Here is a 93,808-nt window from a genome sequence, read left to right as displayed (position 1 = left end):
ATAATAGTTCCTATTTTACTTGGGATAATTGCATTAATATTAAAAATATTAAAAATTAATTAATCTTAAAGCAAAGCCGACGACCGCACCCGCGCCCTGCAGGGTCTAGCCGCCGGTGCCCAAGCCTACCAACTGGCCGATGGCGTCGGCAAAGTGGCCGATTATGCGCGGCAAATTCAGCCGACCCGAATAAGACCAAGCAAGTCTTTTCATAACCCGCGTGCATGGTGCAGACTCCCGTCAAAGCAGAGCAGGACTTAAGGCATAGATAAAGCGGCAACCGGATGGCTGCCGCTTTTTTGTAAAGATGATCGGTACCGATTCACTCATTCTTACATCAGAATCACAATACATACGGAGCACCTAAATCCCCTATTTCTGCAAACAATTCTCCGACCGTCTCCATCAGAACAGAAAACTTGTTGCAGCCACTTTCCTGAAAGAGCTTGGAAAACTCAAATGCATTATGGGATTTTTGAATACCTCAATAATGGCGGCGGCGGAAATAAAACATCCCCTCACTGTCGATTTCCAGCACATAGCGTCCGTTCTGCACGGCGGCATATCCGCTTTTGCCTGCCTGATAGGGTTGCAGTGCGGCATGCAAGACCAGGTAATCCGTCAGTTTGCCGCCGTCTTCGGCGATATTGCCCACCAGTTTGGCAAACAAGGTATGACACACGCCGTTTGCCGACCAACCTGCCGGACCGCCCTTATCGTCGGTTTCCATGCATTTGCCGCTGATGACTTCCAAGTCGTTGGGATGCTTGCCGATCAGTTGCAACACATTCTGTTCCGACAAGCCCTCAATCGGATAAGTCAGCTGTTTTTTGCCTTCAGCCGTTTTTCCTTCTTGCACCCCGCCCAGAGCCAAGCCAGCAATCGCCGTATTGTCGATATATTTGACTTTGAAAACCGGTTTCGGCGCACCCTGCACTGCATTTTGCGGCTGTTCCGCCGTATTTTCGGATTTACCGCAGGCGGCAAGCAGCAGGCAGCCGCTTAACACGACAAAAGATGTTTTAAGCATTCCACACTCCTGATGGTTTCAAAATGCCGTCTGAAACACGGACAATGGATGTTCAGACGGCATGGGTTTATTTCAAAGGACGGATACCGACCGCATCGCGTACTTTGTCCAATAATTCGCGCGCTTCTTTGCGCGCTTTGGCCGCGCCTGCCTGCAAAATGTCTTCGATTTGCGAAGGATTGGCGGTCAGCTCGTTGTAGCGTTCGCGCGGTTCTGCCAGCTCGGCGTTGATTCTGGCAGCCAAGAGTTTTTTGGCTTCGCCCCAAGCCAGGCCGTCGGCAAGCATTTGTGTGAACGCTGCTGTTTCAGACGGCATGGAGAAGGCCTTGTAGATTTCAAACAAGGGGCTTTCGTCAGGCTGTTTCGGCTCGCCTGGCTCTTTCATGTTGGTGATGATTTTGTTGACCGATTTTTGGGTTTTCTTGTCGTTTTCCCAAAGCGGAATGGTGTTGCCGTAGGATTTGGACATTTTGCGTCCGTCCAAGCCGACCAAGAGTTCGACGTTTTCGTCGATTTTCACTTCGGGCAGGGTGAAGAGTTCTTGGAAACGGTGGTTGAAGCGTCCGGCAATGTCGCGCGCCATTTCGACATGTTGGATTTGGTCGCGTCCGACGGGGACTTCGTTGGCGTTGAACATGAGGATGTCGGCAGTCATCAGAATCGGATAACTGAACAAACCCATTTCCACGCCGAAATCGGGGTCTTCCTGCCCGTTTTCTGCATTTGCCTGCACGGCGGCTTTGTAGGCGTGGGCGCGGTTCATCAGGCCTTTGGCGGTAATGCAGGTCAGAATCCAGTTCAATTCCATCACTTCGGGAATGTCGCTTTGGCGGTAGAAGGTGGTGCGCTCGGGGTCGAGTCCGCAGGCAAGCCAAGTGGCGGCAACGGCTTGGGTGGATTGGTGAATCATCTCCGGTTCGTGGCATTTGATAATGCCGTGGTAATCGGCGAGAAAGAGAAAGGATTCGGTATCGGGGTTTTGCGCCGCACGGACGGCGGGGCGGATAGCACCGACGTAGTTGCCCAGATGCGGGATGCCGGTAGTGGTTACGCCGGTCAGAACTCGTTTTTTGCTCATAAAATGTCCTTACGGCATCAATGCCGTCTGAAAGGGAAAAGAATGTGGCGATTATACCCGATTTGCCACATACATCCAGCCGACAACAGACTTTTCCATATTAAGAAGCTATAGTTATACACATTATTATGCATTTTTATATTCTTTAAATTCAATAATATATAGAATTAAATATAGAAAAACAGAAAACAGCACTTGAGTTATCCACAGTCATGCACATATAGGTTTCAACAATGGACGTTTCCAAAAGGAAAAGAAAATGCGATACGACAAATTAACCGCCAAATTCCAACAAGCCCTTGCAGAAGCTCAGAGTTTGGCGTTGGCTGCGGACAGCAGCTATCTGGAAGCGGGCTTCGTGCTGAAAGCCCTGCTTGACGACCAAAACAGCGGAGCCGCCGCGCTCTTGGCTCATGCGGGCGTGAACGTGCCACAGGTGAAACAGCGTTTGCAACAACATTTAAGCAGCCTGCCGAAAGTGTCCGGCCAGGGCGGCGACATTATGCCCAGCCGTGAATTGCAGGCGGTGTTGAACCTGATGGACAAAGCCGCAACCAAACGCGGCGATGCCTATATCGCCAGCGAACTTTTCCTGCTCGCCTTGGTACAACAGAACGATGCGACCGGCAAAATCCTGAAAGAAGCCGGCGCGACCGAACAAAACATTAATGCTGCGATTGACGCGGTACGAGGAGGACAAAACGTGAACGATGCCAATGCCGAAGACCAACGCGATGCGCTGAAAAAATACACACTTGACTTAACCCAGCGCGCCCGCGACGGCAAACTCGACCCTGTTATCGGCCGCGACGACGAAATCCGCCGCGCGATTCAGGTATTGCAACGTCGTACTAAAAATAACCCTGTGCTGATTGGCGAGCCTGGTGTGGGTAAAACCGCTATCGTCGAAGGATTGGCGCAACGCATCGTCAACGGCGAAGTGCCCGAATCCCTGCGCAATAAACGTTTGCTGGTTTTGGATTTGGCGGCATTGATTGCCGGCGCGAAATACCGCGGCGAATTTGAAGAACGCTTGAAAGGCGTGTTGAACGACTTGGCTAAAGACGACGGCAACACTCTGATTTTCATTGACGAAATCCATACTTTGGTCGGCGCGGGTAAAACCGACGGCGCGATGGATGCGGGCAATATGCTGAAACCGGCTTTGGCACGCGGCGAACTGCACTGCATCGGCGCGACCACTTTGGACGAATACCGCCAATACATCGAAAAAGATGCGGCACTCGAACGCCGCTTCCAAAAAGTATTGGTCGGAGAACCCAGCGTGGAAGACACCATCGCTATTTTGCGCGGTTTGCAAGAGCGTTATGAAATCCACCACGGCATCGATATTACCGACCCCGCCATTGTTGCCGCAGCAGAATTGAGCGACCGCTACATTACCGACCGCTTCCTACCCGACAAAGCGATTGATTTGATTGATGAAGCCGCCAGCCGTGTCAAGATGGAAAAAGAAACCAAGCCGGAAGCGATGGACAAAATCGACCGCCGTTTGATTCAATTACGGATGGAAAAGGCACACGTTGAAAAAGAAAAAGACGATGCCAGCAAAAAACGTTTGGAGCTGATAGACGAAGAAATCGACGGTCTGGAAAAAGAATACGCCGATTTGGAAGAAATCAGGAAAGCCGAAAAAGCGATTTCAGACGGTGTCGCCAATATTAAGAAACAAATTGACGAAGTCAAAATTAAAATCGAACAGGCAAAACGGCAAGGCGATTTAGCACTGGCTTCAAAATTGATGTATGAAGATTTGGAACATTTGGAAAAACAGCGTGCAGCCGCCGAACGGGAAGATACGGACGGCACAAAACCGGCAAACAGACTCTTGCGTAATAATGTCGGTGCTGAGGAAATCGCAGAGGTGGTTTCCCGTATGACTGGCATTCCTGTGTCCAAAATGATGGAAGGCGAACGCGATAAATTGTTGAAAATGGAAGAAGTATTGCACCGCCGCGTGGTCGGTCAAGACGAAGCCGTGCGCGCCGTGTCCGATGCCATCCGCCGCAGCCGTTCCGGTTTGTCCGATCCGAACAAACCTTACGGTAGCTTCCTGTTCTTAGGACCGACCGGCGTAGGTAAAACCGAGTTGTGCAAAGCCTTGGCAGGCTTCCTGTTTGACAGCGAAGACCATCTCATCCGCATCGATATGTCCGAATATATGGAAAAACACGCCGTTGCCCGCCTCATCGGCGCGCCTCCGGGCTATGTCGGCTACGAAGAAGGCGGCTACCTGACCGAACAAGTCCGCCGCAAACCGTACAGCGTGATTCTTTTGGACGAAGTGGAAAAAGCCCATCCCGACATGTTCAACATCCTGCTGCAAGTATTGGATGACGGCCGTTTGACCGACGGGCAAGGCAGGACGGTGGATTTTAAAAACACCGTGATTGTGATGACTTCCAATATCGGCAGCCAGCACATCCAACAAATGGGAACTCAGGACTACGAAGCGGTAAAAGAAGTTGTGATGGAGGATGTGAAAGAACATTTCCGTCCCGAAATGATCAACCGTATCGACGAAGTGGTCGTGTTCCACGGTTTGGATCAAGCCAATATCCGCAGCATTGCCAAAATCCAGCTCAAAGGTTTGGAAAAACGTTTGGAAAAACAAAACCTGCGCCTGGCTGTTTCCGATGCCGCTCTGGACATCATCGCCAAAGCCGGTTTCGACCCGATTTACGGCGCACGTCCGCTCAAACGCGCGATCCAATCGGAAATCGAAAACCCGCTGGCAAAAGCCCTGCTGGCCGGAAACTATGCGCCCGAAAGCGAAATCAGGGTGGAAGCCGACGGCGACAGACTGAAATTTGCCTGATTCGTTCCTGCTGTTGAAAATGCCGTCTGAAACGGAGATTCCCGTTTCAGACGGCATTTTATATCCTCGGCAGACAGCCCGTCCCCTTATTGGCGGTAGGTTTGCAGGAATCTTGCCAGCCTGCCCACCGCCTCTTCAATCTGATGGACGTAAGGCAGCGTAACAATGCGGAAATGGTCGGGTTTAATCCAATTAAACCCCGTTCCCTGCACCAGCAGGACTTTTTCGCGCACCAGCAAATCGTAAACGAATTTCATATCATCGTGGATACGGTACATTTCGGTATCGATTTTCGGGAACATATACATCGCGCCCATCGGTTTGACGCAGGACACGCCGGGGATTTGGCTGACCAATTCCCACGCCCTGTTACGCTGTTCCAAAAGCCGTCCGCCGGGCAAAATGAATTCGTTAATGCTCTGATAACCGCCCAATGCCGTCTGAATCGCGTGCTGCATCGGCGTATTGGCACACAGGCGCATGGACGAGAGCATATCCAAACCCTCGATATAACCTTTTGCATGATGTTTCGGCCCGTTGAGCACCATCCAGCCTTGGCGGAATCCGGCAACGCGGTAGGCTTTGGACAAACCGTTGAACGTTACCGTCAAAAGGTCGGGGGCAAGCGCGGCGATGTGGTGGTGAACCGCGCCGTCATAAAGGATTTTGTCGTAAATCTCGTCGGCGAAAATAATCAAACCATGCTTGCGCGCCAGTTCGGCGATTTCGAGCAGAATTTCCAGGCTGTACACCGCTCCTGTCGGATTATTGGGGTTGATGACGACGATGGCTTTGGTTTTGGGCGTGATTTTGGCTTCCATATCGGCAAGGTTGGTAAACCAGCCGTTTTCTTCGTCGCACAGATAATGGCGTACCGTACCGCCCGCAAGCGTTGCCGCCGCCGTCCACAAAGGGTAGTCGGGCGCGGGAATCAGGATTTCGTCGCCGTCGTTGAGCAACGCCTGCATAGACATCGTAATCAGCTCGGACACGCCGTTGCCGATATAGACATCGTTTACCGTAATATCGCGCAAACCTTTGGTCTGATAGTAGTGAACAATGGCTTTACGGGCGGAATACAACCCTTTGGAATCGCAATAGCCTTGCGAAGTCGGCAGGTTGCGGATGACATCGACCAAGATTTCATCAGGGGCTTCAAAGCCGAACGGCGCAGGGTTGCCGATATTGAGTTTAAGGATTTTATTGCCCTCCTCTTCCAACTGAAGGGCTTTTTTGTGAACCGGCCCGCGTATGTCGTAGCAGACGTGGTCGAGCTTTGCAGACTTGGGAAACTTATCCATAATGTGTTCCGTAAATTTTGGGCAATGGGTGGGAATGTACTCTTTTTCACGCGGAATTTAAAGCATCAGGGCAGGGTTTTTCAGGCTTTTCACCTGCCCTCTTTGCGCCGTTCGCTGACACTTTTGCCGCCTATGCCCCAGTTATCGGTATCCACTTCGTCAATCACGACAACCGTTGTTTCGGGATTTTTGCCCAGCACGCGTGCCAGCAATTCGGTTACGCCGCCGATCAATTCCGCTTTTTGCGCGGCAGTCGGCGCTTCCTTACCACCGGTTACTTTAATATTGACATAGGGCATCTTTTCTCTCCATTCAAAAATTTTGCCATCTTATCAGACAAGCCCGTTACACCCAACCGGCTTTTTAATTTCTCAAAAACCATATATCAGACAATAATTTATTTATCAGCACCGAAGCACAGGCTTTCTCCGACACCACCGACGGCAAAGGCGAAGTGGACATCATCCCCTTGCGCCAAGGCTTCTGGAAAGCCAGTGTCGAACACAAAGCCGACTTCCCCGATCAAAGCGTGTGCCAAAAACAGGCGAACTACTCAACTTTAACCTTCCAAATCGGCCATTCTCACCATTAATCCCGCCCGCACAAAAATGCCGTCTGAAGGCTTCAGACGGCATTTTTTTGTTCAAATATCAATACCAGCCGCGCAGCTTCATCGCTTTTTCAACACGGCGGATACTCATCATATAAGACGCGGTTCGCAAATCGACATCATACTCTTGCGCCAAGTTCCAAATATCGCGGAACGCGCGGCGCAGGACGACGGTTTCTTTTTCCTGAACTTCGTCAAATTCCCAATAATAGCCTTGCAGGTTTTGCACCCACTCGAAATAGGAAACGACCACGCCGCCGCAGTTTGCTAAAATATCGGGCACGACCAATACGCCGTTTTGACGCAGGATAACGTCGGCTTCGGGCGTAGTCGGGCCGTTTGCGCCTTCAACCACGATTTTCGCGCGGACTTTACCGGCGTTTTCGGAAGTCAGTTGGTTTTCCAACGCGCAAGGGGCGAGTACGTCCACATCCAAAGCCAAAAGTTCGGCGTTGGTAATTTCTTTGCCGTAACCGGCTTCGTTGGTGATGAAGCCTTTTTCTTGGAACTCTTTAAACAGGGCTTCCATATCCAAGCCATTTTCATTGTAGATGGCAACGTCAACAGTAGATACGGCAACGACTTTCGCGCCGGCTTTGTGTGCATAGTAACCGGTGTGATAACCGACATTGCCGAAACCTTGAATGGCGTAAGTGGCACCTTTCACGTCTTTCCCCAGTTTTTCCAAAGCTTGGACGGCGGCGAAGTTCACGCCGTAACCGGTGGCTTCGGTACGCGCCAAAGAGCCGCCGAACTCAACCGGTTTGCCGGTAAATACGCCCGGTGCAGAATGTTTCACCACGTTTTCATAGGCATCCACCATCCAAGACATGATTTTGCCGTTGGTGTTCACATCAGGTGCGGGAATATCGATTTTTTCGCCGATCAACGGAGAAATGGCTTCGGAATAAGCGCGTGCGATGCGTTCCAGTTCCGCTTCGGAATAATCGCGTGGATCCAAGGTAACGCCGCCTTTGCCGCCGCCGTAAGGAATACCGGCCACGCAGCATTTGATGGTCATCCAAATCGACAGGGCTTTGACTTCGTCCAGATTCACACCGGGATGGAAGCGCACGCCGCCTTTATAGGGGCCGACGGCGTTGTTGTGTTGCGAACGGTAGCCCGTGAAGGTTTTGACTGTGCCGTCGTCGAGTTTGACGGGGAAATTGACTTCCAACACGCGGGTCGGACTCTTCAGGATTTCATAAACGGCCGGATCGGTTTTCAGCTGGTCGCAGGCGGTTTTGACCTGTTTTCGCGCGATTTCAAACGGATTGAGGGTTTCTTTTGCAAGGGCTTCAGACATTTTGCTTCCTTTTCACAAAAAGATTTTCAGGGGCGTGCATTCCGCTCATTACTATAACCAATTTCCCGACAAAATGTAATAGCGTGTAGTCGGCATAAGCCCGATTTGATTAATCTATATATGATTTTATTTTTCAAGCCGCACGGAATCCGTCTGAAAAAAGCGGAACACATATCCAAAAAGCAAATGTCCAATTAAATAAAGATATAAGAATCCTTTTATTTTTTAAAAATTTAATTGGAACGCCGCCGGGATTTGCACACCCTTCCCGACTCCGTTCCGAAATCCGGAAACACCGCCGGCAAAACCTGTTGCGATTGTTAACAATCCATACATTAGAAGCCCTGTGCAAACGATGTTAAAATAAACCCTTTCAACCCGACAGGAAACCGGATTATGAATGCAGCCATCGAACACGTCCAAGCCGTCGCCTTCGATTTGGACGGCACACTGTGCGATTCCGTCCCCGACCTTGCCGCCGCCGCAGAAGCGATGTTGGAACAACTCGGTATGAAACCGCTGCCCGCCAAAGTGGTCGAAAGCTATGTGGGCGACGGCATCGGCAAACTGGTTCACCGCGTCCTCACCAACGACCGCGACCGCGAAGCCGATTCCGAACTGTGGGAAAAAGGTTTCGTATCCTATATGAAATACTACCGCGACCATTTGAGCGTCTTCACCCGCCCCTATCCCGAAACCGCAGCCGGGCTGGCATTGCTCAAATCTTTGGGCATCCCGCTGGCAGTCATTACCAACAAAAACGAAATCCTTGCCGTCGAACTGTTGAAACAGCTCGGACTTGCCGACTACTTCAGCCTGATACTCGGCGGCGACAGCCTGCCCGAGAAAAAACCCAGCCCCCTGCCGCTGCAGCACGCCGCCGAAGTGTTAGGCATCGATGCCGCCAATATGATTATGGTCGGCGACTCGCGCAACGACATCATCGCCGCCAAAGCCGCCGGCTGCCTGAGCGTCGGCGTTACCTTCGGTTACGGCGATATGACGCTGCTCTCGCAAGACGATGCGACCCGCCCCGACTGGATTATCGGCTCGCTGCCCGAAATTTACGAAAACCTGCAACCGCAGAAAAATAAAGAAGAGTAGGCATTCGGACGGCACGCTATGCCGTCTGAAACCTGCCCCACGCCGAAACCGCCGCCATGAAACCGCAAAAATCCCTACGCGCCCGCGCGATGGACATCCTCTCGCGCCAAGAAGTCAGCCGCCTCGGTCTGAAGCGCAAACTTGCACCGCACGCCGAAAGCGAAGAGGAGTTGGAAAACGTGTTAAACGAATTTGCCGAACGCAACTGGCAGTCGGATTTGCGCTATGCCGAAGCCTATATCCGCAGCAAAAGCCGCAAACACGGTTTATTGAGGCTGAAACAGGCTTTGGCGCAACAGGGCATAGATGAAGAGACAAGCTACAAGCTGCTTCCGGACAGGTCGAGCGAAAAACAGACCGCCATGGACGTGTTGCGTAAAAAATTCAAACAGCCCGCCACCGACCTTAAAGAAAAACAAAAACAGGCACGCTTCCTCGCCTATCGCGGTTTTGATGCCGATACCGTTCAGACGGCATTGAAACGCGCTTGGGATGACGGCTGGGAGGAAGACTGCTGAACTGAATCCTTGAATCTTTTTGCACGGCAACGTAACCTTACGCCCATTTCCAACTTTTCCGATTGAGAACAAAATGTCCGAACAACCCGAAAAAAATCACAACCCGCTCCTTGAAGACGAACGCAAAAACCCGGTTTACCGTATGGGCCGGGCGGTTGCCGGATTCATGCTCGTCGTCTGGGCGGGCGTGCTGGCACTCGTGTTTTTCCTGGTCTTCCGTTTTTGGCTTTCCTAAACAAAATGCCGTCTGAAGGCTTCAGACGGCATCGGCGGCCCATTTCTGCAGGCTATCCCTCCATAGCTTTTTTTAGCTTGAATTCCACTTCCCCATTCCCTAAAATTTTCGCGCACCCATTTCAAAACACCCTTTCTTAAAACAGGTACACTATGACACAACAACGCCAACTGCCTTCCCACGAACTCATTATGTCCGAACTGATGATGCCGGACACCGCCAATTTCAGCGGCAACGTACACGGCGGCGAACTCCTGCTCCTGCTCGACCAAGTCGCCTATTCCTGCGCCAGCCGTTACAGCGGCAATTATTGCGTTACCCTGTCGGTTGACAAAGTCCTGTTTAAAGAACCCATCCACATCGGCGATTTGGTTACCTTTTACGCCGCTGTCAACTATACGGGACGCACCTCGATGGAAATCGGCATCCGTGTCGAAGCACAAAACATCCGCACCGGCGAAATCCGCCATACCAACAGCTGCTACTTCACGATGGTTGCGGTCAAAGACGGCAAACCCGTCCCCGTTCCCCCGCTGGAAATCCTGACCGACCGCCAACGCTGCCGCTACGAAAAAGCCAAAAAACGCAGAGACATCAGCCTGCAAGCCTCCGGAGACGTGTCCTGCAGCTGCTGACGGCGGACTATGCCGTCTGCAATACCGGACAAGCATTGTTCCAACATTCGGCATAATGGTTTGATTTATTGAAGCAAAATCGTCTGATTCCGACCCATCCGTTTTTCAACGCCGTTTTGAAACACAGCTGTGAAAATAAACGGCTGTGTTTTCATATTCCCTTGATGCAGCCCTAATCAATCGGACAAAATGCCTTTTATCCGATAAAGCCGCCCCCCGAACAGAAATAAGCGGCTTTTCCATTGCAAACGGATGAAATCAAGCGGATACCCAAACACAGTCAAACAAATTTATACGCCTTATCCCTTCTGAATGATTTGAAAACACAGCCGCCAAAAACAAAAATGCCGTCTGAAGACCTTTCAGACGGCATTTCCAACTTGATTTCAGGCAGAAAGTCAGAACGCGATATAGCTGTTCGGGTTAACCGGTTTGCCGTTTTGCCGCACCTCGAAATGAAGCTGCGTTCTGGAAGCATCGGTATTGCCCATCAAAGCGACCTGCTGCCCGCGTTTGACCTGCTGGCCCTCGCCGACCAGCAATTTTTGGTTGTGCCCGTATGCGGTCAGGAAGGAAGAATTATGCTGGATGATGACCAGGTTGCCATACCCCCTCAAACCGGAGCCGGCATAAACCACTTTGCCGTCAGCCGCCGCCAAAACGGGTTGTCCCGCATTTCCCGCAATATCGACACCCTTGTTGCCGCCGCCGAAATCGGCAATCACTTTGCCCGTCGTCGGACGCTGCCAAACAATGCCGGCAACCGTACGCGTGCCGGATGACGAAACGGCAGGAGATTGCGGGGCAGGCGCGGGGGCAGGAACCGCTTTATTTTCTACAACGGGCGCGGCAGGTTGCGGCGCGGACTGCACGGGCGGTTGCGCGGCGGGTTTCACAGGGGTTGGTACGGATACCGGCACGGCGGGCCTGCTTTCTACGGCTGCGGTTTTCGGTGCGGCATATCCTGCCGGCTTGACCTTCACGATCTGACCGATGCTCAACGTATTATCGGCCATACCGTTCCACGCACGGAAATCATCTTGAGAGATATGGTAGCGTTTGGAAATGTTGTACACCGTGTCGCCGCGCACAACGGTATGCGTCGCCGCATTGATGTCGACGGGCGCGTAAGAAGGAACATATGTACCCGAAACGGCAGGTGCAGGCGGCGGAACATAAGCAGGAGGCGTGTAAACCGGCGCAGTTTGCACGGGCGGCACATACGGCGCATCGTTGGCGGCAGGAGCGGCATTGTACGGCGTTGCGCCATAGGGGTTGTTGTAAACTGCCGAAGACGGCGCGTCCTGCATACCTGAATTGCCTGCAATGACAGGAGCAGGCTGTTGGGTGGCGCAACCGCCCAACAGAGCGGCAACGGCGGTACAAGCTGCCAAAAGTGTCGTTTGTTTCAACATAAGATAACCTTCATGTTCCGATATATAGCCTGAATGCGGCATATCATAATAAAAATGCGCGTTCTTCTCAAGCGCAAAGCCCGACGGTATTTGATAAAACGGTCAGTCCGTATGCCAGAACGCCGCCGTTTCCGCCATGTCCGGATAGGCGGTCAGGTCGATTTGCAGCGGCGTTACGGTAATGAAACCTGCTCCGCATTCACCGAAATCCGTCCCCTCTTCCCGATCGGAAACTTCGCCGACCGGCCCTATCCAATAAATCTGTTCGCCGCGCGGATTGCGCGCCGGAATGACGTTCTGACCGTGATGCCTCCTGCCCAAACGGGCGATTTTAATGCCCCGCACATCTTCCTGCGCGACGGCGGGGATATTGATGTTCCACAAAATGGGGGACTGCGGGGGGGTTTTGAAAAAATGCGCCAACAATGTCCACAGTGCCTTTTCTGCGGTTGCCCAATAGCGTCCGGAAGCGTCGTTTAAGGAAAACGCCACGGCGGGTATGCCCATAAGGTAGGCTTCGGTTGCCGCCGCAACCGTCCCCGAATAAAGCGTGTCGTCCCCCATATTCGCGCCCCGGTTAATGCCCGAAAAGACAAAATCGGCCTGAAAATCCGAAAATACAGACTGCCCGATGTGGATACAGTCGGTCGGCGTGCCGTTGACATAGTAGAACCCGTTTTGCGCCTGTTTCAACTGCAAAGGGCGTTCCAGCGTCAGCGAATTGCTGACCCCGCTCCTGTCGCGTTCGGGCGCAACCACCCTGACGTTGGCAAATTCCGCCGTAACGCGCGCCAAAACGGCGATGCCTTCGGAGAGGTAGCCGTCGTCGTTGGAAATCAAAACATTCATTCCGTATCCCACCTTATTCTTCGGACAGTCTGGTAATCCTGACCCGTTCGATGCGCTGCCCTTCTTTTTCGAGCACTTCAAACCGCCAACCGTGAAAATCGGCAAAATCGCCGACATCGGGGATGGTTTGCAATTCTTCCATAATCAGCCCGGCAACGGTATGGAAATCGGTATCTTCCTCCTGTTGCGGCAGATTGAGTTGGGATGCCAGCTCCACATATTCCAACGCGCCTTCCACCGTCAGGCTTTCATCGGGATTCCCCTGAACGGCGGGTTCTTCTTCGCGCTCGAATTCTTCGGGAAAGTCGCCGGCAATGGCTTCCAACAGGTCTTTCATCGTTACCATACCCAACACCGCGCCGAACTCGTCCACCACCAAAGCGTAATCCGCGCTGCTTTGGCGGAAGAGCTCGATTGCCCCCAGCGCGGTGGTACTATCGGGCAAAACGAGCGGCTGGCGCAATGCCGTCTGAATGTCGAGACCGCCTGTTTCCAGCAGTTGGGCGAGCAGGTCTTTCTTGTTGATGTAGCCCAAAGGTTCGTCCACGCCCGCCTTTCCGACAACGAGCAGGCGGCTGTAAGGCGTGTTTTGCAGTTGGGCATACTGTTCTTCACGGCTTTGGGAAATGTCCAGCCGTTCGATGTCGCGGCGGGGGATCATCACCCCCATAATCGGACGCTCGGCAAGCGTCAATACGCTGCGTATCATCGATTTTTCGTTTTCTTCAAAATGCGCGTCGTCCCCGGATTCGCCGCCCGCGTCGGCAAGCACGCTTTCGCGTATGCCCATCATACCCAAGACGTTTTCGGCGGTGCGCTTGCGCCACGAGCTGCCGATGTAGTCGTTTTTGCGGCTGTTGCGCTGGGAAATCTGGTTAAACAGTTCGATTAAAATCGAGAAGCCGATGGCGGCGTAGAGATAGCCTTTGGGAATATGGAAATGGAAGGCTTCGGCAATCAGGCTGAAACCGATCATCAACAAAAAACCAAGGCAGAGCATCACGACGGTGGGATGCCTGTCTACAAATTCGGTCAAGAGTTTGCTGGCGGAAATCATCACTGCCATTGCCACGACGACCGCGCCCATCGCGACGACGATGTGATCGACCATCGCCACGGCGGTAATGACCGAATCGATGGAAAACACGGCATCCAGTATCAGGATTTGCGCGACCACGCCCCAAAACGGCGCGTGTTTTTTCCGGCTGTCGGCAACGGTAAACCGGTTGTGCCCTTCGAGGCGTTCGTGCAGTTCGGTGGTGGCTTTGTACAGCAGGAAAATACCGCCCGCGAGCATAATCATGTCCTTGCCGGAAACGGCGAGGCCGCCGATTTGGAACAGCGGCTCGGTCAGCGTGATGATGTGCGCCATAAAGGCAAGCATAATGATGCGGATGACGACTGCCAGCCCCAGCCCGGTAATCCGTGCGCGGTCGCGCCGTGCGGGCTGGACCTTGTTTGCCAAAATCGCCACAAAGACAAGGTTGTCTATCCCCAATACGACTTCCAACACCAAAAGCGTGGCAAAACCTATCCAGGTATGCGGTTCTGCCAACCAACTGAAATCCATAATTTTCGTGTTCCTCGACAGTACGGCGGCGGCAAGGCTGCCGTTGTGTTTGCAATGTCCGGCATATTAGGGATACCGTCTGAACGCTGGTTTCAGACGGCATCGGGTTCAGTCGGCGATAAAGCCGTCTATCGGCGCGTAGCCCCGGGCATTTCCCTGCGCGTCCAGCACCACAATCCAATCTTTCTGCCTGCTGCCGGTAAAGGGCAGGAAATACCAGTCTTTATCTTCGGAAATATCTGCCTGCTTCAAAATATCGGCAACGGCGATTTTTCTCGCATCTGCCAATTTTTTCAGCGGCTTCATCGCCTTACGGATTTTATCCGCCTCTTGGCGGGAATACGGCAGCCACCGGTCCGGGCGCATACTCGGCTCTATGCCCTGCATAGACAAATCCAGGGTTTTGTTTTGTTCGTCCGCCGTATCCGGCTCTTTCAGCCCGACGCGGCGGATGCCGAACCACGACAGGCTTTGCAGCCCTTCCGGCGCTTTGTGCAAATCTTCAACCGCCACTTCGGCGGCGGTCACAACATTAATCCTGTCTTTTTCAAACGCCTCCACCACGGGACGCGCCAAAGAAACGCTGTGCAAACCGTACACCAACGCGGCAAGCTGGATCGCACCGGTCAGGGAAAAATCCACGGCTCGCGCCCTGCCTGTCTTTTTCGGACTGGACAATATCAGCGTCAGCAGCGGACCGCACACGATGTCTACCGCCACCACTAACTTATAAAGCGACAGACCGCCCGTCAGCTCGGCATAAGGATAAGGATACCAAACCTTAAAAACCAGCAATGCCGCCAGTCCTGCGACCGACAGGCTGATTAAGAGGTGCCAGCCCGCATTTTTCAACGCAAACCGCCATCTCGGGACTGTTTTTCCGTTTTCCATCATATCTTATTCAAATCAAAAATAACCGTAAAAACAGGGCGCATTGTACAACAGATAGAGACTGCTTAAAATGCTGCACCATCTGAAAACCTGCCGTTCAGACGGCATCCTTCACCCGACATCAATGCACAAATATTTCAATTCCAGATATTCGTCCGCACCGTATTTGCCACCTTCGCGCCCCAAACCGCTGCGTTTCACGCCGCCGAACGGTGCCGCTTCATTGCTGATTAAGCCCGTATTGATGCCGACCATACCGTATTCCAAGGCTTCGCCGACGCGCCATTGGCGGGCGGTGTCGGCGGTAAAAAGGTAGGCCGCCAAACCGTATTCCGTATCGTTGGCAGCCTCGATGACCTCGGCTTCGGTTTCAAAACAGAACACGGGACACAAAGGTCCGAAGGTTTCCTCGCGAGCTACCGCCATTTGCGCCGTTACGCCGCTTAAGACGGTCGGTTCGAAAAACGTTCCGCCCAACGCGCTGCGTTTGCCGCCGGTCAGGCAGACCGCACCTTTGGAGAGCGCGTCGGCGATGTGCTGCTCGACTTTTTCCACCGCTCTTTCCTCAATCAGCGGCCCTTGGTTTACGCCATCTTCCAAGCCGTTACCCAATTTGAGCGCGGCTGCCTTTTCACTCAATTTGCGGCAAAATTCGTCGTAAATGCCGGATTGGGCGTAAACGCGGTTGGTGCAGACGCAGGTCTGACCGCTGTTGCGGAACTTGCTGGTGAGCGCGCCTTCGACAGCTTTGTCCAAATCGGCATCGTCAAACACGATAAACGGCGCGTTGCCGCCCAGTTCCAAACTGAGTTTTTTAATGTCCGCCGCGCTGTCGGCAAAAATTTTCGCGCCGACTTCGGTCGAACCGGTGAAGCTGATTTTGCGGATAATCGGATTCGTGGCAAATTCACGGCCGATTTCCGAAGCGCGGCCGCTGACGACGGGAAGCAAATCCTGCGGCACGCCCGCTTCGTAAGCCAGCAAGGCCAGCGCATACGCGCTCAGAGGCGTAAGCGATGCGGGTTTGACTATCATCGCGCAGCCCACCGCCAAAGCAGGCGCGGCCTTGCGTGCAATCATTGCGGACGGGAAGTTCCACGGTGTAATCGCAGCGGTAACGCCGACGGGCTGTTTCAACACAACCAATTTTTGCGATGCTTTCACACTCGTCAACACATCGCCGTCAATCCGCCGCACCTCTTCGGCAAACCAGCGCACAAACGAAGCCGCATAATCGATTTCGCCGCGCGACTCGGTCAGGCTTTTACCCTGCTCCATCGTCATCAGTCGCGCCAGTAATTCTTTGTTTTCCTGAACTAAAAAATACCAACGCCACAATATATCGGCGCGTTCCAAAGCGGTTTTCGCCGCCCATAATTTTTGCGCTGCCGCCGCCTTTTGAATCAGATTTTTCAGCTTGTCCGAGCCTGTGTTGCGGACATACGCCAAAATTTCGCCCGTCGCCGGATTGCCGACCCCGATGCCGTCTGAAATCGGGGAAAGGGAAATATCGGGATGCTTGATTAATTGGGAATATTCGTTCATTTCGTGTCCTCCGGTATGCGGGATAACCGCTTTCAAATGCCGTCAATCTCGCGGACATTATCATCTTCATATTCCAAAACCGCAAACCCTTCCGATGCCGTCTGAAGCATCCGATCGGGCAGCGCAACATCCGGGCGGTGTCTGAATATGGCGTGGGTGCAATCCCTGTCGTTTAAGAAAAATACTTTTTATATAGTGGATTAAATTTAAATCAGGACAAGGCGACGAAGCCGCAGGCAGTACAAATAGTATGGCAAGGCGAGGCAACGCCGTACTGGTTTAAATTTAATCCGCTATACAATGGTAATCTTTAGAAAGAAAAGTAATGCAACCCTTTGACGGGGTGCAATATATAAGGAACAAAGATTGCAGTTGCAACGTGTGGTAGAGTATGGCAAAAATCGAAACATTACAGTCAAAATTACGGAGATCAAATAATGATTTTTAAACAGGATCAAAATTATTGGGCAGTTTGTGATGCTAATAAAGAAGCTCTGATTGTTCAAACATGTTCAGGTTTGGGGTTAATGGCAATAGACCACCTATATCCCCCCATATCCTGCCATTGGATACCGACAATGAAACTTTAGGCATGACGGTCTTACAAGCGTTGGCAAACAGCAGGACTTTCGTTTATAACAGTCCAGAAGACCAAGATTTTTTTGATACCGAAAAATTTCGGCAACGCTATGAGGATTGGGTTGCCAAGCTATGCGGGAACTTGGGCTATAAAACCAGACGCGCCCTATTTAAAAACATGATGAGCGGGGATATTTGGCTGCACAACGGCCGCCTGAAAATCAGCCCGAGCCGCCATGTCAAGCTGGAAGCGTGGGATGCCATTGATGCAGACGATGTAATTTTATCATTGGATAACAGCCCTGAAGAAATCGGAGCAGGTTTAAAGTTGGCATTGAGCCGCTGCCGATAGAATAAACCCGGAACAAAACGAAAAATAATCCACCACGCCCGAAAACCGCCGGAACCAGCCGACGGCCAAAACAAATCCGACATAAAAAACTGCCCGAAAAATCCGGACGGCGGTTCAAACAGGCTGCCCCGTTTAACGGGCGCGGCAGGAAGTTTCGACCGAATTGCCGTAGGCATCGGTAAAGCCGAAAAAGGCTTCGCCGCCTTTCTGGTGCCACTCAGCCCCATGTCCGAACAGACCGTTTTCTGCAGTATAACGTTCACCTGATGCAGCAACGGCGGAAGACAAAACAGCACGTTTGTCATCCAAACGTAATTCAACCTTTCCGCTGCCTAGCTGACGGACATGTACGGACAAACCGTTCTCACATGAGAATACCCCATCCGAAATCTGAGTAACCGTATGTTGAACAGGCTGCATAGAATCGTATCTGCCATGATGATGAATTTCAGGTGCGGCACAAGCAGCAAGAAGTAAAACCGATACGGCCGGTGTAAAGAATTTGATATTCATGAAAACTCCTCAATAAGAAACAAAATATAAATTAACCGCCCTGATTCCTTACCGACGGCTGTACCATACTATAAACAGATTCCCTTCTGCACAAGCCGGATAACCCGAATTTACCCAAAATCCATGAATATACAGACTATATAATCCATCTTTAACATTCTGATATTACTATTCTGTCTGCCTATGCCTTCCGAATACGCAATCCCCCTCCCGTCACTCCGGCAGAAATGTAAAATCCCCTCAAATAGCAGGTAAAAACTATTATCACAGTGTCAACTTGCGTTAAAATTACCCACGCTGTTCAGTGGTTTTGCACATATTTTCCCATTCCATTTTTACGCGAAGGTAAGAATAGGTGCTCTGCTAAACCCACTGTCTCAGCCACTTTATCAATCAGTCAAACTCCGGTTTGTGTCGGCATCGGATTACGGGTAGCCAACCGTTGCCCGTCCGCTCCGACATATCCCGACAGTATGAGATAAGGATTTATTCGATGAAATCACTCAAAACCTTCCTCATTTGGGGCATAGTGGTACTGGTCGGCTTAGCATCCTTTACCACTCTGGCCCTCAGCCGAGGCGAACAGGTCAGCGCAGTATGGATGGTCACCGCCGCCATATCCGTTTACTGCATCGCCTACCGTTTTTACAGCCTCTACATCGCCAACCGCGTAATGCGGCTCGATCCTAACCGCCTGACTCCGGCAGAACGCCACAACGACGGCTTGGACTACGTTCCGACGCACAAAGGCGTATTGTTCGGACACCACTTTGCCGCGATTGCGGGCGCGGGCCCTTTGGTCGGTCCGGTTTTAGCAGCGCAAATGGGTTACCTGCCCGGTACTTTGTGGATTATCTTCGGCGTGGTATTTGCCGGTGCGGTACAGGATATGATGGTCTTGTTCGTCTCTATGCGCCGCGACGGTAAGTCTTTGGGCGATATTGTGAAACAGGAACTCGGCACTGTTCCCGGCGTGATTGCCTCTATCGGTATTTTGATGATTATGGTCATCATTATGGCGGTGTTGGCGTTGATTGTCGTAAAAGCATTGGTTCACAGCCCTTGGGGTACGTTCACCATTGCCGCAACGATGCCGATTGCGCTGTTTATGGGTATTTACACGCGTTATATCCGTCCGGGCAAAATCGGTGAGATTTCCATCGTCGGCTTTATCCTGCTGATGCTGGCCGTAATTTACGGCGACAATGTGGCGAAAAGTTCCATCGGACATTGGTTCGACCTTGACGGCATCCAGCTCACTTGGGCGATTATGATTTACGGCTTTGTCGCCTCCGTATTGCCCGTATGGTTGCTGCTCACTCCGCGCGACTATCTCTCCACCTTCCTGAAAATCGGTACGATTGCGGCCTTGGCTTTGGGCATCGTCATCGTCAATCCCGCTTTGCAAATGCCTGCCGTAACCCACTTTATCGACGGTTCGGGTCCGGTATTCTCAGGTGCATTGTTCCCGTTCTTGTTCATTACCATCGCCTGCGGTGCGGTTTCGGGCTTCCACGCGCTGATTTCTTCCGGCACTACGCCGAAAATGCTGGAAAACGAAACCCACGTCCGTATGATCGGTTACGGCGGTATGTTGATGGAAAGTTTCGTAGCCATTATGGCGCTTGCCGCCGCCGCTTCGCTCGATCCCGGCGTGTACTTCGCCATGAACAGCCCAGCCGCCCTGATCGGTACGGATGCCAATACCGCCGCCGAAGTGATTACCACCAAGCTGCAATTCCCTGTCGATGCCGCAACCCTGTTGCACACCGCTAAAGAAGTCGGTGAAAACACCATCCTTTCCCGTGCAGGCGGTGCACCTACCCTCGCAGTCGGTATGGCACACATTATGAGCCGTCTGATTCCGGGCGAAGCCATGATGGCATTCTGGTATCACTTCGCCCTGTTGTTTGAAGCCTTGTTCATCCTGACTGCCGTCGATGCCGGCACGCGCGTTGCACGCTTCATGATTCAAGACTTGGGCAGTATCTTCTACAAACCTTTCGGCAACACCGACTCCATCCCTGCCAACCTGATTGCGACCTTCTTCGCCGTGGCATTGTGGGGCTACTTCCTCTACACCGGCGTAACCGACCCGCTGGGCGGTATCAACTCGCTCTGGCCTTTGTTCGGCATCGCCAACCAAATGCTGGCAGGCGTAGCCTTGATTATGTGCGCCGTTGTGTTGATTAAGATGAAACGCGACCGTTATGTTTGGGTGGCACTCGTTCCCGCCGTCGGCGTACTGTTTGTAACCTGCTACGCCGGTCTGCAAAAACTGTTCCACAGCGACCCGCGCGTCAGCTTCCTTGCCCACGCCGGCAAATACAGCGACGCATTGGCTAAAAACGAAGTCCTCGCGCCTGCTAAAGACATCGGCGAAATGGCGCAAATCATCTTCAACGACAAGATTAATGCCGGTCTGACCATCCTCTTCTTGTCGGTTGTCGTGATTGTCGCCGCGTACGGTTTGCGTACCGCCCTCAAAGCACGCAAAGTCGGCTGGCCGACCGCCAAAGAAATCCCGGCGGTGTACCGCGACGGCAAACAGCCGGAGGCACAAAGTGAAGCATAAGCTCGCGTCTTGGTGGAAAACCATCAAGCTGACGGCAAACTTGATGGCAGGCGTGCCCGATTATGAAAACTACGTTGCACAGCAGCGCAAACATAATCCCAACGCCCCCGTGATGACCAAGCTGCAATTTCAAGACTATTGCCGCAAACGCCGCTGCGGCGCAAACGGCGGACGCTGCTGTTAAGCCTGCTTGAAACAAATGCCGTCTGAAACCAATTTCAGACGGCATTTTATCTTGAAGTTCCACACCAAAAGGCAAATGGCTACAATATCCGGCATCAAGTCCCTATAGACCAACCATGAAAAACCTCATCATCTTCAACAAACCCTACGGCGTAATCTGCCAATTCTCACCGCACGAAAAACACAAAAGCCTCAAAGACTTCATCGGTCTGCCCGGCTTCTATCCCGCCGGACGGCTCGACACCGACAGCGAAGGGCTGCTTCTGCTGACAGACGACGGCAGGCTTCAGGCGCAAATCGCCGACCCGAAATTCAAACAGCCCAAAACCTACTGGGCGCAACTGGAAGGCTCGCCCGACGAAAGCCGTTTGGATATTCTGCGAAAAGGTGTGGACTTGGGCGATTTCACTGCCCGCCCCGCCTTCGTCCGCGTTTTAAATCCCGGCGAAGCCGAGTGTTTGTGGGAGCGCGTTCCGCCGATACGCGTCCGCAAAACCGTTCCCGATTTTTGGATTGAAATTACCATTTCCGAGGGCAAAAACCGCCAAGTCAGGCGAATGACCGCCAAGGCGGGCTATCCCTGCCTGCGCCTGGTCAGAGTAGCCAGCGGCAAACTGAAACTATTTGATTTGGATTTGAACCCCGGAGAATGGATATACGCTCCGTTTAAACCATAAAGCCGCATTGCCCTGCCATTATCCTTTTAAACCCACTTCTGCTGCTTCTGTACAGTTTGACCACATCGGCATTTTACAACAGCCGGCAAACCTTATTTTGCATCGGATTACCATTTAGAAAAGTCGGATCTGCATTTAAAAACAAACAGAACTCATCATTTCAAATACAAATAGTATCGATATTTATCTTTATTCCAACTTTTCTTCATCATTCTGATGTTTATTTATATTGAAAAGTGATATCATGGCAAATTTATTTGATTACATTTGAGGAAAATATGAGATCTTCTTTCCGGTTGAAGCCGATTTCTTTTTATCTTATAAGTGTTATGTTATACCATCATAGCTATGCAGAAGATGCAGGGCGCGCGGGCAGTGAGGCGCAGATACAGGTTTTGGAAGATGTGCACGTCAAGGCAAAGCACGTACCGAAAGACAAAAAGGTATTCACCGATGCACGTGCCGTATCGACCCGTCAGGATATATTCAAATCCAGCGAAAACCTCGATGCCATCGTCCGCAGCATACCCGGTGCGTTTACACAGCAAGATAAAAGCTCGGGCATTGTGTCTTTGAATATTCGCGGCGACAGCGGGTTCGGGCGGGTCAATACGATGGTGGACGGTATCACGCAGACCTTTTATTCGACTTCGACCGATGCAGGTAGGGCTGGCGGTTCTTCGCAATTCGGCGCATCCGTCGATACCAATTTTATTGCCGGCATGGATGTCGTCAAAGGCAGCTTCAGCGGATCGGCAGGCATCAACAGCCTTGCCGGTTCGGCGAACCTGCGGACTTTAAGCGTGGATGACGTCGTACAGGGCGACAATACCTACGGACTGCTGCTAAAAGGTCTGACCGGAACCAACTCAAACAAAGGCAATGCGATGGCAACGCTAGGTGCGCGCAAATGGCTGGAAAGCGGAGCATCTGTCGGTTTGATTTACGGACACAGCAGGCATAGCGTGGCTCAAAATTACCGGGTGGGCGGCGGCGGACAGCACATCGGAAATTTTGGTGAAGAATATCTGGAACGGCGCAAACAGCAATATTTTGTACAAGAGGGTGGTTTGAAATTCAATTCCGACAGCGGAAAATGGGAGCGGGATTTACAAAGGCAATACTGGGGAACCAAGTGGTATAAAAAATACGAAGACCCTCAAGAACTGCAAAAATATATCGAAGACCATGATAGAAGCTGGCGGGAGGACCTGGCGCCGCAATACGACATCACCCCCATCGATCCGTCAAGCCTGACACAGCAGTCAACAGGCAATCTGTTTAAATTGGAATACGACGGGCTGTCCAACAAATGGACTGCTCAATTTCGCGATTTAAACACCAAAATCGGCAGCCGGAAAATCATCAACCGCAATTATCAGTTCAATTATGGTTTATCTTTAAACCCATATGCCAACCTCAATCTGACCGCCGCGTATAATTCGGGCAGACAGAGATATCCGAAAGGGTCGAAGTTTACAGGCTGGGGACTTTTAAAGGATTTTGAAACCAACAACAATGCAAAAATCCTTGACCTCAATAATACTTCCTCCTTCCAACTGCCCCGTGAAACCGAGTTGAAAACCACTTTGGGTTTCAATTATTTCAACAACAAATACAGCAAAAACCGCTTCCCTGAAGAATTAGGCCTATTTTTCGACGGCCCCGACCAGGACAGCGGCCTTTATTCCTATTTGGGGCGGTTTAAGGGCGATAAAGGACTGTTGCCTCAAAAATCAACCATTGTCCAACCAGCCGGCAGCCAATATTTCAACACTTTCTACTTTGATGCCGCGCTCAAAAAAGACATTTACCGCTTAAACTACAGCACCAATACAATCAACTACCGTTTCGGCGGCGAATATACAGGCTATTACGGCTCGGAAGACGAATTTAAGCAGACATTCGGAGAAAACTCGCCGATATACAGGGAACATTGCAATCCGAGCTGCGAGCTTTATGAACCCGTATTGAAAAAATACGGCAAAAAGCGCGCCAACAACCATTCGGTCAGCATTAGTGCGGACTTCGGCGATTATTTCATGCCATTTGTCGGCTATTCGCGCACACACCGTATGCCCAACATCCAAGAAATGTATTTTTCCCAAATCGGCGACTCCGGCGTTAACACCGACCTAAAACCAGAGCGCGCAAACACTTGGCAATTTGGCTTTAATACCTATAAAAAAGGATTTTTAAAACAAGATGATATATTAGGATTAAAACTAGTCAGCTACCGCAGTCGCATTGACAACTACATCCACAACGTTTACGGGAAATGGTGGGACTTGAATGGGGATATCCCGAGCTGGGTTGACAGCACGAGGCTTGCCTACACCATCCAACACCGCAATTTCAAAGACAAAGTACACAAACACGGTTTTGAGTTGGAGCTGAATTACGATTATGGACGTTTTTTTACCAACCTTTCTTACGCCTATCAAAAAAGCACGCAACCGACCAACTTCAGTGATGCGAGCGAGTCCCCCAACAATGCCTCCAAAGAAGACCAACTCAAACAAGGTTATGGGTTAAGCAGAGTTTCCGCTCTGCCGCGAGATTATGGACGTTTGGAAGTCGGTACGCGCTGGTTGGGCAACAAACTGACTTTAGGCGGTGCAATGCGCTATTTCGGCAAGAGCATCCGCGCTACAGCGGAAGAACGCTATATCGACGGCACCAACGGGGGAAATACCAGCAATTTCCGGCAACTGGGCAAGCGTTCCATCAAACAAACCGAAACCCTTGCCCGCCAGCCTTTGATTTTTGATTTTTACGCCGCTTACGAGCCGAAGAAAAACCTTATTTTCCGCGCCGAAGTCAAAAATCTGTTCGACAGGCGTTATATCGATCCGCTCGATGCGGGCAATGATGCGGCAACGCAGCGTTATTACAGCTCGTTCGACCCGAAAGACAAGGACGAAGACGTAACGTGTAATGCTGATGGCTTGTGCAACGGCAAATACGGCGGCACAAGCCAAAGCGTATTGACCAATTTTGCACGCGGACGCACCTTTTTGATGACGATGAGCTACAAGTTTTAAAAACGGAAAGGGTTTTATCCGTCCGGCGGAACAAAAATATGCCGTCTGAACGTTCAGACGGCAGACAAAACGGCACTGCCCGATAAAGGCAGTGCCGTTGTCCGTTTCAAACCGTGAAACATCAGCCCAAATCAAAGGCTTTATGCAATACCCTGGTTGCCAGTTCCATGTATTTTTCATCAATCAATACGGAAACTTTGATTTCAGAAGTTGAAATCATTTGGATGTTGATGCCTTCTTCTGCAAGGGTACGGAAGATTTTGGCGGCTACGCCGACGTGCGAACGCATACCCAAACCGACTGCGGAGACTTTGCACACGGTGTCGTCGCCGTCGATAGAAGCCGCACTGATGCTGTCTTGGCGTTCGGACAGGATTTCCAAAGTCTGTTTGTAATCGCCGCGCGGTACGGTGAAAGAAAAATCGGTCGTGCCTTCGCTGCCGACGTTTTGGATAATCATATCGACTTCGATGTTGGCATCGGCAACCGCGCCTAAAATCTGATAGGCAACGCCGGGTTTGTCGGGTACGCCGCGCACGTTGATGCGGGCTTGGTTTTTGTCGAATGCGATACCGGTTACGGCGGCTTTTTCCATATTGTCGTCCTCTTCAAATGTGATTAAAGTGCCGTTGCCGCCGTCTTGCAGGCTGCTCAGTACGCGCAGGCGCACTTTGTATTTTCCGGCAAATTCTACTGAACGGATTTGCAAAACTTTCGAGCCGAGGCTTGCCAGCTCAATCATTTCTTCAAACGTTACCGTATCCATACGGCGCGCTTCGGGTACGACGCGGGGGTCGGTGGTGTAAACGCCGTCCACGTCGGTATAGATTTGGCATTCATCCGCTTTGAGGGCTGCGGCAAGCGCAACGGCGGAGGTGTCGGAACCGCCACGTCCGAGTGTGGAAATATCGCCTTCGCTGCTGATGCCTTGGAAGCCGGCGACGATGACGACTTTGCCTTCGGCGAGGTCGGCGCGCATTTTTTCGTCATCGATGCTTTCGATGCGGGCTTTGGTGTGGGCAGTATCGGTTTTGAGGGCGACCTGCCAGCCGGTGTAGCTCTTGGCATCCACGCCGATGTCTTTCAATGCCATCGCCAAAAGGCCGATGGTAACCTGTTCGCCGGTAGACAAAACCACGTCCAATTCGCGCGGATCGGGGTGCTCCTGCATTTCGTGCGCCAGCGCAACCAGGCGGTTGGTTTCGCCGCTCATGGCGGATACGACGACGACGATGTCGTGTCCTTCGGCGCGGACTTTGGCGACACGTTTGGCTACGTTTTTGATGCGTTCGGGCGAGCCTACCGATGTGCCGCCGTATTTGTGTACGATTAACGCCATGTTTCGTGCTTTCTTGTGTGGGATTGGTCGGGCAGCATAGTTTGCTGGAAAAGCGGCTATTATTACTATTTTTTACATGAAGTTCAAGAACGGACTGCGCTTTCCCGCCTGCCGTTTGACAGCGGTCAGCAAAAAACCTGTTCTTTCAGATTTTTGACAAAATGCCGTCTGAACGGTTTTCAGACGGCATCCGGACGACAATCAGGCGGTGGACAACGCATTTTGCTGATAACGCAGCAGTTCGCCTATGCCTTTTTGCGCCAGTGCAACCAGTTTGCCCAACTCGTCCAAACTGAACGGCGCGCCTTCCGCCGTCCCCTGTATTTCGATGATTTTGCCCGAAGCGGTCATGACGATGTTCACATCACTGTCGCAGCCGGAGTCTTCGGGATAATCCAAATCCAGAAGCGGTACGCCGTTCACTACGCCTGCTGATACGGCGGCAACGGCCTCACGAATCGGATTTTCGGTCAATATGCCGTCTGAAATCAGCTTTCCGACGGCAATGTGCAGCGCGACAAACGCGCCGGTAATGGATGCTGTGCGCGTGCCACCGTCCGCCTGAATCACATCGCAATCAATCAGGATTTGTCGTTCGCCGAGTTTTTCCATATCCACAACCGCGCGCAGCGAACGCCCGATCAAACGTTGGATTTCTTGTGTGCGTCCCGACTGTTTGCCCGCCGAAGCTTCGCGGCGCATCCGGGAAGCGGTGGACGCAGGCAGCATCCCGTATTCTGCGGTTACCCAGCCTTGGTTTTTGCCGCGCAGAAACGGCGGGACGTTTTCGTCTATGGAGGCTGTGCAGATGACTTTGGTGTTGCCGCATTCAATAAGGCACGAACCGTCCGTATGCGGCAGGAAATGAGGGGTGATTTTGATATCGCGCAGGCTGTCGGCGGCGCGTGAGGTGCGGATATAATCAGGCATACTGCCCTCCCGTTAAAAACAGATAAATTAAAAAGCCTTAAATATGAAAAATCACATTTAAGGCCTTCAAACTGAAAATTTCTACGCTTCTTCGGCTTTACTGCGGATAATCAGCAGCGGCAGATGGCTTTGGCGCATTACCGTTTCGGCAAAACTACCCATTAAAAGGTGCATCAGGCCGGTGCGTCCGTGCGTGCCCAACACCAGCAGGTCGGCACCGTTTTCATCGGCATAATCGACCAAATCCTGCGCCATTTCGCGCGCACCCTTATTGGCAACCAGCAGGTGTTTGACGGTATTTTCCACACCCAGTTCCCGGGCGGTGCGCTCGGCGGCATCCAAAACCTCGTTGCCTTGTGCAATGGCGGCTGCCTCGTAACTCTCGTGTTGCAAAAATTCAGGGGCAAGCGCCATATATTCGGCAGGATTGGCAACGTGCACCAAAGTCAGGCGCGCGTTGTTGACTCCTGCAAGTTCGGCGGCATGTTTCAGGGCATTGATGGAAGTTTCACTGCCGTCAACGGCAACGACCAGATGTTTGTACATATCGTATTCTCCTTTTGCACCGCCTCGCGGTGCCGTCTTGTCGGATGGGCGCAGAGACAGTTTGCGCCGTTTCATTATAGACCCGCCGTCGGGCTTTATACAACAGCCGAACAGCCCGATCGCTTTCCAGTATAATATGCCGCTTCCGTGCAGTCAGGCATTTTTTGCCGGCTTTCGTTCACTTTTTGATTTGACGCAATCTTGCAGGATTCGACCATGTCCGACAACGCTTTGACCTCTTCGCGACGCTTCGGCGGCATCGCCAGACTCTACGGAGACTCTGCCTTGGCGCACTTTTCACAGGCACACATCTGCGTAGTCGGCGTGGGCGGTGTCGGCTCGTGGGCGGTCGAAGCTTTGGCAAGAACGGGCATCGGACATTTAACCCTGATTGATTTGGACAATGTTGCCGAATCCAATGTCAACCGCCAGCTGCACGCCCTGACCGGCGACTTCGGCAAGGCGAAAGTTACCGCCCTGCGCGAACGCATTACACAAATCAATCCGCAATGCGAAGTGTTTGAAATTGAAGATTTCGTTACCGAAGACAATTTGCCGGAATACTTCGGAAAAGGTTTTGATTTCGTCATCGACGCAATCGACCAAGTGCGCGTCAAAGCGGCAATGGCGGCTTATTTTGTGGAACGCAAACAACCGTTTGTCCTCAGCGGCGGCGCGGGCGGACAAAAAGATCCGGCGTTGATCCAAACCGCCGATTTGAGCCGCGTAACCCACGACCCGCTGCTTGCCAACCTGCGCTACACCTTGCGGAAACGCTACGGCTTCAGCCGCGATACGAAAGCCAAAATGCGCGTGCCGTGCGTGTTCTCAACCGAAAACATCACGCCGCCGCAATCAGGCGCGGCGTGTTCTGCCGATACCGCACCGCAGGGCTTGTCGTGCGCCGGCTATGGCGCAAGCATGCTCGTTACCGCTTCATTCGGACTGTATTGCGCACAGGCGGCGGTGGAACACATCGTGGGCAAAAAATAAGCAATGCCGTCTGAAACAGGATTCAGACGGCATTTAAACAAACTATGGTTATGATTTAGGACAACAAAGGATACGGATAAAAAATAACATAAAATATATGATTCCTAATAATATACTAAGTATCGGAGAGCTATTTAATGGAATTCGTTAATAATTTAGTTATTTTTTCATTTTTATTACTAATGCTTATTCCGATATTTTTTGTAGTATATGGTATATACTAGAAGATGGGTTCCAAAAACAAACAATGGTGGAATTTCAACAATGTTTCCAAAATCATGGGATGGTGCTCGCATCAAAAATGAAGTTGAACATGCATTTGCAAATAAAACAATTAGTATAGAATTGCGCGGTGGAAAACCTACTCGAATATGGAAAGGCATTACACCAAGTGGTGTAAAAGTTGAAGGTTATTTAGAACCAAATATTACTGTTTATCCTAAAATGTAAATTAATAAGAAATAAGTATGAGTTTAATATTTACTAAAGATTTTTTCAAAGATGGAAGTAATGATAGGTTTGGTGTTTTTGAAACTAATGATAATTTAGCTTGGCTAGGTAGTTTTTTAATGGATGATGGTGGAGTAGGAGTTTTGCATTTATTAAAAATGTCAGAATCTTTATTAAAAGAAATACAAGAAAATGCATCATCACAAGAAGAAATTTATCAATATAGAGAAAATTTAGGGGTCATTATTAATGGCGACATAGTACAAATAGATAGCTTGCTAACTGATGAAATTGTTTCTGTGATATCAACAAAAATTTTTACAGAAAAATTAAAAGAATGTATTAATTTTATTAAGAAAAATTATACCACCGAATTTGAGCAAGCGCATGGTAAGATACGTTATCGCAAAATATGTATCCTAAGAACAAGTTTTACATTATTAGTGGTAATACTTTGCAGTATGTATTACATATATTGCCGTTATCTTGACCAACAAAAAGTAGCTTATTATTGCATAGATGAACAATGTATTTCTATTGTTCATCTATACAAAGATTATGGTATAAACTCTCCCGCATATGCGAGAATTTACGCAGGAAAAATATTGTTTAGATTTCAAGTAAGAGCTAAAAATTACGCTGAATTACTTATGGAAGATGATATATCAATTAGTAAAAAAATTTTGGGGAATAAATTTATCATTTATGGGTCGCTACCTGTAATATACGGTAATGTAGATAATATTGAAGTAAAAGAAGCTACTGGTTATATAGATAGAGCCAGTACTGATTATATTGTCTCAAGAAACTTAAAATTCAGACATTTATATTAATTAAGAGGTTTTAGCAAGACCGTATTCACAACCTGCTCCTTTTCAAAACATTTGCATTTAAAAGCCGTTATAATGCCGTCTGAACATCTGCCCGACCACATTACGCGTGAATGCCGGCAGATTGTTTTCTTTTGTAAACTTAATATTGAAATCCACTTACCGATTCACGCCATGCCGCCCATTCCTGCCCCATCCGCACCATCCGAGCACACCGTCGCATGGGTATTCGGCCAACCCGTTACCGATTTGCCCCGGGATTTGTTTATTCCGCCCGACGCGCTGAAAGTCGTATTGGGCAGTTTTCAAGGCCCTTTGGATTTGCTGCTGTATCTGATCCGCAAACAGAACATCGACGTACTGGATATTCCAATGGTGAAGATTACCGAACAGTATCTGCACTACATTGCCCAAATGGAAGCCTATCAATTTGATTTGGCGGCGGAATATCTTTTGATGGCGGCGGTATTGATTGAGATTAAATCCCGCCTGCTGCTGCCGCGCCCCGAAGAAACTGAAGAAAACGAGGCCGACCCGCGTGCCGAGCTGGTGCGCCGCCTGCTGGCTTACGAACAAATGAAGCTGGCGGCACAGGGCTTGGACGCGCTGCCCCGCGCCGGACGGGATTTCGCGTGGGCATATCTGCCTTTGGAAATCGCCGCCGAGGTCAGGCTGCCCGAAGTCTATATTGCCGACCTGACGCAGGCTTGGCTGGGGATTTTGTCGCGGGCGAAACACACCCGCAGCCACGAAGTCATCCAAGAAACCCTTTCCGTGCGCGAGCAAATGGCGGCAATCCTGCGCCGTCTGAACGGACACGGGATATGCGGGTTTCACGACCTGTTCAATCCCGAACAGGGTGCGGCTTACGTGGTCGTCAACTTCATCGCGCTGCTGGAGCTTGCCAAAGAAGGATTGGTCAGAATCGTGCAGGAAGTCGGTTTCGGAGAAATCCGAATCAGCCTCAATCATCAAGAAACGCCTTCAGACGGCATAACCGGGACAGAAACACCGGATTGACCTATTTAAAAAGGAACATGATGACAAGCAAACAAAACCAAGCCTCATTATGGGCGGTCGGACTCATGCTGTTTGCCCTGTTTTTCGGCGCAGGCAACCTCATCTATCCCGCGTATCTAGGCCAACAGGCGGGAGAAAACTGGCTGATTTCCATGCCCGGCTTCTTATTGACCGGCGCAGGCCTGCCGCTATTGGGCGTAATCGCCATTGGCTACTCGGGTTCCCGTGATGTCGAAGCACTCGCCTCGCGTGTCGCCCCCTGGTACGGCATAGCGTTTGCCGCCTCCCTTTACCTTGCCATCGGCCCGCTGTTCGCCCTGCCCCGGACGGCGACGGTTTCCTTTGAAATCGGCGTTTTACCGCTGATCGGCAACCTTCCCCCGAATATGGCTCAGGCAGTATTCAGCCTGCTTTTTTTCGGCCTGGCCTACTGGCTTTCGATGTCTCCGGGCAAATTGGTTGACCGCATCGGAAAAATCCTGACACCCGCACTCCTGCTGACCATCGCTGTATTGGTCGGTTATGCCGCACTCAACCCCATCGGTGCACCGCTTGCCGCACAAGGCGATTTTGCCGTCCGCCCGATGATTAAAGGCATTTTGGAAGGCTACGGCACGATGGACGCCCTCGCCTCGCTCGTCTTTGCCATTATCGTTATCGACGCCGTCCGCGCCATGGGTGTCGACAACCGTTCGGACCTGCTGAAAACCACCGCCACATCAGGCCTGATGGCTGCAGGCTGCCTTGCTGCGGTTTACCTGCTGATAGGCTATATGGGGGCGACCAGTGTGGCGGGAATCGGTTTGCAAGAAAACGGCGCGCTGGTATTGTCGAAATCGGCACAATACTATTTCGGGTTGGGCGGCAACCTGCTGCTGGGCGTTATCGTACTGCTTGCCTGCCTAACCACCGCTGTCGGCTTGGTTACCTCATGCGCCGAATATTTCAACCGCCTCTGTCCGGGCATTTCCTACAAAACCTTCGTCATCATCAATACGCTGGTTTCCATCGTCTTGGCAAACAAGGGGCTGTCAGCCATCCTGCAGATTTCCGTCCCCATGCTCATGCTGCTTTATCCGCTGACCATCGTACTCATCCTGCTGACCCTGACCGACAGGCTGTTCGGCGGCAGCCGCATCGTCTATTTCTGCACCATGATGCCCGCACTAGCGATCGGCCTGCTCGATGCCTACAAAACCGCCTTCGGTTTCAGCGAAACGGCAGCAAAAGCCATCGACAAAGCCCTTCCCCTATACAGCATAGGACTGGGTTGGATTATTCCCTCTTTAACCTGCTTTGCCTTAGGCTGCCTGCTCAATGCGGCCGTAAGGAAAAAATCCTGAAACCATGCCGTCTGAAAGACCTTCAGACGGCATTTTCGGTACACAGGGCAAATGTGATGTGTTCTAATACGTCCTAAGCCGCCACCAGAAACTGGGAGAACCGCCACATGACAGGCATCATACATTCACTTCTTGACACCGACCTCTACAAATTCACTATGCTGCAAGTGGTTCTGCACCAGTTTCCGCAGACACACAGCCTTTACGAATTCCGATGCCGCAATGCCTCAACTCCCTATCCGCTTGCCGATATCAAGGAAGACTTGGAAGCCGAACTTGACTCACTCTGCCAACTGCGCTTCACCCATGACGAACTCGGCTACCTCCGCAGCCTGCGCTTCATTAAAAGCGATTTCGTCGACTATCTCGAACTCTTCCAGCTCCAACGCCGCTTTGTCGAAGTCGGCACCGATGCCGAAGGCCGTCTGAACATCCGTATCGAAGGCCCCATGATTCAAGCGATGTTTTTTGAAATCTTCATCCTTGCCATTGTCAACGAACTTTACTTCCGCCGCTTGGAAACACCTGCGGTCATAGAAGAAGGCGAACGCCGGCTTCAAGCCAAAGCCGCACGTCTGAAAGAAATAGCCGCCACACAGAATCCGGACGATCCGCCCTTCCTGATTTCCGACTTCGGCACACGTCGCCGCTACAACCTCCCATGGCAGGAACACGTCATCCGCACCCTGCTTGAAGCCGCCCCCAGCATCGTACGCGGGACCAGCAACGTTTATCTCGCCAAAAAACTCGGCATTACCCCCATCGGCACCATGGCGCACGAGTTCCTGCAGGCATTCCAGGCCCTCGACGTACAATTGCGGAATTTCCAAAAAGCCGCGCTTGAAAGCTGGGTACACGAATACCGCGGCGACCTCGGTATCGCATTGACCGACGTGGTCGGCATGGATGCCTTCCTGCGTGATTTCGACCTTTATTTCGCCAAGCTCTTCGACGGTTTGCGGCATGACAGCGGAGACCCCTACGAATGGGGGGACAAAGCCTATACGCACTATAAAAAACTCAAAATCGACAGCCGGACCAAAATGCTGACCTTCTCCGACGGGCTGGATATCGACCGATCTTGGGCTTTACACCAATATTTCAAAGACCGCTTCAAAACCAGTTTCGGAATAGGCACCAACTTGACCAACGATATGGGGCATACGCCTTTGAATATCGTGTTGAAACTGGTCGAATGCAACGGTCAGTCCGTCGCCAAGCTCTCCGATTCCCCCGGAAAAACCATGACCAACAACAATACCTTCCTTGCCTACCTGAGGCAGGTATTCGGCGTTCCCGCTGTACAAACATCCTAATCCCCGGCAACAATCCCACAATTTCTATTGCTGCCGCATAAATTCTTTTAAAATACCGCCTGATTTAAATTTAACCGAAAGACCGAACTTCATGAACCTACACCAAACCGTCGAACACGAAGCCGCCGCCGCCTTTGCCACCGCAGGCATCGCCGACAGCCCTATTGTTTTGCAGCCGACCAAAAATGCCGAACACGGCGATTTCCAAATCAACGGCGTGATGGGTGCGGCGAAAAAAGCCAAACAAAATCCGCGCGAATTGGCGCAAAAAGTGGCCGAAGTATTGGCGGGCAACGCCGTGATTGAAAGCGCGGAGGTAGCTGGCCCGGGCTTTATCAACCTGCGCCTGCGTCCTGACTTCCTCGCTCAGAACATTCATGCTGCCTTAAACGACGCGCGTTTCGGCATAGCAAAAACCGATAAGCCGAAAACCGTCGTTATCGACTATTCCTCGCCCAATCTGGCGAAGGAAATGCATGTCGGCCACCTGCGTTCCAGCATCATCGGCGACAGCATTTCGCGCGTGTTGGCATTTATGGGCAACACTGTCGTCCGCCAAAACCACGTCGGCGACTGGGGTACGCAGTTCGGCATGTTGGTCGCTTATTTGGTCGAGCAGCAAAAAGACAACGCCGCGTTTGAGCTGGCGGATTTAGAGCAATTTTACCGCGCCGCCAAAGTGCGCTTTGACGAAGATCCAGCCTTTGCCAACACCGCACGCGAATACGTTGTGAAACTGCAAGGCGGCGATGAAACCGTGTTGGCGTTGTGGAAACAGTTTGTTGATATTTCGCTCTCGCACGCTCAAGCCGTTTATGACACGCTGGGCTTGAAACTGCGCCCCGAAGATGTGGCGGGCGAATCCAAATACAACGACGATTTGCAGCCCGTGGTCGATGATTTGGTTCAAAAAGGTCTGGCGGTCGAAGACGACGGCGCGAAAGTCGTGTTCTTGGACGAATTCAAAAACAAAGACGGCGAACCTGCCGCATTTATCGTGCAAAAACAAGGCGGCGGCTTCCTCTACGCCTCCACCGATTTGGCGTGTCTGCGCTACCGCATAGGCCGTCTGAAGGCCGACCGCCTGCTGTACGTCGTCGACCACCGCCAAGCCCTGCACTTTGAGCAACTCTTCACCACTTCCCGCAAAGCCGGCTATCTGCCTGAAGATGCAAAAGCCGAGTTTATCGGCTTCGGTACCATGATGGGCAAAGACGGCAAACCGTTCAAAACACGCAGCGGCGACACCGTAAAACTGGTTGACCTGCTGACCGAAGCCGTCGAACGCGCCACCGCTTTGGTGAAAGAAAAAAATCCCGGATTGGGTGCGGACGAAGCCGCTAAAATCGGCAAAACCGTCGGCATCGGCGCAGTCAAATATGCCGACTTGAGCAAAAACCGCACCAGTGATTATGTGTTCGACTGGGACGCTATGCTTTCGTTTGAAGGCAACACCGCCCCCTACCTGCAATATGCCTACACCCGCGTGCAAAGCGTGTTCCGCAAAGCCGGTGAATGGGACGCAACCGCACCGACTGTTTTGACCGAACCGCTGGAAAAACAGCTTGCCGCCGAGCTTTTGAAATTTGAAGACGTACTGCAAAGCGTAGCGGACACGGCGTATCCGCACTACCTCGCCGCCTACCTCTATCAAATCGCTACCTTGTTCAGCCGCTTCTACGAAGCCTGCCCGATACTCAAAGCCGAAGGCGCAACCCGCAACAGCCGTCTGCAACTGGCGAAACTCACCGGCGATACGCTGAAACAAGGCTTGGATTTGCTGGGCATCGATGTGTTGGACGTAATGTAAAACCGCACCGCCCGATTGCGGACAACAGCCCCGCAATCAACCGGCGGAGCATCCTCATCCGAATCTGAAAAAAAGCGGCGCGATACACCGTATCCGCCCCCTTCCCAAAATGCGAAACAGACAAACGCCAAGCAAGCAAGCAAGCAAGCAAGCAAAAAATTATAACCCCCTCCCTGCCGACGCACGCACTTTCCGCGCGGCGCATTCCCCTTTTCCCGCCACTCAAACCCGCCTTTTCTTCAGGCAGGGTTTCAGCCCGCCCCCTTTCCCTGTTTTCCTTTCCCCGACACGCGCGCGACCCCTGCCGCACCGTGCCGCATTTTCGCGCCCGGACGGCATCGGTCTGTCATCCGGTTCTCTGTTTCAAATACCCCTGTTTCAGAAAGAAATGCAGATGTTTCAACACACAGGACGACATATAAAGCACCGCCCTATGTGTTGCCCTGATTTGGAAGGGGTTGCGCCTCCCAAATAAAGTCTGATCCTGCCGCCCCGAAGGACAGATGTCCGAGTGGCGAAGTTTCAACCGAAAAGGAAATACGATGAATATTCACACCCTGCTCTCCAAACAATGGACGCTGCCGCCATTCCTGCCGAAACGGCTGCTGCTGTCCCTGCTGATACTGCTGGCCCCCAATGCGATGTTTTGGGTTTTGGCACTGCTGACCGCCACCGCCCGCCCGATTGTCAATTTGGACTACCTTCCCGCCGCGCTGCTGATCGCCCTGCCTTGGCGTTTCGTCAAAATTACCGGCGTATTGGCGTTTTGGCTGGCGGTTTTGTTTGACGGGCTGATGATGGTGATCCAGCTCTTCCCTTTTATGGACCTCATCGGTGCTATCAACCTCGTCCCCTTCATCCTGACCGCCCCCGCCCCTTATCAGATAATGACCGGGCTGTTGCTGCTGTATATGCTGGCGATGCCGTTTGTGTTGCAGAAAGCCGCCGCCAAAACCGACTTCCGACACCTTGCCGCCTGTGCCGCCGTCGTGGCGGCAGCCGGCTATTTCACCGGCCATTTGAGTTACTACGACCGGGGGCGGATGGCCAATATCTTCGGCGCAAACAACTTCTATTACGCCAAAAGTCAGGCGATGCTCTACACCGTCAGCCAGAATGCCGACTTTATTACCGCCGGCCTGGTCGATCCCGTCTTCCTCCCCTTGGGCAATCAGCAGCGTGCCGCCACGCATCTGAACGAGCCGAAATCTCAAAAAATCCTCTTTATCGTCGCCGAATCTTGGGGGCTTCCGGCCAATCCCGAACTTCAAAACGCCACTTTTGCCAAACTGCTGGCGCAAAAAGACCGTTTTTCAGTTTGGGAAAGCGGCAGTTTTCCCTTCATCGGCGCGACGGTCGAAGGCGAAATGCGCGAATTGTGCGCCTACGGCGGTTTGCGCGGGTTTGCACTGCGCCGCGCGCCCGACGAAAAATTTGCCCGCTGCCTCCCCAACCGTTTGAAACAAGAAGGTTACGCCACCTTTGCGATGCACGGCGCGGGTAGTTCGCTTTACGACCGCTTCAGCTGGTATCCGAGGGCGGGCTTTCAAGAAATCAAAACCGCCGAAAACCTGATCGGTAAAAAAACCTGCGCCATTTTCAGCGGCGTGTGCGACAGCGAGCTGTTCGGCGAAGTGTCGGCATTTTTCAAAAAACACGACAAGGGACTGTTTTACTGGATGACGCTGACCAGCCACGCCGACTATCCCGAATCCGACATTTTCAACCACAGGCTCAAATGCACCGAATACGGCCTACCCGCCGAAACCGACCTCTGCCGCAACTTCAGCCTGCACACCCAATTTTTCGACCAACTGGCGGATTTAATCCAACGCCCCGAAATGAAAGGCGTGGAAGTCATTATCGTCGGCGACCATCCGCCGCCCGTCGGCAACCTCAATGAAACCTTCCGCTACCTCAAACAGGGGCACGTCGCCTGGCTGCACTTCAAAATCAAATAACAACAATGCCGTCTGAACGCACCAACAGCCTTCAGACGGCATTTTGCAGACAGACCGACCCTTCAAGCCCACTTTTTTCATCATCTCCGATAAATTGCTTTGTATAGTGGATTAACAAAAACCAGTACGGTGTTGCCTCGCCTTAGCTCAAAGAGAACGATTCTCTAAGGTGCTGAAGCACCAAGTGAATCGGTTCCGTACTATTTGTACTGTCTGCGGCTTCGTCGCCTTGTCCTGATTTTTGTTAATCCACTATAAGAATCCAAAAATCCAAAATCACAGGAAGTTATCAAAAAAAAACAGAAACCATCCGCCATCATTCCCGCGCAGGCGGGAATCCAAAGCCACGGGAATTTATCGGAAAAACCGAAACTTCTCCGCCGTCATTCCCGCGAAAGCGAGAATCCAAAGCCACGGGAATTTATCGGAAATAACTGAAACTCCTCCGCCGTCATTCCCGCACAGGCGGGAATCTAGGTCTGTCGGTGCGGAAACTTATCGGATAAAACGGTTTCTTCAGATTTTACGTTCTGGATTCCCACTTTCGTGGGAATGACGGGATGTAGGTTCGTAGGAATGACGTGGTGCAGGTTTCCGTATGGATGGATTCGTCATTCCCGCGAAAGCGGGAATCCAAATCCGGAAACCGCAGAAATTTATCGGAAAAACCGAAACTCAAAAACAACGGAAACCGAACGGACAGGATTCCCGCCTGCGCGGGAATGACGGCTCATACATCACCCAAAAAAATTGAAACCAAACAAATGGGATTCCCTCTTGCGTGAGGCTGACAGATGCCGTCTGAAAGGCTTTCAGACGGCATAGGGCGTTTTCTCTTTGAATGTAAATTTGCCACAAAAAAGCCGCCTCAAATGAATACCGGGGCAGCTTTTTGTTGATATGATTCCAATCAGCGGTGTTGCGGATTGTAACGTTTTTCCAAACGCAGGAATATCCAGCCTAAGAAAGTCGTCATCAGAAGATAAATCAGGGCGACGGTGTAAAGCGGTTCTTCATAAACCGAGTACCGGCCCGTAATCGTTTTCTGAACATAGGACAACTCCGGCACGGCAATGACCGACAGCAGCGAGCTGTCTTTCAAGAGCGTGATGAACTCGCTTGCCAAAGGCGGCAGCATACGGCGCAATGCCTGCGGCAGAATCACATAGCGCATCGCCTGCGGATAAGTCATACCCAAAGAACGCGCCGCCTCCATCTGCCCTTTGTCTATAGACTGGATGCCCGCGCGGAAAATCTCACAGATATACGCCCCCGAGTTGGCGATCAGTGCCAAAGAACCGGCAATCAGCGGGCCGTATCCGCGACGCAGCTCGACTGCCGCCTCGCCGCTGACCAAAATGCCGTCTGAAGGATGGACGAAAAACAGAAACCACACATACGCCCAAATCACAATCTGCACAAACAGCGGCGTACCCCGGAACAGGGTAACGTACAACAGGGAAAACTTACGCAACGCCCACGCCAGCGCGCGCATCGGCGCACCGGCTTTTTCCAAGTGAATCAGGCGCGCCAACGCCAACAACAGCCCCAATACCGAACCACCCGCCGTTGCCACGACCGTCAACCCCAAGGTTACCAGTGCGCCGTAAAGGAACATCCAGCGGTATTCGTAAATAATGTCAAAACGAAAATCCATATACCGTCCGTATCAAAAATCGGCGGAACTGCCGCCGTTTACAAACAATCCGCCATTTTACCGTAAAAACCGCCGCCTGAACTTTTTTATCGCGGCAGACGGCGGTTGCGCGTTTCCGCAAAAATGCCGGACGCGCGGTTTTCAGACGGCATTTGCCGTTCAAAGCCGTGCGGTGTCTTTACCAAATGCCCAACCATTCGCCCACGGAATCCATCCAATCCTTATTGCCCCCGCCGTTCCCGCCTGCCCGGCGGTACGCCCACGGCGCTTGCGGATTTTTAGCTTTCCACAATCCTTTGCGTTCCCTTTCCGCCTGAATTTGAGCGTCGGCATAGTCGGCAAAATCCGCCTTATCCTGCTGTTCTTTAGCATAACTTTTATAATGCCACGCCGCCCCATCCTGCACCTGCATCAGGTTCAAATCGGTTTTGCCGACAGAAACCTGCGCCACTTCGCGCTGATAGCGGTCGGTATCGAACACGCGCACGCTGACTTTCCTGCCTTCCGCCGCCGTACGCAGGTTGTCGCGCGAACGCGTGCCGTAAGCCTGTTTCATCTCCGGTGCGTCGATATACGCCATACGGATTTTGTGTTTCGCGCCGTCGCCGTCGATGACGTGCAGGGTGTCGCCGTCATAGACTTTAGACACCGTGCCTGTGTAGCTGCGGCCGGATTTCGCCGATGCTCGGCGGCGAGCGGGCATTTCGTACCTACCCGCACCCTCCTCTACACCCAATTCATTCAGTACGGCAATACCGGTACGGACAAGCTCGCTGTCGTATCCCGTATAACCCAACGCGCCCAAAAGCGACAGGGCGACGGGAAGCCATTTCATGATTTTTTTAATCTGCATATTTTTCAAATGCCGATGCCGTCTGAACATATCGGAACCGGATTTCAGACGGCATCTTAACGTCAGGATTACCCTTGGCAGGGATAGATGACTTTCGCTCCCTCTTCCGTACCTAAAATCAACACATCGGCGGCATCGCGGGCGAATATGCCGTTTTCGAGCACGCCGGTGATTTTGTTGATTTCGTCTTCCATCGTCAGCGGTTTGTCGATATTCAAGCCGTGGACATCGACGATTTGGTTGCCGTAAAACGTGGTGTAGCCGATACGCAGTTCGGGCTGTCCGCCCATAGCGAGCAGGCGGCGCGACACGAGCGAACGCGCGCTTTCGACGACTTCCACAGGCAGAGGGAATTTGCCCAAACGTGAAACATATTTGCTTTCATCCGCAATGCAGACGAATTTTTCTGATGCGCTGGCGACAATTTTCTCGTTGAGGTGCGCGCCGCCACCGCCTTTAATCATTTGCAGGGCGTGGTTCACTTCATCCGCACCGTCGATATAGACCGCCAAACCGGACACTTCGTTCAGGGAAACGACGGGAATATCATATTGGGCAAGCAGTTCGCTGGATTTTTTGGAAGTAGATACCGCGCCTTTGATTTTTTTGCCGCTCTTACCCAAGGCTTCGATGAAAAAGTTGATGGTCGAGCCGGTACCGATGCCGATATATTCGTTTTCGGGTACGAATTCGACTGCTTTTTCGGCGGCGATGCGCTTGAGTTCGTCTTGTGTCGTCATATTTTTGTCCTTTGGGAAACCGTATCAACAAACAGCCGCCATCTTAACATTTTTTTGCACGTCCTGCCCGCCGCGTTCAAATCCGTACCAGCAATACCGCCGCCTGCGCCTCTATGCCTTCCATGCGCCCGAGATAACCGAGTTTTTCGTTGGTTTTGCCTTTGATGTTGACGCACGAAATATCGATACCCAAATCGGCGGCGATGTTGGCACGCATTTGCGGAATGTGCGGCGCGAGTTTGGGTTTCTGTGCAATCACGGTCGTATCGACATTGACCGCCTGCCAACCCTGCGCCTGAACGCTTTGATACGCCGCACGCAAAAGGGCGCGACTGTCCGCATCTTTGAACTCTGCGGCGGTGTCGGGGAAATGGCTGCCGATATCGCCCAAACCTGCCGCACCGAGCAGCGCGTCGGTAACGGCGTGCAGCAGCGCGTCGGCATCGGAATGTCCGAGCAACCCTTTTTCAAATGGGATTTCAACTCCGCCAAGTATCAGCTTTCTGCCTTCGGTCAGTTGGTGGACATCGTAGCCCTGTCCGATACGGATGTTCGTCATCGTTTGTGTTCCTGATGGTTTGATTAAATTTCAGACGGCATCGAGCAGCAGCCTGACGATGTATGCGTCCTGCGGCTGCGTCAGTTTCAAATTGCGCGCGTCGCCCTGTATCAGTAGCGGACGCACACCCAATTTTTCCACGGCGGACGCTTCATCGGTAATGCCTTCCAAGTTTTCCGCAGCCAATGCGTGGCACAGCAGCCCGGCGCGGAAAAGCTGGGGCGTTTGCGCCTGCCAAAGCCCCGAACGGTCGACAGTTGCACTGATTTGTCCGCCTTCTGCGCGCTTGAGCGTATCGGCAACGGGAATTGCCAAAATTCCGCCTTCGGCAGCGTTGCCCGCCTGTTCTATCAACCGCGTCAGGGCTTCAGACGGCAGGCAGCATCGGGCGGCATCGTGTACCAGAATATTGTCGGTTTCCGCCGCCAAACCGGTTTCCAACAGTTTTGCCACACCGTTTCGAACAGTTTCGGCGCGGGTCTGTCCGCCGTTTTTCCACACCCGAACCTGTGGAAATGCCGTCTGAACCTTATCGGCAAACGTGTCTTCTGGCGAGACGACAACGACGGTCAAATCGACGGCCTCATGCCGTTCAAAAATCCCAATCGTATGTTCTAAAACGGTTTTGCTTCCGATTTCGACATACTGCTTGGGTTTGTCCGCACCGAAACGCGCCCCGATGCCCGCAGCGGGAATCAGGGCAATATTTTTGCGTTTCATGCGTTTTCCCCGCCGTTTTCAGACGGCACGGCTTCCTTACGCCAAATACAGGCTTCGCCCAAGCCGTCCAAATATTGCCCGTGTTCCGCCAACTCGTTTTCGTCCGCCCTGATGACTTTCAGTTTGCCGCTGCGTTTGGTTTCGGTATGCGCCACGGGTTTGGTTTCCATTTTTTCCTCTGCGACCGCACCCATCAGGTCGAACTGCCGCCGCGTCATAGCAAGATAGACCTCGCCCAAAAGCTCGCAGTCAATCAGCGCGCCGTGCAGGACGCGCTTGCTGCGGTCAACGGAAAAACGGTTGCACAGGGCATCCAGGCTGGCTTTCTGCCCGGGGAACATTTCGCGCGCCATCGCTAGGGTATCGGTAACGGTACAGCCGAGTTCCTCGACAGTCGGCAGCCCCATCCGGCGAAACTCCATATTGAGGAAGCCCACGTCGAATTTGGCATTATGGATAATCAGTTCCGCACCACGCAGAAAATCGGCAATCTGCCTGCCGACCTCTGCAAACGGCGGCGCGTTTTTCCCTTCCAAAACCTCTATCGTTAAACCGTGGACGCGTGCCGCCTCTTCGGGCATATCGCGCTCGGGGTGGACATAGAGGTGTAGGTTTTTGTCGGTCATTTGGCGGTTGACCATTTCCAGACCGGCAAACTCGACCAAGCGGTCGCCGCCGTCGGCATACAGGCCGGTGGTTTCGGTATCGAGGATGATTTGGCGTTGAATCATGTCTGCTTCTTTCTTCAAATTTTCCATCTGCTGACTATTTTTTAGGCAGCGTATTTTTCTGTTTTCATTTCAATGCACAAACCCACTTATTCACAGTGTGTTCACAACATTGGACAGGCGGATTGTGTATTTTGGGGACAATGTTTTCAGACGGCATTTACCGTTTTTCCCCGATTGCCGCCGCGCCTAAAAACCGCCTTTCGCGCTTAATCAAAAATACCGCCAACGGAATATTGCCCAAGGCGACAATCAGATACAGCAGTGAAATGCTGTCAAACAAAAACAGCAGTACCGCGCTCAAAACGGCGGCGGAAACCATAAAGATACCGTTAATGATATTGTTGGCGGCAACAGCGTGGGCACGGAAAGTCTCGCTGCTGGCAGTTTGCAGCCAGGTATAGAGCGGAACGGAGAAGAAGCCGCCGAAAAAGCCGATCAGCATCATCACCAGCATGACGGGGTATGCCCATCCTTGCGACAGGAACCAGAAAATGCCGTTCAGCCCTTCAAAACGATGACCGTGCGTCAGCCACACCAAAACCAGGCCGCAAACCGTCAAACCGAACGCACCAACCGTTACCCAAGCCAACATCAGCCGTTCTCTGCTGAACTTGGCACACAGTACCGAACCGGCGGCAATACCGATGGAAAACAAAGCAAGCATCAGGTTAAAAACATTGTCGTTGCCGCCCAAATGGATTTGGGTAAAGGTCGGCAGTTGCGTAGTATAGACCGCGCCGACAAACCAAAACCACGAAATACCGATAATGGCGGTAAAGACGGGTTTGTACCGCACCGTTTCACGAAGCAGGGATTTTGTACCCCGGACAATATTCCACTCGATTTGGGTATCGACAGCCTTGGCGGGTACGGACGGCATAAGCAGGCTGCCGGCCGTGCCTCCGACGGCGACCAGCAAAACCAGTATCCCGACAATATAAGGCGGCGCACCTGCCACCGCAGTCCCCAGTATCTGACCGAACAGGATGGCGATAAACGTACCGGATTCAATCAGGCTGTTGCCCATAATCAGCTCGTTGTCGTCGAGATAATCGGGCAGGATGGCGTATTTCAGCGGGCCGAACAGCGTCGATTGCGCGCCCATGCAAAACAGGCAGAGTAAGAGCAGCGGGGCAGACCGGATATAAAACCCGTATGCCGCCACTGCCATAATGATGATTTCCAGCACCTTAATCCAGCGTGCCAAAACAGCCTTGTCGAATTTGTTGCTCAACTGTCCCGACAGTGCAGAAAACAGGAAATACGGCAGGATAAACAGCAATGCACCCAAATTCAACATCTGTCCGGCAGGCAGGAAGCCGTTTTTTCCCAAACCGTAAAAGCTGATCATCACAAACAGCGCGGTTTTGAACACATTGTCGTTGAACGCGCCGAGAAACTGCGTGCCGAAAAGCGGGGCGAAACGGCGGCTTTTGACCAGTCCCAAACCGCCTTTTTTAGCGTCCATCGTTTTCCTTCTCTTTTTCAACCAGTTTACTTGTCGAATCATCATCCATCAGAATGCGGTGCGCCGGCCCTTCCAAGTCGTCAAACTGTCCGTTTTTACCCGACCACCAGAAAAACCAGCCGATAACAAATGCCAAAATAATGCTGATAGGTACCAGAATAAACATACTTTCCATCACACCGCTCCGGTCAGGTCGGTCAGAATAAAAGTCTGCCCCGACACGTTCAAATACTCATTGCGTAAAGTCCCTACAGCCGCTTCGTCAAAAAACAGCTCGATACGGTCTTTGACGACACGCCAATATTGGGGAATTTCCGTCTGGGCAAACGGAGAAAGGACATGGTTGCCCGCCCCATCTTCCAATTTAACGGCAAAACGTCCGCTCTGCGGCCGTGCTTCCGATTCGTCGTCGGCAAGCAGGATGAAGAAGCCTATATGCTGTCCCGATTGGGTATGGATACTGAAATAATGCATAAATTCCCCACCCGCCTTTTTCAGACGGCATCAACTAAAAACAGGGCAAATGTACCAGTTTGGACGGGAAGAATGCAAAGAAATTCTCCCTCCCACAGCCGAAAACACCGGCAAACCCCATATTTCCCCTTATCCGTCAAAAAATTACGCATTCCTCCATTTTCACGCAAACGCCCGATTAAGCCAAGCAATTGCAAAGATTTTTTGCTAGAATAGCCTGCTTCTTTTATCAACCGTTTCAGACGGCCCCACTACTTTCCCGTCAAGGAAAGCAAAATGGATTCGGCACGGGACTTGGTTAGTATCCGGGTCCGACCCCCATGCCGTCTGAAACTTTCCGGAGTAAGAAAATGTCCCAAAAATTAATCTTGGTTTTGAACTGCGGCAGCTCGTCCCTCAAAGGCGCGGTCCTGGATAACGGCAGCGGCAAAGTCCTGCTGAGCTGCCTTGCCGAAAAACTCAACCTGCCCGACGCGTACATCACATTCAAAGTAAACGGCGAAAAACACAAAGTCGACCTGTCTGCCAAACCCGACCACACCGGCGCAGTTGAAGCCCTGATGGAAGAACTCAAAGCCCACGGCCTCGACAGCCGCATCGGTGCCATCGGACACCGCGTCGTCAGCGGCGGCGAACTGTACAGCGAATCCATCCTCGTTGACGACGAAGTCATTGCCGGCATCGAAAAATGCATCCCGCTCGCCCCCCTGCACAACCCCGCCCACCTCTTGGGTCTGCGTGCCGCACAAAGCATTTTCAAAGGTTTGCCCAACGTCGTCGTATTCGACACCGCCTTCCATCAGACTATGCCGGAACACGCCTACAAATACGCCATTCCGCAAGAATTGTATGAAAAATACGGCCTGCGCCGCTACGGCGCGCACGGTACCAGCTACCGCTTCGTCGCCGACGAAACCGCGCGCTTCCTCGGCAAAGACAAAAAAGACCTGCGTATGGTCATCGCCCACTTGGGCAACGGCGCGTCCATCACCGCCGTCGCCAACGGCGAATCGCGCGACACCAGCATGGGTCTGACCCCGCTGGAAGGACTGGTAATGGGTACGCGCAGCGGCGACATCGATCCTTCCGTATTCGGCTTCCTCGCCGAAAACGCCAATATGACCATTGCCCAAATCACCGAAATGCTGAACAAAAAATCCGGCCTGCTCGGTATTTCCGGCCTGTCCAACGACTGCCGCACCATTGAAGAAGAAGCCGCCAAGGGGCATAAAGGCGCGAAATTGGCCTTGGATATGTTTATCTACCGCCTTGCCAAATACATCGGCAGCATGGCGGTTGCCGCAGGCGGCTTGGACGCACTGGTCTTTACCGGCGGCATTGGCGAAAACTCCGAAATCATCCGCGAGCGCGTACTCGGCTACTTGGGCTTCCTCGGTCTGAAAGCCGACCACGAGGCCAACCTGAAAGCACGCTTCGGTAACGCAGGCGTAATTACGACTGCCGACAGCACGGCCGTTGCCGTTGTGATTCCGACCAATGAAGAATTGATGATTGCACACGATACCGCCCGTTTGAGCGGTCTGTAAGGTTTTATCCGCACGCGAACTGCCTCCGGAAACGGAGGCAGTTTTTTTATAGTGGATTAACAAAAACCAGTACGGCGTTGCCTCGCCTTAGCTCAAAGAGAACGATTCTCTAAGGTGCTGAAGCACCAAGTGAATCGGTTCCGTACTATTTGTACTGTCTGCGGCTTCGTTGCCTTGTCCTGATTTTTGTTAATCCACTATATCCGGCTTTCCATACTGAAACAGCACTGCCTCTTTTCAGACGTTGCGGTTGCAGCCGCCTACCTGAATCTTGATAATTGACTATTTTTTAATCATGTTATTATTTTCCATAAAATACATGGCATTAAGATGTTTTTCCACAAAAGATACACACACCGGCAAACACCGGCTGTGTTTATCTTTTCTTATGCCTATTTTTTAATCATCGTATTTTTATCTTTTAATTTCAATACGCAAACTAACTTATACACACGGTTTTCACATCTTTGGACTGCTTCCGTGTGTATAGTGGATATTGCCGTTTTCCTTTCTGACAAAAATGCCGTCTGAGAACTTCAGACGGCATTTCCAACATCGGTATTCAGCGGTTCTGCTCATACCATTCGACAAACTTGTCGGCTTTGACAAAACCCAGCAGCGGCTCGCTGCGGCTGCCGTCGGCGCGGACGACAAACACGCCCGGCGGCCCGAACAGACCGTATTCTTTCAACAACGCCTGATGTTCGGGCGTATTGGCGGTTACATCGATTTGGAAAAAGCGTTCCATATCGACCGCATGATGCACTTCCGGCTGATTGAGCGTGTATGCCGCCATTTCTTTGCAGGAAATGCACCAGTCGGCATAAAAATCCAAAACGACGGGTTTGTCGGGATGTTCTTTCAACGCCGTATCCATCGCTGCCTTCAACGCGGCAGTATCGGCAAACATTTTGCCGTGTTCCGAATATTTGCCTGCTTCGGCCGGGGGATTGAGGGTCAGGAAATGGTGCAGCGCGGTCGTTTTGCCGTTTGCGCCCTGCCAGCCGAACCACGCGCCGCCTATCAGCAATATACCGCCCAATGCGAATGCCACAGCTTTCGGACGGCGTTTCTGCCTGCGTCCGTTGACCAGCAGCATAAAGGCGGGAACCAGCATCAGCAGCGTGTACAGAGCGACGACGAGATAATAGGGCAAATGCGGCGTGGCGAGGTAAACGGCGACGGCTAGCAGGATGAAGCCGAATGCGTATTTGACGGCATTCATCCAATCGCCAGCCTTAGGCAGGATATGCCCGCCGAACGTGCCGATGGCAATCAGCGGCACTCCGGTGCCCAACGCCAAAGTGTAAAGTGCCAAACCGCCCAAAACCGCATCGCCCGTCTGACCAATGTAGCCCAAGGCAAATGCCAGCGGCGGGGCGACGCACGGCCCGACAATCAGCGCGGACAGAATGCCCATAATAAAGACGGAAACGATTTTACCGCCTGAAAGTTTGCTGCTCTGGTTTTGGAAATACGACTGTACGGCGTTGGGAAGCTGGATGTTGAACAGCCCGAACATAGACAGTGCCAAGACGACCATCAAAGCCGATGCCGCCAACACGACCCAAGCCTGCTGCAACCATACGGTCAGCAGCGCGCCCGTCAGTCCGGCAACAATGCCGACCAGCGTATAAGTCAGAGCCAAACCCTGAACATAAACGACGGACAGCACAAACGCCCGCGCCTTGCCCGCCTTTTTGTCACCGACCACGATACTGGAAACAATCGGCAACAGGGGATACATACAGGCGGTAAAACTCAGACCCAAACCGGCGAGAAAAAACGCCAACAGGTTGGCGTTGAGCGTATCCCAAGACAGCTTGAAACGGCTGTCGCCGCCCTCGTCCCCCTTCGGGGGCGGCAACGCCCCGCTGCCGTTTGGGGCGGAAGGCTGCAAAAAGCGGGCTTTGGCTGATGCCGGTTCGTCGGTTTGCGGATGGTAAGTGCCGTTGCCGGAAATATCAAACTCGGTATCCACGGGCGGATAGCACACGCCGGCTTCGGCACAGCCCTGATAGGTCAAAACCAATTTATACGGTTCGCCGACAGCCTTTGCATAAGGAAAGGCAACCTGCGCTTCGTGATGGTAAACCGTCTGCCTGCCGAAAAACTCGTCTTCCTTCTCTTCACCCTTGCTGAAAGAAGGCTGTCCCAACAAATCCGCCGGATCGGTCTTGCCGACGATTTTCGCCTGATACATATAGTACCCGTCGGCAATCTTGAAACGGACGTTCACACCGTCGTCGGCAACGGCAAGCTCCGGCACGAATGCCTTTTCCGGCGGCAGCAGTTCGTTCGCATCCAGCGCGAAAGCCCGTCCGCACAACATCAAAAATACGGCGAACAGGCAAATCAGTTTTTTCATAATCGAATCCGTTTCAGACAAATAATTTGTCCATATTATAAAAGGTAAGGTTGACGGTAAGATTTAATTTATGTAAAACCCCCATTGTCCCAGCCTATACGCATTTTTTGCCGAACACATTATGTACGATGTAAACACCCACGATGTCCGCCGCTTTTTCGCCCGCGTGTGGCAGCAGCGGCTCAATCCGCTGCAACTGAGCGCACTGGAACAGAAAGCCCTCCGCATTGTCGAAGCCCATCCCGAATACCACCGCTATCTCGAACGCATCGAAGACCATCTGGACACCGACTGGCTGCCCGAAAACGGCGAAAGCAACCCCTTCCTGCATATGTCGCTGCATCTGTCCGTCCAAGAACAGGCGGGCATAGACCAGCCGCACGGCATACGCGCAATCCACGACACCCTGTGCGCCAAACGCGGCTGGCCGGAAGCCGAGCACGAAATGATGGAGGCACTGGCGGAAACACTGTGGACGGCGCAACGCTACGGCACCGGTTTGGATGTCAATTTCTACATGACCCGACTGCGCAAACTCATCGGCTTGGGTGCAGAGGATCGAGCCAGGTTGAACCCGCATGAAATCGCCTGACCATACCGACCGCCTGCAAAATGCCGTCTGAAGCGGAACAACCCCTTTCAGACGGCATTCATTTTCCCCAAATCATTTCCACAACGCGCGTTTCAGCATAATCAACCAATCCTTCTTATCCAAAACCGGACGTTGTGCAAACACATCGTAGCCGCACGCGTCCAGTTTCTGCAAAATCAACTGCGCCCCCAACACAATCATACGGAGTTCCAAACCGATACGCCCTTTCAATTCGCGAGCCAAAGGCGAACCCGCCTTCAGCATACGGAATGCGCGCCGGCACTCATACGCCATCAGCCGCTGAAATGCCGCATCCGCCCGTCCTGCCGCAATCTGTTCCTCAGAAACGCCGAATTTCAACAAATCGTCCTGCGGGATATAAACCCTGCCCTTTTGCCAATCCACAGCCACATCCTGCCAAAAATTCACCAGTTGCAAAGCCGTACAAATGCCGTCGCTTTGCGCCACGCACACCGCATCCGTTTTCCCGTACAAAGCCAGCATAATGCGTCCGACAGGGTTGGCGGAACGCCGGCAATAATCGGCCAGCTCGCCGAAATGCGCGTACCGTGTTTTGACCACGTCCTGCGAAAACGCCGAAAGCAAATCATAAAACGGCTGCAAATCCAAACCGAACGGCACAACGGCCTCGGCATCCAATCGTGCAATCAAAGGATACGCCGACCGGCCGCCCGATGCCAACACGTCCAACTCGCGCCGCAAACCCTCCAACTTCGCCAACCTGGCTTCAGACGGCATACTGCCCTCGTCCGCCATATCGTCCGCCGTCCGTGCAAACGCGTACACCGCATGAACCGGCTTCCTCAACCTGCGCGGCAAAATCAGCGAACCGACGGGAAAATTCTCATAATGCCCAACCGACATACCTTCTCCATCCATCAAACAAAATGCCGTCTGAAACGGAACAAACCCTTTTCAGACGGCATCAGATACCTCCAAGCTGCCGGCAATCAGTGGTGGTGATGACCGTGCGGACCGTGGACATGACCGTGTGCGATTTCCTCATCGGATGCATCGCGCACGCTTTCAACCGTAGCCTTAAAGCGGATTTTCATGCCTGCCAAAGGATGGTTGCCGTCCACCACCGCCTTGCCGTCGGCAACATCGGTTACACGATAGACGACAACATCGCCGGTTTCAGGATCGTCGGCTTCAAACATCATGCCGACTTCGACTTCAACAGGGAACACACCCGCATCTTCAATACGGACCAACTCCGGATCCTGCTCGCCGAACGCATCGTCGGGCGAAAGTACCACATCGACCGTATCGCCGGCATCCTTGCCGTGCAACGCCTCTTCCACCAAAGGGAAAATGCCGTCGTAACCGCCGTGCAGATACGCAATCGGTTCTTCGGTTTTGTCCAAAAGCTGATTGTTGGCATCATACATCTCATAATGCAGCGAAACCACGGAATTCTTCACGATAGCCATATTTGTCCTTTCAGGAACAGCAGATTGATTACAGGCGCATTCTAACACAACCGCCGCGCCGGCCGATTACCGTTAACCTGTTCATAAACTGTACGGCACATATTTCAATGTAAATTTTTGTTATTTTATTGCAGTGTAACTTTTTTACAACATTCTCAAAAACCATTCCGACCTGTCTGCCGACTTCCCCAATCCGCCTTAATAAATCATACAAGATACTGAATTATATTAATCTCTATAATATTCATCCCTATCGATTTTTTAACAGCAAAACCGTTTTACAGGATTTATCAATCCGCCCGGCGGAAAAACTTTTCATTCAAACCTGCTTTCCCATTTGCACACCGTTGCAATCCCCTATTTCGTGGTGCATAATTACGCAAAATTCAGCAATGAATTTTCAACTTGGTTTGTAATGATGGTCGATAATGACTGTTTTACCCTAATTTGATTTAAATTGATTTTAAAGGTTACTAAAATGAAAACATCCCTGTTTGCCGCTGCTTTGTTGTCTTTGGCCCTGGCCGCCTGCGGCGGAGAAAAAGCCGCTGAAGCACCTGCTGCCGAAGCACCTGCTGCCGAAGCACCTGCCGCTGAAGCTCCTGCTGCTGAAGCTTCCGCTACCGAAACTCCTGCCGCTGAAGCTCCTGCTGCTGAGGCTTCCTCTACCGAAGCTCCCGCTGCTGAAGCACCTGCCGCTGAAGCTCCTGCTGCCGAAGCTGCATCTGAAGCTGCAAAATAAGCATTTTCCGCTTGCAAAAAAGCAGGATACGTTCAGTATCCTGCTTTTTTGACTTTTCAGACGGCATCAGATTCCCTTCCTCAATCTCCTCCCTACCCTTCCGACAAACATGCTTGACCTGCATACCGAATTTTCCCGACTCCTGCCGGCAGATGAAATTGCCGAACCTTCTCCGACGCTTTTAAAAGACCGGCGCAACCGCTTTACGTCTGCACCAGACATCATTTTGCAGCCGCGCAGCGTTGAAAGCGTGCAAACCATTATGAGTTTCTGCCACAAACACCGTATTCCGGTTACGCCGCAAGGTGGCAATACCGGTTTGTGCGGCGCGGCAGTATCGGAAAACGGCGTATTGCTGAACCTTTCCAAACTCAACCGCATCCGCAGCATCAATTTGTCAGACAACTGCATAACCGTCGAAGCAGGTTCCGTACTCCAAACCGTCCAACAGGCAGCCGAAGCCTCAAACAGGCTGTTTCCACTCAGTCTCGCCAGCGAAGGCTCGTGCCAAATCGGCGGCAACATCGCCTGCAATGCCGGAGGTTTGAACGTATTGCGTTACGGCACGATGCGCGACCTGGTTATCGGTTTGGAAGTCGTCCTCCCCAACGGCGAACTGGTTTCCCATCTCCATCCCCTGCATAAAAACACCACCGGCTACGACCTGCGCCATCTGTTTATCGGCAGTGAAGGCACACTGGGCATCATCACTGCCGCCACGCTCAAGCTTTTTGCCCGTCCCTTGGACAAGGCAACGGCATGGGTCGGCATTCCCGACATCGAATCCGCCGTCCGCCTGCTGACCGAAACCCAAGCGCACTTTGCCGAACGCTTATGCAGTTTTGAACTGATCGGCCGTTTCGCATCCGAATTGTCTTCCGAATTCAGCAAACTCCCCCTGCCGACACATTCAGAATGGCATATTTTACTTGAGTTGACCGACTCATTGCCCGACAGCAATCTTGATGATCGGCTTGTCGAATTTCTTTATAAAAAAGGATTTACCGACAGCGTGTTGGCACAAAGCGAACAAGAACGTATCCATATGTGGGCGTTGCGCGAAAACATCTCCGCATCGCAACGCAAACTGGGCACCAGCATCAAACACGATATTGCCGTTCCTATCGGGCGCGTTGCCGACTTTGTCCGCCGGTGTGCCAAAGATTTGGAACAGAATTTCAAAGGCATACAAATCGTCTGCTTCGGACATCTGGGCGACGGCAGCCTGCACTACAATACTTTCCTGCCCGAAATCCTCAGCAATGAAGTCTATCGTTACGAAAACGACATCAACAGCACAGTCTATTGCAACGTTCTTGCCTGCAATGGTACAATTGCTGCCGAACACGGCATAGGTATCATCAAAAAACAGTGGCTGGACAAAGTACGCACACCTGCCGAAATTGCCCTGATGAAAAGCATCAGGCAGCATCTCGACCCGCACTGCATCATGAATCCGGGCAAACTTCTTCCATAAATAACTGATTTAGAATGAAATTATAGGAAATATCATGGGAATGACGGCAACCTACCAACTGGTCGATAATGAAAAACTGGCTCTGCTTAAAAATACCGATACCGAATGGCAAGAATTGTTTGAAGAACTGGAAGATTTGGAGGATGAGGCTACCGTCTGCCTCGACATTGATAAAATGTGGGATGTTTTACATTTTGTACTGACCGGAACAAGTGCAGAAAATCCCTTAAAGGGCAATCTGTTATCCGAATCAATCGTCGGAACGGCACCCATTTCGGACGGCGACGGATACGCCGCTTATATCGAATCCGCCCAAATCCATGAAATCGTCTCAGCTTTGGAAGGCTTCGACATAAAAAGCGCAATGGAGCATTTCAGTATGCAGGTGTGCAAAGAGCATCATATCTACCCCGACATTTGGGATTATGAAGATGAAGTTGATGATATAAAAGAAGAAATTACCGACTGCTTTTACAAAATCGGCAATTTTTACAAAACCGCCCGGCATTCAAATAGCAATGTACTGGTCAGCATTTACTAAATATATTTCAAATATCACGGAAACTTTAATGAAGACAAAGTACGGAATCGCACTCAAGGAAACCTAGGTATTTCAAGCCGGGAGACCATCATGAGTAAAAGTTACAGAAAACACCCCTTTTCCCCTATAACCACGGCAGTCAGCGAAAAACAGGACAAACGTCTAGCCAACCGGAAACTACGGAGAATAGCGCGCGAATGTCTGAAACAAGGAAAAGAACCACCCCACCATATCAGGGCAATCAGCAACGTTTACGATTTCGCCAAAGACGGGCATTTCCGTTTTTCCGCTTCCCGTCATCCGCATCTTTTACGCAAATAGAAAACAGGGCAACCACCCTGTTTTTCCGTTTCGTATTTCAACACCATTGTTCAAACAACCATCAGACGGCATTGTTCAAATGCCGTCTGAAACCGCATCCCCATTAGCGCGTATGCTTAATCAACCGCTGTTTCTCGCGTTTCCAATCCGCCTCTTTCATACTCTGGCGTTTGTCGTGCTGTTTCTTACCTTTTGCCAAACCGATTTCCATCTTGATTTTTCCGCGCGAAAAATGCAAATCCAGCGGCACGATAGTGTAACCGGCACGTTCGGTTTTTCCGATTAATTTGTTGATTTCCGATTGTTTCAACAAGAGCTTGCGCGGGCGTGTGGCATCAGGCTTGATGTGTGTCGAGGCTGTGGGCAACGCAGTAATATGGCAACCGACCAAATAAAACGCGTCTTTTTTCCAATAAATATAACTCTCTTTAAGCTGTACGCGTACAGCACGGATCGCCTTGACTTCCCAGCCTTCCAATACCAAACCGGCTTCAATCCGGTCTTCAATGAAAAAATCGTGAAATGCTTTTTTATTGTTCGCAATAGCCATAAACATCCTATCAATATCCGCCGTCAGACGGCATAAACCCGAAAACAGAACCCATCATACTGCCTCTTCAACCGCCTGCACAATCCTGTCGGGATACAGCTTGTTGAGGCAGTCTGTATGCCCTAGCGGACATTCTCGTTTGAAACACGGGGAACATTCCAAGTGCAGGCTGACGATTTTCGCCCTGTCGCTCAAAGGCGGCGTATGCGTCGGGCTGGAAGAACCGTAAACCGCCACTACCTTCCTGCCCAAAGCTGCCGCCAAGTGCATCAGCCCGCTGTCGTTGCACACGACCGTGTCCGCCAACGACAACAAGTCCATTGCCTGAGACAAATCGGTCTTACCGCATAAATTCACACATATGCCGTCTGAAAGGCGGTTGATTTCCTCGGCAATTTCATCATCTTTTTGCGAACCGAACAGCCAAACCTGCCAACCCGCCGCCAAATAATGTTTGCCCAACTCGGCAAAATGCTTTGCCGGCCAACGCTTTGCCGGCCCGAATTCCGCTCCTGGGCAAAAAGCCAGAACAGGCTTTCCAAGATTCAAACCGAAAGTTTCGACAGAAATTTCCCGCCGCCGTTCATCAATGGAAAACTCGGGGAATCCCGAATGCCCGTCAAAATCCTCCTGGCTCGGATGCGCGAGAGCCGTATATCTGTCCACCATCAAAGGCAGACGTTCCTTATCCAGCCTGCGTATATCGTTCAACAGAAAATAACGGCTTTCGCCGACATAACCTGTTCTTTTTCCGATGCCCGTTGCCAGCGCGATGATGGCCGACTTCAAAGAACCGGGCAGCACGATAACCTGATCGTATCCGCGCCGCCCCAAATCCCTACCGACCCGCCAACGGCGTTTCAACTCCAACGCACCGTGTCCGAATGGATTTTCAAGAATCTCATTCACTTCAGGCATACGCTCAAACACCGCCATCGACCACTTCGGTGCGAACACATCAATCGTGCAACCGGGGTGAAGTTCCTTCAAACGGCGGAACAAGGGCTGGGTCATCACGCAGTCGCCTATCCAACTGGGGGAAATAATCAGGATTTTGATGGACATAACAAGAAACCGAAATCAGACAGGCGGAATTTTACCGCGAAACCGTTGGAAAACCTATCTTGCCGCATTCCTAACGCCGGACGTGCAAATATGAAAAAGCCCGAACATTCAAGTTCGGGCTTCAAAATTCTGGCTCCCCGACCTGGGCTCGAACCAGGGACCTGCGGATTAACAGTCCGTCGCTCTACCGACTGAGCTATCGGGGAATGTGGCGTATTATAGCGTCCGCAAAAAATGTGTCAATCCTTAATTTTGTCCAAACGGGTAACAAAACTACAAATATATGAATGGAAAAGACATTTAACCAAATATGCCGTCTGAACGGGAAAACCGGCTTCAGACGGCATATTGGTTCAAGTCAAACAATATGGAAGAAACCGCCGTTACGCGCAATTACAGCCGTCATCATTCCGTATTTATATTAAGATTACGCCTTGAGATTATGGACAACAGACAGGAAAACAGGATGAGTATCGAACTGGAACAACGCGCTTCTGCTTTGGGCATCAGCTTGGGGTTTCACGACATCGGCGGCGTATATCGCGCTACACCGCCCGAGGTATGGGAAACGATAGCCGACACCTTGCAGAAAGACGGCGTTTCAGACGGCATTTATCTCGACACGCTGGCAGCCCGCGAACACGGATGCGAAAATCTGACCCTGCCGTCTGCATGGTCGGACGAAACGGAAACCGTTTTGGAAGATGAAAACGGCACACATCGGGTTTTACCCCTCAACCGCGACGACCACGGCACATACCGGCTTGCCCTGCCCGATCTTTCCTGCGGCTACTACACCCTTTCGTGCGCTGCCGGAAAAATCCGTCTGATTGTCGCGCCGCAATCGGTTTACCGTCCGCCCGAACCAAACGGCGGCGCAAGAATGAACGGGCTGACGGTGCATCTGTACAGCCTGCGTTCGCACCGCAACTGGGGCATAGGCGACTTTACCGATTTACAGAACCTGATGGCTTATGCGGCAGAGAAAAAGCTGGATTTCGTCGGCATCAATCCGCTGCACGCGCTTTTCAGTGCCAAGCCCGCCTTTGCCAGCCCGTACAGCCCGTCTTCCCGTGAATGGCTCAATCCGATTTATCTCGATGTGGAAAAAGTCGGGGCGTTTTCCTACAGCGAAACCCTGAAAAACCGTTTTGCCCAAGAAAAAATGCAGCGGCGCATTGCCGCACTGCGGATTACCGATACCGTAACCTACACGGCGGTTTGGGCGTTCAAACGCGAAGCTCTTCAGGCGGCATTCCAAGCATTTGAAACCGAACCGTGCGAAGCCGCCCAAAAGGAACGTGCGGCTTTTGCCGCATTTGCGGAAGAAAAAGGAGCGGCACTGTCGGGATTCGGGCTGTTTGAAGCCCTCGACCAACATTACGGCAGCTGCGACGGCATAGGCTGGCAATCCTGGTCTGCCGAGTTTCACGACCCCGACGGCGAAGCCGTCAAAAACTTTGCCGCCAACTACGGACACGACATCCGTTTTCATATGTGGCTGCAATGGCTTTGCGCGGAACAATGGTACAAAGTGCAGGAAACGGCGGTCAGACTCGGCATCAAGTTGGGGATTTACGGCGATTTGGCGGTCGGCGTGGCGCGCGGCGGCGCGGACACTTGGTTAAACCGCCAAGATTATTGTATGGATATGTCTGTCGGCGCGCCGCCCGATCCTTTGTGCCCGACGGGGCAAAACTGGGATTTGCCACCGCTCAATCCGATGATGCTGAAGCACACGGGTTATGAGAAGTTCGCCCGGTTGCTGCGTGAAAATATGCGGCTTTACGGCATCTTGCGTATCGATCATGTGATGGCTTTGTACCGCCTGTGGTGGATTGCGGGCGGGACGGCGGATTTCGGCGCGTATGTGCATTACGACGCGGACGTGATGTTTGCCATTTTGGCTTTGGAAAGCCGACGCAACCGCTGCATCGTCATCGGCGAGGATTTGGGGACGGTGCCCGACCGGGTGCGTGATTTGTTGGACCGTTATCAGGTGTTTTCTTATAAGGTCGTGTATTTCAGCAAAGGCAGGCACGGCTTTGAATTGCCCGATGAATATCCCGAACAGGCGATTACGGTCGTCAGCACGCACGATGTTGCGCCTTTGGCGGGCTATTGGAACGGCAAAGATTTGGAAACCATGTTCCGCCTGGGCACGATTCCCGATGCGGAAACTTTTCAGACGGCATTGGAAGCGCGCGAACACGACAAGGCAGACCTGTTCGACAAGCTTAAACAATGCGGCTGTTTGGACAAAGACAGCACAATGCCGTCTGAAATGACGGAAGGGCTGATGTCCGCCATCCACAAATATGCCGCCATGAGCCGCGGCAGGCTGTATGCGGTGCAACTGGAAAACCTGCTGGGCGTGGGCGACAACCTGAATGTGCCGGGCGTTGCCGAGGGTTATCCCAACTGGGCGCGCAAAATGCCCGTCGCACTTGAAGACTTTGCAGATTGCCGAACCATAACCGCCCAACTTGCCATAATTGACGGAGTCCGTATGAAAAAGAACTGCCCAACCCTTTCCTACCGCCAACCCGATCAAGCCGAACGCGACACGGTTGACAGCCTGTTTTTTGCGGCCCACGGCGACGTATTCGCCTATTTGGGACGGCACCGCCTTGCCGAAGGCGGCGAAGTCGTGCGCACGCTGATTCCCGACGCTTCGGCAGTAGATATTGTCGACCGTGAAAGCGGCGGACTGATTGTGCCGTCTGAAAAAATCGATGGGCGCGGATTCTTTGTCGCCGTACTGCCCGATGATGCGCCCGATTACGCGCTGAACGTCTATTACGGCGGAAACGGCAACCCCGTGCGCGAAGAAGACCCCTACCGCTTCCCGTCGGCATTGGAAGAAATGGATTCTTGGCTGTTGGCGGAAGGCAGACACCTGCGTCCGTATGAAACTTTGGGCGCGCATTTTGCCGAGTTGGACGGTGTGAAGGGCGTACGCTTTGCCGTATGGGCGCCGAACGCCCAACGCGTTTCCGTCATCGGCGAATTCAACCACTGGGACGGCCGCCGCCATGTGATGCGCTTCCACCGCGACAATGGTATTTGGGAAATTTTTATTCCGGCAATCAAACCCAATGCCCTCTACAAATTTGAAATCCGCGATGCCGGCGGCAATGTGCGGCAAAAAGCCGACCCGTATGCCTTCGGTGCGGAGTTGCGTCCGAATACCGCGTCTGTCGTGCGCGGTTTGCCGGACAAAGTCGAAGCCCCCGATTTCCGCGCCCGCGCCAACGCCGTTGACGCGCCCATCAGCATTTATGAAGTGCATTTGGGTTCGTGGAAACGCAATCCCGAAAACAACTACTGGCTGACTTACGGACAGCTCGCCAAAGAATTGGTCGCATACGTCAAAGACATGGGCTTCACCCATATCGAACTCTTGCCCGTCTCCGAATACCCGTTTGACGGCTCGTGGGGCTATCAGGCGACCGGATTGTATGCGCCGACCAGCCGTTTCGGTTCGCCCGACGAATTGCGCGCCCTGATTAAAGCCGCTCACGACGAAGGCATCAGCGTCATCCTCGACTGGGTGGTCGGACACTTCCCTACCGACGACCACGGGCTTGCCAAATTCGACGGCACGGCATTGTACGAACACGCCGACCCCCGCGAAGGTTTCCACCAAGACTGGAACACCCTGATTTACAACTTCGGCAGGAACGAAGTCAAAAACTTCCTGCAAGGCAACGCCCTGTATTGGATAGAACGTTTCGGCTTCGACGGCATCCGCGTGGATGCGGTGGCTTCGATGATTTACCGCAACTACTCGCGCAAAGACGGCGAGTGGATACCCAACCAATACGGCGGCCATGAAAACCTCGAGGCCATTGCCTTCCTGCGCGATACCAACACCATGCTGAAAGAAGTCGTCCCCTCCGCCACCGAAATTGCCGAAGAATCCACCTCCTTTGCCAACGTAACCCGTCAAGAAGGCTTGAACTTCAGTTACAAATGGAACATGGGCTGGATGAACGACACCCTGCGCTACATGATGGAAGACCCCATCAACCGCAAATACCACCACAACAAAATGACCTTCGGCATGATGTACCAGTACAGCGAAAACTTCGTCCTGCCGCTCTCGCACGACGAAGTCGTGCACGGCAAACGCTCGCTGCTCGGACGGATGCCCGGCGACTGTTGGCAACAATTTGCCAACCTGCGCGCCTACTACGGCTTTATGTACGGCTTCCCCGGCAAAAAACTCTTGTTTATGGGCAACGAGTTCGCGCAAGGCAGAGAGTGGAACTACAACGAAGGACTGGATTGGTTCTTGCTCGACCAAGAAGGCGGCCGGCACAAAGGCGTGCAAGACTTCGTGCGCGATTTGAACCGCGTCTATAAAGACACCGCGCCGCTTTACCAATTGGACCAATGGCCGGAAGGCTTCGAGTGGCTGGTTGCCGACGACGGCGACAATTCCGTCTTCGTCTTCGAACGCCGCGACCGCGAAGGCAACCGCGTCATCGTCATCAGCAACTTCACGCCAGTGGTACGCGAAGGCTACCGCTTCGGCGTGAATTCTGCCGGCGGATACCGCGAAATCCTCAATTCAGACGGCCTGCATTACAAAGGCAGCGGCGTTTCTGCCGGCGCAACATTGGAAACGGAAGAAGTTTGGTCGCACGGCAAACCAAATTCCCTGTCCGTAACCGTACCGCCGTTGGCAACGGTTTACCTGTATCAGGCGACACAAAGCCAAACCGGGGCGGAAAAAACCTCCGATGCCGTCTGAAAGGCGGACGGGGCTTGAACCCCTCAAGTCCCGTTGTCCTCCGCGCCCGTCAAAACAATGCCGTCTGAACTTCGCCGCGTTCCAAAGCCAGTAAAAACTGTTTGCGGTTCAAGCCGCCTGCGTAGCCGGTCAGCTTGCCGTCTCTGCCGATGACGCGGTGGCAGGGAATCAGGATGGACACTTTGTTCTGCCCGTTGGCGGCGGCAACGGCGCGGACGGCTTTGGGGTTGCCCAAACGCTGCGCCTGCTCCTTGTAGCTGCGCGTTTCGCCGTAAGGAATCGCCAAAAGCGTGTCCCACGCCTGTTTTTGAAACGCCGTACCAATCATTTCCAAGTGCGTGGCAAAGGTTTTCAGACGGCATTGGAAATACAAATCCAATTCCTGCCGCAGAAGTTGCGTTCGCTCATCCTCCCGAAACACAAACCGCCCGCGCAAAGCTTTTTGGACGGCGGCAATTTCCTGCTCCATATGCTTCTGCCCGACAAACTCCAGCAAACACAAACCCATGCTGCCGAACACCGCCAGCATCTCGCCCAAGGGCGTGGCAACCGCGGCCGCAGTCAGTTCGTGCGGACTATCCGGATAACGCGTTTCCAACAGATGGATGGCTCGGCGGATACGGACATATTCTTCAGGCGTACAACCGATACAGTCAATAAAATCCTGCTCGAACTGCTTGGCTTCGTGTTCCGTCAGATTGGGATACGGCATAACTCCGCACTCAAAAACCCGGGGTTCGAGGCAATGGCGGATTTCATCCCATTTTGACGGCAGATTGTTTAAGGAAGGCAGGGTAATCATTCGTTTGCTCCGTATCTCTATCATGGATTTGACGGCAAAATCCCCAATTTTTGCCATTCCCGCACGCCGGCGCAGGAACGGGCTATGACGTAAATCTTGAGGGTCAAGTTGCGGCAATTCCTAAATATTCGATATTTCTAAAGCCTCAGGGAAAGGAATTAAAGATTTCAGACGACCTGCAAAGGGTCGTCTGAAACCACGGATTTTTACATTTGCGCATTTCGGCACATCATCCAACCGTTTCGGCACATTCCTGCCGCCATTGACAGCCTATAATGAATCCACTTATTCATCAAGCAAAGGAATCATCTATGCAAACCCGCATCCTCTCCGCAGTACTGCTGGCTTTTTCAACCGCTGCCTTTGCCGAGGGCGCATTCACGCTGCAATTCGACAACCCGTCCAAAGACGGCGGCTTCACGCAAAACCAGCTTTTGAGCGCGCCTTACGGCTTTGGCTGTTCGGGCGGCAATGCTTCGCCCGCGCTGTCATGGAAAAATCCGCCCGCAGGGACAAAAAGTTTCGTCCTGACCGTTTACGATAAAGACGCGCCGACCGGTCTGGGCTGGATGCACTGGGTGGTCGCCGACATTCCCGCCGATGTCCGCCGCCTGCCCGCAGGCATTACCGCGCAAGGCGGCAGGCTGCCCAAAGGCGCGCTGCAAACCCGCACGGACTTCGGCACTCCGGGCTACGGCGGCGCGTGTCCGCCCGAAGGCAGGGAACACCGCTACGAATTCACGCTCACCGCGCTAAAAGTCGCCAAGCTGCCGAACATCACCGCCGAATCCACACCCGCGCTGGTCGGTTTCTTTACTAGGGCAAACAGCTTGGGCGAAGCGAAATTCACGGTCGAACACCGACGCTGACCTGCCCCGTGCGCCGATATGCCGCCGGCTCCGCTTCCGAGCGGATCGCCGACGGTACGCAACCGAACCGCTCTTTGAAGCGCGCGCTGAAACGGGACGGGCAATCATAGCCAACCGCGTCGGCAATCTGCGCCACCGGCCATTGCGTAACCTGCAACAGCGTCAGCGCGCGCATCATGCGCACATCCGTCAGCAGCGTACGGAAATTCGTATCCTGCCGCGCCAACCGCCGCCGCAACGCGGCCTCGCTGCAATTAAGCCGCTGTGCCAACATCGCCGACGACCAGTCCGCAGCCATATCGGCGGTAATCAGTTTGCGGATTTGCCGCATCAGGTTGACGCCTTCGTACACGGTAAAACCGATGCCGTCATGCTGCAACCACGCCAACACGCCGCAAAGCGCGGCCTCCGCCGCATTGTGCGGCACTTCTTCATCCGCCAGTACCGCAGCCGCATAATCAAACGCCGCGCCCATACGCCCGGGATGCGGCAGCTTCACCGCATCGCACACTGCCTGCGCCGTCCCGTATTGTGCGGCAAACCTTTCTACGGTTTCCTGTTCGAAAGCAATCCATTGCGCCTGATAGAGGCCGTCTGAATCGGGAATATTGATGACGTCAAACGTCTGTCCGCCTGCCAATGCGACAGCCTCACCCGCCGCAATCCTCAATTCGCGCCCCGCCCACCGCAGCTTCTTGCATCCGCGCCGCACGATAAGCACAGCCGGTTCATATACCGCCACGCTGCGGTACAAGGCGGTATGGTGTTGCACAATGCCGCCCAAAGCACCCAATCGTTCACGCGTATGAAAGTAATTTGACGGCACGGTTATATTCCTCAATGTTTCAACACACAGGGCCGCACATAAGGCGCAGCCCTGTTTACCCTGATTTGGGAGGGTTACTTCCCAAAAATAAACCAAAATCCCACCGCCCCGAATAGACGGGTTTCAACCATATTCCGTCGGCGTACCTGCAACTTGGCTCCCTCCCCTGTGAGGGAGGGTCGGGGAGAGGGTAAAACGGGGCAGATACAGGCAATATTTCCGTTGCCGCCCCAATGCCCTCTCCCTAACCCTCTCCCTCGGGAGAGGGAATGGATTGCCGTTCAAATAAATCGCTCTACATAAAAATCAATGCGTTATCTCAAACCCACGTTAGGTCTAATCAAATGATCGGACATCCGTATCCGACAGCCCATCTTCTTTTCAGACGGCATTGCAAATTTAAGTTTGACGTGCGTTCGAAATAAGGCAGTTAATGCAAAGCGAAATTCCGTCGGTATGCCTGCAACTTGGCCCCTCCCCTGTGGGGGAGGCTCAGGGAGAGGGTAAAACGGGGCAGATACAGACAATATTTCCATTTCCGTCCCAATGCCCGCTCCCTAACCCTCTCCCACGGGAGAGGGAATGGATTGCCGTTCAAATAAATCGCTCTACATAAAATCAATGTGTTGCCTCAAACCCACGTTAGGTCTAATAAAATGGTCGGACATCCTTATCCGGCAAGCAAGCTGCTTTCAGACGGCATTTCTAGCCAACAAGCGCGCCAATATCCCCTCATACACCGCAGAGAGCTTCGGAATATCGTCCAGCCGCACGTTTTCGTTGATTTGGTGGATGGTGGCGTTGGACGGGCCTAATTCGATGAGTTCTTTCGCAATGGCTTTAATGAAGCGTCCGTCCGAAGTACCGCCGGTGGTGGACAATTCGGTCTCTACGCCGCAGGTTTCGGCAATGGCGGCGCGTACCACGTCGGTCAGTTTGCCCGCGTGGGTCAGAAAGGGCTGGCCCGAACACGACCACTGCAAATCGTATTGCACGCCGTGTTTGTCCAAAATGGCGTGGACGCGTTGTTTCAGCCCTGCTTCGGTGGACTCGGTGGAAAAGCGGAAATTGAATTTGATGTTCAGCTCGCCCGGAATGACGTTGGTCGCGCCTGTGCCGCCGTTGATATTGGAAATTTGAAAGCTGGTCGGCGGGAAGTATTCGTTGCCTTCGTCCCAGACTTCCTGCGTCAGCTCTTGCAGCGTCGGGGCAAAAGTATGCACGGGATTGATTGCCAAATGCGGATAGGCGATATGGCCTTGCTTGCCTTTGACGGTCAGGTTGCCCGACAGCGAGCCGCGCCGGCCGTTTTTAATCATATCACCCAATTTGTCCACGGCGGTCGGTTCACCGACGATGCAGTAGTCGATCAACTCGTCGCGCGCTTTCAATACATCGACGACTTTGGTCGTGCCATCCAGCGCGTCGCCTTCTTCGTCGGAAGTGATCAGGAGCGCGATGCTGCCTTGATGGTCGGGGTGTTCGGCAACAAAGCGTTCGCAGGCGGTAACAAAACAAGCGATGCTGGTTTTCATGTCCGCCGCGCCGCGCCCGTATAATCTTCCGTCTCGCTCGGTCGGCTCGAACGGGGGCGAATCCCATTTTTCAACAGGGCCGGTCGGTACAACGTCGGTATGTCCTGCAAAACAGACGACGGGGGCTTTCGTGCCGCGTCGCAACCAGATGTTTTTGGTATCGCCGAAATGAAGTTCTTCAGCCACAAAACCGATTTTGTGCAGGCGTTCGGCAAGCAGTTTTTGGCAATCCTGGTCGTCAGGGGTAACGGATGGTCGGGAAATCAGCTCTTTGGCAAGCTCTAGGGATCGGGTTTCGGTCATTTTTCGGCTTTTCTATTTGAGATGCCGTCTGAACGGAGTTTCAGACGGCATTTGATGTTGAATGAAACGGGCTAACGATAGCGAAGCGGGTTCTTCAGGTCAAGCACCATGACACGCTTCGTAAAGCGGCAGCAAATCTTCCACCGTTTCCGCTATCCATTTCGCGACATCCTGCCTGCCCAAATCGTCGCGCTCGATGTGTTTGCCGATGCAGAAAAAGTCTTCGCCGTTTTGCAACCTTCGGTCGGATTCATTTTGCTGCGCGACAGTGCGGTAGTCGTCGTATTCGCTTTCCGCACCGTGCCACATATCGAATGCGGCGTATTTGTCGGTATCGAAATCATCTAGCCAACGGTTGTAATCAGGCAGCGCGATGGGGGAAACATCGGCTTTATAGCAATGCCAATCCAAGCTGACGCTCAAACGGCGGCGGTTGAGCAGTATCGACAGGATGGCGGCGGAGTTTTTGTATTGGGCGTATTTGAAATAGGCAAAGAAGTGGGCGCGCACCTGCCAGCCGTTACACCAGCGTTCGATGTGCGGCGGCGCAAACGGCGCACCCAATTCGGCGGCGACCTGCTGTATCAGCTGCTGCCATATCTGCCAGTTTTCTTTATAGTCGGCTTTGATTTGCGGAATCAGCTCGGGTCGGTATTTCTTAAGTTGGGAAAATTGGAAAAACGGGATATTGAACAAATCGCAGCTTTTCGGGGTCAACATAATATATCCTTGAGACGATTGTTTCAGACGGCATTATTTACTCCGGCGCGCCGCCATAATTTCGCCGATTTCGGTCAATTTTTCTTTGGGGATAAAGGTTTTGCCCATATCAAACAGCGGTTCTTCAATCGCCAGATGAACATCATATCCTGCGACAAAACGTTTGAACGCTTCGGCATCGGGGATATAGGCATTATCTGCTTCGAGCTTGGCAAATTCGGCGGAAACCGCCACCCAGTTATCGTGCAGCCCGATATGTTGGCGCAAAAGCTCGTCCACGCTTTCCCGGGCTTGCGGCGCATATTGCAACAAAAGCGGAAAGAAGTTTTCTTCTTCGTCTTCATGATGCAACGGCGCGGCAACATTGAAATACCGGGTGATTTGGCGGATGGTTTGCAAAACGATTTGATTGCAGCCGTTTTCGGCGATATAGTCCGACAATATGGCAACCTGACCGCAAAAACGGCGCACTTTGCCGTGGCAGGCGTACAGCATTTCAATGGGTTCGGCAAAAGTAACGCTTTTGGTTTCAAACGGATTCATAGGATTTATTCTTAAATTAATGTTTCCAGATTATAACAAAACAGCCTGCGCAAGGCAGGCTGTCTGTTTTCGGGCTTTAAGCGGATTAGTCAACCAAAGTAACTTTACCGTTCATTAAAGCACCGTGACCCGGGAAGGTGCAGGCAAATTTGTAGTCGCCGTCAGCCAATTTGGCAGGATCCAAAGTCAGGGAAGACTCTTCGCCGCCGCCGATCAGTTTGGTGTGGGCGACAACGCGCGCATCGTCAGGTTTGACATAGTCGGTATCGGCAGCACCTACGCCGTCTTTAAATACGCCGTCCATATCTTCAGCTTTGGCAATCACAAGGTTGTGGCCCATGCTGGCTTTGGGTTGCGTACCGGTATGTTTCAGAGTGATGGTAAACTCTTTACATGCTTTGCTGACTTGGATGTCTTTGGTGTTGAACTGCATATTGTCGTTGGATTCGACAGTTGCCGCACAGTTGCCGGCAGCAGGGGCTTCGGCAGCATCTGCAGGAGCAGCTTCGGCGGCAGGTGCTTCGGAAGTGGGTGCTTCAGCAGCAGGAGTTGCCTCGGCAGCAGGCGCGGCAGGTTCTTGAGAGCAGGCAGCCAAACCGATAACGGCGGCAGAAATCAGGGCCAGATAAGCTTTCATGGTAAATCTCCAATCGATAAAATAATATTCGGTTTTACGGAAATCAAAGTGCAACCGCCATTAACAAAACCTTGAAAAAGATTCCGCCGCGTTGCACAAACAGATGTTTCGGGGCGGCATTTTGCTACAAATTTCATTTGAAATCAAAGCCTGTTTGCAAGTTTACAATCGTTTACCCAAGAAAGGGCAATTTTACCCCGAACCTATTTCTTTAGTATTAGGGAAGCCGCCCCCGCCGCGCAAATATTAACGGATATTTACAACATCCCTGCCGGCCGCCTTATGCCCCGTGCTTCCTGACCAGCTCCGCCAGTACTGCCGCCAATTCGGGATGCCGTTTTTCCAACTTTGCCGCCGCCGAATCGAAACTCTCCAGCGCAGCCTTACTCAAATGCAGGGTATTGGTTTTCTGCGGTTTTTCCGGTTTCGGGACCAGCCTGACCGAAACAGACCGTATCAAAGCGTCAAGCCCTGCCAACTGCGGCAATACCGACGGTGCAATCATTTTCAAACGCGATGCCGCCATATTGTTTGCCGCCAAAAGGACAAGCCTGCCGTCTTCGATACATGCCGTCTGAAAATGCGGGTGCAGGTTGGCGGGCAGCAGTTTTTTCACGGCGGCATCCAACCGCCGCCACTGTCCCGCCTGTTTCAAAAGTCCGGAAAGCAGCGCGTCCCGCCTGCCCAACTGTTCCAAATTCATAAAACATACACCCAAAAAGATTGAAATACCGCAAACGCGCCTTTATTTCAGACGGCATTAGCACTTTGCACAAACGCTTGTGTTAAAATCGCGTTTTCGCCCCACTATTATATCAGGCGCAGGAATTATTCATGCTGACAAACATTGCCAAGAAAATCTTCGGCAGCCGCAACGACCGCTTGCTGAAACAATACCGTAAATCCGTTGCCAGAATCAACGCGCTCGAAGAACAGATGCAAGCCTTAAGCGATGCTGATCTGCAAGCCAAAACTGCCGAATTCAAACAACGCCTCGCCGACGGTCAGACTTTGGACGGTATTTTGCCCGAAGCCTTCGCCGTCTGCCGCGAAGCGTCCCGCCGCATCCTCGGTATGCGCCACTTCGACGTGCAGCTTATCGGCGGCATGGTGCTGCACGACGGCAAAATCGCCGAAATGCGTACCGGCGAAGGCAAAACCCTGGTCGCCACCCTCGCCGTCTATCTCAACGCACTGGCCGGCAAAGGCGTGCACGTCGTTACCGTCAACGACTACCTCGCCTCGCGCGATGCCGGCATTATGGAGCCGCTCTATAATTTCCTCGGTCTGACCGTCGGCGTGATTATTTCAGATATGCAGCCGTTCGACCGTCAAAACGCCTACGCTGCCGACATTACCTACGGCACAAATAATGAATTCGGCTTCGACTACCTGCGCGACAATATGGTTACCGACCAATACGACAAAGTGCAGCGCGAATTGAATTTTGCCGTTGTCGATGAAGTGGACTCCATCTTGATTGACGAAGCGCGCACCCCGCTGATTATCTCCGGCCAGGCGGATGACAACATCCAGTTGTACCAAATTATGAACACCGTCCCGCCCCACCTCGTCCGCCAAGAGACCGAAGAAGGCGAAGGCGACTACTGGGTCGATGAAAAGGCGCATCAGGTCATCCTGAGCGAAGCCGGCCACGAACACGCCGAGCAAATCCTGACCAAAATGGGATTGCTGGCAGAAAACGACTCGCTCTATTCCGCCGCCAACATCGCCCTGATGCACCACCTTATGGCGGCATTACGCGCGCACTCGCTGTTCCACAAAGACCAACATTACGTTATCCAAGACGGTGAAATCGTCATCGTGGACGAATTCACCGGCCGTCTGATGTCCGGCCGCCGCTGGTCGGAGGGTCTGCACCAAGCCGTCGAAGCCAAAGAAGGCGTGGAAATCAAACGCGAAAACCAAACCCTAGCCTCCATCACCTTCCAAAACTATTTCCGCCTGTACGCCAAGCTCTCCGGTATGACCGGCACAGCCGATACCGAAGCCTTCGAGTTCCAAAGCATCTACAACCTCGAAACCGTCATCATCCCGACCAACCGCCCCGTACAGCGCAAAGACTTCAACGACCAGATTTTCCGTTCCGCCGAAGAAAAATTCGAAGCCGTCGTCAAAGACATCGAGGAATGCCACAAACGCGGGCAGCCCGTCCTCGTCGGTACGACCAGCATCGAAAACTCCGAACTGGTCTCCCATCTTCTGCAAAAAGCCGGACTGCCGCACAACGTCCTCAACGCCAAAGAACACGAACGCGAAGCCCTGATTGTCGCCCAAGCCGGCAAAGTCGGCGCGATTACCGTTGCCACCAATATGGCGGGACGCGGTACGGACATCGTTTTAGGCGGCAACCTGAAGCACCAAACCGATGCCATCCTCGCCGACGAAACCCTGAACGATGATGAAAAAGCCGCACGAATTTCCGCATTGGAAAACGGCTGGCAGGCAGAACACGACAAAGTGATGGAAGCAGGCGGTCTGCACATCATCGGTACGGAGCGGCACGAAAGCCGCCGTATCGACAACCAATTGCGCGGACGCTCCGGCCGTCAGGGCGACCCCGGATCCAGCCGTTTCTACCTTTCGTTTGAAGATCCGCTGCTGCGCCTCTTCGCACTCGACCGCGCCGCCGCCATCCTCAACCGCCTCGCCCCCGAACGCGGCGTCGCCATCGAGCACAACCTGCTGACGCGCCAAATCGAAGGGGCGCAACGCAAAGTCGAAGGCAGAAACTTCGATATGCGCAAACAGGTTTTGGAATACGACGACGTTGCCAACGAACAACGTAAAGTCATTTACAGCCAGCGCAACGAAATTCTGACCAGCAAAGACATCAGCGACCTGATGCAGGAAATCCGTTCTGATGTCGTCAGCGACCTCGTGGATACCTATATGCCGCCCGACAGCATGGAAGAACAATGGGACATCCCGACACTGGAAAACCGCCTGGCTGCCGAATTCAGACTGCACGAAGACATTCAGTCCTGGCTGAAAGCAGACAATACAATTGACGGTCAAGACATCAAAGAGCGCCTGATCGAACGCATCGAAAACGAATATGCCGCCAAAACCGAACTGGTCGGCAAGCAGGCAATGGCCGATTTCGAGCGCAACGTGATGTTGCAGGTCATCGACAACCAATGGCGCGAACACCTCGCCGCTATGGACTACCTGCGCCAAGGCATCCACCTTCGCAGCTATGCCCAGAAAAATCCGAAGCAGGAATACAAACGCGAAGCCTTCACGATGTTCCAAGACCTGTGGAACGGCATCAAATTCCATATTGCCTCCCTGCTTACTTCGGTTCAAATCGAACAAAACCCTGTCGCGGCGGTTGAAGAGCAACCCGTCGGCAACATCCAGTCCATCCATTCCGAATCGCCCGATATGGAAGAACTTTTGGGTCAGTCGCAAACCGATCTGGTTACCGAAGCCTTTAATCCCGATGGGACGGATTTCAGCCCCGAAGCCTTGGAAGCGCGGGGGCAAATCGTCCACCGCAACGACCCCTGCCCCTGCGGCAGCGGTTTGAAATACAAACAATGCCACGGCAAACTGGCTTGAGCGTTTGAACGCAAATGCCGTCTGAACATCCCGCTCCCGTTTCAGACGGCATTTTGCCTGAATCGCCGTATCCGACCGACAATCCGAAAACTCCTGATTTGATACCATCCGAACTAAAAACAGGCATCCGCCCCGCCGAACTATGATTCCATCCGACTTCATTGACGAACTTCTAGCCAAAGTCGATATTGTCGATATTATCGACGAGCAGGTTCCGCTGAAAAAAGGCGGGGCGAACTATATGGCGTGTTGCCCGTTCCACAAGGAAAAAACACCGTCGTTTTCGGTCAGTCCGACCAAGCAGTTTTACCATTGTTTCAGTTGCGGGGCGCATGGTTCGGCGATTGGTTTTGTGATGGAACATCAGGGGCTGTCGTTTCCCGAGGCGGTGCAGTTTCTTGCCGACCGTGTGGGCATGGTTGTGCCTAAAGTGCGTGGGCAGAACGATAATCCCGAAGTCCGTGCCGAACGTAAGAAAAAACAGCAGACGCTGGAGGAAACAACGGCGGCGGCGGCGGATTTTTACGCGCAACAGTTGCGCTTCAATCCGACGGCGAAGGCTTATTTGGACAAGCGCGGCTTGAGCGCGGAAGTCATCGCGCATTATGGTTTGGGCTATGCACCCGACGGCTGGCAGCCTTTGGCGCAAGTGTTCCAACCATATCCGAATACCGCGTTGGTGGATACGGGGATGGTGATTGACAATGAGGGGCGGCATTACGACCGCTTCCGCCATCGGATTATGTTCCCTATCCGCAATCCGCGCGGGCAGGTGATCGGTTTTGGCGGCAGGGTGTTGGACGACTCGAAGCCGAAATATTTGAATTCGCCTGATACGCCTTTGTTCGATAAGGGGAAAAACCTTTACGGCTTGTATGAGGGGCGTGCTGCTGTAAAAGAGGCAGGACGGATTTTGGTGGTCGAAGGTTATATGGACGTGGTCGCACTGGCGCAGTTCGGCGTGGGCTACGGCGTGGCGGCTTTGGGTACGGCGACGACGGCGGAACACGTCAAAATCCTGATGCGTCAGGCGGACAGTATTTATTTCTGTTTCGACGGCGACAGCGCGGGACGGAAAGCGGCTTGGCGCGCGCTGGAAAACGCGCTGCCGCAGTTGAAAGACGACAAATCGCTGCATTTTTTGTTCCTGCCCGAGGAACACGACCCCGACAGCTACATCCGCGCCTACGGCAAAGCGCAATTTGAAGACGCGCTGTTGAATCAAAGCAAGCCTTTGTCGGAGTATTTCTGGGAACATCTTTCAGACGGCATTCATCTCAATACGCAGGAAGGCAAGGCGGAATTGGTGAAAACCAGTTCGCCGCTTTTGGCGCAGATTACCGCGCCGGCATTGGCTTATTTGTTAAAACAACGGCTTAGCGAGCTGGTCGGCATCGACCCCGACGACCTCGCCCAACTGTTGGGACAGGAAGCGCCGAAGCGGCACGTCAAACAAAAAAGCTACAAACTGCCCCCGATTTCCGTCAAACAGCCCGTTATGCCGACATTGGTGCAACGGCAAATCCGCAGCCTCTTGATAAATCCGGATTGGGCTGCATATATAGACCTGCCCGATTATCTGGCGTTGGACGGCGATTTCGCCTGCCTTGCCAACCTCGCCGAAACCATTAAAAACCATCCTTCCGTGCCGGCAACCGCACAGGTTTTGGAACATATGCGCGGTTCGCCCTACGAAGAAACAATCAACCGCATCTTCCGGTCGGTCCTTCAATCGGAAGAAATGGAAGGCAGCGGCGAAGAAGATTGCGAAAACTTCCAAATCGGCATCAAAAAACTGCTCAATGAGTTAAAATACAGCCAAATCGAAACATTAAAACAAAAAAGCCTGCAATCCGGCTTAAATGAAAGCGAGAAAAAACTTTTACTGTCGCTGCTGACCGCAAAACAAAATTGACCGGCGGATTCCGCCACCCGTAAACCGTTATGCCGTCTGAAAAGCATTCGCACCGGCTGCAACAACAACACCTGCAGAACACCCATCCCAAAAAGCCTTCAGACGGCATCAGAGTACCCGCTCTGCCACGCCTTCAGGTGCGTCCAAACGCAAACCGTCGGCACCTTACCAACAGAAAGCAGACAATGTCCAAAAACCAAAATCACGAAGAATACCAAGACGATGCCCGCCCCCTGACGATTGAGGAACAACGCGCGCGCCTGCGCCAACTCATCATTATGGGCAAAGAACGCGGCTACATCACCTACTCCGAAATCAACGACGCCCTGCCAGACGATATGTCCGATGCCGATCAAATCGACAACATCGTCAGCATGATTTCCGGTTTGGGCATCCAAGTTACCGAACACGCCCCCGATGCGGAAGACATATTGTTAAGCGACAATGCCGCCGTTACCGACGATGATGCCGTCGAAGAAGCCGAGGCCGCCCTTTCCAGCGCAGATTCCGAGTTCGGCAGGACGACCGACCCCGTCCGTATGTATATGCGCGAAATGGGACAGGTCGACCTGCTGACCCGCGAAGACGAAATCATCATCGCCAAAAAAATCGAAAACGCCCTGAAAAATATGGTTCAGGCCATCTCCGCCTGTCCGGGGTCCATCGCGGAAATCTTGGAACTCATCGAAAAAATCCGCAAAGACGAAATCCGCGTCGACGAAGTCGTCGAAGCCATTATCGACCCGAATGAAGTATTGCTCAACGAATTGGGCTTGGGGCACTTGGAAACCACGGTGCCCGAGAAACCTTCCAACGACAATTCGGACGAAAACGAAGACGACGAAGAGTCGGAAGAAGATGCGGATGAAATCTCGGCAGCCAATCTCGCCGAATTGAAACAAAAAGTCATCGGCCACTTTGCCCAAATCGAAAAAGACTACAAAAAAATGATCGGCCGTTTGGAAAAACACCACAGCCGGCACAAAGACTATCTCGCCTACCGCGACGCAATTGCCAACAAACTGCTGGAAGTCCGTTTCGCCACCCGACAAATCGACAGCCTCAGCAGCAGCCTGCGCGGAAAAGTAGAAAACATCCGCAAACTCGAACGCGAAATCCGCGACATCTGCCTCGACCGCGTCCATATGGAGCGCGACTACTTCATCCAAAACTTCCTGCCCGAAATCACCAATCTGGAATGGATTGAAGAAGAAATCGCCAAAGGCAGAGTTTGGAGCGACGCACTCGACCGCTTCCGCCACGCCATCCTCGAAAAACAAACCGAGTTGGCGGACATGGAAAAAGAAACCCGCATTTCTATCGAAGAGTTGAAAGAAATCAACAAAAATATGGTGTCGAGCGAAAAAGAAACCGCAGCCGCCAAACAGGAAATGATTCAGGCAAACTTGCGTCTCGTCATTTCCATCGCCAAAAAATACACCAACCGTGGCTTGCAGTTCCTTGATTTGATTCAGGAAGGCAACATCGGCCTGATGAAGGCGGTCGACAAGTTCGAATACCGCCGGGGCTACAAATTCTCCACCTACGCAACCTGGTGGATCCGCCAGGCAATCACCCGCTCGATTGCCGATCAGGCGCGTACCATCCGCATTCCGGTACATATGATTGAAACCATCAACAAGATGAACCGCATCTCGCGCCAGCACCTTCAAGAAACCGGCGAAGAACCCGATTCCGCCAAACTTGCCGAACTGATGCAGATGCCCGAAGACAAAATCCGCAAAATCATGAAAATCGCCAAAGAGCCGATTTCGATGGAAACCCCTATCGGCGACGACGACGATTCGCACTTGGGCGACTTCATCGAAGATGCCAACAATGTTGCGCCGGCCGATGCGGCAATGTACACCAGCCTGCACGAAGTAACCAAAGAAATCCTCGAAAGCCTGACACCGCGTGAAGCCAAAGTTTTGCGTATGCGTTTCGGCATCGATATGAACACCGACCACACGCTGGAAGAAGTAGGCAGACAGTTTGACGTAACGCGCGAACGCATCCGACAAATCGAGGCAAAAGCACTCCGTAAGCTGCGGCATCCGACAAGAAGCGACCGTTTGAGAAGTTTCTTGGACAGCGAAGACAGCAAGCTGTAAACCAAAAAACCGCAGGTTAAAAATACCTGCGGTTTTTTTTTACACAATAAACAACGCTTCCACATACCCCACACTCCCATCCCGTTTCGCCAACAACTCCGGCTGACAGATTTCCACTAAAGAGCAGGCTTTGCATCGTTTGCCGTAGTCGGGCGGCGGGGTTTGTCCGCTGTTTAAAAGTTCGCGGACGGCGGCTATAGTTGCGAGGGTTTGGGCGCGTAGGCCGTCTGAAAACACGACGGGGACGCGGTGGCGGGTTTGCATATACCACAGTGCGCTCTCAGAGACGGTTTGCCCCGTCATTTCTTCCAAGCACAAGCCTTGGGCGCAAAGCTGGATTTCGTCCATCGGGTCGGGTTTTGGCTTGCCACGTTTGTATTCCACGGGTTTCAGACGGCCTGTTTTCGTATCCACTTCCACCAAATCCAATATGCCGCTGATGCCCAGCTTATCCGCCGACACATTCACCGTCCGCTCAAAGCGCACGCCCTTGCGTGTTTCCGGCTCACCCGAATCTTTGCCGCAATGATATTGCGCTCAATCGGTACGGAATTTTGCTCCGACACCCGATACTGCGCCCGTCGCAACAGCACATTGCCGCTCTGCCGCCCCTGAAGCCGCCCCAAGAAACGACCGTTTTCGGTAAAAAACACCAAATTCACATTATTTTCGCCGCAAAACCCCAGCAGAAACGGCGACACCAACACATTGCCAAAGCAGAAAATATGCCCGATGGAATGCACCGGCAACTGCGCCACCTTCTTACGCTCCTGCTCCACCACCAACGTCTCCCGCTCCTTATGTAGATAGCTGCCTTGGGTGGTGATGTAGAGCGTGTTTTGCAGTTTGCGCATAGTTGAAATCCTCGTATTTTTAATATATTTTTTATTTTTAAATCAAAATTTTATAAATTCCTTCCTAAAAGGTTTTAGGGAGTATCTACACTTATTTATAGCAACTGTGTTCCGCTTGCGTCCTCTGAACGTAGTTTAGACAGTCTGAAAAAGTAACTAGCTCTTCAAACGGGCTCAATAAATAATGGAAATTTTTAGCCCATTAGATATTTAAATCCAATTTTGAATACTTTCTTGAATCCGTCTAAACCAAATATCTTCATCTTCTGCATCTTGGTTATAGAGCCATTGTTGCTCCAACCAGTTTTCTAAAATAGAAACTTGTGAAAATTGTTGTACAATTCCAACTCGGAAAAATTCAATGAAACTGTATAAATCCATAGGAATAATTTTAGTTTTTCCACCATACCTTTTAGTATGCACTTTATTCAGGTTAAAAAAGAATGCCTTTGTTGCTTCTGATATTTTAGGTGCAATAAAAAAACAATATGCTTTGTTATGCTGTAATTTATTGACCAAATCACCATAGTGCCGGGGAACAGACGAACCTTCCATATTAAATTGAATTTCACCACGAGACATTGTTACTTCAATAATGCAGGAAAAATCCCCATAATTAATTTCAATATCCGGCTTATTTCCTGGAGCAGTATTAAGTGGCATGCCATCTAAATCAAAAATAAAATTCCCAGAAATTTCTTTAGTGTGATTTAAAGCAGCAAAAGCACGCCAAACATTCCACTCAAGAAACAATGGGGCATCGGGAACTTCTTTATCAATAATTTTATTGAACATAAGATAAATATCATTTAAATCATCTAATTTATTTTCTTTTAATTTAATTATATTATCGCTTACAAATTTTTTCTTTTTCTCAGTTTCTAACACAACCAAATCGTCTTTTAACTCATCAATAGTCTTACTTTCTAATACTACTTGTTCAACTGACAAAGATTTTATCTTATCAATTAGCCTATCTTTATTATCTGAAAATAGTTTTAATGATTCAGGATCAAATAGGTAATTTTGAAATGACTTTACACTATCAAAATGCATTGGATGTCTATCAATATTTTCCAAAATAAAATTCACATCATCTTTTCTAGATGGTGAAATCTTAATTCTCATAGTTTTAGAGTCAATTGTAACCAACTCAGTTGCACGGATATATCTAAAAAAAGCATCTGCGTAATCGCGCATATTACTTTCTTTTGTTTTTATGAATTTTTCAAAAGTAGAGTGTTCACTTTCTCGTGTGTAAAATTGATTATTAACAATCTCATAATGAAATATCTCTTTTATTTCTGCGACAAACTCACCCGAAACAAAAGTTCTCCAACTTGCTCTTTTTTCTTTTCTACGCTCTCTAAAAGAAAGAATCTTATTTTTAATAAAATCAAATTTATTAAAGTTTGTTAGTTGTAAGAAAAATAAGGCTATTTCTAGCTTAGAAATAGAACCCAACTCCTTAATGAGTCGTAACAACTCTAAATAAGGTTTAACATTAAATTCAATGACATTTGATTGAGTATGGTAAGGAGATGGTAATTGAAATTTTAATAATTGTTTGGTAAAAATTTCATCTAATCTTTTCTCTGAAATAAGCTGTTTGCCAGCTTTGGTTAAGTTAATCTCTGGTGTTAATTGAATAAAACCAAGTGCTTTGGGAGCACGTGTAATTCGATCTCTAGCTGCTAAAGCTGGATTTTTTGGTCTTTTCTCCCCTTCATAAAAATTAGATAAAAATAAAGTATCAAAAAATTCAATCTGTGTTTGTGTATTCCATTTTTTCTCTTTAAATTTTTCATCTAACAACCTCAGTTCGGGAATGATTTTCTCCAATGTTCTCGGTGAAGTAAATCCAAAAAGATGCTTACTTTTAGATAGTGATGCCATTCTAATTCCTCACTAAAATATGTTTAGATTCTGATCTAAAACGATTTCTAATATTTACAGCGTACGATTTTTCGTATTCGTGAACAATACGAGAACCATATAACTCTTCTGTTAATGATGTTTTGCCAATAACCATTAAAGCAGGAGTATGCAAATTATTAAAATCTTCTGCTAACTTTCGGTGCATTTCTTCAGAAAAGCCACTATCCATCTCTATATTTCCATAATCATTAAATACACAATCATATGGAGGATCTAAAAATATAAAATCATTAGAATTAGCTTTATTAAAAATTTCAGAATAATCATAATTATAAATATCTGTATTTTTTAATAATTCAATATGCTCATCAGTAATTAATTTAGTATTAAAATTTTTATACCTCCCATAAGGTACATTAAACTTTCCTTGTGCATTATGGCGAATCATCCCCGAATAAGACGTTTTATTAATAAAATAATAAATAGTAGCTGGATTATATTCCATTAATAAATCACCATTAAACATTTCTCTCATTTTATAATAGAGGTCTTCATTATCATCGTGCACTCTTAAATTGGGAGCTAATTTTTTTAAATACTCAAATTTTTCCCTATTATTTTCATAAATGCACTGCAATTCTTCCAGTTCTTTGCGCACTTGTTGATGATGCGACTGAAGATTAGCATAAAAAGAAATTAAATTTTCATTAATATCATTAATAATAGAATTCTTTTTTCCTAACTCAAAAAACATTGCTCCACCACCTAAAAACGGCTCGATATATCTGCCCGTGAAATTAGGAATAAACGGTAAAATTTCTGATAGTTCTTTTGATTTTCCACCACGATATTTTAAAATAGGTTTCATCACATTATGACCTGTCTATAAAAGAAAATTTTAGCCAATTATAGCTGTTTTTTAAAAAAAAATATTATCTAAAAATCTACAACTCACTCCTAAAACAACCCCGCCACATACCCCACACTCCTATCCCGTTTCCCCAACAACTCCGGCTGGCAGATTTCCACCAGAGAGCAGGATTTGCAGCGTTTGCCGTAGTCGGGCGGTGGAGTTTGTCCGCTTTCCAGTAATTCACGGACGGCGGCGATGGTGGCGAGTGTTTGGGCGCGCAGGTCGTCTGAAAACACGATAGGGATACGGTGGCGGGTTTGCATATACCACAGCGCGCCCTCAGAGACGGTTTGCCCCGTCATTTCTTCCAAGCACAAGCCTTGGGCGCAAAGTTGGATTTCGTCCATCGGGTCGGGTTTGGGCTTACCGCGTTTGTATTCCACGGGTTTCAGACGGCCTGTTTTCGTGTCCACTTCCACCAAATCCAACACGCCGCTGATGCCCAGTTTCTCCGCCGACACATGCACCGTCCGCTCAAAGCGCACGCCCTTGCGTGTTTCCGGCTCGCCCGAATCCACCCGCTCATGCAACGCCTTGCTCTGCGCGGTCAAATAGTTCTCCGCCCACGCCTGCTCGTTGTGAATCAACGCACATTGGCGCGGACAAAAGGCGTAGTGTTGCAGGGCAGAAAGGGGAATCAGGCGCGTCTCCTGATTTTCCCCTTGGCTTTCGGTTAAAAGTGCGGTCATTTTTAGCCTAATTTACGCAGCAGCTTGGTTTCGCCAAGATTTTGATCGTCCACGCTGACAAGGTAGTCGTCAAAACTCCTTGCTACTTCCACTCCGTCTTTTTTAGCAACCTGAATGCGTTTGAAGAGGCTGTCGGCAGGTGTGTCGCCTAGATTATTGCTGTGTTCAAACACATAGAGCCCGCGAGCATTCATTTGTCCGCGTGCGGCGGAATGGTCGTGATCGAACATATTGACGAGTGCCTGCCAAAACAGCTCTAAATCGTTTTCGGAAAAGCCTGTTTGTTTGGCGAAATGGGCAGAAATGAAGCCGTGGCAGCGGTATAGGCCGTAGGGGACAGTGAATTTGCGACCCATAGTGCGGTTGTCGCCGGTTTCGCTGGCATCTTTTTCGTTGGTAACCGCCATGCGGGTAATGCTGTGTTCCAAGGTCATGATGGGATCGATAGAGCGAGAAAAAGTCAGTTGCACGGGACCGCGCACTTGTCCTGCATTTTTGCCGGTAGTCATCACTGCGCCGAATGTGCGGATGTCGTAATAACGGCTGCACATGTATTGGCGGGCGGCTTCGGTTTTCTCACCTTTTTCTTTGCCTTTTACGTTTTCTTGCTCGTGGGCTTCGTCAATCAGGTTGTTCAAAATGCCTTTTTCCCGGATAAAGATGTCGTGGTGCTCGCTGTTTTGGGTCATTTGGATAAAGTTGCGGACTTTGCGTTTCAGGCAAACATCGGTTACCAAACCTTCGCCGGTTTGCGGGTCGATACGCGGCAGGTTGCCTGCGTCGGGATCGCCGTTAGGGTTGCCGTCTTGCACGTCAAATAAAAAGACAAAGTCGTAGCGTTTTTCAATAGTCATGATATTTGCTCCTGTTTAATTTGTTTCAGTTGAGTTGGATTGGAAAAAATCTTGTTTTTGGTGGTAATAACCGATCCCAAATAAAACTTGATGATTAATATCCAAATGATTAGGGAAATTATCTATTTTTCCGATAATTTCTTGAAAAAGTTTTTCTAAAAAAATTCGTTTTCCCCTGTATTTTTCCGTATTCAGTTTACTCAGGTGATGTTTAGACAAACGAATCAAAGTACCGAATACGGCAATCGGCGTACTGCTTGCCGAACCGAAATAGCGGTCGGCAATAGTGGCATTTAAGCCGGGATTGGCTTCATCCTGTGTTTTTTCCAGCACAGCAAACAGCCGCCCCAGCACATAGCCGATGTCTTGACGGTTTCTATCTAAGCTCATAGTTAGCTCCTTCATGTTTTTCAGACGACCCGCGCGGATTGCGCGATTGATATAGGCTTTAAGCAGACTTGCCCTGCCATAAGTAATTTTCTGTTCCGCCTTGTTGCGCCGTAAAGCAGCCTGCAACAGGCTGACGGGCAAAACGCGGTTGTTGAGTGCAGCATCGGTTATTTGGGAGATTAGATCGGACGGCAGGTTTTCCATTTTGCCGTCCGACACCAAATTACCCAGCAGGCGCGGCAGCGGCATATATTCTGGGTATGGCGAGTTTTCGCCGCGCACCATCTGCAAATCGTCATACCACGCCGCAATGCTTTCAGACAAGGTAGCAACAGTGGTTTCGTACCAAAAGCGGACGACAATGCGCGCAGAATTGGGCGATAAGCCTAAAAGGTAGAATTTTTCTTTGCCGTCCGGTTTTTGATATTGGCCGTTGTACAGGCTTTTATAAAGGGTTTTAACGGCATCGATATGCTCATCGGGATTGTCTTTGCCGCCGCCGCTAATCAGCGAAGCAAGACTCTCTTCCAACGGAGTCGGTTTCGCGCTCCAACATACGGCCGTTACATCGCCGATACGGAATCGGTTTTTGCTAGCAAGCAGAGCGTTCAAGGCGGTAGTGTATTCAAACATGGCTTGCTCACCCACGGGAAAGATAAAGCCCTGCTCTTTGCCGTATGATTCAAAAGCCGACAGATTTACCGATGTAAACGGAGCGGGCTTGGCGTTCACACCTTTCACGGCGTTATGCAACCGCGCAATCGGCGCAGGCTTGCCCGTTACCAGGCAAATGCCTTTTGGGACGTTATCGGACTGAGCCTGATTGGCTTGACTTACATATTCCCGCACAGCCTTTGACTGGCAAACCAAATCTACCGCTTCGTCTACCAGGCGGAAGCTGAGATTACAGCCTTTGACTTTGGCACATTCCGCCCAATTTGCGACCTGCATGACTTTGCTTTTTTCTTCCGCAGAAGCCAGAAAGGCGGCAACGGCGGCAACACCTGCATTATTGGGCAGCACCTGTTTCAATTCGTTTACTTTGGCGGTAAAGCTGGCATGCTGTTTGTCCGCCTGCTCCTGCCCTTTTTCTCCGGCATAGGCAAGCACATAACCGTAGTGATCCCACAAAATGTTACTTACTTCGTAGGATTTTGAACCGCTCCTGCCTAAACCTTTCGGTACTAAAAAAGTGCGGCCAACTTTCTTCTTGCTTTTCAGCTCACGGGTATCTTCCAGCTGAATAAAATTACCCTGTTTGTCTATAACGATAATGAACGGGATTTCTTTATTTTCAAACCCTTCTTGGGCAATACCTCCATCGCTTTCGGCTTTGCGTTGGTAGTATTGGGTGAGTGCGTGCAGAATCATCGTTTCACCTCCTCGCTATCGGCTGGGGGTACGGTAATTACGCCATTTATCGCTTTGCATTGGTAAAACATGGGTTCGGCGTTATTGGAATCGCGCGGGTCGGATTTGCTGAAATCCATGTCGTACAGCATAAAGCCGAAATCTTGGGTAATGTCTTCGCGCGGCAAACCGTCTTCAGCCTTTTCAAGCAGCCTGAAATGGCAGGGAAACTCGCGGCAACCCAAATAAGGCTGGTGGAAATACTGCCCTTTTTTCGTGCGCCGTTTGAACATTTCGGCAAATTTGACGTAGTTGTCGCCCTCGCCTGCTTCACTTGTCATGTCAAAATCGGCGTGGATGCGATAGGCAACGTCTTTCAGCAGCATGGATGCGCGCTGCTGGCGGTTGTCTTCAATATAGAGCGAGCCGCTACGTTCACTCATTTTGGTTCCCACTTCGTTACGGCGGATATTCGTCCACTGAATCGGTTTCAGGATTTCTATCTTCAAGACTCGCCAGCGAATTGCCGGCTTCCACAATATCGCCATTAAAATGTTTCTGGCGGCAGACGGCGTGATAACGGAGTAACTTACCCTTTCTACTTTTAGCTCAGGCCTAGTGAAGCATGCCAAATCACCGCTGATTTCTAAGATAAAACTCATATCATCTCCTTATTGCTTTCATTTCATAAAACCGAATTTTCAGGTAGCCAAGCTGCATCGTCAAAATCCGCGCCAAGCACGGCTTTGTAATAGCCCTTATCCAACACCAGCAATCCTGCCCTAGAAAAAACCGCATGTGCAGGCAGCTTTTTCAGTTCGTGTTCGTACACCGTTATCGTGTAACGTTGCAGCTTGCGGTAAACCCATTTGTGTTTGAGTGGATCGCTTTCTAAAAATTTGAACCAACTTTCAAACGGCTCGGGCAGCGGTGGACTGTCAGTTTGCCCGAAGGAGTTGTCAGTCGGCTGAGGAAAGCGTTGTTTGTCCAAAACATCCTGCCATTCTGAAACTTCCACGCCGTCCAAATGTCGTCTGAAAAAATCGTCCAACTCGTTTGCTTTGATAATTTGCGGAATGCCATCTTCTTCCCAATGAGCCAATAGGATAAACGGCACAACGAGTGCCACGCCTTGGTTATCAATCAGGCGGAAACGTTCGGCTGCGGTGCGGAATTTGATTGCCAGCGGATTTTCATTTGATGCTTCTGCCGTCAAAAGCGTTGCGATACCGTGTTTATCCACATCACCTTTGCCGTTGAATCGGCGGAAATATTCGGCAAATGCCAACGGGGAAAGCGGGTCGTCAAGCAGCCCTGCTTTCAGCATCTCTTCGGTAATGTCCTGCCCCTGTTTCAGGCTGCCGCTGGGCGCGCCTTCTTCGGCACGGAATACGACTACTTCACCCAACTGCGGCAGTTTGCCTTCACGGTTGCACCGCCCCGCCGCTTGGGCAATGCTGTCCAGCCCTGCCATCGCCCGATAAACGCAAGGGAAATCCAAATCCACGCCGGCTTCAATCAACTGCGTGCTGACCAGCCATAAAGGCTTGTGCAGGCTGCCTGCGCTATACAGTGCCAAATATCGGCGAACCAACGCAATGACTTCGCTGCGGTGTGTGGCGCACATATTGGCAGACAAATGTAGCTTGATTCCGTTAGAAGGCAGGGCGGTAAAGAGTTTTTGGGCGTGTTTTCGCGTATTGACTACCGCCAAAACACACGGACGCTCGGCGATTTCATCGGCAATTTCCTGCCAGCTTTGAGCTTCGTCGTTTGGCAGCGGCATTTTGATGCAGACGCGGCGCAGTTTTTCCGATAAGGCAATTTTGTCTGCCACAATCTCGCGCACGTCCGGCAGGCCTTCCAAAATGGTGCGGCCGAATGCGTCGATATTTTTGCCAAGTTCAGGCTGAGTTGCCGTGCACAGCACAAAGGTAACGCCGTAATCGCGAGCCAACACCCGCATCATGTCGGTAATCGGCTTTTGGAAATCGCGCGGAAGCTGCTGGGCTTCATCCAAAATCACCACGCTATCGGCAATATTGTGAATCTTACGGCAACGGCTGGTTTTCGCCGCAAACAGGCTTTCAAACAGTTGCACGTTAGTGGTAACAACCAGCGGCGCGTCCCAATTTTCCGTAGTAAGACGAGTTTTCGCTGTTTCCTTATCTTCTTTCACTTCTAAATTGCTGTGGTGTTCTAAAACCACATCATCGCCTAATGCTTTGCAGAAAACATTGGCGTTCTGCTCGATAATACTGGTGAAAGGAATAGCATAGATAATACGTTTTTTGCCAAATTTCAGTGCGTGTTTTAAAGCGAACCCCAAGCTCGCTAAAGTTTTACCGCCGCCGGTCGGCACGGTTAAAGAAAACAAAGTGCGGTCCGTTTCTGCGGCAGAAAAACATTGCTGCAAAATGGCATGGCGTTCTTGGTTTAAAGATGAGTTTTTATCTGCTTTTTCTAAAAGTTGCGCCATATATTGCTCATATCTTCGGTGCAACTCATCCAAACCGAGAAATTTCGGGCGCAATCCGGCAGCCAGCGCGGCATCTGCATCGGCGTAACCGTTCATAAAGGCTTCGGTATCCAAAAAATCGGCATCCACCAAGCAGGAAAAGAGAAAACGCAGCCAAATATGCAGCTCTTCCAGCTTTGCCCCGTCTTTCCAAAATGCAAAAAAATCCCGCTTCAGATCATCATCTGATAACGGGAAAAAATCTTCAGACAAACCACTTTCCACCAAACCCGACAAAGATACCGCCAACTCGTCATCCGCCTGTTGCAGACGGCGTTTCAGGCTGCCTTTGTCATACCAATCTGCCAGCCCGGCATGATGCCCGGCAATCAAATACGCCAGCAAATGCCCAAAAAACGGATTGAGGTGATCTACTGCATATTTGGCACCGGCAGTGGAATGCGGAATTTTGCGCAACTTGGTAGATTCGACATCTTCCAAATGGGCATTTTCTTTTTCAAAACCGGATGCATTACGGATATATTTCTGAAAAGCTTCCTGAAATTTCCCCAAATCGTGCAAAAGCCCCGCATATTCGGCAAACAACGCCCCGTAACGCCCTGCAAAACGCTTGGCGAGTTGGGCGACTTTTTGCAGGTGGTCTTGCAGGGGATGGGGATGCCAATTTCCTGATGCGTCTTGGCGGACATGGGCTATATAGTCGAAATTCACATCGATTCTCCAAATTTAAAACGCGCAAAATTTAACGAACAAGCCATATAAATGGCTCGAAGTGTTGAAAAATCGAAAATCTGTGGAATGAGCTCGTCTGAAAGTCTTTGTCAGGCTTTCAGACGGCATTTTGATCATCAAATAACGCTTTATCGGGCGGTTTTATTGTTCAACGCGGCTTTGACAAACGCGGTGAACAAAGGATGCCCTTTGCGCGGGTTGGAAGTAAATTCGGGATGGAACTGGCAGGCGAAGAACCAAGGATGGTTCGGCAGCTCGATGGTTTCGACCAAGCGTTCGCGTCCGGCAGATACACCGCCGATGACCAAGCCTGCTTTTTCCAACTGAGGAACATAGTTGTTGTTGACTTCGTAGCGGTGGCGGTGGCGTTCGCGGATATGTCCGCTACCGTAGATTTTGGCGGCGAGGCTGCCTGCTTTCAATTCGACTTCTTGCGCGCCCAAACGCATGGTGCCGCCCAAATCGGCGGATTCGTCGCGGGTTTCGACGCTGCCGTCGGCGGTTTGCCATTCGTCAATCAGGGCGACGACGGGGGCGGCGCATTTGAGGTCGAACTCGGTAGAATTCGCACCTTTCAAACCTGCCACGTCGCGGGCGTATTCAATCAGCGCAATCTGCATACCGAGGCAGATACCCAAGTATGGCACGTTGTTTTCACGGGCGTAGCGCACGGCGGCGATTTTGCCTTCCACACCGCGCGAACCGAAACCGCCGGGAACGAGGATGGCATCCATATCTTTGAGCATAGAAACGTCGCCGTTGTTTTTCTCGATGCTTTCGCTGTCAACAAAGGTGATTTGTACGTCGGTTTCAGTGTGAATACCTGCGTGTTTCAAGGCTTCAATCAATGATTTGTAGGATTCGGTCAAATCGACGTATTTGCCGACCATGGCGATTTTGACGGTGTGTTTCGGGTTTTGGATGGCGTGGACGATTTTTTTCCATGCGGTCAAATCCGCCTGCTGCACGTTAAGCTGCAACTGCTCGGTAATAATGTTGTCGATGCCTTGGTCGTGCAGCATTTCGGGGCATTCGTAGATGCTGTCCACATCGTAGCTGCCGACAATCGCGCGTTCTTCCACGTTGCAGAACAAGGCGATTTTGCGGCGTTCGTCCGCAGGCATTGTCCTGTCCATACGACAAATCAGGATGTCGGGTTGCAAACCGATGCTCAACATTTCTTTAACGGTGTGCTGGGTCGGCTTGGTTTTGATTTCGCCTGCGGCGGCGATGTAGGGAACGTAGCTCAAGTGGGCGAACAGGGTGTTGTTGCGTCCCAACTGGCTTCGCATCTGGCGGATGGCTTCCAAAAACGGCAGCGATTCGATGTCGCCGACCGTGCCGCCGATTTCGACAATAGCCACATCGTAACCCGCCGCGCCTTCGTGGATGCGGCGTTTGATTTCGTCGGTAATGTGCGGGATGACTTGAACCGTGCCGCCGAGGTAGTCGCCCCGTCGTTCTTTGGCGATGACGTTTTCGTACACCTGCCCCGTGCTGAAGCTGTTGCGGCGGGTCATCGTGGAATCGATAAACCGTTCGTAGTGTCCCAAGTCGAGGTCGGTTTCCGCGCCGTCGTCGGTTACGAACACTTCGCCGTGTTGAAACGGGCTCATCGTGCCGGGATCGACGTTGATATAAGGATCGAGCTTGAGCATGGTAACGTTCAAGCCGCGCGATTCGAGGATGGCGGCAATAGAAGCGGCGGCGATACCTTTACCCAGTGAGGAGACAACGCCGCCGGTTACGAAAATGAATTTGGTCATGATGGAATACCCATGTTGGAATGCGTGATTTTAACGTGAAGCGCGCGGTTCTGGCAAACGGACGGATGCCGTCTGAACGGTGGACGGCTGTTTTCAGACGGCATCTTTTCTTTATTTCCCGGTACTTTGCCGCAACTCGCGACGCAGAATTTTACCGACGTTGGATTTTGGCAGTTCCTCACGGAATTCAATGTTTTTCGGTACTTTATATGCGGTTAATTCGGTGCGGCAAAAGGCGATAAGTTCTTCTTTGGTCAATGACGGGTCTTTTTTGACGACGAATACTTTGAGTGCCTCGCCGGTTTTTTCGTCGGGAACGCCGATACAGGCGACTTCCATCACTTTGCCGTGATGCGCGATGACTTCCTCGATTTCGTTCGGATAAACATTGAATCCGGAAACAACGACGAGGTCTTTCTTACGATCGACCAGCTTCAACCAGCCTTTTTCGTCCATCACGGCAATATCGCCGGTTTCCAAAAAGCCGCGCGCGTCTATGGCTTTGGCGGTTTCTTCGGGACGGTTCCAGTAGCCTTGCATCACTTGAGGGCCTTTTACCCACAATTCGCCTGGCTGCCCGACGGGGACTTCTTTGCCGTCCGACCCGCGCAGTTCTACTTCGGTGGACGGGACGGGCAAACCGATGCTGCCGCTGTATGACTCGATGTTTAAGGGGTTGCAGCACACGCCGGGGCTGGCTTCGGTCAAACCGTAGGCTTCGACGATGGGCGTACCGGTGATTTTTTTCCATTTTTCGGCAACGGCTTTTTGGGTCGCCATACCGCCGCCCAAAGTCAGTCGCAATCCTGAAAAATCGACTTCGGCAAAATCAGGACGGTTAACCATCGCGTTAAACAGTGTGTTTACGCCGATAAATACATTAACCCGCTGTTTTTTCAGTTCTCCGATAAAGCCTTTCATATCGCGCGGGTTGGTAATCAGGATAATTTTCGAGCCGGCATTGGCAAAAATCATCAGATTCACTGTCAGGGCGAAGATGTGGTACAGCGGCAGGGCGGCGATAACGGTTTCTTTTCCCTCGCGCAACTGGTTTTTAATCCATTCTTTTGCCTGAAGCATATTGGCGCAGATGTTGCCGTGGCTCAACACCGCGCCTTTGGCAACGCCCGTCGTGCCGCCCGTGTATTGCAACAGCGCGGTATCTTCGCGGTTTAATGCGACAGGTTGGAAAACGTGCTTCGCTCCCTCTTTCAATGCCGTCTGAAAGGAAACGGTTTCCCGAATGCGGTATTCGGGCACCATTTTCTTGATTTTTCGGATGATGAAATTAATCAGCGAACCTTTAAGCAGTCCGAACATTTCGCCGACGGAGGCGACGATGACGTGTTTGATCTGCGTGCGCGGCAGCACCAGCTCCAGCGTGTTGGCGAAATTTTCCAAAACGATGATGGCGGTCGCGCCGCTGTCTTTCAACTGATGCTCCAACTCGCGCGGCGTATAGAGCGGATTGGTGTTTACCGCCACCAAACCTGCCTGCAAAATGCCGAAAAGGGCTATCGGGTATTGCAATACGTTCGGCATCATAATGGCAACACGTTCACCACGCGGCAGCTTCAGGATGTTTTGCAGATAAGAGGCGAAATCGGTCGCCAGTTTGCCGGTTTCGGCATAAGTGAGCGTTTTGCCCATATTTTGAAAAGCGGGCAGCCTGGCAAATTTTTCCACGCTTTGGCGGAATACATCGCTGATGGAATTGTATTGCGTAATGTCGATTTCGGCATTCACGCCCTGTTCATAACTGTCTAACCAGATTTTTTCCATAGGTATCAGTCTTTCAATAGTTTCATTTTCCAGCGACATAGGCCGTTGCCCCTATAAATACTGAGATGGCAAAGGAAATATGCCTTCACTTTCTGGATAATTTTCCACATTACTAGACAGCCAGAGTTCAAAGATTTTGTAATCGTCAAAGAAACCAAATATATACCCTCGCTTTAGTAAGTCTATATAATCTTTTTGAGAAACTACCAAAGGATTTCCGTTTCTCATTACTCTTGATTGTCTAATAAAAAGTTCTTTATTGTATGATAAGAAAATCGCTAAATCTGGATATATTATATTTTCTTTCTCTAAATCAACTTGCCCTATCAGTTTCCAAATCTTCTTTCTTATGGCTGTTTCTATACAGGATTTATAAGTCTTAAACCCAACAGAAAGAAGCTCATCCATATTGGCTGTCTTTTCCGAGAGATAATCAAAAATACCAAACTCGTATTGCCTCACCCTACATATGTAAGCAAATTTCCCATTTGGGAGCGAGATTTCATAGATTTTTCCGTATTTTTTTACACCCTTATCCATATCGATTATTTTTAATGTGTTTTATTTGATAAATTGTCATCGAGTAGTCCCGTTTCGATCTCTTCGCTTGTTTGAGTTTCCCAATTCTCAATATGATGCTTCTGTTTTTTCGGTGATGCCCTCTTTTCCTTTTAGATAAAATTTGACGCACTGACATCTCATCAGCCCCACTCGTTCTACCAGTGTAGATTTTTCCTGTAGGATTCCCAGTTGCATCGAGTTCTGGTGCTTGATAAACAATATATTTAACCAACCCCTAGATGTCTAGCTCTCGAGCCCAAACACGCCGTCCTTCCTCGTCATACGCCTCTATGGGCGTGCCGAGGTAGTCAGAAATGATGGAGTAGCGTCAAAGTGGAATTGAGCGGAACAATGCCGTCTGAAAACCGTTTCAGACGGCATAAGTTTTATCGCGTGATGATGACGGGTTTGTCGGTCATTTGGATGATGCCGCCGCCCAAACAGATGTCGCCGTCGTACAGCACGGCGGACTGGCCCGGCGTAACCGCCCATTGCGGTTCGTCAAACACCAGCTCGGCGGTTTCATCATCCAAATAGCGCAATTCACAAGGCGCGTCCGCCATACGGTAACGCGTTTTGCAGGTGTAGTGCCCTTCTTTCGGACGCTCGGGCAGCGTGAAACTCAAATCGTTCATCACAAGGCTGCGGGTATAGAGCAGCGGATGGTCGTGTCCTTGCACGACAATCAGTTCGTTTTTCGTCAAATCTTTAGCCGCAACAAACCACGGTTCACCCGCGCCGCCGATGCCCAAACCTTTGCGCTGGCCCAATGTGTAAAACATCAGCCCGACGTGTTCGCCGACGGTTTTCCCTTCGGGTGTCACCATTTTGCCGTTGTCGGTCGGCAGGTATTTTTGCAGGAACTCGCGGAACGGGCGTTCGCCGATGAAGCAGATGCCCGTGCTGTCTTTTTTGGCAGCGGTCGGCAATTTGAACTCGGCGGCAAGGCGGCGGACTTCGGGTTTTTCCAAACCGCCCAACGGGAAAATCGCGCGCTCGAGTTGGAAAGGCTTGAGGCGGTAGAGGAAATAGCTTTGGTCTTTGTTTCGATCCAAACCTTTAAGCAGGTAATGCACGCCGTTGCGGACTTCTTTGCGCGCATAGTGTCCGGTGGCAATGGTATCCGCGCCCTGCCCTACGGCGTAGTCCAAAAAGCATTTGAATTTGATTTCGGCGTTGCACAACACATCGGGATTCGGCGTGCGCCCCGCACTGTATTCCTTTAGAAAATAAGCAAAGACTTTGTCTTTATATTGCACGGCGAAATTAACGATGTCGATATCGATGCCGACAATATCGGCAACGGCAATGGCATCGAACGAATCCTGTTTGATGCTGCAATATTCGTCGTTGTCGTCGTCCTCCCAGTTTTGCATGAATACACCGCGCACTTGATAACCCTGCTGCTTGAGCAGGGCGGCGGTTACGGAAGAATCGACACCGCCGGAAAGCCCGACGATGATATTGGAGGGGTTTGATGTCGTACTCATACGCAGGATGGCTTGGAAACGGCGGTTTTTAAAAGCGGATTTTAACACATTTTAAAGGCGGTCATAAAAATGCCGTCTGAAAGCCCGGGCTTTTTCAGACGGCATTTCAAATATTTTCAGCAGATTAGTGCTGATGCGCTTCGCCGTGGTGATGACCGTGGTCCATTGCCGGCATCGGCGCGGTTTTGACTTCCAGTTGGACGGTTTGCGCTTTGGCGTTTTTAAATTTCAGGGTAACGGGAATCTTGTCGCCCTCTTTTAATTGTTTTTTCAAACCCATAAACATCACGTGATAGCTGCCGGGTTTGAGTTCGGTAACGGATTTCGCCTCCAAAGGCACGCCGCCTTTGACTTCGCGCATACGCATCACGCCGTTATCATTGATATGGGTATGCACTTCGACGCGGTCGGCAACGGGGCTGCTTCCGCCGAGCAAAAAGTCTTGTTTGGCTTCGTCGTTGTGGATTTTCATGAACGCGCCGCCCATTTTCATACCTTCGACGGTGGTGCGCGCCCAGCCGTCCTCGACGTGGACTCCGGCGGCGGAAACCGCGCCTGCCAAACCTGCCATCATCACGGCTGCCAATAGTTTTTTCATCTTTCTACTCCTTAAATGTCAAACGAGAATGCGCTCATCTTACAAACAAATACCGTTCGGAAATTTGATATAGATTAAGCGAATAATAAATACTACATACTAATCCTAAAGGATTACAAATCCTGCTGCAAGCGTTTTACCCGAACAGGGCAGACAGCCAAACCGCCGCCAACATCAGCATCGCGAACAATTGTGCGGCAGAACCTGCATCTTTGGCACGTTTGGCCAGTTCGTGCCTATCGGTCGACGTATGATCGACGGCGGCTTCGACGGCGGTGTTGAACAGTTCGACAATGACCGACACAAAAGAAGCAATCAGCAGGGGAAGGCGGACGGCGGTTTCGGAAACCCAAAAAAATGCCGCACACACCAGCAGCGCGTTCAGCCACAAAACCTGACGGAATGCCGCTTCGTAACGGTAGGCGGCGGCGATGCCGTCTATCGAATAGCCGAATGCGTTAATGACGCGCCTGATGCCGCCTTTGCCTTTTTTTTCTGCCGCGTAGGAGGAAGGTTCCATCGGTATCCTTTCAAAATGTCCTCAATATAGTGGATTAACAAAAACCAGTACGGCGTTGCCTCGCCTTGCCGTACTATTTGTACTGTCTGCGGCTTCGTCGCCTTGTCCTGATTTTTGTTAATCCACTATATATGCCGTCTGAAAACGGGGCAGCAGGGTGTCCGTACGGCATTAAGCGCATCCCTGCCGGTTGAGGGAAAACCCTGCCTGCCCGATCAAACCAGGCGGTTGTGAAGCAAAAGCCTTTCAGACGGCATCGGTTTAACGTACCGACCACGCGGCAACGGCATCGGCAAACACTGCCGCCACGTCGAAACCTTTTTGTTTCATAATTTCTTGGAATCCGGTCGGGCTGGTCACGTTGACTTCGGTCAAGTTGCTTCCGATAACGTCCAAACCGGCAAGTAGGATGCCTCGCTGTTTAAGCTCGGGAGCCAGAGTCTCTGCAATTTCTCGGTCGCGTTCGCTCAATTCCTGCGCCACGCCGCGCCCGCCTGCCGCAAGGTTGCCGCGTGTTTCGCCGTTTTGAGGAATACGCGCCAAAGCATAGGGGACGACTTCGCCGCCGATAATCAGGATACGTTTGTCGCCGTGTACGATTTCGGGAATGTAGCGTTGCGCCATAATGGTACGGGAATCAAGCTGCATCAGGGTTTCGAGGATGCTGCCAATGTTAGGGTCTTTTTCGGTCAGGCGGAAAATGCCCATGCCGCCCATACCGTCCAGCGGTTTGACGATGATGTCGCCGTGTTCTTTCAAAAATGCGCGGACATCGGCGGAACGGGTCGTAACCAGCGTAGGCGCGGTAAAGCGGCTGAAGTTCAAAATCGCCAGTTTTTCATTAAAGTCGCGCATCGCCTGTCCACTGTTGAACACTTTCGCGCCCTGCTGTTCCGCCAGCGTCAGAAGCTGTGTGGCGTAGAGGTATTGCATATCGAACGGCGGATCGGTACGCATAATCACGGCATCAAATGCTTTCAATGCCGTCTGAACTTTGTCCGCCGCTTTAAACCATTCATGGTCATCATCGTTTTTTGCACCCGAAAATTCAAATGCCGATGCCTGTGCCGTTACCAAACCGCCGTTTACAGACAATTCCTCGCTCAAGGTATGAAACAGCTGCCAGCCGCGTTTTGCCATTTCCCGCATCATCGCGTAGGTAGTGTCTTTGTAGGTTTTGAAACTTGCCATCGGGTCGGCGATAAAGAGGACTTTCATCATATTTCCTTTCCGGTGTGCCGAATGTGCCGCATTTCGCGGGTAAAGGAGAAATGCCGTCCGAACAATATTCAGACGGCAAGTATGGGGTTTTACTTAGGCTGCCAAGAATCTTTCAGCGTTACCGTGCGGTTAAACACTGGCGTGTCTTTGCCGTGGTCTTTGCGGTCGGTTACGAAGTAGCCGATGCGCTCGAACTGCCAGCGGCTTTCTGCCGGCAAATCTTTTGCGGCAGGTTCGGCGTAGGCGGTGATTTCCTTGATGGATTCTGGATTGAGGAAATCGGTAAACGGCAGGTATTCGCCGTCTTCGCCGCGCACGGCATCCGGACGCTCGACGGTAAAGAGTCGGTCGTACAGGCGGACTTTGATTTCGGCGGCATGTTCGGCGGACACCCAGTGAATCACGCCTTTAACTTTACGGCCTTCTGGATTTTTGCCCAAGGTGTCGTGGTCGATACTGCATTTGAGTTCAACCACATTGCCTGCCGCATCTTTGACGACTTCATCGCACTTGATGACATAACCGTGGCGCAGGCGTACTTCGCCGCCGAGTGTCAGGCGTTTGAAGCCTTTGGGCGGATTTTCGGCAAAGTCGTCGGCTTCGATATAGATGGTTTGGGATACGGGGATTTCGCGATCGCCCATTTTCTCGTGGTTCGGATGGAACGCGGCACGGCGGCTTTGGGTTTTGCCGGCTTCAAAGTTGGTCAGGGTTACTTTGAGCGGGTTCAACACCGCCATTAGGCGCGGGGCGGAGTTTTCCAGCTCTTCGCGAATCGCACCCTCTAACACGCTCATATCGACGATGTTTTCAGATTTGGAAATACCGGCGCGTTTGGCAAACAGTCGCAGGCCTTCGGGCGTGTAGCCGCGACGGCGCATACCGGAAATGGTCGGCATACGCGGATCGTCCCAGCCGGAAACGTGTTTTTCCACAACCAACTGATTCAATTTCCGTTTGGAGGTAATGGTGTACAAAAGCTCCAAACGGGAAAACTCGTATTGGTGCGGACGTGTGGCGTGTGGCGCGGGGGTGTTGTCCAACACCCAGTCGTACAACGGACGGTGTGCTTCAAATTCGAGCGTGCACAAGGAATGCGTGATGCCTTCGATGGCATCGGAAATACAATGCGTGTAGTCGTACATCGGGTAGATGCACCATTTGTCGCCGGTGTTGTGGTGATGGGCGCGGCGGATGCGGTAGATGACGGGGTCGCGCATATTGATGTTGCCGGATGCCATGTCGATTTTCAGACGCAGGGTTTTGCTGCCGTCGGGGAACTCGCCGTTTTTCATACGCGTGAACAGGTCGAGGTTTTCTTCGATACTGCGGTCGCGGTAAGGACTGTTTTTGCCTGCTTCGGTCAGCGTGCCGCGGTATTCGCGCATTTCTTCAGGGGTCAAATCATCGACATACGCCTTGCCGTCTTTAATCAAACCGACGGCGTAGTCATAAAGCCGGTCGAAATAGTTGGAGGCAAAACGCGGTTCGCCCGCCCAATGGAAACCCAACCACTCAACGTCTTCTTTGATGGCGTTGACGTATTCGTCGTTTTCTTTTTCGGGGTTGGTGTCGTCGAAACGCAGGTTGCACAAACCGTCATAAATATACGCCAAACCGAAGTTCAGGCAGATGGATTTGGCATGGCCGATGTGCAGGTAGCCGTTGGGTTCGGGTGGGAAACGGGTTTGGATGGTTTCGTGTTTGCCGCTTTTGAGGTCTTCTTCGATGAGGGTGCGGATGAAGTGGTTGTCCGCGAATTGGTCTTTATTGAGCATGGTTTTCTTCAAATGGATGGTTTCAGACGGCATAAATGTTATCGGGATGCCGTCTGAAGCGGTTTGATGATGTGTTTATTGTACCCGACTTGTGCGCTT

78 protein-coding genes, 1 tRNA gene and 6 pseudogenes are annotated in these 93,808 nt (G+C 51.4%); 31 read left to right on the top strand and 54 right to left on the bottom strand.

The genetic code is table 11. The features are described from left to right. Positions 1 to 484: 484 nt before the first annotated feature. Both Q3O12_RS05845 and trpS read right to left on the bottom strand, forming a co-directional pair. Entirely contained in the window at positions 485 to 1,030 is a 546-nt protein-coding gene (locus Q3O12_RS05845) for a hypothetical protein (RefSeq protein WP_118792254.1), read from the bottom strand. Between the two features lie 67 nt (positions 1,031 to 1,097). Further along, on the bottom strand, positions 1,098 to 2,108 hold the full coding sequence (trpS, locus tag Q3O12_RS05840; protein ID WP_301669714.1) for a tryptophan--tRNA ligase: 1,011 nt from the start codon (positions 2,106 to 2,108) through the stop codon (positions 1,098 to 1,100). A gap of 259 nt (positions 2,109 to 2,367) precedes the next feature. Between trpS and clpB the strand changes: the two genes are divergently transcribed. Next, complete coding sequence (clpB, locus tag Q3O12_RS05835) at positions 2,368 to 4,947, top strand: ATP-dependent chaperone ClpB (RefSeq protein ID WP_301669713.1); 2,580 nt, start codon at positions 2,368 to 2,370, stop codon at positions 4,945 to 4,947. 86 nt (positions 4,948 to 5,033) lie between these two features. Here the strand turns inward: clpB and Q3O12_RS05830 are convergent, their stop codons facing one another. Continuing rightward, positions 5,034 to 6,248 (bottom strand): pyridoxal phosphate-dependent aminotransferase, encoded by a 1,215-nt coding sequence (locus Q3O12_RS05830; RefSeq protein WP_301669712.1) that lies wholly within the window; start codon positions 6,246 to 6,248, stop codon positions 5,034 to 5,036. 89 nt (positions 6,249 to 6,337) lie between these two features. Next, positions 6,338 to 6,547 (bottom strand): tautomerase family protein, encoded by a 210-nt coding sequence (locus Q3O12_RS05825; protein ID WP_002212949.1) that lies wholly within the window; start codon positions 6,545 to 6,547, stop codon positions 6,338 to 6,340. Between the two features lie 107 nt (positions 6,548 to 6,654). On the opposite strand from Q3O12_RS05825, the pseudogene Q3O12_RS05820 reads away from it, so the two are divergent. Further along, positions 6,655 to 6,840: pseudogene (locus Q3O12_RS05820) on the top strand (DUF4198 domain-containing protein); the annotation flags it as partial. 58 nt (positions 6,841 to 6,898) lie between these two features. Here Q3O12_RS05820 and Q3O12_RS05815 read toward each other — a convergent pair. Continuing rightward, positions 6,899 to 8,164: a Glu/Leu/Phe/Val family dehydrogenase gene (locus tag Q3O12_RS05815; RefSeq protein WP_301669711.1), complete on the bottom strand. Its 1,266-nt coding sequence runs from the start codon at positions 8,162 to 8,164 to the stop codon at positions 6,899 to 6,901. Positions 8,165 to 8,560: 396 nt separating this feature from the next. Here Q3O12_RS05815 and Q3O12_RS05810 point away from each other — a divergent pair, with 396 nt between their 5' ends. The 4 genes from Q3O12_RS05810 to Q3O12_RS05795 all read left to right on the top strand — a co-directional run bounded on the left by Q3O12_RS05810 (position 8,561) and on the right by Q3O12_RS05795 (position 10,656). Further along, the gene (locus Q3O12_RS05810) at positions 8,561 to 9,268 is read left to right on the top strand and encodes a phosphoglycolate phosphatase (protein ID WP_118780429.1); all 708 of its coding nucleotides are present in this window, start codon (positions 8,561 to 8,563) and stop codon (positions 9,266 to 9,268) included. 56 nt (positions 9,269 to 9,324) lie between these two features. Continuing rightward, positions 9,325 to 9,786 carry a recombination regulator RecX gene (gene recX, locus Q3O12_RS05805; protein WP_301669710.1) on the top strand — a complete coding sequence of 154 codons (462 nt, stop codon included), beginning with the start codon at positions 9,325 to 9,327 and terminating at the stop codon, positions 9,784 to 9,786. A 73-nt stretch (positions 9,787 to 9,859) separates the two neighbouring features. Beyond that, positions 9,860 to 10,021 (top strand): hypothetical protein, encoded by a 162-nt coding sequence (locus Q3O12_RS05800; RefSeq protein ID WP_003714510.1) that lies wholly within the window; start codon positions 9,860 to 9,862, stop codon positions 10,019 to 10,021. A gap of 152 nt (positions 10,022 to 10,173) precedes the next feature. Then, positions 10,174 to 10,656, top strand: a complete 483-nt coding sequence (locus tag Q3O12_RS05795) for an acyl-CoA thioesterase (protein ID WP_301669709.1) — start codon at positions 10,174 to 10,176, stop codon at positions 10,654 to 10,656. A 398-nt stretch (positions 10,657 to 11,054) separates the two neighbouring features. On the opposite strand, the gene Q3O12_RS05790 is transcribed toward Q3O12_RS05795, so the two are convergent. The 5 genes from Q3O12_RS05790 to Q3O12_RS05770 all read right to left on the bottom strand — a co-directional run bounded on the left by Q3O12_RS05790 (position 11,055) and on the right by Q3O12_RS05770 (position 16,926). Next, on the bottom strand, positions 11,055 to 12,071 hold the full coding sequence (locus Q3O12_RS05790; protein ID WP_096108509.1) for a peptidoglycan DD-metalloendopeptidase family protein: 1,017 nt from the start codon (positions 12,069 to 12,071) through the stop codon (positions 11,055 to 11,057). Positions 12,072 to 12,173: 102 nt separating this feature from the next. After that, positions 12,174 to 12,920, bottom strand: coding sequence for a 5'/3'-nucleotidase SurE (gene surE / locus Q3O12_RS05785; RefSeq protein WP_003710594.1), 747 nt, complete (start codon positions 12,918 to 12,920; stop codon positions 12,174 to 12,176). A 13-nt stretch (positions 12,921 to 12,933) separates the two neighbouring features. Further along, a complete protein-coding gene (locus Q3O12_RS05780; RefSeq protein ID WP_003710595.1) occupies positions 12,934 to 14,490 on the bottom strand; it encodes a TerC family protein in 1,557 nt (518 codons plus the stop codon). A gap of 108 nt (positions 14,491 to 14,598) precedes the next feature. After that, positions 14,599 to 15,384, bottom strand: coding sequence for a fimb protein (locus tag Q3O12_RS05775; RefSeq protein ID WP_301669708.1), 786 nt, complete (start codon positions 15,382 to 15,384; stop codon positions 14,599 to 14,601). A gap of 108 nt (positions 15,385 to 15,492) precedes the next feature. Further along, positions 15,493 to 16,926 carry an NAD-dependent succinate-semialdehyde dehydrogenase gene (locus Q3O12_RS05770; protein WP_301669707.1) on the bottom strand — a complete coding sequence of 478 codons (1,434 nt, stop codon included), beginning with the start codon at positions 16,924 to 16,926 and terminating at the stop codon, positions 15,493 to 15,495. A 191-nt stretch (positions 16,927 to 17,117) separates the two neighbouring features. Between Q3O12_RS05770 and Q3O12_RS05765 the strand changes: the two are divergent. After that, a pseudogene (locus Q3O12_RS05765) lies at positions 17,118 to 17,225 on the top strand (IS5/IS1182 family transposase); the annotation flags it as partial. Between the two features lie 138 nt (positions 17,226 to 17,363). After that, positions 17,364 to 17,857: pseudogene (locus Q3O12_RS05760) on the top strand (contact-dependent growth inhibition system immunity protein). A gap of 132 nt (positions 17,858 to 17,989) precedes the next feature. Here the strand turns inward: Q3O12_RS05760 and Q3O12_RS05755 are convergent. Further along, positions 17,990 to 18,370, bottom strand: a complete 381-nt coding sequence (locus Q3O12_RS05755) for an MliC family protein (RefSeq protein ID WP_301669706.1) — start codon at positions 18,368 to 18,370, stop codon at positions 17,990 to 17,992. Positions 18,371 to 18,863: 493 nt separating this feature from the next. On the opposite strand from Q3O12_RS05755, the gene Q3O12_RS05750 reads away from it, so the two are divergent. The 4 genes from Q3O12_RS05750 to Q3O12_RS05735 all read left to right on the top strand — a co-directional run bounded on the left by Q3O12_RS05750 (position 18,864) and on the right by Q3O12_RS05735 (position 24,849). Further along, positions 18,864 to 20,945 carry a carbon starvation CstA family protein gene (locus Q3O12_RS05750; protein ID WP_301669705.1) on the top strand — a complete coding sequence of 694 codons (2,082 nt, stop codon included), beginning with the start codon at positions 18,864 to 18,866 and terminating at the stop codon, positions 20,943 to 20,945. Beyond that, positions 20,935 to 21,129 (top strand): YbdD/YjiX family protein, encoded by a 195-nt coding sequence (locus Q3O12_RS05745; protein WP_002212918.1) that lies wholly within the window; start codon positions 20,935 to 20,937, stop codon positions 21,127 to 21,129. The genes Q3O12_RS05750 and Q3O12_RS05745 overlap by 11 nt, the downstream gene beginning before the upstream one ends. 115 nt (positions 21,130 to 21,244) lie before the next feature. After that, positions 21,245 to 21,805: an rRNA large subunit pseudouridine synthase E gene (locus Q3O12_RS05740; protein ID WP_301669704.1), complete on the top strand. Its 561-nt coding sequence runs from the start codon at positions 21,245 to 21,247 to the stop codon at positions 21,803 to 21,805. Between the two features lie 278 nt (positions 21,806 to 22,083). After that, positions 22,084 to 24,849, top strand: a complete 2,766-nt coding sequence (locus Q3O12_RS05735; RefSeq protein WP_301669703.1) for a TonB-dependent receptor domain-containing protein — start codon at positions 22,084 to 22,086, stop codon at positions 24,847 to 24,849. Positions 24,850 to 24,970: 121 nt separating this feature from the next. Here Q3O12_RS05735 and Q3O12_RS05730 read toward each other — a convergent pair whose 3' ends face one another. The 3 genes from Q3O12_RS05730 to Q3O12_RS05720 all read right to left on the bottom strand — a co-directional run bounded on the left by Q3O12_RS05730 (position 24,971) and on the right by Q3O12_RS05720 (position 27,664). Continuing rightward, the gene (locus tag Q3O12_RS05730; RefSeq protein WP_301669702.1) at positions 24,971 to 26,188 is read right to left on the bottom strand and encodes an aspartate kinase; all 1,218 of its coding nucleotides are present in this window, start codon (positions 26,186 to 26,188) and stop codon (positions 24,971 to 24,973) included. A 201-nt stretch (positions 26,189 to 26,389) separates the two neighbouring features. Next, positions 26,390 to 27,118, bottom strand: coding sequence for a ribonuclease PH (gene rph, locus Q3O12_RS05725; protein WP_301669701.1), 729 nt, complete (start codon positions 27,116 to 27,118; stop codon positions 26,390 to 26,392). Between the two features lie 81 nt (positions 27,119 to 27,199). Then, complete coding sequence (locus Q3O12_RS05720; RefSeq protein ID WP_301669700.1) at positions 27,200 to 27,664, bottom strand: universal stress protein; 465 nt, start codon at positions 27,662 to 27,664, stop codon at positions 27,200 to 27,202. 216 nt (positions 27,665 to 27,880) lie between these two features. Between Q3O12_RS05720 and Q3O12_RS05715 the strand changes: the two genes are divergently transcribed. From Q3O12_RS05715 to Q3O12_RS05680, 8 genes and pseudogenes are all read left to right on the top strand, one after another. Further along, positions 27,881 to 28,657 carry a tRNA threonylcarbamoyladenosine dehydratase gene (locus Q3O12_RS05715; RefSeq protein ID WP_301669699.1) on the top strand — a complete coding sequence of 259 codons (777 nt, stop codon included), beginning with the start codon at positions 27,881 to 27,883 and terminating at the stop codon, positions 28,655 to 28,657. Positions 28,658 to 28,867: 210 nt separating this feature from the next. Continuing rightward, a complete protein-coding gene (locus Q3O12_RS05710; RefSeq protein WP_003713859.1) occupies positions 28,868 to 29,107 on the top strand; it encodes an EndoU domain-containing protein in 240 nt (79 codons plus the stop codon). 392 nt (positions 29,108 to 29,499) lie between these two features. Next, positions 29,500 to 29,940, top strand: a pseudogene (locus Q3O12_RS05705) (hypothetical protein); the annotation flags it as partial. Between the two features lie 171 nt (positions 29,941 to 30,111). Further along, on the top strand, positions 30,112 to 30,957 hold the full coding sequence (locus Q3O12_RS05700; RefSeq protein WP_301669725.1) for a segregation and condensation protein A: 846 nt from the start codon (positions 30,112 to 30,114) through the stop codon (positions 30,955 to 30,957). Between the two features lie 17 nt (positions 30,958 to 30,974). Continuing rightward, entirely contained in the window at positions 30,975 to 32,300 is a 1,326-nt protein-coding gene (gene brnQ, locus Q3O12_RS05695) for a branched-chain amino acid transport system II carrier protein (protein ID WP_301669698.1), read from the top strand. Positions 32,301 to 32,407: 107 nt separating this feature from the next. Then, positions 32,408 to 33,616, top strand: a complete 1,209-nt coding sequence (pncB, locus tag Q3O12_RS05690; RefSeq protein WP_301669697.1) for a nicotinate phosphoribosyltransferase — start codon at positions 32,408 to 32,410, stop codon at positions 33,614 to 33,616. A gap of 91 nt (positions 33,617 to 33,707) precedes the next feature. Next, complete coding sequence (gene argS, locus Q3O12_RS05685) at positions 33,708 to 35,426, top strand: arginine--tRNA ligase (protein WP_301669696.1); 1,719 nt, start codon at positions 33,708 to 33,710, stop codon at positions 35,424 to 35,426. A gap of 542 nt (positions 35,427 to 35,968) precedes the next feature. Continuing rightward, positions 35,969 to 37,387 (top strand): sulfatase-like hydrolase/transferase, encoded by a 1,419-nt coding sequence (locus Q3O12_RS05680; protein ID WP_164728412.1) that lies wholly within the window; start codon positions 35,969 to 35,971, stop codon positions 37,385 to 37,387. A gap of 910 nt (positions 37,388 to 38,297) precedes the next feature. On the opposite strand, the gene Q3O12_RS05675 is transcribed toward Q3O12_RS05680, so the two are convergent. The 10 genes from Q3O12_RS05675 to Q3O12_RS05630 form a co-directional block, all read right to left on the bottom strand. Continuing rightward, positions 38,298 to 39,044 carry an amino acid ABC transporter permease gene (locus Q3O12_RS05675; RefSeq protein WP_301669695.1) on the bottom strand — a complete coding sequence of 249 codons (747 nt, stop codon included), beginning with the start codon at positions 39,042 to 39,044 and terminating at the stop codon, positions 38,298 to 38,300. Continuing rightward, the gene (locus Q3O12_RS05670) at positions 39,028 to 39,207 is read right to left on the bottom strand and encodes a hypothetical protein (protein ID WP_301669694.1); all 180 of its coding nucleotides are present in this window, start codon (positions 39,205 to 39,207) and stop codon (positions 39,028 to 39,030) included. Before Q3O12_RS05670 ends, Q3O12_RS05675 begins: the two co-directional genes overlap by 17 nt. A 15-nt stretch (positions 39,208 to 39,222) precedes the next feature. Then, entirely contained in the window at positions 39,223 to 39,897 is a 675-nt protein-coding gene (locus Q3O12_RS05665; RefSeq protein ID WP_301669693.1) for a thermonuclease family protein, read from the bottom strand. A 68-nt stretch (positions 39,898 to 39,965) separates the two neighbouring features. Next, a complete protein-coding gene (rpiA, locus tag Q3O12_RS05660; protein ID WP_301669692.1) occupies positions 39,966 to 40,637 on the bottom strand; it encodes a ribose-5-phosphate isomerase RpiA in 672 nt (223 codons plus the stop codon). Between the two features lie 76 nt (positions 40,638 to 40,713). After that, the gene (ispF, locus tag Q3O12_RS05655; RefSeq protein ID WP_013448730.1) at positions 40,714 to 41,196 is read right to left on the bottom strand and encodes a 2-C-methyl-D-erythritol 2,4-cyclodiphosphate synthase; all 483 of its coding nucleotides are present in this window, start codon (positions 41,194 to 41,196) and stop codon (positions 40,714 to 40,716) included. A gap of 30 nt (positions 41,197 to 41,226) precedes the next feature. Beyond that, entirely contained in the window at positions 41,227 to 41,916 is a 690-nt protein-coding gene (gene ispD, locus Q3O12_RS05650) for a 2-C-methyl-D-erythritol 4-phosphate cytidylyltransferase (RefSeq protein ID WP_301669691.1), read from the bottom strand. Beyond that, a complete protein-coding gene (dnaQ, locus tag Q3O12_RS05645; protein ID WP_196960610.1) occupies positions 41,913 to 42,647 on the bottom strand; it encodes a DNA polymerase III subunit epsilon in 735 nt (244 codons plus the stop codon). The genes ispD and dnaQ overlap by 4 nt, the downstream gene beginning before the upstream one ends. 157 nt (positions 42,648 to 42,804) lie before the next feature. Beyond that, positions 42,805 to 44,115 carry an MFS transporter gene (locus tag Q3O12_RS05640; RefSeq protein ID WP_301669690.1) on the bottom strand — a complete coding sequence of 437 codons (1,311 nt, stop codon included), beginning with the start codon at positions 44,113 to 44,115 and terminating at the stop codon, positions 42,805 to 42,807. Then, entirely contained in the window at positions 44,105 to 44,290 is a 186-nt protein-coding gene (gene ccoS / locus Q3O12_RS05635) for a cbb3-type cytochrome oxidase assembly protein CcoS (protein ID WP_003751268.1), read from the bottom strand. The genes Q3O12_RS05640 and ccoS overlap by 11 nt, the downstream gene beginning before the upstream one ends. Further along, positions 44,290 to 44,589 carry an HLGFF motif protein gene (locus Q3O12_RS05630; RefSeq protein ID WP_211709470.1) on the bottom strand — a complete coding sequence of 100 codons (300 nt, stop codon included), beginning with the start codon at positions 44,587 to 44,589 and terminating at the stop codon, positions 44,290 to 44,292. Before Q3O12_RS05630 ends, ccoS begins: the two co-directional genes overlap by 1 nt. A 350-nt stretch (positions 44,590 to 44,939) precedes the next feature. On the opposite strand from Q3O12_RS05630, the gene Q3O12_RS05625 reads away from it, so the two are divergent. Beyond that, positions 44,940 to 46,136 (top strand): acetate kinase, encoded by a 1,197-nt coding sequence (locus Q3O12_RS05625; protein WP_301669689.1) that lies wholly within the window; start codon positions 44,940 to 44,942, stop codon positions 46,134 to 46,136. A gap of 562 nt (positions 46,137 to 46,698) precedes the next feature. On the opposite strand, the gene Q3O12_RS05620 is transcribed toward Q3O12_RS05625, so the two are convergent. Then, on the bottom strand, positions 46,699 to 48,504 hold the full coding sequence (locus Q3O12_RS05620; protein ID WP_301669688.1) for a protein-disulfide reductase DsbD: 1,806 nt from the start codon (positions 48,502 to 48,504) through the stop codon (positions 46,699 to 46,701). Between the two features lie 121 nt (positions 48,505 to 48,625). Between Q3O12_RS05620 and Q3O12_RS05615 the strand changes: the two genes are divergently transcribed. Beyond that, on the top strand, positions 48,626 to 49,096 hold the full coding sequence (locus tag Q3O12_RS05615; RefSeq protein WP_301669687.1) for a DUF1841 family protein: 471 nt from the start codon (positions 48,626 to 48,628) through the stop codon (positions 49,094 to 49,096). A gap of 72 nt (positions 49,097 to 49,168) precedes the next feature. Here the strand turns inward: Q3O12_RS05615 and hpnC are convergent, their stop codons facing one another. Both hpnC and Q3O12_RS05605 read right to left on the bottom strand, forming a co-directional pair. Beyond that, on the bottom strand, positions 49,169 to 49,981 hold the full coding sequence (gene hpnC, locus Q3O12_RS05610) for a squalene synthase HpnC (protein ID WP_301668205.1): 813 nt from the start codon (positions 49,979 to 49,981) through the stop codon (positions 49,169 to 49,171). 86 nt (positions 49,982 to 50,067) lie between these two features. After that, complete coding sequence (locus tag Q3O12_RS05605) at positions 50,068 to 50,550, bottom strand: FKBP-type peptidyl-prolyl cis-trans isomerase (protein WP_101130028.1); 483 nt, start codon at positions 50,548 to 50,550, stop codon at positions 50,068 to 50,070. A gap of 478 nt (positions 50,551 to 51,028) precedes the next feature. On the opposite strand from Q3O12_RS05605, the gene Q3O12_RS05600 reads away from it, so the two are divergent. From Q3O12_RS05600 to Q3O12_RS05590, 3 genes are all read left to right on the top strand, one after another. Beyond that, a complete protein-coding gene (locus Q3O12_RS05600; RefSeq protein ID WP_301669686.1) occupies positions 51,029 to 51,292 on the top strand; it encodes a hypothetical protein in 264 nt (87 codons plus the stop codon). A 109-nt stretch (positions 51,293 to 51,401) separates the two neighbouring features. Then, positions 51,402 to 52,769 (top strand): FAD-binding oxidoreductase, encoded by a 1,368-nt coding sequence (locus tag Q3O12_RS05595; protein WP_301669685.1) that lies wholly within the window; start codon positions 51,402 to 51,404, stop codon positions 52,767 to 52,769. Positions 52,770 to 52,803: 34 nt separating this feature from the next. Continuing rightward, positions 52,804 to 53,310: a YfbM family protein gene (locus tag Q3O12_RS05590; RefSeq protein ID WP_301669684.1), complete on the top strand. Its 507-nt coding sequence runs from the start codon at positions 52,804 to 52,806 to the stop codon at positions 53,308 to 53,310. Between the two features lie 424 nt (positions 53,311 to 53,734). Here the strand turns inward: Q3O12_RS05590 and smpB are convergent, their stop codons facing one another. The 3 genes from smpB to Q3O12_RS05575 all read right to left on the bottom strand — a co-directional run bounded on the left by smpB (position 53,735) and on the right by Q3O12_RS05575 (position 55,452). Further along, entirely contained in the window at positions 53,735 to 54,181 is a 447-nt protein-coding gene (gene smpB / locus Q3O12_RS05585) for an SsrA-binding protein SmpB (protein ID WP_301669683.1), read from the bottom strand. A gap of 54 nt (positions 54,182 to 54,235) precedes the next feature. Then, positions 54,236 to 55,246, bottom strand: coding sequence for a lipopolysaccharide heptosyltransferase II (gene waaF / locus Q3O12_RS05580; protein ID WP_301669682.1), 1,011 nt, complete (start codon positions 55,244 to 55,246; stop codon positions 54,236 to 54,238). A 130-nt stretch (positions 55,247 to 55,376) separates the two neighbouring features. Continuing rightward, positions 55,377 to 55,452 (bottom strand) — tRNA-Asn (locus Q3O12_RS05575). A 260-nt stretch (positions 55,453 to 55,712) separates the two neighbouring features. Between Q3O12_RS05575 and glgB the strand changes: the two genes are divergently transcribed. Next, positions 55,713 to 60,005, top strand: coding sequence for a 1,4-alpha-glucan branching protein GlgB (gene glgB / locus Q3O12_RS05570; RefSeq protein WP_301669724.1), 4,293 nt, complete (start codon positions 55,713 to 55,715; stop codon positions 60,003 to 60,005). Positions 60,006 to 60,054: 49 nt separating this feature from the next. Here the strand turns inward: glgB and Q3O12_RS05565 are convergent, their stop codons facing one another. After that, positions 60,055 to 60,864 carry a methylated-DNA--[protein]-cysteine S-methyltransferase gene (locus Q3O12_RS05565; protein ID WP_301669681.1) on the bottom strand — a complete coding sequence of 270 codons (810 nt, stop codon included), beginning with the start codon at positions 60,862 to 60,864 and terminating at the stop codon, positions 60,055 to 60,057. A gap of 254 nt (positions 60,865 to 61,118) precedes the next feature. Between Q3O12_RS05565 and Q3O12_RS05560 the strand changes: the two genes are divergently transcribed. Then, complete coding sequence (locus Q3O12_RS05560; protein WP_301669680.1) at positions 61,119 to 61,676, top strand: YbhB/YbcL family Raf kinase inhibitor-like protein; 558 nt, start codon at positions 61,119 to 61,121, stop codon at positions 61,674 to 61,676. Here the strand turns inward: Q3O12_RS05560 and Q3O12_RS05555 are convergent. The 6 genes from Q3O12_RS05555 to Q3O12_RS05530 all read right to left on the bottom strand — a co-directional run bounded on the left by Q3O12_RS05555 (position 61,654) and on the right by Q3O12_RS05530 (position 66,943). Further along, positions 61,654 to 62,469: a helix-turn-helix transcriptional regulator gene (locus Q3O12_RS05555; protein WP_301669723.1), complete on the bottom strand. Its 816-nt coding sequence runs from the start codon at positions 62,467 to 62,469 to the stop codon at positions 61,654 to 61,656. The genes Q3O12_RS05560 and Q3O12_RS05555 overlap by 23 nt on opposite strands. Positions 62,470 to 63,194: 725 nt before the next feature. Beyond that, on the bottom strand, positions 63,195 to 64,340 hold the full coding sequence (gene dapE, locus Q3O12_RS05550; protein ID WP_196428518.1) for a succinyl-diaminopimelate desuccinylase: 1,146 nt from the start codon (positions 64,338 to 64,340) through the stop codon (positions 63,195 to 63,197). Between the two features lie 99 nt (positions 64,341 to 64,439). Continuing rightward, positions 64,440 to 65,060 (bottom strand): HI_0552 family protein, encoded by a 621-nt coding sequence (locus tag Q3O12_RS05545; RefSeq protein WP_301669679.1) that lies wholly within the window; start codon positions 65,058 to 65,060, stop codon positions 64,440 to 64,442. Positions 65,061 to 65,093: 33 nt separating this feature from the next. Continuing rightward, entirely contained in the window at positions 65,094 to 65,603 is a 510-nt protein-coding gene (locus Q3O12_RS05540) for a hemerythrin domain-containing protein (protein WP_301669678.1), read from the bottom strand. An 85-nt stretch (positions 65,604 to 65,688) separates the two neighbouring features. After that, the gene (gene azu / locus Q3O12_RS05535; RefSeq protein WP_301669677.1) at positions 65,689 to 66,240 is read right to left on the bottom strand and encodes an azurin; all 552 of its coding nucleotides are present in this window, start codon (positions 66,238 to 66,240) and stop codon (positions 65,689 to 65,691) included. A 280-nt stretch (positions 66,241 to 66,520) separates the two neighbouring features. Beyond that, positions 66,521 to 66,943, bottom strand: a complete 423-nt coding sequence (locus Q3O12_RS05530) for a DciA family protein (protein ID WP_301669676.1) — start codon at positions 66,941 to 66,943, stop codon at positions 66,521 to 66,523. Between the two features lie 131 nt (positions 66,944 to 67,074). Between Q3O12_RS05530 and secA the strand changes: the two genes are divergently transcribed. The 4 genes from secA to rpoD all read left to right on the top strand — a co-directional run bounded on the left by secA (position 67,075) and on the right by rpoD (position 73,854). Then, positions 67,075 to 69,825, top strand: a complete 2,751-nt coding sequence (secA, locus tag Q3O12_RS05525; protein ID WP_301669675.1) for a preprotein translocase subunit SecA — start codon at positions 67,075 to 67,077, stop codon at positions 69,823 to 69,825. A gap of 14 nt (positions 69,826 to 69,839) precedes the next feature. After that, a complete protein-coding gene (locus Q3O12_RS05520; RefSeq protein WP_276317063.1) occupies positions 69,840 to 69,971 on the top strand; it encodes a hypothetical protein in 132 nt (43 codons plus the stop codon). Next, a complete protein-coding gene (gene dnaG, locus Q3O12_RS05515) occupies positions 69,968 to 71,740 on the top strand; it encodes a DNA primase (RefSeq protein WP_301669674.1) in 1,773 nt (590 codons plus the stop codon). The genes Q3O12_RS05520 and dnaG overlap by 4 nt, the downstream gene beginning before the upstream one ends. Positions 71,741 to 71,925: 185 nt before the next feature. Next, positions 71,926 to 73,854 (top strand): RNA polymerase sigma factor RpoD, encoded by a 1,929-nt coding sequence (gene rpoD, locus Q3O12_RS05510; protein ID WP_301669722.1) that lies wholly within the window; start codon positions 71,926 to 71,928, stop codon positions 73,852 to 73,854. A 39-nt stretch (positions 73,855 to 73,893) separates the two neighbouring features. Here the strand turns inward: rpoD and cas4 (Q3O12_RS05505) are convergent. The 17 genes and pseudogenes from cas4 (Q3O12_RS05505) to Q3O12_RS05425 form a co-directional block, all read right to left on the bottom strand. Continuing rightward, positions 73,894 to 74,370 (bottom strand): annotated as a pseudogene (gene cas4 / locus Q3O12_RS05505) (CRISPR-associated protein Cas4); the annotation flags it as partial. Continuing rightward, positions 74,352 to 74,708, bottom strand: a pseudogene (gene cas1 / locus Q3O12_RS05500) (CRISPR-associated endonuclease Cas1); the annotation flags it as partial. The pseudogenes cas1 and cas4 (Q3O12_RS05505), both read right to left, overlap by 19 nt. Positions 74,709 to 74,918: 210 nt before the next feature. Further along, positions 74,919 to 76,604: an AlwI family type II restriction endonuclease gene (locus tag Q3O12_RS05495; protein WP_301669673.1), complete on the bottom strand. Its 1,686-nt coding sequence runs from the start codon at positions 76,602 to 76,604 to the stop codon at positions 74,919 to 74,921. A 1-nt stretch (position 76,605) separates the two neighbouring features. Beyond that, complete coding sequence (locus tag Q3O12_RS05490; protein ID WP_301669721.1) at positions 76,606 to 77,454, bottom strand: DNA adenine methylase; 849 nt, start codon at positions 77,452 to 77,454, stop codon at positions 76,606 to 76,608. An 89-nt stretch (positions 77,455 to 77,543) separates the two neighbouring features. Beyond that, positions 77,544 to 78,188, bottom strand: coding sequence for a CRISPR-associated protein Cas4 (gene cas4, locus Q3O12_RS05485; protein ID WP_301669672.1), 645 nt, complete (start codon positions 78,186 to 78,188; stop codon positions 77,544 to 77,546). A 2-nt stretch (positions 78,189 to 78,190) separates the two neighbouring features. Next, positions 78,191 to 79,042, bottom strand: coding sequence for a type I-C CRISPR-associated protein Cas7/Csd2 (gene cas7c, locus Q3O12_RS05480; protein ID WP_301669671.1), 852 nt, complete (start codon positions 79,040 to 79,042; stop codon positions 78,191 to 78,193). 15 nt (positions 79,043 to 79,057) lie between these two features. Next, on the bottom strand, positions 79,058 to 80,803 hold the full coding sequence (gene cas8c / locus Q3O12_RS05475) for a type I-C CRISPR-associated protein Cas8c/Csd1 (RefSeq protein WP_301669670.1): 1,746 nt from the start codon (positions 80,801 to 80,803) through the stop codon (positions 79,058 to 79,060). Then, entirely contained in the window at positions 80,800 to 81,444 is a 645-nt protein-coding gene (cas5c, locus tag Q3O12_RS05470) for a type I-C CRISPR-associated protein Cas5c (protein ID WP_301669669.1), read from the bottom strand. The genes cas8c and cas5c overlap by 4 nt, the downstream gene beginning before the upstream one ends. 23 nt (positions 81,445 to 81,467) lie before the next feature. Beyond that, complete coding sequence (gene cas3, locus Q3O12_RS05465) at positions 81,468 to 83,972, bottom strand: CRISPR-associated helicase Cas3' (RefSeq protein WP_301669668.1); 2,505 nt, start codon at positions 83,970 to 83,972, stop codon at positions 81,468 to 81,470. Between the two features lie 149 nt (positions 83,973 to 84,121). Further along, positions 84,122 to 85,759, bottom strand: a complete 1,638-nt coding sequence (pyrG, locus tag Q3O12_RS05460) for a CTP synthase (RefSeq protein ID WP_301669667.1) — start codon at positions 85,757 to 85,759, stop codon at positions 84,122 to 84,124. A 111-nt stretch (positions 85,760 to 85,870) separates the two neighbouring features. After that, a complete protein-coding gene (locus Q3O12_RS05455; RefSeq protein WP_301669666.1) occupies positions 85,871 to 87,541 on the bottom strand; it encodes an AMP-binding protein in 1,671 nt (556 codons plus the stop codon). Positions 87,542 to 87,592: 51 nt separating this feature from the next. After that, positions 87,593 to 88,081: an Imm26 family immunity protein gene (locus Q3O12_RS05450; RefSeq protein WP_118997815.1), complete on the bottom strand. Its 489-nt coding sequence runs from the start codon at positions 88,079 to 88,081 to the stop codon at positions 87,593 to 87,595. A 407-nt stretch (positions 88,082 to 88,488) separates the two neighbouring features. Continuing rightward, positions 88,489 to 89,592: a tRNA 2-thiouridine(34) synthase MnmA gene (gene mnmA, locus Q3O12_RS05445; protein ID WP_301669720.1), complete on the bottom strand. Its 1,104-nt coding sequence runs from the start codon at positions 89,590 to 89,592 to the stop codon at positions 88,489 to 88,491. Between the two features lie 124 nt (positions 89,593 to 89,716). Continuing rightward, positions 89,717 to 90,190 (bottom strand): copper chaperone PCu(A)C, encoded by a 474-nt coding sequence (locus Q3O12_RS05440; RefSeq protein WP_118792319.1) that lies wholly within the window; start codon positions 90,188 to 90,190, stop codon positions 89,717 to 89,719. 136 nt (positions 90,191 to 90,326) lie between these two features. Further along, positions 90,327 to 90,710, bottom strand: a complete 384-nt coding sequence (locus tag Q3O12_RS05435) for a diacylglycerol kinase (RefSeq protein ID WP_301669665.1) — start codon at positions 90,708 to 90,710, stop codon at positions 90,327 to 90,329. Between the two features lie 261 nt (positions 90,711 to 90,971). Further along, on the bottom strand, positions 90,972 to 91,928 hold the full coding sequence (gshB, locus tag Q3O12_RS05430; protein ID WP_301669719.1) for a glutathione synthase: 957 nt from the start codon (positions 91,926 to 91,928) through the stop codon (positions 90,972 to 90,974). 92 nt (positions 91,929 to 92,020) lie between these two features. After that, positions 92,021 to 93,709 carry a glutamine--tRNA ligase/YqeY domain fusion protein gene (locus Q3O12_RS05425; protein ID WP_301669718.1) on the bottom strand — a complete coding sequence of 563 codons (1,689 nt, stop codon included), beginning with the start codon at positions 93,707 to 93,709 and terminating at the stop codon, positions 92,021 to 92,023. Between the last annotated feature and the right edge of the window lie 99 nt (positions 93,710 to 93,808).

This window comes from Neisseria benedictiae, from assembly GCF_958267435.1.
GTDB lineage: Bacteria > Pseudomonadota > Gammaproteobacteria > Burkholderiales > Neisseriaceae > Neisseria > Neisseria bergeri.
This window is presented reverse-complemented; position numbering and strand designations above follow the sequence as displayed.

Bases quoted from the DNA above. Each gene is read 5' to 3' on its own strand.
- Q3O12_RS05845 (WP_118792254.1), bottom strand. From the start codon at position 1,030: ATGCTTAAAACATCTTTTGTCGTGTTAAGCGGCTGCCTGCTGCTTGCC.
- trpS (WP_301669714.1), bottom strand. From the start codon at position 2,108: ATGAGCAAAAAACGAGTTCTGACCGGCGTAACCACTACCGGCATCCCG.
- clpB (WP_301669713.1), top strand. From the start codon at position 2,368: ATGCGATACGACAAATTAACCGCCAAATTCCAACAAGCCCTTGCAGAA.
- Q3O12_RS05830 (WP_301669712.1), bottom strand. From the start codon at position 6,248: ATGGATAAGTTTCCCAAGTCTGCAAAGCTCGACCACGTCTGCTACGAC.
- Q3O12_RS05825 (WP_002212949.1), bottom strand. From the start codon at position 6,547: ATGCCCTATGTCAATATTAAAGTAACCGGTGGTAAGGAAGCGCCGACT.
- Q3O12_RS05815 (WP_301669711.1), bottom strand. From the start codon at position 8,164: ATGTCTGAAGCCCTTGCAAAAGAAACCCTCAATCCGTTTGAAATCGCG.
- Q3O12_RS05810 (WP_118780429.1), top strand. From the start codon at position 8,561: ATGAATGCAGCCATCGAACACGTCCAAGCCGTCGCCTTCGATTTGGAC.
- recX (WP_301669710.1), top strand. From the start codon at position 9,325: ATGAAACCGCAAAAATCCCTACGCGCCCGCGCGATGGACATCCTCTCG.
- Q3O12_RS05800 (WP_003714510.1), top strand. From the start codon at position 9,860: ATGTCCGAACAACCCGAAAAAAATCACAACCCGCTCCTTGAAGACGAA.
- Q3O12_RS05795 (WP_301669709.1), top strand. From the start codon at position 10,174: ATGACACAACAACGCCAACTGCCTTCCCACGAACTCATTATGTCCGAA.
- Q3O12_RS05790 (WP_096108509.1), bottom strand. From the start codon at position 12,071: ATGTTGAAACAAACGACACTTTTGGCAGCTTGTACCGCCGTTGCCGCT.
- surE (WP_003710594.1), bottom strand. From the start codon at position 12,920: ATGAATGTTTTGATTTCCAACGACGACGGCTACCTCTCCGAAGGCATC.
- Q3O12_RS05780 (WP_003710595.1), bottom strand. From the start codon at position 14,490: ATGGATTTCAGTTGGTTGGCAGAACCGCATACCTGGATAGGTTTTGCC.
- Q3O12_RS05775 (WP_301669708.1), bottom strand. From the start codon at position 15,384: ATGATGGAAAACGGAAAAACAGTCCCGAGATGGCGGTTTGCGTTGAAA.
- Q3O12_RS05770 (WP_301669707.1), bottom strand. From the start codon at position 16,926: ATGAACGAATATTCCCAATTAATCAAGCATCCCGATATTTCCCTTTCC.
- Q3O12_RS05755 (WP_301669706.1), bottom strand. From the start codon at position 18,370: ATGAATATCAAATTCTTTACACCGGCCGTATCGGTTTTACTTCTTGCT.
- Q3O12_RS05750 (WP_301669705.1), top strand. From the start codon at position 18,864: ATGAAATCACTCAAAACCTTCCTCATTTGGGGCATAGTGGTACTGGTC.
- Q3O12_RS05740 (WP_301669704.1), top strand. From the start codon at position 21,245: ATGAAAAACCTCATCATCTTCAACAAACCCTACGGCGTAATCTGCCAA.
- Q3O12_RS05735 (WP_301669703.1), top strand. From the start codon at position 22,084: ATGAGATCTTCTTTCCGGTTGAAGCCGATTTCTTTTTATCTTATAAGT.
- Q3O12_RS05730 (WP_301669702.1), bottom strand. From the start codon at position 26,188: ATGGCGTTAATCGTACACAAATACGGCGGCACATCGGTAGGCTCGCCC.
- rph (WP_301669701.1), bottom strand. From the start codon at position 27,118: ATGCCTGATTATATCCGCACCTCACGCGCCGCCGACAGCCTGCGCGAT.
- Q3O12_RS05720 (WP_301669700.1), bottom strand. From the start codon at position 27,664: ATGTACAAACATCTGGTCGTTGCCGTTGACGGCAGTGAAACTTCCATC.
- Q3O12_RS05715 (WP_301669699.1), top strand. From the start codon at position 27,881: ATGTCCGACAACGCTTTGACCTCTTCGCGACGCTTCGGCGGCATCGCC.
- Q3O12_RS05710 (WP_003713859.1), top strand. From the start codon at position 28,868: ATGGTATATACTAGAAGATGGGTTCCAAAAACAAACAATGGTGGAATT.
- Q3O12_RS05700 (WP_301669725.1), top strand. From the start codon at position 30,112: ATGCCGCCCATTCCTGCCCCATCCGCACCATCCGAGCACACCGTCGCA.
- brnQ (WP_301669698.1), top strand. From the start codon at position 30,975: ATGATGACAAGCAAACAAAACCAAGCCTCATTATGGGCGGTCGGACTC.
- pncB (WP_301669697.1), top strand. From the start codon at position 32,408: ATGACAGGCATCATACATTCACTTCTTGACACCGACCTCTACAAATTC.
- argS (WP_301669696.1), top strand. From the start codon at position 33,708: ATGAACCTACACCAAACCGTCGAACACGAAGCCGCCGCCGCCTTTGCC.
- Q3O12_RS05680 (WP_164728412.1), top strand. From the start codon at position 35,969: ATGAATATTCACACCCTGCTCTCCAAACAATGGACGCTGCCGCCATTC.
- Q3O12_RS05675 (WP_301669695.1), bottom strand. From the start codon at position 39,044: ATGGATTTTCGTTTTGACATTATTTACGAATACCGCTGGATGTTCCTT.
- Q3O12_RS05665 (WP_301669693.1), bottom strand. From the start codon at position 39,897: ATGCAGATTAAAAAAATCATGAAATGGCTTCCCGTCGCCCTGTCGCTT.
- rpiA (WP_301669692.1), bottom strand. From the start codon at position 40,637: ATGACGACACAAGACGAACTCAAGCGCATCGCCGCCGAAAAAGCAGTC.
- ispF (WP_013448730.1), bottom strand. From the start codon at position 41,196: ATGACGAACATCCGTATCGGACAGGGCTACGATGTCCACCAACTGACC.
- ispD (WP_301669691.1), bottom strand. From the start codon at position 41,916: ATGAAACGCAAAAATATTGCCCTGATTCCCGCTGCGGGCATCGGGGCG.
- dnaQ (WP_196960610.1), bottom strand. From the start codon at position 42,647: ATGATTCAACGCCAAATCATCCTCGATACCGAAACCACCGGCCTGTAT.
- Q3O12_RS05640 (WP_301669690.1), bottom strand. From the start codon at position 44,115: ATGGACGCTAAAAAAGGCGGTTTGGGACTGGTCAAAAGCCGCCGTTTC.
- ccoS (WP_003751268.1), bottom strand. From the start codon at position 44,290: ATGGAAAGTATGTTTATTCTGGTACCTATCAGCATTATTTTGGCATTT.
- Q3O12_RS05630 (WP_211709470.1), bottom strand. From the start codon at position 44,589: ATGCATTATTTCAGTATCCATACCCAATCGGGACAGCATATAGGCTTC.
- Q3O12_RS05625 (WP_301669689.1), top strand. From the start codon at position 44,940: ATGTCCCAAAAATTAATCTTGGTTTTGAACTGCGGCAGCTCGTCCCTC.
- Q3O12_RS05620 (WP_301669688.1), bottom strand. From the start codon at position 48,504: ATGAAAAAACTGATTTGCCTGTTCGCCGTATTTTTGATGTTGTGCGGA.
- Q3O12_RS05615 (WP_301669687.1), top strand. From the start codon at position 48,626: ATGTACGATGTAAACACCCACGATGTCCGCCGCTTTTTCGCCCGCGTG.
- hpnC (WP_301668205.1), bottom strand. From the start codon at position 49,981: ATGTCGGTTGGGCATTATGAGAATTTTCCCGTCGGTTCGCTGATTTTG.
- Q3O12_RS05605 (WP_101130028.1), bottom strand. From the start codon at position 50,550: ATGGCTATCGTGAAGAATTCCGTGGTTTCGCTGCATTATGAGATGTAT.
- Q3O12_RS05600 (WP_301669686.1), top strand. From the start codon at position 51,029: ATGAAAACATCCCTGTTTGCCGCTGCTTTGTTGTCTTTGGCCCTGGCC.
- Q3O12_RS05595 (WP_301669685.1), top strand. From the start codon at position 51,402: ATGCTTGACCTGCATACCGAATTTTCCCGACTCCTGCCGGCAGATGAA.
- Q3O12_RS05590 (WP_301669684.1), top strand. From the start codon at position 52,804: ATGGGAATGACGGCAACCTACCAACTGGTCGATAATGAAAAACTGGCT.
- smpB (WP_301669683.1), bottom strand. From the start codon at position 54,181: ATGGCTATTGCGAACAATAAAAAAGCATTTCACGATTTTTTCATTGAA.
- waaF (WP_301669682.1), bottom strand. From the start codon at position 55,246: ATGTCCATCAAAATCCTGATTATTTCCCCCAGTTGGATAGGCGACTGC.
- glgB (WP_301669724.1), top strand. From the start codon at position 55,713: ATGAGTATCGAACTGGAACAACGCGCTTCTGCTTTGGGCATCAGCTTG.
- Q3O12_RS05565 (WP_301669681.1), bottom strand. From the start codon at position 60,864: ATGGCAAAAATTGGGGATTTTGCCGTCAAATCCATGATAGAGATACGG.
- Q3O12_RS05560 (WP_301669680.1), top strand. From the start codon at position 61,119: ATGCAAACCCGCATCCTCTCCGCAGTACTGCTGGCTTTTTCAACCGCT.
- dapE (WP_196428518.1), bottom strand. From the start codon at position 64,340: ATGACCGAAACCCGATCCCTAGAGCTTGCCAAAGAGCTGATTTCCCGA.
- Q3O12_RS05545 (WP_301669679.1), bottom strand. From the start codon at position 65,060: ATGTTGACCCCGAAAAGCTGCGATTTGTTCAATATCCCGTTTTTCCAA.
- Q3O12_RS05540 (WP_301669678.1), bottom strand. From the start codon at position 65,603: ATGAATCCGTTTGAAACCAAAAGCGTTACTTTTGCCGAACCCATTGAA.
- azu (WP_301669677.1), bottom strand. From the start codon at position 66,240: ATGAAAGCTTATCTGGCCCTGATTTCTGCCGCCGTTATCGGTTTGGCT.
- Q3O12_RS05530 (WP_301669676.1), bottom strand. From the start codon at position 66,943: ATGAATTTGGAACAGTTGGGCAGGCGGGACGCGCTGCTTTCCGGACTT.
- secA (WP_301669675.1), top strand. From the start codon at position 67,075: ATGCTGACAAACATTGCCAAGAAAATCTTCGGCAGCCGCAACGACCGC.
- Q3O12_RS05520 (WP_276317063.1), top strand. From the start codon at position 69,840: ATGCCGTCTGAACATCCCGCTCCCGTTTCAGACGGCATTTTGCCTGAA.
- dnaG (WP_301669674.1), top strand. From the start codon at position 69,968: ATGATTCCATCCGACTTCATTGACGAACTTCTAGCCAAAGTCGATATT.
- rpoD (WP_301669722.1), top strand. From the start codon at position 71,926: ATGTCCAAAAACCAAAATCACGAAGAATACCAAGACGATGCCCGCCCC.
- Q3O12_RS05495 (WP_301669673.1), bottom strand. From the start codon at position 76,604: ATGGCATCACTATCTAAAAGTAAGCATCTTTTTGGATTTACTTCACCG.
- Q3O12_RS05490 (WP_301669721.1), bottom strand. From the start codon at position 77,454: ATGAAACCTATTTTAAAATATCGTGGTGGAAAATCAAAAGAACTATCA.
- cas4 (WP_301669672.1), bottom strand. From the start codon at position 78,188: ATGACCGCACTTTTAACCGAAAGCCAAGGGGAAAATCAGGAGACGCGC.
- cas7c (WP_301669671.1), bottom strand. From the start codon at position 79,042: ATGACTATTGAAAAACGCTACGACTTTGTCTTTTTATTTGACGTGCAA.
- cas8c (WP_301669670.1), bottom strand. From the start codon at position 80,803: ATGATTCTGCACGCACTCACCCAATACTACCAACGCAAAGCCGAAAGC.
- cas5c (WP_301669669.1), bottom strand. From the start codon at position 81,444: ATGAGTTTTATCTTAGAAATCAGCGGTGATTTGGCATGCTTCACTAGG.
- pyrG (WP_301669667.1), bottom strand. From the start codon at position 85,759: ATGACCAAATTCATTTTCGTAACCGGCGGCGTTGTCTCCTCACTGGGT.
- Q3O12_RS05455 (WP_301669666.1), bottom strand. From the start codon at position 87,541: ATGGAAAAAATCTGGTTAGACAGTTATGAACAGGGCGTGAATGCCGAA.
- Q3O12_RS05450 (WP_118997815.1), bottom strand. From the start codon at position 88,081: ATGGATAAGGGTGTAAAAAAATACGGAAAAATCTATGAAATCTCGCTC.
- mnmA (WP_301669720.1), bottom strand. From the start codon at position 89,592: ATGAGTACGACATCAAACCCCTCCAATATCATCGTCGGGCTTTCCGGC.
- Q3O12_RS05440 (WP_118792319.1), bottom strand. From the start codon at position 90,190: ATGAAAAAACTATTGGCAGCCGTGATGATGGCAGGTTTGGCAGGCGCG.
- Q3O12_RS05435 (WP_301669665.1), bottom strand. From the start codon at position 90,710: ATGGAACCTTCCTCCTACGCGGCAGAAAAAAAAGGCAAAGGCGGCATC.
- gshB (WP_301669719.1), bottom strand. From the start codon at position 91,928: ATGAAAGTCCTCTTTATCGCCGACCCGATGGCAAGTTTCAAAACCTAC.
- Q3O12_RS05425 (WP_301669718.1), bottom strand. From the start codon at position 93,709: ATGCTCAATAAAGACCAATTCGCGGACAACCACTTCATCCGCACCCTC.